Here is a 115,343-nt window from a genome sequence, read left to right on the forward strand (position 1 = left end):
TGTCCACACCAAGCTTGCCGGCTTCTGCCCGAATCATGTCCTCCGTTGCCTGGCATCGCTTGCATCCGGCGCCGAGTATCTTGATGTTCTTCATGACTGTCCTTTCAGGCGAAGAGGGCGTTGAAGAGAAAGCCGACCGCCAGGATGCCGGTCGCGACCACCCCGATGAAAACCAAAATCAGCCTGATGCTGAGCACCTTGCGCAGGATGATCATTTCGGGGAGCGACAGCGCGATAACCGACATCATGAAGGCCAGCACCGTTCCCAGCGCGGCGCCCTTGCCCAGCAGCGCCTCCACGACGGGAATGATCCCGGCGGCATTGGAATACATCGGAATGCCCAGGAGGACCGCGGCCGGCACCGACCACCATGCGCCTTGCCCCATGATACGGGACAGAAGCTCGGCCGGCACATAACCATGGATGAAGGCGCCTGCCGCGATACCCGCGATGATCCAGATCCACACGCGGCCCACAATGTCGCGAACGGCATCCCATCCCGCTTCGAACCTGTCGACTAGGCTCAACCGCTGCGCCTCGAGATCGACGGGCGCGGTTCGCAGGTCGCGCACCCAGCTTTCGAGCCAGCCTTCGAGGTGGAGGCGGCCGATCACCCAGCCGGCGACGATCGCGATGCTGAGTCCGAACGCCAAATAGGTCAGTGCCACCTTCCAGCCGAGCAGGGCGAAGAGCAGGCCAAGCGCGACCTCGTTGATCATCGGAGCCGCGATCAGGAAGGAGAAAGTCACCCCCAGCGGGATCCCTGCCGAGACGAACCCCACGAACAGCGGGACGGCGGAGCAGGAGCAGAAGGGCGTGAAGATACCCAGCCCGGCCGCCACCACATTTCCAAAGCCTTCCCGCCGCCCCGTGAGGATGGCGCGGGTTCGCTCGGGAGAAAACCAAGTGCGAACCACGCCCATGGCGAAGACCACAAGGGTCAGCAGCATCAACACTTTGGCGGTGTCATACAGGAAGAAGGAGACGGCCTCGGCCAGCGATGTGCCCGGCTGGATCGGCAGATGGGCAGCGGCCCAGTTGGAAAAGGGCTGGAGTTGGCGATAGATCGCAAACCAAGCGATCAGCGTGACGATCAAGCCCATGCTCCAGGCCGACGCCGACCGCCGCCACGGCGAGGGGGCGGTCGATCGCGTCGCCATTCTCAGAGCGCCTTTCCAGCATCGGACGGGAGCGCATCCAGCATCGCCGTGACGATCGCCGCGATCTCTGGCGCGATTCGGGGATTACGGTGATAGCGCGCCCATTGGGTATCGCGCCGGTCGACGAGGAGACCGGTGGCCTTGAGTCCGCCCCATTTGTCGCGACCTGCGCGACTGGGAGACGTCGAGGACTTCCATGAGCTCACAGACACAGTGGTCTTCGCCGTCCCAAAGAACGGCGAGGGCCCCGGGCAAATTGGCTCGGACAGGCGGCCATGGGGTTGGTGACAAGCATGCAACCTCGATATGCCGCGCCTGCCCATGCCAATATCCGCATATTTACCTAAAGGCCGTGCTTGCTGCTTGCGCCGCGTCGCTCGCGACGATGGCCCGCACGATCGCGCGAGCCCTGCGTCCGCTTCCGATCAACGTGGCGGAAGCAAAGCCGGTCCAGTCACCATAGCCGTGCAGCCAGAGCCGCGGTTCCGCTTCGGCCTGGCCAAGAGCATTTACCGCCACGCGCCCGTCATCGCCGACGAATCCAAGATCGCCCAGAAAACCCAGCGCGGCGCGAAAGCCGGTGCACCAGATGATAGCATCGACCTTCGTTTCCGCCGCTTCGGGCCAGACAACGCCATTTGGGGTCATCTGAATAAATGGCCGCACGTTGGCGAGCGCGCCACGATCCCGCGCCTCGCGAACCGGAGGCACCATGACGATGTTCGCGAAGCCGAGCGCGGGTCCGGCAATGGCTTCGCCACGATGCATGGCCGTGGCGCGCTCGAACAGCGCACGCCCATCGACATCATCGGGCAGGAAGACCGGCGGGCTTTGCGTAACCCAGTTCGAATGCGCCACTTGCGAGATCTCGGCATGGATCTGCGCGCCCGAATTGCCGCCGCCGACCACCAGCACCGTCTTGCCCGCAAAAACGTCGGGCCGGACATAGTGCGCGGAGTGGAGCTGGATGCCGGCAAAGCTGGAACGGCCGGGAATGTCCGGGATAAAGGGGTGGCTCCAGGTTCCCGTCGCCCCGATCACCGTCTTCGCCAGCCAGCTTCCGCGATCCGTCTCGACTCGCAGCCGGCCATCGTCCGCCTTGTGCAGCTGTGACACCTGGACGGGGCGTTCGACCGGAAAGTCGTATCGCGTCTCATAGGCCGCGAGATATGCGATCACATCATCACGGGTGGGGAAGCCATAATGGCCTGGCGGAGGCATCTGCCATCCCGGCAGCGAGCTATAGGCCGCCGGCGAGAACAGCCGCAGCGAATCCCAGCCATGGCGCCAGGCCCCGCCGGGCAGCGTCCCGTCGTCAAGGACAACGAAGTCGCGTTGGGACCGCAGCAGATGCCAGCCCATCGAAAGACCGGCCTGCCCGCCGCCGATGACGACGATATCCTTTTCGAAGAGTGTCACGTTCGGACTGTCTGCGACGCAATGGCGATCGAATACACGCTGGGCGGATCAAGCGGGGCGCGGGCCTCCTTGCGCTCCAAATCGCGATCGATCGTATGTATGGCATGCGTCGCAGGAAGATAGAGAACCGAGACCAGTTCCTCCATGACATTGATGAAGCCCTTTAAGGCGGAGCAATTTTCAAGTGCCAGCTTGATCTTCACCTCCCGCGAAAAGCTATCGTGCATGAGAGTCTCTAGAGGAGCCGTAACGACCGACCCCTGTTCGAAACGCCTCAGACGATTTATCGCCCGTATAGCCGATGATCAGCCCTCGCCCATGCCCTCCGACGGCTTCGGTGCGCCGCCGCTGCGGACGCTTTGCTCGATCCGGCGGCCGACATCGGCATCTATGCTCTTCCAATATTCGAACGCCCGCTCAAGAACCGGCGAGCGGACGCCGCCGAGCAGACTGCCCGCGACCTGATCGACCAGCTTCGTCCGCTGCCCGTCATTAAACACGTCGCGGACCATGATCCCGGGTTGCATGAAGTCATCGTCCTCGGCGCGCAGCGTATAGGCGCTGCGAACCATTGGACCGTCGGCCTCCCAGCCGTCCGCAACAGGCCCTGTTTCGTCCGCCCAGCTTCTGCCGCCGCTGTTGGGCGCGTACACCGGAGCGCTACCGCTGTGATGATAGGCCATCTGGCCGTCGAACATGTAGGTGTTAACCGCTACCTTCGGCTGGTTGACCGGCAGTTGGTGAAAGTTGGTGCCGATGCGGTTACGCTGCGCGTCGTTGTAGGCGAACGCCCGGCCGAGCAGCATCTTGTCGGGCGACAGGCCGATGCCCGGCACCGTGTTTCCTGGTGAGAACGCTGCCTGTTCGATCTGGGCGAAGAAATTCTCCGGATTGCGATTGAGCGTCATCGCGCCCACCGGGATCAGCGGATAATCCGCATGCGACCAGGTCTTGGTCAGATCGAACGGGTTGATCCGGTAGGCGCTGGCATCTGCATAGGGCATGATCTGGACAGACAGCGCCCAACTGGGATGCTCGCCGCGCGCAATGGCTTCAAACAGGTCGCGGCGATGGAAATCCGCATCGGCCCCCGCCATTGCCGCGGCTTCGGCATTGGTAAAGAAGGCCATGCCCTGATTGGTGTGAAAGTGATATTTCACCCAGAATCTCTCGCCTTCGGCGTTGATCCACATATAAGTGTGGGAGCCGTAGCCGTTCATGTTGCGCCAAGTGCGGGGCAGACCGCGTTCGCCCATGAGATAGGTCACCTGATGGGCGGATTCCGGATTACTGGTCCAGAAGTCCCACTGCATATGATTGTCGCGCAGACCCGAATCCGGCAAACGCTTCTGACTGCGGATGAAGTGCGGAAATTTCATTGCATCGCGAATGAAGAATATCGGCGTGTTGTTGCCGACCAGATCATAATTGCCTTCGTCGGTGTAGAATTTAAGCGAGAAGCCACGCACATCGCGCCAAGTGTCGGGACTGCCGGCCTCGCCGGCAACGGTAGAAAAGCGCGCGAGCATGTCAGTAGTTGTGCCCGGCTGGAACAGGGCAGCCTTGGTATAGGCGGAAACGTCCTTGGTCGTTTGGAATATACCGAAAGCGCCCGAACCTTTGGCATGCGGTTGCCGTTCGGGGACCTTTTCGCGGTTGAAGTGCGCCATTTGCTCGAGAAAATGGACATCCTGAAGTAGAATCGGGCCATCCGGACCAACCGTCAGCGAGTTGCGATCGCTCAGCGCCGGAGCACCTGTGCTCATCGTGGACCCGCGCTCATCTTCCCGGTCGGTCATTGCACTTCTCCAGCAGAAATCAATGTTTCCTGTCTCGGCGCTATCTTCCTTTGCCGATATCCGTAGAGGCCCTTATGCTGAAGCAACGACCGTCGCCGGACGCCAGAACTCGTGACGGTAGGCGCGTTTCGCTACGTCGAGTGGAGCGGGAAAGTGCCGCACGGACACGTGCCGATGGTCTCGTGAATTCTGTATAGCCATAATGTCGGGCGAGCTGCTTCGCGCATGACAATATCGATAGCATGCAATAGCTCCGTTCGAATTGCGTCGCGACGGTGCGGAACAGGTCTGTAGGTGCCGGATTCCGTGGGTAGCACTTTCAGGAACACCAAGGCGGCCGCCTATCCATTTCTCATATATGCTCTTCCGTTCGCCCGAAACGGCTGCACAGGAATTCCATCAGCGCATCCACATGGGGGTTTGCCATGCTATAGTAGATCGTGGTCGCTTCACGGCGGGTTTGCACCAGGCCGCCCTCGCGCATCTTCCCCAGATGCTGGGAAACGCTGGATTGGGACAGGCCGCACAATCCCACCAGTTCGCCCACCGAAGCCTCGCCCTCGCGCAGGCGGCACAGCAGCAGCAGTCTTTGCTCGTTGGCCACCAGCTTGAGCAGGTCGGCGACTTCCGTCGCACGCTCGCAGAGCATTTCGGCGGCAGCACTCCAGGCCATCATCGTGTCGCGCTTTTCCCGTCATCCCGCAGCACGACATAGATCGCCGGGATGACGAGAACGGTGAGCAGGGTCGAAGAAGCAAGGCCGAAAAGCAACGAGATTGCAAGACCCTGGAAGATTGGGTCGGTGAGGATCACGGCCGCGCCGATCATCGCCGCCCCGGCCGTCAGCACGATCGGCTTGAACCGGATCGCGCCCGCCTCGATCAGCACGTCGCGCAGCGGCTTGCCGGGTGTCGCGGTGTGTCGGATGAAATCGACCAGCAGTATCGAATTGCGCACGATGATGCCGGCGAGCGCGATGAAGCCGATCATCGACGTAGCGGTGAAGGGCGCCGAAAACAGCATGTGCCCGATGACGATGCCGACCAGCGTCAGCGGCACCGGCGTCAGGATCACCAGCGGCAGCCTAAAACTGCGGAACTGGGCGACGACAAGGATGTAGATGGCGAGCAGTGCGACCATGAACGCCGCGCCCATGTCGCGGAAGGTAACCCAGGTGATTTCCCACTCGCCGTCCCATAGCAGCGAGGTGACGGCTTCATCTTCGGGCTGGCCGTTGAGGCGTATGGTCGGCTTGGCGAGGCCTTTGGACGCCCAGTCATAGGCATCGACCGCCTTGTCGACAGCGAGCATGCCATAGATCGGCGCCTCATAGTCGCCGGCGAGTTCGGCCGTGACCATGTCGGCGAAGCGGCCGTCGCGCCGGAAAATCGCCAGGCTGCCCTGTTCGTTGCGCGCATCCACGATTGCGCCCAGCTCGATCAGCGCGCCGCCCGGCGTTGCCGCGACCGGCGTGCTGGCCAGCGTCTGCGACCATCCCCGTGCCGATTGCGGCAAGGCGATGGTGATCGGCAATGGCGTGCGGCCTTGGCCGCGCGGCGCATAGCCGACCGTCTGGCTGCCCATCAGCGCGCCGATGCTGTCGGCGACTTGACGCTCGGAGAGCCCATAATAATCGATGCGGTCCCGCTGCGGGACCAGGCGCAGTTTGGGTCGAGGCTGGCCGAAGCTGTTGTCAACATCGACGATATAGGGGACCGAACGGAAGATCTTTTCCAGTTCGGTCGCGGTGCGCTGCCGGGTCTGTGCATCGGGACCATAGATCTCAGCCAGCAGGGTCGCGAGCACGGGCGGCCCTGGCGGTGTCTCGACCACCTTGACCGACGCCCCATCGGGCAGTTTCAGCGCCTTGAGCTGTTCGCGCAGGACAAGGGCGATCTGGTGGCTGGACCGGTCGCGCTCGCCTTTGGGCAACAAGGCGACCATCACGTCGCCCATCTCCGGCTTGTTGCGCAGGAAATAGTGGCGGACGAGGCCGTTGAAATTGAACGGCGCGGACGTCCCGACATAGGCTTCCATGGCGGTTGCCTCGGGCAGCCTGCGCGCCACGGTCGCCACATCCTCAAGTGTCCGGCCGGTCGCCTCCAGGCTCGTGCCTTCGGGCATATCGACCACCACCTGGAGCTCCGACTTGTTGTCGAAGGGCAGCAACTTCACGGTCACGGCCTTGAAATAGAACATCGAGCAGGCGAGCAGCGTGGCGATGCCGACCGCGATCAGGAAATTGCGCGCCGAGGCACGGCTGTCGATCACGCGGTGGGCGACGCGGGCATAGAGCCGGCCCAGCTTGCCGCCGCTCTGGTCATGTGCGTGGCCGGCATGCGCCGTTCCGTCCGTCAGCGCCTTGCGCGCGAAGCGAACCATCAGCCAGGGCGCGATCACGACCGCAACAAAAAAGGAAAAGACCATCGCCGCCGAGGCGTTGACCGGGATCGGCGCCATGTAGGGGCCCATGAGCCCGGAGACGAACAGCATCGGCAGCAAGGCGGCGACCACGGTGAGGGTTGCCACCACGGTCGGATTGCCAACCTCGGCCACGGCCTCGATCGCGGCCTGCGTCCGGGTTCGATCGTCCGGCATCGCCCAATGGCGGGCGATATTCTCGATCATGACGATGGCATCGTCGACCAGGATGCCGATCGAGAAGATCAGCGCGAACAGGCTGACGCGGTTGATCGTGTAGCCCATGAGGTTCGAGGCGAACATGGTGAGCAGGATCGTCGTGGGGATGACGACGGCGGTCACGCCGGCCTCGCGCCAGCCGATGGCAAAGCCGATCAGGACGACGATGGAGACGGTCGCGAGCGCCAGATGGAACAGCAGCTCATTGGCCTTCTCGTTCGCGGTCGCGCCATAGTTGCGCGTGACCGCGACATCGACCCCGGCGGGGATGAGCTTGCCCTTGAGGCTTTCGATCCTGGACAGCACGGCGTCAGAGACGACAACCGCGTTGGCACCCGACCGCTTGGCGATGGCGATGCTGACAGCAGGCGCGCTCGACCATTGGTCGCCGCTCCGCGCCCAACGCCAGGCTCGGGCCTGGTCCTCGCGTGGTCCCTGGCTGACGGCGGCAACGTCGCGCAGATAGACCGGCGCGCCGCGCGCCGAGCGGACGGTGAGCATACCCACTTCCTGCGCGGAGGACAAAGTGCGGCCGGCGGTGACGGAAACCGCCTTGCCGCCCTCGCGAATGCTGCCGGCCGGAAAACTGCGATTGGCCTGGCCGGCCGCTTCGATGACGCTGCCGAGCGGCACGCCATACTGGTTGAGCCTGGCCGGGTCCGGTGCGATCCGGATCTCGTCGGGACGGCCGCCGGTCAGGAAGGTCAGGCCGACATTGTCGACCTTGGCGATCTCGGTGCGCAACTTGGTGGCAAGATCGTGGAGCGCCTGGTCGCTCCATTGCCCAGCGCCCCCCGGCTTGGGCGTGAGTGTGAGCACGATTGCGGGGACGTCGTTGATCCCGCGCACCGTGACTTTGGGGTCGGGAATGCCCACCGGGATTCGATCCCAATTGGCGCGCAGCTTCTCGTCGATACGGGTCGCGGCGTCCTCGGGGTCCGATCCTACCAGGAAGCGCGCCGTCACCATCACGCCATCATCTTCGGCCTGGGTATAGACATGCTCAACGCCATCGACGCTCTTGACGATGGTCTCGAGCGGAATGCCGACCAGTTCGACGGCGTCGGCAGCGGCGAGGCCAGGCGCCATCACCTGGATGTCGACCATCGGCACGCTGATCTGCGGCTCCTCCTCGCGGGGAATCGAGAAGATGGCGAGCAGCCCGACCGCGATCGCCGCCATCAGGAAGAGCGGCGTCAGCGGCGACATGATGGTGGCGCGGGTCAGGCGACCGGAGATGCCGAGGTTCATTTGCGTGCGCCCGCCAGGAAGAGCGTGTCCCCGGCCGCGACGCCGCTCAGGATCTCGATGCTGTCGGGGTTGGCGGTGGGCGCAACCTGCACGGGCACGGCGCTCACCCGGCGGTCGGCCGTCACGACATCGACCTGGTCGATGCCGTAGCGGGTCGAGACGAAGCGGCGCGGCACGATCAGGGCACGGCGGCGGCCGACTTCGATCGAGACGCCCGCGCGCCGCCCGACAAGCTGTGTCGAAAGGCCGGGCACGGTCGCATCGACCCGCACCCGGCCCCCGGTGACAGCGGGATAAACCTGCGTCACTCGGCCCTGACGCGACCCGTCGGGCGGATCGCCGTCAGCCACCAGGATTTGCGCGCCGCTGCGCACCTGCCCGGCAAGCGATTCCGGCAGCTCGAGCCGCAGCAGCGGCGGACCGGCGGTGATCGTCGCCACCGACATGCCCGGCGCGACGACCGATCCGGCCGGGATGTCGGCGCGCAGCACCCGGCCGCTGGCTGGCGCGAGGATCGCGCCCTGGCCGGCGACGCTGGCGCTCGCGCCTTGCTGCGCACGCGCAGCCGCGACCTGTGCATCCGCGGCGCGCGACATGGCCACCGCCTGGTCAAGGCGCGCCTTGGCATAGACCTTGTTGTTGTAGAGATCCTGGACGCGGGCGAGGTCGCCGCGCGCGCGCGCCGCCTCGGCCTGCGCGGCGGCGATCTGCGCGCCATAAGCGCTGGTCTCGTAGCCCAGGCGGGCATCGACGATCATGCCGATGCGCTGGCCCTTTTCGACCATATCGCCTTCGCGGACCGAAAGACTGACAAGTGTCCCGGATATCCGGGCGAGCGCCTCGGCGGAATCGCGCGTTGTGATCTCGGCGCCGACCGCCTTCATGTCGGCGATGTCGCTTGCCGCAAGCTTCAGCGACTCACCGGCGGGGAGCGTCGCGGAGGCTGGCTCGGCTTCTTCCTTGCCGCCGCAGGAAGCCAAGGCGAGCGATGCGCTCGCAAGCCAGACCCAGTTTGTCATCCTGCGCATCCCCGACCCTTTCGCTCTTATTTGCCGCTGACGATCGGCAGACCGGCGTTTTTCCATGCGCCGATGCCGCCGCCCAGATGCGTATCGATCGCCGTCTGCGCCTGCGCGCAACGGTCCAGCGCCATGCCGGAGCGTTTGCCACCCGCACATTGAAGCACGACCGTTCGCCCGGCTGCATCCGGAACATTACGCGGTGAAAAGGTCGACAAAGGGATGTTCACTGCGCCAGCGATGTGGCCCGCTGCGAATTCGTCCGGCTCGCGCACATCGATGAGCAGCGCGGAACCGTCCGCGAGCATGCTCTTGAGTTCCAGGGGCTGCAACTCACGATGCGATTTTGACTTTCCGAAACCAAACATGGGACTCTCCATCAATTTGATTATTGCATATATCGTGTAATCATTATATTCCGTCAAGCCAGCTCTTGAGAGGTGCGAGAGGAAGTCATGGACAAGCCGAAGATCGTGGTGCTGGGCGCCGGGCTGGGCGGCACCATCGCCGCCTATGAAATCAACGCGGCAGTAAAGGCGCGCGCCGAGGTGATGATGGTATCCGACTCGGAAACGTACTCTTTCGTGCCCTCCAACCCATGGGTCGCGGTCCGCTGGCGCGAGCCCGAGGCGATTCAGGTACACCTTCCGCCCATCTTCGCGAAGAAAAGGATCGGCTTCACGGCGGTCGGCGCGAAGCGTCTCCATGCTTCGGAAAAGCGGCTGGAGCTTAATGACGGCACGTCAGTCAATTACGATTATCTTGTAATTTCAACCGGGCCTGATTTAGCATTCGATGAAATCGAGGGGCTGGGGCCGCACGGCGGTCATACTGTTTCGATCTGCCAGACGGCTCATGCGTCCGCTGCGGCAGAAGCCTTCGATCGCTTCGTCGAAAACCCCGGGCCCATCGTGGTAGGCGCCGTCCAGGGCGCCTCCTGCTATGGCCCGGCCTATGAGTTTGCCCTGATCCTCGACACGGAACTGCGCCGCCGCAAAATTCGCGACAAGGTGCCGATGACGTTCGTCACCGCCGAGCCCTATATCGGCCATCTCGGCCTCGATGGCGTCGGCGACACCAAGTCCTTGCTCGAAAGCGAGATGCGCGAGCGGCATATCAAATGGATCACCAATGCGCGCGTCGCCAAGGTCGATGCCGGCATGATGCATGTCGAGGAGATCGCCGAGGGCGGTGCGGTCGCCAAGACCCACGATCTGCCGTTCAGTTTCTCGATGATGCTCCCCGCGTTCCGGGGCGTTCCGGCCGTTCGCGACATTGCCGGGCTCACCAATCCGCGCGGCTTCATCCTGGTCGACAAGCACCAGCGCAACCCGGCCTTTCCCGAAATCTTCGCGCTGGGCGTCTGCGTCGCCATCCCGCCGACCGGCCCGACGCCGGTGCCGGTCGGCGTGCCCAAGACCGGCTTCATGATCGAAAGCATGGTCACTGCGATCGCCGCTAACCTCGACATGATCCTGGACGGCAAGGAGCCGACCGCCGAGGCGACCTGGAACGCCGTCTGCCTGGCCGATTTCGGCGATGGCGGCGTCGCCTTCGTCGCGCAGCCGCAGATCCCGCCACGCAACGTCAACTGGGCGGCGAGCGGCAAATGGGTCCATCTCGCCAAGATCGGCTTCGAGAAATATTTCCTGCGCAAGGTGCGCAAGGGCGAGAGCGAGCCCTTCTACGAGAAGTTGGCGCTCCAGGTCATGGGCATCCGCAAGCTGCGGATGTGATCTCACTTCAGGAAGGGAATCCGACAATGACTCTCGATCGCGCCGTCATGATATTTGCAGGCTGTGTCGTCCTTCTGGGCATCGTTCTGGCCTATCTGGTTCATCCCTGGTGGATCGCGCTGACCGCTTTTGCCGGCCTCAACATGATCCAGGCTGGCTTCACTGGTTTCTGCCCCGCCGCGACCGTCTTCAAGGCGATGGGCGTCCGACCGGGGACCGCCTTCAAATGAACCGATCCCGCCGGGTCGCTCGCCTGACGCTGTGGTTTGCCGCTTCGCTGCTGGCGAACACGGCGGCCAACGCCACGACGCTTGATGAAGCGATTGCGGCGGCGATGCGCCATGCACCCGAGATCGTGGTCGCGGATGCGGAGACCGACGCGGCCAAGGCGCGTCTCGATCAGGCGCGGTCGGGACAGCTTCCGACCGCAACGCTGAGCGGGACGATCGGTTATGGTCGCCTCGATCCCCAGAGCTTTTTCGGGCTGGGCGCCGCCAATGTAACCCCGCGCGCGGCCCAGGTGACGGTCGAGCAGCCGCTCTTCACCGGCGGACGGGTCGGCGCGGGCATCGATCGGGCGCGCGCAGGGATTGCAGGCGCCGAGGCCGGGCAAAGCGGCGCGCGCGCGCAACTCGCCATGGCGGTGACCCAGGCTTATGGCGACGTCCTGACAGCGGCGCACATGCTGGCTCTTTATGAGCGGCTGCTCGCCGAGACGACCGAGATCGAGCGCCAGGCGCGACTGCGCTATCGAGCCGGTGAAAGTCCCAGCACGGACGTCGCGCAGGCTGGTGCGCGCTTGGCCGAAGCGCGCGCGGGTCTGGCCCGGGCGCAGGGCATGCAGGTCTCGGCTCGCGCGCATTTCACCAACCTGACCGGCCTTGAGCCCATCGATTTGCAGCCCTTGCCCGCCAATCCGCCGCTGCCCGCGACGCTCGACGAGGCGATGGAGGAGGCGATGCGCAGCAACCCCCTGGTCGTCCAGGCCCAGGCCCGCCTGCGCGCGGCGCAGGCGGCGTCCCGTGGCGCGCGCGCCGAACGATTGCCCACTGTCGGGGCTTTTGCCGAAGCCGGAACGGTGCGCGACCAGTTTTTTCCCGATTATCGCGCGGACAGCGCGACCGTCGGTGTCCGGGCTCGCTGGGAGCTGTTCAGTGGCGGTCGCGTGTCGGGCAAGGTTGCCGAAGCGAGCAGCGAAGTCCGCGCCGCCGACGCGCGGATGCGCGCCGCCAGCATGCAGGTCGAGGAGCAGGTCATATCGGCCTTCCAGGAGGTGCGGACGGCGCAACTCGTCGAGCAGGCCGCGACCGAACAGGCCGCCTCGGCCGCGCAGGCGCTCGAGAGCGTCCGTCACGAGGTGCGGGTGGGTATGAAGCCGCAACTCGATCTGCTCGACGCCGAGCGCGAAGCGATTGCCGCCGAAGCGGGGGCCACCCGCGCTCGCACCGACCGAATCGTCGCAGCCTATCGGGTTGCAGCGCTGCTCGGACGCCTTTGAAGCCTGGAGTAAAGAAAATGCACAAGGACTGGCCAGCTATGGCCTCGGAATTGACCGGGGCGATCAAGGAAGTGCGCCTGGGCACTCCAGAGGTAATGAAGGCCTTCTCGGCGATGGCGCGCGCCGCGACCGAAGCGGGTGCTCTCGACACCAAGACCAAGGAATTGATCGCGCTCGCCATCTCGGTTGCGATCCGCTGCGACGGATGCGTCGCCTTCCACTCGCAGGCGGCCGTCAAGAATGGCGCCACGCGCCAGGAGATCATGGAGGTGATGGGCATGGCGCTCTACATGGGTGCAGGTCCGAGCCTGATGTACGCGGCGCAAGCGGTGGAGGCCTTCGACCAGTTCGCGGATAAGGCGCCGGGCTCATAGTGTCCATCGGGCGACCTTCCCGTCCCTCCTTACGCTTTAGAGGTCAGCTGCCGCCATCTGGCCGCTTGGACATCATACTGCGAACGAAGCTGCGCCTTCGGTCGATTCTTCGGAGCAATGCATCAACGGGGACGCGCCCGAGTCGCCTTATCGAGCTGGACCAACAGCGCCTGTTCTTCGATCCAATTCGATCCGTGATCGATCGGTTCATGCCAGCCCTATCGATCCACGCGCTTCGGCGCGGGCTTCCCGGCGATCCTGCTTCAGCATCCGCTATATCCTGCTGGAGCAAGCCCCGGACCAATGCCCGCGCATGATCCATCCTGGCGAGACGTCTCACAGCCTATGGACTATTTTGGGAACACGAATGCTCGAACGCGGCGGGCTCGGATCGACCACCTGCTGCTGAACCTATCGGTCGCCACCCACCTAGCTGACGCGCAGGGTGGATCGTGCCGTACATGGCTGGGGAAGATGTGCAGGCACCCGCCGGTCCGTCGAATTTGCCCTACAGCCGCATCAAGGGGGTGCGTATGCACGGCTGCGGTGCCAATGTCGGCCCGTGAAGCAGGTCGCGACCATTCTCGAATTCTCGACGCGGCGGCAGGGGCTCGTCGAGATCACACGGCACGTAACCGACTGGGTCGCTGAAGCGGGATTTCGGCAGGGGCTGCTCACCCTGTTCTGCCGCCACACCTCGGCATCGCTGCTGATCCAGGAAAATGCGGCGCCCGAGGTACGCGTCGATCTCGAGGCCTATTTCGCGCGGATCGCACCGGAAGATCCGTCAGCATATGTGCATGACGATGAAGGTTTGGACGACATGCCAGCGCACCTGCGGACTGCGTTGACGCAGGTGCAGCTTTCCATCCCGCTGATCGATGGGCGCCTGGCGCTCGGCACATGGCAGGGCATCTATCTGTTTGAACACCGGCGACGGCCACATCGCCGCACCGTCGCGGTGCATCTGCTTGGCGCATGAGCGCAGTCGTCCGAGAGGCAGCGTCATGGCACCGATGAGCGCGGGAGTTCTGCTGTACAGGCGCCGCGGTGCGGAGGTTGAGGTTCTGCTTGTCCATCCAGGCGGGCCTTTCTGGCGTAACAAGGATGCTGGGTCATGGCAGATTCCCAAGGGCTTGATCGAGCCGGGCGAGGAAGCATCCGCTGCGGCACGGCGCGAGGTCGAGGAGGAACTCGGCATCCGCCTTACCGGCGAGCTCCATCGGCTTGGACAGCTGAGGCAGGCGGGAGGCAAATCTGTCGAGGCGTTCGCTCTTGAGCAGCAGGTCGATATCGACGCCGTGGAGAGCAATCTGTTCGAAATGGAATGGCCGCCGCGATCCGGCAGGATGCAGTTGTTTCCGGAAATCGATGAAGCGCGCTGGTTCGCTCTCTCCAGCGCCTCGCCCAGCATGCTCATAAGCCAGCGTCCGCTGCTCGATTGGCTCGCAGATTATCTGCGGAACGACGATAGTTCGGCTTCGCCGTTGGAACGGTGACCGGCGCCGTCTGGAATAGCCGGCGACAGCGGGAAATGATTGAACGAGGACCGTTCCCGTGGCTCAGTAGCCCTGCCGACAAGTCGTCACTCGCATCGATGATACGCTAACGAGAGAGGCTGGAGGTGGCGGCCGCGCGCTCGGGTGGGGACTGCACTAAGGCAGCAGGTGGCCGGGGGAGACGATGGTATCCGGACCGAAAAATCTATAGAGGATTCCAGCCATTTGACATTGATATCCACGCGACGATGCGTTCTGTGGCGCGGCACCCCGACTGGCTGCCTTCCGCTTTGGTCAAACCTGCCAAGTCCTGATCGTTCGGTAATGTTGCGTATACTGGGGCGGCATGGCGCCCTGTAATCGTTCGGTGAAGATCCCGCCCGAACGAGGAGAATGTCATGTCCCCGGTTCCTCTCATGAACGAGAGCCCCACCCGATCCGACGCGGCAATAATCAATTGTCCGGGAAGCGCTTCAAGGGCGCGCGGATGGAAAATCGCACTCTCCGCGCTTGCACTCGCCGCCCTCCCCCTGGTTTGCGGATCTGCGCTCGCACAGAGCGCTGTCGATCAGCGGCGATGGACGGACGCCCAGGAACGCTATCGCGCGGAGGTCGCCCGCTACGAGGCGGAGCGCGATCGTTATGAAGCCGTCGTGCGCGCCGATCATCCTGACACGACCGGTCGGCGCGGCAGCGATCCCTACACGACGGAGTATGACGCGGCCCGTTACTACAGGGACGATCCCCGTTATGGTGAGCGTCGCCTGTCCGACCGCGACGAGGTTTATCGTGGATCCGATGGACGCTATTACTGCAAGCGGAGTGACGGGACGACCGGTCTCATCATCGGAGCCGCGAGCGGCGGGATTCTCGGCAACATCATCGACGGCGGTCGCCATCGTACCGCCGGTACGCTGATCGGCGGCGCGCTGGGCGCGCTTGCCGGCCGATCGATCGAGCAAAATGACATCCGCTGCCGGTAAAACGCCCTGTCCACGGGAAGCATGAAGTCGTGACCGTGGACTAGCCGCATCGACTATCTCGCAACCCTGACGCCGTCCAGAATGGCAAGTTAGAGGCCATCATCGTGACCCACAACACTCGCGCTCGTGCCGGATGTTCCGCCTATAGCCGCCTCTGGCTTGGCTCCGCGCTGATACTCGCTGCTTCCCTCTCTCCGGCGATTTCTCCGGCCCAGGCCGCTGCTGCGGAGAACGACATTTCGCAGCGTCGGGCATTGTGCACCCGCTCGATTGCGCTCTCCGGCTTCGATCAGGTCATGGACGCCAACATCCGCGAAGCGGTCGAAGACTCCTTCCGGACGCTGTCCGCCGCCTTCCCCGACGACACAGATACAATCTCCGCCTATCGCGACTCATTGGGAGAGGCGATGGTGGCCGCGAAGGCCCCCGTCCTTTCAAGGCTTCGCGAGAGTTGCGCGGCGGCCTTCACAGTGGAAGAGTTGACGGGAATTAACGCCTTCTATGAGAGCAGTGCCGGTCGCGCCTGGCTCGAAAAGGGCCGCACGCTCATGGTTCCGGCACTTGAGAAGGCGGTGAGCGATGTCACTCCCGAGATCATTGTCGATGCACAAAGACGATTCTGCGCCCGCTTGGGTGGGTGCAAGAAAGAGCCGGCGGCATCCTCTGCCCATCCGACATTGTGAGAACGTTCGGCGATCCCGCTGGGAGCGTCTCGCGAAACTGGCCGGATGTCGAATGGTGGCGTGCCGAATCGGGTCCGAACCACCCTGAAAAGATCGAGCCCTGCGGAAAAGCACGTAGAGACCTGGACGTGCAAAGCTTGCTAGTCAAAGATCAATCAGAAGCGATGATGAAGATCCGGATCGTACAATTTGTGCAGATGCTCGGATGGTCGGTGGCGCAACGGTGGAAATGCGCCAGGCGCGATGCAGGATCCGGGGTTTCGCCTGCCGCCCACGACCGGGCGATATCGTATCGATTTTGATATCAAGCGGGAGATGAAGATGGCCTCGCCAGTCGATGAGTTCGTCCGTGTTGGCCAGCTGAACTTCCAGCTTGGCCTTGTCCTGACGGATATCGCGCGTGCTACCTGGGAACGCTTCGTCCAGATCAGCGAAAAGATTAGCATCGAATGTTCCACGGAATCGGATGCGGTGATGCAGCGACTTTTCCAGCCCAATGCCGAAAGTCAGACAGATGTTCGCGGCGGTCAATGGGATGATATCGTCGCCGATGTGGAGGCATGGCGGCTGGAGACGATGGAGCGGAGCAGCACGGCCTGCGAGGACTGGCGGCGGGCTTGGCTCAATGGGGCAACGAGTGAGTCGCTGCTCCCAGCCGCTTCGACGGTCCTATGTCCTTGGCCCGTCGCCCTTACGGACCAGGCTGATATAGGTCAGACAAGGTCAGCTGGCGATACCTGAGAAGAAACGCGCTCGACTCTTCGCGGGCCATGCTGGTCGCAGGGACCAGCGGCGCTCACCTCGTCGCCCAGACGCCCGGGATGGCTTTTCCGAAGGAACCTGCCGGAGCGAACGCAGCCATCCAGACAGTGGAGATCGACTCAAGCGTTTCGGTCGATGGCGTGACCGACGAGAAGGAGGAGATCGAACGCCGCCAGGTGCGCATTCTCAACCGACAGGGTGCGGCGATGCTCGCTGCAGAGAAGCAACGTGCGGATGCCATTCAGCGCAACTATCGCAACTATGATGAGGCTATGGTCGCCGCGTACGTTGACATCCACCGGAAGGCGACTTGGTGACCAAGCGCCTCCATGCTCAAGCCGCCCGGCAGAACGATATCTTGTTCGGCAATCGCCTCGCATCGGGAGGGCTGACAAAGCCGCGATGAATATAGGGGGGTGAAGATTTCTGGAGTTGGGATCGATGCGTCCCGCCAAGATAGGCGAGCATGGCAATCCGTGCCCTGTGAACCCGGCTTTTCAGAACTGCCAGTGATACGCCGCATTGTTCGGCAGCGGCCTCATAGGCGAGCTGGTCCTCGACCACGGCAAGCAGCGCCTGCCGGTTGAATTCGGAGAGCGCTGCCAGAGCCTGGCCGAACTCCTCGCGCAGAAGGCCAATCTCCTGATCCGGTGGCGAAACCGGCAAGCTATGCATCGCGAGATCGTTCCAATCGACCTTCCTGCGCTCGCGCCGCACATGTGAGAGGAAGAGGTTGCGCAGGATCGTGAAGGTCCATGCCTTGAAGTTGCTTCCGGTTTCGAAGCGCTCGCGCGCTTTCCATGCTCGCGACAATGCCTCCTGCACCAGATCCTCGGCTCCGTCGGCGCCATTGGTGAGCCGTCGCGCATAACGGGTGAGTGCTGGTAGTGATGCCCGTGTCGCACAGTCGAATTCTCCCGGGGTCATGGATTTCGCTCTACCTTCGGAGTTGCTTGCGACATCATTCTTTGTGTCGACGACATTGGTTATCGACGGCCGATTGACGACCTCACCGTCCACGACGGCGCGGCCACAGGCGCACTGGCGGCACATAAAAGGCGACGAGGCAGGTCAACGCCAGGAACACGAGGGCTATAGCCATGGCCACGACCCAGAAGCGGGGATCTTCTTTCGATACGAACCAGCCCGCGATCAGCGCGGGTATGATCAGCAGCAACCTGGCGGCCCAAGCCATATTTCCATCCTGACATCATCGACCAGGACACTACATCCCAGCTATTGTTGAAGGTGGGCACCGGCACAGGGCAGGTGATCCGCGATTTCGAACGAGAAGTTAGCCCGGGCATGATGGTGCGGGCATACGTAAGTTTACGAAACCGCGACGACGGCTCGGCCCTTGGTCGTTGCCGCAGATGACAATGATTCACGCATGACCATCCGTTCCCCCAACGCTTCCAACCGCCCCTCGCCGGAAATCTAAGGACTTTTGCGCATTGCCCGCAGACCTTCGATCTCCTTCTTACGCTCCTGGGCTGCCGCAAAGAACCGGCCGGCGATGTCCGCACATGAACCGACTCGAAACTGGGAGCAGCTGTGAAGACAGAGACCGCGATGGCCGACAACACCGCCGGCAGCGTACCCCGACACATTGACTTTCTCATCGTCGGCGGTGGCGTCGCGAGCGCGATCGCAGCCGAGACGCTGCGCGCCGAGGGTGCGAGCGGCGCTGTTCTCATACTATCGGCGGACGAATTACCGCCCTATCATCGCCCGCCTTTGTCCAAGCAGTTGCTGCCCGAACGTGAAGACGAGGAACGGATCTTCGTCCATCCGAAAGGTTTCTACGACGAGCGTGATATCGAACTGCGGCTCAACAGCCCGGTGGTCGGCGTGGACACCGTCAGCCAGATCGTGCGGACCGCGGCAGGTGAAAGAATCGCCTATGGCAAGCTTCTGATCGCCACGGGAGCGACGCCGAAGTCTCTCGGTGTTCCGGGAGAGGCGCTCGCGGGCGTTCACACGCTACGGACCAAGGCCGACACCGATGTTATCCGCGAAGCCGCCGGGACGGCAAAGCGCGCGGTCGTCATCGGCGCCAGCTTTCTCGGTATGGAGATTGCCATGTCGCTGGTGGCTCGCGGGCTCGACGTCACCGTCCTCGAGCGCGGAAGCGTGCTCCTTCCCCATCTCGAGGCGTCGGACCTTTCGGCCCATTTCGAACGCCGTGCGCAGAGCCAGGGCGCTACGGTGCTGCTGAACGACACCGCGATCGCGTTCCACGGGAGCACGACGGTCGAGGAAATCGAAACGAGCGCCGGTCGACGGATAGCCTGTGATCTGGTCGTGGTCAGTATCGGCGTTTCGCCCACCAGCGGCTTTTTGGAAGGCAGCGGGATCGCGCTGGAAGACGGCTATGTCGCCATCGACGCGCTGCTGCGCACAAGCGTGCCCAATGTCTTCGCGGCAGGCGACGTCACGAGCTTCTACGATCCGGTCTTCGCGCGCCGGCGCCATATCGAGCATTGGGACAATGCCATAAAGCAAGCCCGCCTCGCCGCGCGAAACATGCTGGGCCGACGCCTGAGATATGACGAAGTCTCCTATTTCTTCTGCGAGGTCGGCGACATCGGCTTCAACGTGCTGGGCGCCACCGAGGAAGCCGACGAATGGATTACCCGGGGCTCGCTGGACGACGGCTCATTCGCGATGTTCTATCTCAAGGGCGATGTGCCGCGCGCGCTGTTCTCGACCGGACGACCCGCCGACGAGACACGTGTTGCCGAAGGGCTCATCCGTTATCGGGTCAACCTTGGCTCGGTGAAGGAGCGCCTGCGGGAGGCCGACTTCGCGCTCGAACAGATCCCGACGCAGACCGCGCTGATCCTGCAGGGCGGCGGCGCGCTGGGCGCGTTCGAATGCGGGGTCGTGAAGGCTTTGGAGGAAGAGCAGCTTTTCCCGGACATAGTCGCAGGTGTTTCGATCGGCGCGTTCAATGGCGCCGTCATTGCCAGCAATCCCCGGCAGGCGACGCAGGCCCTGGAAGCCTTCTGGAACGAACTGGCCGTGCTGACCTCGGCGCTCTCGCCCGCTATTTTCCGGCAGACGGTGGCCGCGGCCCAGATCCTGACGTGCGGTGTGCCGAATTTCTTCAGGGCAAGGTGGCTGCCGCCGTTCACCCCGCTGGAATGGCCCGTGGCCTGGACAAGCTATTATGACACGACGCCCATGCGCCAGCTGATCGCGAAACATGTCGACTTCGCCGCGCTCAAGACGAGCCCGGTGCGCCTGCTGATCAGCGCCGTCAACGTGGCGACCGCAGAACTCGAGGTCTTCGACAGCTATGTCGATGACCTCACGCCGGACCATATCGTGGCGAGCGGCAGCTTGCCGCCAGGCTTCCCGTGGACGGTGATCGACGGCAAGGCCTATTGGGATGGCGGCATTATCAGCAACTCGCCGCTCGATCTCGTCGTCGACCGCTGCGGCCCGGACGGCAAGCGGGTCTTCATCGTCGACCTTTATTCGGGACAGCGGGCGCTTCCCTCCAACATGATCGAGGTTCTGGCCCGGCGCGATGAGATCGTTTATTCCGAGCGGGTGCGGAGCGATCTGCACTACCGGGAGACGGTCGACAGCTATCGCAGGCTCATTGACCATGTTCTCAGCTATGTCGATCCTGCCAGCGCGGCCCGGGTCAAGCATCTGCCCGATTATATCCAGCTCATGGGGGACGGCGCGCCGACGAGGATCACCCGGTTCGTGCGGACCGGCCAATCGGACGAGCATTCCTCGGGCGACTATGATTTTTCGGATGTGGCGATCGAGGCCAGCCGGTCCGAAGGCTATGCGGTCGCAAAAGGAATACTCGGCCAGGCGCGCGCGCCTTCCGCGGATCCCGCACGGCCATGATGGCTACATGGACCCCACCGCGTTCTTGCCGATCCGCCAGCGCCACAGGAGGAGTGTGATCAGCGCGATCGCAGCGAAACAGGAGCCGGCGGCAAATGTTAGTTTCGGCCCGTATCCGTCCCAGAGGCCACCCGCGACGACGCTCGCGACCAGCATGGCGATCCCCTGAGCAAAGCTGAAGATGCCGAAGCCCGTCCCGCGCAACCGCGCAGGCGCCGTATCGGCCACGAGGCTGGCGAAGAGCCCCTGGGTCAGCCCCATGTGCAGGCCCCAGAACAGCACGCCCAGCATGACGCTGGCGACCGTCGTGCCGAAGGCGAGAATGAGATCGGCGCTAATCAGGCAGGCAATGCCCATCGAGAGAAGACCTGTCCGGCCGATGCGGTCGGACAGCACGCCCGCCGGATATGCCGAGCCGGCGTAGACGATGTTCATCACCACCATCACGCTCGGGACAAAGGCAAGCGGCAGGCCCGTATGCTGGGCGCGCAGGATGAGAAAGGCCTCGGAAAACCGTGCGAAGGTGAAGATGATCGCGATGCCCGTCGCCATCCAGAAGGCGACCGGCATGAGACCGGCATCCGACAGCCGGAGTCTCTCCTTCCCCTCGGCATGGTGTTGCGGCGGCTCGCGGACGCCGAAGATCATGATCCCGAGCGAGGCAAGAGCCGGGACTACGGCGATCCAGAATACCAGGCGGATATTGTCGGAGCTGAGCGCCATGAGCGCGATTGCGGCAAGCGGGCCGACGACGGCGCCCACCGTATCGAGCGATTGACGCAGGCCAAAGCTCGCGCCGCGCAGGTCAGGCGGCGCAATGTCGGCGATGAGGGCGTCGCGGGGCGCGTCGCGCACGCCCTTGCCGATCCGGTCGATAAAGCGCGCCGCGACCACCCAGCCGATCGTCGCGGCGAGCGGGAAAACGGGCTTGGTCAGGGCGGCGAGACCGTAACCCACCGTCGTCAGCAGCTTGCGCCGGCCGAGCCAGTCCGACAGCCCGCCTGAAAAAAGCTTGGTCACATTGGCGATGGCTTCCGCGATGCCCTCGATCAAGCCGAGTGTCAGCGCGGACGCACCAAGCGTGGTCACAAGAAAGACCGGCAGCAACGCGTGGATCATCTCCGAAGAAATATCCATGAACATGCTGACGAAACCCAGCATCCAGACACCCGACGGCATCGCGCGTGACAGGGCGCGGGCGGGAGGCGATTCAGCCACGATGGGGAGGGACGCCGGCAAAACCGGTTGGGAGTGATCGCGCCGCCTGGGCCACGAGGCGTCCCGCGCTCATTCCGGTGCGCGTTTCAACCATCGCGGCGGACCGGGTGACCATGAAGGATGTGGATATAGTTGGCGCGCTCGAACGCCGCTGGATCCTTGAGGTGCCGCTGGCTCATTCTGCCGCGCACATCGGCCAGCGAGGCGACACCTCGCGCGGCAAGCAGCGTGGTCAGTCCCTCGATCAATGTCTTCATGTGCGGGATGCCATGCCGCAGCAGCGCCGAGGTCGTCATCACGGTATCGGCGCCCGCCAGCAGATATTTCAGCACATCGCCCGGCGCCTCGACGCCGGTGCTTGCGCCAAGCGAGGCCCCTACCCGCCCGTGTAGCACCGCGATCCACAGCAGCGGCAACCGCATCTCCGCCGGCGTGCTGAGCTCGAGGTCCAGTTTCAGTTCAAGCGTAACAAGATCGATGTCGGGCTGGTAGAAGCGGTTGAACAGCACCAGAGCGTCCGCGCCCTCGCCGGCGAGGGCGTGCGCCATCGCCGCCATGCCGCTGAAATAGGGGCTGAGCTTGACCGCGACGGGAATGGCGACGACAGCCTTCACGGCTTTCAGGGTGTCGATATAGCGCTGCTCGACCGCGCGGCCGTCCGCTGTCGGGTCGGCCGCGATAAAGTAGATATTGAGTTCGATCGCATCGGCTCCGGCCTGTTCAAGATCGCGGGCGTATTCGGCCCAGACTTCGCCGGACACGCAGTTCAGGCTGGCGATCACCGGTATTGCGACGGCCTGCTTCGCGCGTCGGACGATATCGAGATAGCGCTCTGGTCCAAAGCCGTACCCGCCATAGAGCGGGAAATAGCTCTGGGCCTCGGCCGAACCGGTCGCTGCAAGCTGGCCCTGCCGCTCGAGCGCGTGGCGCTCGGCGTCGATCTCCTCCTCGAAGATCGAGGGAAGCACCACGGCACCCGCGCCATGGTCCTCCAGCGCCCGCAGCGTCTTGATTTCCCCGTTCTGCGGCGCTGCCGAGGCGATCAGCGGGTTGTTCAGGCGCAATCCCATATAGTGGGTGGTCAGGTCCATGCGCCGCTCCCGGTCAAAGGCGCGAGATGCGAGCCTGCCCGGCACGAACCGTTCCACGACCGGCCCCATGCGGCCACGCCAGAGCGATGTTGCCCCTTGGCGCACGCGAGACGCGTGCGCGCGAACGAACGGTTGCAGGCGACGGGCCGCGTCATCCCGCCTCGCCCGAATGGTCGCGCCTGGCTGGCGCGACAGCCGGTCGCCTGGCCTCGCGTGTTTCGGGATGGAAGCCATCGCCACCGCGGCTCGCAAGCGCCTCGTATTGGCGATATTTTTCGTCGGCGACCTGCTGTGCCTGGGCGAGCAGCGCCGCGGCTACGGCCGGATCGCTCTGGGCGAGCGCGCGATAGCGCAACTCGTTATAGGCATAGTCCTTGAACGCTATCGTCGGCCGCGGTGAATCGAGCAGGAACGGCCTTTCACCGATCGCGCGCATCGGCGGGTTGAAACGGAACAGTGGCCAGTAGCCGCTGGCGGTCGCCAGATCCTGCTGCTTCATGCCATGGCGCAGGTCGAAGCCGTGCGCGATGCAATGGCTATAGGCAATGATCAGCGACGGACCCGCATAAGCCTCGGCTTCCCGCATTGCGAGCAGCGTATGCTGGGGGTTGGCCCCCATCGCAACCTGGGCGACATAGACGTCGCCATAGGCGATCGCCTGCAGCGCGAGATCCTTGCGCGCCGCCCGCTTGCCCGCGGACGCGAATTTGGCGACGGCGCCGAGTGGGGTCGCCTTGGAGGCCTGGCCGCCGGTGTTGGAGTAGACTTCGGTGTCGAGCACGAGGATATTGACGTCGCGTCCGCTCGCCAGGACGTGGTCGAGGCCGCCATAGCCGATGTCGTAGGCCCAGCCGTCACCGCCGACGATCCAGACGCTCCGCCTGACGAGATGATCGACGACCGAAAGAAGATCACGGGCCCGCTCGTCATCCAGCGCAGCAAGCTTTTGCTTCAGGGCATCGACACGGGCGCGCTGGGCGCGCAGGTCCGACTCGCGCTCCTGCGGCGCGTCGAGGATCGCCCGGGCGACCTCCTCGCCCAGGCTCGCGGCCAGGTCGAGCAGCAACGTCCTTGCCAGATCGAGGTGCTTGTCCGCCGCAAGGCGGAAGCCCAGCCCGAACTCCGCATTGTCCTCGAACAGCGAATTCGACCAGGCGGGGCCGCGGCCGGAGGCATCCTTCGTCCAGGGCGTGACCGGAAGATTGCCGCCGTAGATCGACGAGCAGCCGGTCGCGTTGGCGATCTGCAACCGATCGCCAAACAGCTGCGACAGGAGCTTGAGATAGGGCGTCTCGCCGCAGCCGGCGCAGGCGCCCGGGAATTCGAACAGCGGCTCGAGGAACTGCACGCCGCGCACATTGGCGAAATCGACGCGCGCGCGATCGTTGACCGGCAGCGTTTCGAAGAAGGCGATGCTGGCCTTCCCCGTCTCAAGGATCGGCGCCTTGTCCGCAAGGTTGATCGCCTTCCTGCCCGGTTCGCGCGAACTGTGCGCGGGACAGACCTCGACACAGATGCCGCAACCGGTGCAGTCCTCCAGATAGACCTCCAGCGCGAAGCGAACCTCAGGGTTCCCGCGGGAGTTGACCGGCGCGTGCTTGAACCCTTCCGGCGCGCCGTCGCAGGCATCCTGCGTGAAATATTTCGAACGGATGACGCTATGCGGGCAGGCAAAACCACATTGGCCGCACTGGATGCAGACGTCCGGATCCCAGAGCGCGACGCTCTCCGAAACGTTCCGCTTCTCGAACGCCGCGGTTCCCGAAGGATAGGTCCCATCGACCGGCAGCTGGCTGACCCGGAGATCGTCGCCGCGACCACGCATCATGCTGGCAGTCACTTCCTGGACGAACGCCGGCGCGCGCGACGGTACCGTTGGCGGTCGTTCGAACAGGCTCGTCACGGTGGACGGCACCGCCACCTCGAACAGATTGGCCAGCGCATGGTCGACTGCCGCGAAATTCGCGCGCACCACGCCCGCGCCCTTGATCCCGTAGCTCGCCTCGATCGCGTGCTTGATCCGCCCGATCGCCTCGTCGCGCGGCAGCACGCCCGAAATGGCGAAGAAGCAGGTCTGCAGCACGGTGTTGATCCGCTCGTCCAGGCCCGCCTCGCGCGCGACCCGGGAGGCGTCGATCACGAAGAAGCGCAGCTTTTTGTCGACGATCTGGCGCTGGAGCGAGCGCGGCAGATGATGCCAGACGGCCTCCTGCCCATGCGGCGTGTTGAGCAGGAATGTCCCGCCATCGACCGCCAGCCGCAGCACATCGAGGCGGTCGAGAAGGCCGGACTGGTGACAGGCTATGAAGTTGGCCGATTCGATCAGATAGCTCGATCCGATCGGATGCTTTCCGAACCGCAGGTGCGAGATCGTCTGCGCGCCCGACTTGTGCGAGTCATAGACGAAATAGCCCTGAGCATAGCTGTTGGCATCCTCGGCGAGGATCTTGACGCTGTCCTTGTTGGCGCCGACCGTGCCATCGGCGCCGAGCCCGAAGAACAGGGCCCGCACGACATCCTCGCGCTCGAGCGAGAAATCCGGATCGACCGCAAGACTGGTCTGCGCGATGTCGTCCTCGATGCCGACGGTGAAGCCGTGCTTGGGATTGGCGCTTTTCAGTTCGTCGAACACGGCCTTCGCCTGCGCCGGACTGAAGTTCTTCGATCCCAGACCATAGCGTCCGCCGATCACCCGCGGCATGGCCGCGCGCGTACCGCTTGCGACCGCCTGGGCCAACGTCGCGACAACGTCCTGGTAGAGCGGCTCGCCCGATGCGCCCGGTTCCTTGGTCTGCTCGATCACCGCGATCGCGCGGCAGGTCTCGGGCAGGGCCTGCAGGAACTGCTCGGTCGCGAACGGGCGGTACAGCCGCACCTGCAACACACCGACGGACTCGCCCCGGGCTTCAAGGAACGCCGCCGTCTCGCACGCAGTCGCCACGCTCGAGCCCATCAGCACGATCACGCGATCGGCGTCGCTCGGCCCGGTATATTCGAACAGATGGTAGGCCCGGCCGGTCAGCGCGGCGAAGCGGTCCATTGTCGCCTGCACGATCGCGGGCAGACAGGCGTAATAGGGGTTCACCGTCTCGCGCGCCTGGAAGAAGGTGTCCGGATTATGCGCCGTGCCGCGCACGACGGGATGCTCCGGTGTCAGCGCCCGGGCCCGGTGCGCGCGAACGAGATCCTGGTCGATCATCGCGCGGATCTGGATATCCGAGAGCAGGCTGATCTTGTTGAGCTCGTGCGAGGTTCGAAAGCCGTCGAAGAAGTGCAGGAACGGTATGCGGGCCTCGAGCGTCGCCGCCTGCGCGATCAGCGCTGCGTCATGGGCCTCCTGCACTGAGGCGGACGACAGTAGGGCAAAGCCGGTCGTCCGCACCGCCATGACATCGGAATGATCGCCGAAGATCGAGAGGGCCTGCGTCGCGATCGCCCGGGCGGCGACATGGAACACGGTCGAGGTCAGCTCGCCGGCGATCTTGAACATGTTGGGCAGCATCAGCAGCAACCCCTGCGATGCCGTGAAAGTCGTCGTGAGCGCACCGGACTGCAACGCTCCATGGACCGCGCCTGCGGCGCCGCCTTCGCTCTGCATTTCCTGCACGACCGGCACATTACCCCAGATGTTGGTCAGTCCCCCGGCGGACCATTCATCGGCCAGCTCGGCCATCGTCGAGGATGGCGTGATCGGGTAGATCGCGCACACCTCGTTGATCCGGTAGGCGACATGGGCAACCGCGGTGTTGCCGTCCATGATCTCGGTACGGGGCATGTCGGGCTGCATCATGCCTTCCTTCAGCTCGCCGCCGGTTCGGGGATCATCTCGATCGCATGGCAGGGGCAGCTCTCGTAGCAGACGCCGCATCCGGTGCAGCGATCGTAGAGGAGCCGGTAGCGCAGCCCGGGACCGAGCTTCTCGATCGCCTGCTCGGGGCAGGCCGCATAGCATTGGTCGCATTCGAAACAATTGCCGCAGGACAGGCAACGCTGCGCTTCGTAACGAGCGTCCGCTTCGCCCAGCCCGGCCACCACTTCCTCGAATCCGGCGGACCGCGTCGCGGCCGGCAATGTGGCCTGCGCGCGTTGCTCGGCGTCGCTGTAGATCGGCAGATGCAGCATCTCGAAGCCGACGACGGGGCGCAGCTGCGCGGGCCGCGCGTCCTCGCCGCGCAGCCAGCCATCGATGGCGCGCGCCGCCTTCTTGCCGTGCCCGACGGCGGCGGTGATGGTGCGCTCGCTCGGCACCATGTCGCCGCCCGCGAAAATGCCGGGATGGCCGGTCATCATGTTCGGGGCGACGACGACGGTGCCGTCCGCCGCTACCTCGATACCGGGGATCTTCGCGAGGAAACCACTTTCGGCCTGCTGCCCCAGCGCCAGCACGAGCGTGTCCGCCGTCAGCGTTTCGATTTCGCCGGTACCGCGTGGCGTGCCGTCGACCCCCAGCTCCATGACCTCGACCGTCAGGCTCGGGCCGGCGATGTCCCTGATGCTGGTCAGCCACCGGATCTTCACGCCCTCCTGGAGTGCCTCCTCGGCCTCGAACGCGTGGGCCGCCATATGCGCCCGGTCGCGATGATAGATGATCAGCGCTTCGTCGGCGCCCAGGCGCCTGGCGGTACGGGCGGCATCCATCGCCGTGTTGCCGCCGCCATAGATGGCCACCCGCCGCCCCAGTTTCGGGTGTTCGCCGGCCCCGACCCCGCGCAGCAGGCTGACCGCGTCGAGGACATGCGCGGCGTCGCGCGCGGGAATGTCGACATGCCTGGAGGCATGCGCTCCAATCGCGACGAACGCGGCGTCGAAGCCGCCAGCATCCTTCTCCGCGAGCAGATCCTCGACCTTGTGATCGAGGACGATGCTGACGCCCATCGCCTCGATCCGCTGCACCTCGCGCATCAGCTCCTCGCGCGGTAGCCGGTAGGCCGGGATGCCGAAATGCATCATCCCGCCCGGCAACGGGCCAGCATCCCGGATTTCCACCGTGTGACCCAGCCGCGCCAGATGATAGGCGGCGGAAAGACCGCTCGGTCCCGCCCCGACGATCAGCACGCGCTTGCCGGAGGGGGTTGCCTCGACAGGCAGACGCCAGCCTTCGCGGGCCGCCTCGTCGCCGAGGAAGCGCTCGACTGCGTGGATCGAGACCGCGCTGTCGATGTCCTTGCGATTACAGCTCACCTCGCACGGGTGATAGCAGACCCGCCCGTGAATGGCCGGCAAGGGATTATCCTGCACCAGCGTCAGCCAGGCCTCACGGTAGCGACCCGCCCGGGCATGGGCGAGCCAGGCCTGGATGTCCTCGCCTGCCGGGCACGCATGATTGCAAGGCGGTAGAAGATCAAGATAGAGCGGATGGCGCGTGCGCACCGGACCAGTGCCCGGCTGGGCAACCAGATCGATGAGGGGTGTGAAATCGCTCATCATCGCGGTCCTGCCGGGCATATCGGCCGAGCCATCGGCTTCGCGCGGTGGCCCCTTTGTCCGAGAAGACGCTCATTGGACGATGACACGATACCGGCCGCTGGACAGCTGGGCAGACACATGGTGCGCATCGCATCATGTGAGCGTGAATCTGCTGCCTGACGACCGGCGGGAGCCACGCCGTCAGGCGGCAGGCTGCGTGTTGGCCGACGCCGCGTTCCTGGCCGCGCCGGCGAGCAGCTTCGCGGGATTCCAGGCATCAGCCATGGAGCGCTGCCAAGCTTCCCACGCGCTGGCGAGCGTCCGGGTCGTTCGCTCCCGGCTCTTGTTCACGGAGGCAAGAACGCCTTCGCCGAGATTGCCCGGAGCGATCAGCGAAAAAGGCAAAAATCCGGCCTTGCCATTGGTCTCAGCCGGTTTGCCGACATGCGTGAACGCCTTCCCCGCAAGATCCATCCAATCTTCTCCGGCCTGGCGGGCTGTCTCGACCATGCTTGTCGCGAGGCGGACATTAGCCTCGGAAGTCGCGGTCAGTTGATCGAGGGGATAGGTCATCGAGTCTTCTCCTGCGGTGCGAATTCAAGGGGAAGCATGCGTTGTGGCGAAACGCAGAACCGACATGCATTGGGAATGCTACGTAGGCCGGTTTGGGAAGTTTGCCGACAGCGGCACGGGCTGCGGGACGCGCGGCGGTAACACTATCGGCTGCCTGCGTGAACGCCGAACGCGAGAGAGTGAATCTCCGCACAAAGCAACGCTCGTTGAGATTTTGCACCGATGTGGATGTGAAAGTACGCGGAAATGGAGTCCGAAATGCGAACTCTCGGCATATGTGAGCGCCCATTGGGTCGGGCCATGCTATGATCTGTCAGACGACTCGGACAGGTCCGGGCAGCGTTCCGAAGGAACAGCGGCCATGAAGGAATTTGTTACCCAGACCAATATCGAGCGGTTCGAGAATCTGCTCGCGAGCGAAACCGACGCCTGCAAGGCGACGACTCTTCGCGGACTGCTGGCAGTCGAAAAGGCGAAGGCTGTCGCGGCCCGGCGGAGCGAGCCGGGGGACATTCGAGTGATATCGGCGGTCCCCGTAATCTGAATCTAATGGAAAACTTCACCTCCCGCGAGGTGCGGCGTGTGGGGCGACCGGCGGCGCGGCCGGCCGCTGGACCGGCGATGGTTGGCGCATGTCTGCGAATGTCCTGCGCAAGCCTCCGGGGCTGATGCGATCCTCCATCCAGCCGCGGCGCACGTCAGAGCCTCAACGCGGCCACGAGAATGGGATGGCCGTTTCACCCTCCCTGTCTCCACTCGCGCCGAAACGACGCTCGAAGATGATGCCGCGCCCGACACCATCAATCGCGACGACGGTGCTGCACCGCGTCCCGTAAACCGGATCGCGGATAAAAATCGGCGAAAGAGGTGGCTCCTGCACCACGTCAGATGGGCCGACCGGCCAATCGGACGGTTCCGTAAGGGTCTCTTCCATTAGTCCGTCCAGAAGACTCTCGGGGTGCTGCGCGCCGGCGCCGATCCAGTCGCGAAGAACGGCCTTGAGGCGAACAGTCTTGGGCCAGGGCTCGTCCAGCCCGCCGTTGGACAGACCATAGACCTGCGGCGGCAGGATGTGCCGCGTGGGACCGGGCCTGTTGGACCAGAATTCGGCCTGGCCGGGCTGGACCACGATGAGGTTGAACGGATTGAAATCCACGAGGTCCGCGTCGGCTGGTTCGGCATATCGCCCCTCCCCCGCCAACAGATCCTTCAATAGAAGACCGCGGGACGGTCGGCCTGGCTCCGACGGCCCGAAGCCTCGCAGGTTCGTGACCACGGCAAACCGTCCCTGCTCCGAGGCGCCGAGCCATGTGCCGCCCGATAGCAGATCCCTGCCCGCAAGCACATGATCGGGCTCGTCCCATCGTCGTAACGGTTCTGCAGGGCGCGCGTGAAACTCGTCACGGTTGCCGGCAACGACGAGGCGCCAATTCGGGTGCGCGCACCACGCCAATGCTAAGACGCACATATCCGCTCGCCGACGGCTGCCGGATCAATCGAAACGCTGTCCAACGAGATGGCGTTCCGTTTCCGACACGCAAGAGCGGGCGGTCTCGGGACTTTAAGTTGCCGCTCGCCGTTTCGGCCGACAACCTGATCAGGCCCGGCAACACCTATCATCATCTGTTTCCTCCCGTTTGTCGCCATAGCCGTTTCGCAGGGCTGTCACGCGTGTGCCGCCCACAATGCGCGCGCCGATGTGCGGCGAATAGATCTGCTCGCCGGGCAACGCGTCATTGCTTGCCCAAACGAAGCGTATCGTGCTCAGGGACCGTCAGAACGGCCGCTCAGCATCATCGCTGATAGCTTCAGCCGCCGCGAGTGTCTTCGCGCACGTGCAGCGGACGCCCACTAAGGGATCATTGTCGCGGCCGTCAGGCTGTCGTCAGTAAGCGGCCCTATCGATTGGGCAAAGGAGATGTCGATGCTCGTGGCAAACCCCGCTGGTGGCAATACATTCAAGGTCTGGGACGCGCCGCTCAGGCTGTTTCACTGGCTGCTCGTCGCTGCGATAACAGCGGCCTTCCTATCCTCGGAAGGTGACAGTCCGATCGCCGCCTGGCACATGGCGGCCGGCTGGGTCGCGGCCGTGCTCCTTGCGTTTCGCCTGATCTGGGGATTTGTCGGAGGCGAGCATGCGCGGTTCGTGAATTTCATCCGGCCTTCGGGTATCGTGGCGCATATCCGTGGCCTCGTGACCGGCCATCCGGAGCGCACGGTCGGGCATAATCCGCTTGGCGCGCTTGCTGTGCTTGCCCTGTTCGCGGCGGTCGGCGCAGTCCTGTGGACCGGCATCCAGGTCGATGCGGGCAAAGCGGACGAAGACATCCACGAAGCGCTCGCCTACGGCATGCTGGCGCTGGTCGGCATCCATGTCGCCGCCGTTCTCGTGATGTCGCTAGTCACTCGCGACAACCTCGCCAGAGCGATGGTCACGGGTCGCAAGCGCACCGCACTCTACCCGGGCGCGCGGGATGCGCGGGTTCCGGGTTTCATGGCGGTCGTGCTGGGCGGCGTGGTCGTCATCGCGGCGGTGTTCGGCATCACGCGGTTCGATCCCGCCGCCTTCAGCCCGCAGGCGCATGGCGAGGCGGGAGAAGGCCAGGGCGGCGAGTACACAGCCGCCGGGCGCGGCGAAAATCCTGACGGGGATTGAGCGTAGCTCCCGGCGCGGTTTGACCTGGGCTGCCGCAACCTCCATGTCGCTCGTGCCAATATACGCAAAGAACAGGGGCAGAAGCCCTGGAACGGGCTATATTGGAGAGGTCCATTTTTATGCGTGTCCTTGTAGTCGAAGACAATGACCGGCTGGCGAAGCTGGTCGCGGACGGACTCCAGCGCCGGGGCTTTTCGTGCGACGTTGCCGGTTGCCTGGCGGGTGCGGACAGCGCGATGGACAGCGCGGTCTATGACGCCATCGTCCTCGACCTGGGCCTGCCTGACGGCGACGGGATCGACTGGCTGGCCGCGCGGCGGCGATACCGGCAGGTCCCGCCCGCGATCGTCCAGACCGCGCGCGGCGCGCTGGAGGACCGGGTAACGGGACTTGACGCCGGCGCCGACGATTATGTCGTCAAGCCCGTGGAGATCGACGAACTGGCCGCACGCCTTCGCGCATTGCTTCGCCGCCCCGGCCCGCGCACCCAGACCGTGCTGCAAGTCGGGCCGCTACTGTTCGACACCGCTGGGCGGACGGCGCGCCATGACGGCAGGGAGATTGACCTGTCCCGCCGCGAGGCCGACCTGCTGGAACTGCTGATGCGGCGCGCAGGCGCGGTCGTTCGCCGGGAAGCCATCGAAGACGCGCTCTACAATTTCAACGAGCCCGTCACGCCCAATGCGGTGGAAGCGGCGATATCGCGGCTGCGGCGCAAGCTCGAAGATGCCGGCGCGGGTGGAAACCTCCATACCATCCGGGGCGTGGGCTATATGTTGCGGGACAATGGCGCATGACCTATCGGCGGTCCGTTTCCCGACGGCTGGTGCGTGGCCTAGGCCTGGTCGGGCTGGTCGGCACGGTCCTGCTGCTCGCGGCCGTCGCCTTCTTCTATCGGCTGTCGTTCGCAGACCTTGCCGCAGGCGAAGCGACGTCCCGCGCGCTCAACGAGATGCTGGATCATGTCGCCCTGCCGGTCGTTATCCTGATGGCGCCGGTCGCGTTCGTCGGTCTCCGGGTCATCAGACAGGCCTTCACCCCGCTGGCAGAGGCGGCGGCGGAGATCGAGGCGGCACGCGGGCATGAGCGCGGCTTCCGGATCGATACCTCGCGAATGCCCTCCGAGGCGTTGCCGTTCACCGATGCGATCAACGATCTGCTCACCCGGCTCGACGATGCGGCAATGCGTCAGGAGGCCTTCGCCGCCGACGTCGCGCACGAACTGCGCACGCCGCTCGCCGTGCTGTCGCTTGAACTCGACCGGCTCGATCACGCCGAGGCAGGCCGTCTCAAGGGAGATGTCGCGGCCATGCGCCGGCTGATCGACCAACTCATGCTGCTCGCCCAGATCGACGCCGCCACGGCGGCCCAACTGGTGCCGGAAGCCGTTTCGCTGACGGATGTGGCGACCGACGTCGTCAGTTTCATGGCCCCGGGGATCATCGCGACGGGCAAGACCATCGCCCTCGAAACTGGAGAGCAATCACCGGCCGTGCGTGGACGGCGCGAGGCGATCGCGGCGGCGCTGCGCAATCTCATTGAGAATGCTGTGCGCGTGACGCCCGCCGGCGGGGCTGTCCATGTCAGCGTCGGTCCCGGAGCGGCGATCGGTGTTCGAGACGATGGGCCGGGCCTTTCGCCCGATCGCCTGGGCGATCTTGTGCGGCGCCACAGCCGCGCCGATCATGCGAGCAAGGACGGCGCGGGGCTGGGCCTCGCGATCGTCGACCGGATCATGGCGGCGCACGGCGGGATGCTTGCGACCGATTCGGACAGGCGCGAGTTGTCGCTGCGCTTTCCCGGCGCCTGACGTTCCGCTCCCGTCAGGGAGTCGTCAGCATCGTCCGCTAGGCGAAAGCCATGTTGAACCGCAGCTTCATCCTTGCCGGCGTCGCCGTGATCGCGCTGACGCTTGCCGGCCTGTGGTGGTTGACCACCCGTGCCGACACGGCGCCGCCCGCCGCTCAGTCCAGCCCCCCTGTGGACTCTGTGAGCGCGGCGCCGGGCCATCTACGCGTCGAGGCCGGGCAGGCGGCGCAACTCGGTATCCGCCTTGCACCCGCCGTTGCGGCGAGCGAAGCGCCGCTCGCGATCGTGCCCGCCCTGATCCAGCCGCCCGCCAATGCGCGCGTGGCTGTGGCCGCAACCTTTCCGGGCGTGGTGATGCGCACCCTGGTCGTCGAAGGCGACACGGTGCGGCGCGGACAGCCACTTGCGGTGATTTCGAGCCGCGAGGTGCTGATGATGGGCGCGGACCTGACGCGCGCGAACGCACGGCTGGGGGTCGCTCGATCGAATGCCGCTCGTCTGTCGCAACTCAGTCGTGAGGGCATCATTGCCGGCGCCCGTGCCGACGAGGCCAGTGCGATCGCCGTGGAAACGAGCGCCGATGTTTCGGAGAAGGCGCGTATCCTGCACATGGTCAACGGCCATGGTGCAAGCGGCAGCTACACGCTGACGGCGCCGATCGCCGGCCGCATCACCACGGCCAGGATCCAGACCGGAAATTCGGTAGACGGCACGAGCGCGCCTTATGTGATCGATGCAGCGAACCGCTACGAAGTGCTTGGCCAGCTGCCCGAGCGGCTGGTTGGGCTGGTCCGTCCGGGCATGTTGGTGCGGATCGATCCGAACATACAGGGCCGCGTCACGGCGGTGGGGTCGACCATCGATCCTGCAACACGCTCGGCCAGTGTGAAGGCCGAGATCGCCGCCGGTCCAGGCATCGTGGCGGGGCGGGCGACCAATCTGCTGATTTCCGGCCCTGCTCCCGCGGGCGCGGTCGGCGTGCCTGCTGCCGCCGTCGCAACGATGAACGGCCGGACTGTCGTCTTCGTCGCCATCAAGGGTGGCTTTGCGGTGCGCGACGTGAAGAGCGGCGGGGCGAATGGAAGCCAGGCCATCCTGCTGTCTGGCGTGAAGCCCGGCGAGCAGGTCGTCATCGCCGGCACGAGCGCGCTCAAAGCGCTCGCCTTGTCGCGGTAACCGGCCAATGCTGCGCTCACTGGTCGCCGCGGCTCTATCCTATCGCGTGCTCGTGCTGGCTCTCGCGCTGACGGTTGCGGGCCTCGGTGCATGGGCCTTCGTGAACCTGCCGGTCGATGCCTATCCCAATATCGCTCAGACGCAGGTCAAGATGATCCTGAAGGCGCCAGGGATGACGCCCGAGGAGGTGGAGAGCCGCGTCATCACGCCGATCGAGATGGAGATGCTGGGCATTCCCAACCAGGCGATCCTGCGCTCCACCGCCAAATATGCCATTGCCGACATCACCATCGACTTCACCGACGGCGCGGACATCTACTGGGCCCGTCAGCAGGTTGCCGAGCGCCTGTCGGGCGTGATGGCCGATCTGCCCGCGTCGGTCAGCGGCGGCCTCGCCCCGATTTCGACGCCGCTGTCCGACGTTTACATGTTCACGATCGAAGGGCCGCTCTCGCTCCAGCAGAAGCGCGAACTGCTCGACTGGACGATCCGGCCCGCGCTCAGGACCGTGCCCGGCGTGGCTGACGTGAACGCCTTGGGCGGTTTCGTGCGGACGTTCGAGGTCAGGCCCGATCTGGTGGCGCTTGCCGGCACGGGACTGTCGACCGCAGACATCAGCGCTGCGATCGAAAGCGGCAACCGCAACGACGGTGCCGGCCGCCTGACAAGCGGAGAAGAATCGCTGATCGTCCGCGCGGTCGGCGCGATCCGCACGGTGGAGGATCTCCAGTCGCTGGTGATCGCCAGTCGCGATGGCCACATCGTCCAGTTGGGCGATGTCGCGACGATCGGGATCGGCAGCCTCACCCGTTACGGCGCCGTCAGCAAGAACGGCAAGGCCGAGGCGGTCGAGGGGCTGGTAATCGCCTTGCGCGGCGCCGATGCGCGGCAAGTGGTCGACGGTGTGCGCGCCAGGCTCGCCGAGGTCGAAAAGACGCTGCCCGCCGACACGCATGTCAACGTCTTCTACGATCGTTCCGATCTGATTGAACGCGCCATCGGCACGGTCGAGGAAGCCCTGCTTGAGGCGACGATCCTCGTGGTCGTGCTGCTCATCCTGTTCCTGGGCGACTGGCGGGCGGCGGCGATCGTCGCCGCGACCCTGCCGATGGCGGCCCTCATCACCTTCCTGTTCATGCGCGGTATGGGGTTGTCGGCGAACCTGATGAGCCTGGGCGGCCTCGCCATCGCCATCGGCATGCTGGTCGACGGCACGGTGGTGGTGGTCGAGAATATCGTCGAGCGGCTCGGGCGGGCTCATGATGACGACCATCCGCGCCTCAATCATGTCTTCCAGGCGACCAACGAGGTCGTCGTTCCTGTGTCGGCGGGCATCGTCATCATCGCGCTCGTCTTCCTGCCCTTGCTTGCGCTCCAGGGATTGGAGGGCAAGCTGTTCGCGCCCGTCGCGCTAACCATCGTCTTCGCGCTGGCTGGCTCGCTGTTGCTGGCGCTGACGCTGGTTCCGGTGCTGTCCTCCTTCGGCCTGAAGAGCGGCCACCACGGCGATCCCTGGATCATGCGCCGGATCTCGCCGCGTTACCGCGCGCTGCTGGACGCGGCATTCGCCCGCAAGCGACTGGTCTATAGTCTGGCGGCGGCGGGGCTGGTGATCGCCGGTATCGCTTATGGTGCGGTCGGCAAGACCTTCATGCCGACCATGGACGAGGGCTCGGTGATCGTGCAGCTCACCAAGCTCCCGTCGATCAGCCTCGACCAATCGGTCAAGGGCGACATGGCGGCGCAGCGCGCGTTGCTGACGGTGCCCGAGGTCGGCGACGTGATCGCCCGCGTCGGCGCCGACGAGATCGGCCTCGATCCGATGGGGCCGAATGAGACCGACAGCTTCGTGCGCTTGAAACCGCAGTCGGAATGGCGCGGCGACAAGGACTTCGTCGTCGGCGAGATGCGCAAGGCTATGGAAGGCCTGCCCGGCATCCAGCCCAGCTTCACCCAGCCGATCGAGATGCGCGTGTCCGAGATGCTGACCGGCGCGCGCGGCGATCTCGCGGTCAAGATTTTCGGGCCGGACCTCGCGAAGCTCGCTGACCTCGCCGGTCAGGTCCAGCGCACCCTTTCCAGCATAAGCGGGGCGTCGGAAGTGCTGACCGTCGCCAACGACAGTGTCGATTATCTCCAGCTCGACATCGATCGCGCGGCGGCCGGGCGTTTCGGCATGCCGGTGGACCGGATGCAGGATGCACTGCGCGCCCAGGTCGAGGGCATTCACGCGGGCATTGTCGCGGAAGGTCAGAAGCGCGTTCCGATCATGATCCGCGGCGACGAAAGCCTGCGCTCGGACCCAACGCGCTTCGCCGACCTGCAATTGCGCACGCCCGGGGGCATTCTCGCCCGCGTCAGCGACATGGCGCGGGTGGAGCGGACCCAGGGGCCGGTGAAGCTCGACCATGAGAACGGCTCGCGCTTCGCGCTGGTGCAGGCGTTCGTCTCGGGCCGCGACCTGGTGGGTTATGTCGACGAAGCCAGGGCGGCGGTGGCGGTAAAGGTCAAGCTGCCGGCTGGATATCGCATCGTCTGGGGCGGCCAGTTCGAGAACCAGCAGCGCGCCTCGGCCCGGCTGATGCTCGTCATCCCGGTGGCGCTGCTGCTGATCTTCTTCGTGCTGCTAGCGACGCTCCGGTCGCTGCGCGCCTCGATCGTCATCCTGCTCAACATCCCTTTCGCGATGGTGGGCGGCATCGTCTCGCTCTGGGCGTCGGGGGAATATCTCTCGGTGCCGGCCTCGGTCGGGTTCATCGCGCTGCTGGGGATAGCGGTGCTGAACGGTCTCGTGCTGGTCGCCTATTTCCGGCAGCTTCGCACCGAAGGGCGCAGCATGACAGAATCCGTCCGTCTGGGCGCGGAGCGCAGGTTGCGCCCGGTGCTGATGACGGCGAGCATCACCGCCTTCGGCCTCGTCCCGCTGCTGTTCGCCAGCGGCCCAGGCTCGGAAATCCAGCGCCCGCTCGCCATCGTCGTCATCGGCGGGCTCATCACCTCGACGCTGCTGACGCTGGTCCTCCTGCCCATCCTGTTCGAGCGCTTTGGTGAAAGTGCCAGGGAAACCGAAAATGCCTGACCTACTCCTGACCTTTCACTGCGCGACCCGCGATGTCGAAACCGTCGTGGCGGCGATCCGCGCGGCATCACAGGCGCCGATCCACATCCACGATATCGCGGTGCGCGGCCGGGATTTCAGCGACGCACGCACCGCCGAGCGCGTGACGGGCAATCTTGATCGAAGTGCGATCGAGCTGATCGTAGCGGACGATGCGATGACCGAACTGGTTCGAGCCGTGGCCGAATCCAGGCGCGACCTGCCGGTTCGCTGGCGCGCCGTTGCGGTCGTGGCGCGGGGCAGGCTCGCATGAGGCCGTCCATTGCCGTCCTCGCCATGCTCTCGCTGCTGGTGCCCGGCATGCTCCATGCCCAGCGCGCAGACCTCCCGCCGGTCGAGAAGGTCAACGAAGCGCTCGACAACCATCCGACCGTCATGGCCGCCGCCGCCAGGGTCGAAGCCGCCCGTGCGCGCGGGGGCATGCTGCGCAAGGGCGCCCATGAATCGGTTATCGCGGGCAGCTATATTCGCCGCAGCGTTGACCGCGAAGGCGGCTATGACGAGTTCGATGCGACCCTCTCCCGTCCCTTCCGTCTTCCCGGCAAGGCGGCGCTCGACCGCGAGTCAGGCGCGCTGGGAGTCGAGGTTGCGGAGAACCAGATGGAGGATGCGCGCCATCAGGCGGCGTTGGTCCTGACCGGGCTCTGGCATGACTGGCTGACCGCCGGCAGCCATTATCGCAACGACCTCGACACGGTGCGCTCGCTGGAAGCGGCCCTGACCGCCTTGCGTCGCCGCGTCCAGCTACGAGATGCCTCGGCGCTCGATCTCGACCAGGCTTCCGCCGCACTGGCGCAGGCGCAGGCCCAGGCCGCTGCATCTCTCTCCGCACGCGAGCAGGCGCGCGTGATCCTGGTCGCGACTTTTCCAGAGATACCGCTTCCTCCCGAGCCAGCCGAACTCGCCTTGCCCGAACTGCCGCCACAGAAACTCGAAACCATGCGGACGCTGGTGATCGAGCGCAGTCACGAGATCCGCGCCGCCGACCGCGAGGCGCAGCGGTTGGCCGTCGTTGCGCGACGGGTTCGAGCGGATCGGATCGCCGATCCCTCTTTCGGTGTCCGCCTGTTCAGTGAGCGTAGCGGCGTGGAGCGGGGCGCGGGCGTGGTGGCGTCCATCCCGCTGGGAGGCGGCTACCGCCGGGCAGCCGCCTCCCAGGCGTCGGCGGAGGCAAACGCCGCCCGTCTCGAACTCGCCAATATCCAGCGATCGGTCGCGGCTATCGCCGACGCCGACCTGTCGAATGCGCGCATCCGGCTGGAAGCGTGGCGAAGCGCGCAGGCATCGGCGCAGAGCGCTTCCGACGCCGCCGGGCGGACGGAGCGCGGCTATCAACTGGGCCAGATCGATCTGGTCGACCTGCTCTATGCCCGCCGCCAGGCGAACGACGCTCGCCAATCCGAGATCGATGCGCGATCGGAAGCCTCGCGGGCGCTGCTGAAATTGCAGATCGATTCCCATAGCATCTGGGTTCCCGATGGCGACCATGATTGAGAACGGCTTTGTGCACGGGCGCGAAGCCAGGCCCTCTGGTTCAGCTTCTTGGCGGCACAAGAGATGAAATGTGCAGGGAAGCCGAGTCCGGACCTCACCGACGGCGGCGTACCGCGAACGCCTTGATCGCTTGACTAAAGCTTGGCCGCGTAGATCATTCGGCCCGGGCCGAGCCGGCCGAGAATTTGGGCTATATCGGCCTGTGCAACAGCAAAGCACCCCTGGCTTCGCCCGAGCTTGCCGGTGGCGCGAACGATGTCATCCGATACGTAGGATGCCGCATGGATGACAATGGCGCGCGCCTCGGCGTTGCTGTTCTCAGGGTCAAGGCCGATCAGGCGCTGCGAGCGACCATGCTTGCCTGAATAGCCGTTGCCGACCAGATAAGCGCCCGCTGAAGACGCCGCCGAGCCCGGTGAATTCGAGAAGCGCTCGACCCAGCCGCTATGATCCGGATCGGACCCGCGCCCGTGCGCGACCAGCAGACTTTGGCTTCGCCCGCTCATCACATCGACGATGTGGAACCGGGGAATGCGCGACGCCTGGCTGAAATCCACGATACCGATCACGTCGCGATGCTTTATCGTCGCGTGGTGGCGGTCCAGCGCACTCAATGCGCGTTGAAGCAAGGCCGGGCGCGGAAGAGCTGGTCCGGGCAGGGCGGCAAGCCCGTTCGTCTGCTGTAACATGCCCAAAGCAGCTGCACCGCCACCCAGAAGCAGGTGGCGCCTGGAAATGAATGTCACGCTTGTCTTGAACCACTATCTGTTTGCTGATCAAGACCATGATAAGCATCATATGAGCCACTTCACAGATAAGTACTAAACCTTACGAGAATCGGGAAGATTGCCGGGCGGGCTGGTTCGAGACGATCGCCGAGACCGATGCGGACGCCGCCTGAGTACCGAGCGCATCATCATAAGACCGGGCAGAAGCGGCAGCCACAATGTCAGGATCCTCAGCAGCATGGTGGCGGCAAAGGCATTCTCGATCGGCACACCCAGGAAACCAAGCGTTGCGGTCGACGTCGCCTCGAAGCTGCCGAGACCCAGCGGGATCGGGCCCAGCGTCACGACGATCGACGCCATGATCAGCGCAATGAACGCAGTTCCGAAACCGGCGGGTCCTCCCAGCGCGTCAAGACAGGCCCAGAGCGTCGCGGCGTCGGCAAGGAAGACCAATGCATTGAAGCCCGTGACGCGAAGCAAAAGCGGGCGATCACCGATCAGATGGGCCGGGGCCTGACCGACGATCTCCAAAAGGTTACGGACCACGCCCACCCGTTCGAGCCGGGGCGACAAGGGCTGGCTGCCGCGATGTCTGAGCCAGAGCGCGAGCGACGGAATGGCGAGCGCCACCAGCAGAAATGTGGTGACCATACCGGCCATCAGCGGCGTCGCCTTGTCGTGGAGCCATAACAGGACCAGCATGGCGACCGCGAAGAAGGCGAAGGCGGCGTAATATCCTGTCATCGAGACAAGCAGCGCCGCCACGGCCGTCCCGCGCGGCACGCGCAACCGCACGAGTTGGTCGACGAGGAGGACATTGCCCCCCATTCCCGCGCTTGGCACCGCCTGGTCCGCGAACAATTTGGTGAGCGCGATGCGCATCAACCAGGAAAGCGGCCGCGAGGCGCCGGCGCTGCGCAGCACCGCCGCCCAGCCAGCCGCCACGCTGGCATAGGTCGAAAGCTGGAACAGGACGGCAAGAGCCAACCAGAAGAGATTGGCGCGAGCGACCAGCCGGCCGAAATTCTCGATCTCGCCGAAATGCAGCACCGCTCCGACCAGCGCCGCCACAAGGATGATGCCGAGAAACCAGGACCGCCATGCGCCCGACGGCTTTGTGGCGGTCGCCTCGTCAGCTTTCGAGGACATAGCTGCCCGGCGCGTTCCCGAGCGTTCCAGCGTTCACGCCAGAACCGCCGAGCGGCGGCGGTACGCCTGGAGGGCTTGAATGCAAATCGAGCCAGGCGGCCCATGCCGGCCACCACGAACCAGCTTCTGACGATGTCCGGGCCATCCAGGTTTCAGGATCGACGCCGTCCGCGTCTGCCGGTCGTGCGAGCAACCGATAGAATCGATCCGGATGGCCGGGTTCGGATACAATTCCGTCGTCATGGCCGCCGGTGGTGAGCAGAAATGTCACCTCCGTGCCCATCAGCCGATGGATCTTGTAGACGGAGCGCCAGGGCGCGACATAGTCGCTTTCGGCGCCGACCGCGAAAACCGGTACATGGATATTTTCGAGGGGGATCGGTCGACCATCGACCTCATACCGTCCCTCGGCCAAATCGTTAGCAAGAGCCAGGGAGTGAAGATACTGGCTATGCGCTGCAAATGGCAGGCGCGTGGCGTCGCTGTGCCAGGCTTGCAGGTCGCTCATCGGGCCGCGTGCGCCCATGAGATAGTCGCGGACAAAATAGGGCCAGACAAGTTCGTTCGAGCGCAGCGCCTGGAAAGCGCCGCTCATTTGCGCGCTGTCGAGATAACCCCGTGCGCGCGCCATCGTCTCAAGAAAATCGAGCTGCGCCGCGTCGATGAACAGGCCGACCTCGCCCGGTTCGCTGAAATCGGTTTGCGCGGCGAACAGCGTCATCGACGCAAAACGATCATCGCCATCGCGCGCCATCGCCGCCGCCGCGATCGCGAGCAAGGTTCCCCCGAGACAGTAACCCGTAGCGTGAACTCTGTTCCCGCCGGTGATCGCGGTGATCGCGTCAAGCGACGCCATGATACCCAGCCGACGATAATCCTCCAGGTCGAGCGCGCGACCGCCTTCGCCGACATTGCGCCACGAAATCATGAACACCGTATGCCCCTGCCCCACGAGCCAGCGCACCAGCGAATTCTCAAGCGACAGGTCGAGAACATAATATTTGAGGATCCATGCCGGAACGATCAGCAACGGTTCCGGACGGACGGCCTGCGTTGTCGGCGCATATTGGATGAGCTCGATCAGATCGTTCCGATAAACTACCTTGCCCGGCGTGATCGCCACGTCGGCGCCAGGACGATAGCATTCGGCGCCGGCCGGCCGCTCTCCCGCAAGCGAGCGGAGCCAGTCCTCGATCAGGGTTGCCAAACCATCGACCAGGCATTTGCCCTGGGTTTCGATGATGCGGTGCTGGAGGACCGGATTGGTGGCGACAAAGTTCGAGGGCGCCAGCATGTCGAGTATCCGGTGGATCGAAAAGCGCATGATTGCCCGATGCTGCGCTGTAACCCCAAGAATATCGCACGCCGCCTCATCCCACCACCTCTCGCTGTGCAAAAAGGACTGACGTATCAGATCGAAAGGCCATGCCTCCCAGGAAGGATCGTCGAAGCGGTGTTCCCGCGTTGGAGGGCCGGCTTGGGGCTTGGGTGCGCCTGCGGACGCAGCAGTCCGCCACTCACCACCGGCGAGCGACATAAATTCGCGGACGGTCTCGGCAACAATATGCATTTGGCTACCTGGAAATAAGGCGAGATGCGTCGCCCAGTCTGCGAAGGCCTCACCGAGCGACGACGGCGCCAGCCCGCCTGTAAGGGTTGCAACGGCCGCTCTCGTGGGGCGAAGGAACAGTTCGGCCCATCCGTCATATGGACCACCAGCACATTTTGTTGCCGTTCCGTCGGGCGTCGATAGCGAAACCACTGCCTGCTCCTCGTTGCCTGTCACTTGGCTCATAGGGACTTCGGCAGCGCCACGAATTAGGTAAGCCTACGGACCCGGGCCGCCCGTCAGCTTACGTAGCTTTGCGGATTGGTCGCAGCGACGTGCCGACACAGGGTAGAAGTGTAGCTTTTACCCAAGGCGAGGACCGGCGTATGCTCCATCGAAGCAACGAATTTGAGTGGCCGGCATCCGGCAATGCGAACGGCGGGTATCGTGGGCTGGGCGCCTATATGAGCGCGGTCTATCTCCACATGGCCGGCGGCGTGATCCTATCGGCAGCGTTCGCCCTTCTGGCCTCCTACAGCCGATCGCTCGCGGACGCCCTGTTCACTGCCGACGGGCTCACCATCATTGGATGGATCGTGACGCTGGCGCCCCTGGGACTGGTGATCCTGCTCGGCGCACGGGTCGATCGGCTGTCTGCCTCGACGGCCAGCGCGATCTTCATCCTCTACACCGCGCTCGTCGGATTGTCGCTTGGCAGCTTGCTGCTCACCTACAGCAGCGACAGCGTCGGCTACACCTTCGTTTCCGCTGCGGCCGGATTTGCCGTGCTCGCTCTGGTGGGCACTGTCACGCACAAGGATCTGTCGGGCCTGGGCGCCTTCTTCACGATCGCGCTCGTCGGGCTCATCGTGACGATGCTGCTTAATCTGTTCGTGCGCTCAGGCACTGTCGATCTGCTCACCTCGGGCGTCGGCATCCTGCTGTTCGCAGGGCTCACCGCATTCGATGCACAGCGGCTGAAGCGTCAATATGAGGAGGGCGCCGCGGATGGGCGCAATGGCGCTGCGGTGCTGGGTGCGCTGACGCTCTACCTCGATTTCCTGAACCTGTTCCTGTCGTTGCTGCGGTTCAGCGGACGGGAGCGGTGGTGACCGAGCCGCAGGCGTTCTGGCAAGCCACGCCCGACGATTCTCTCCGCACGCTCGCCGCGACCTGCGACGGGCTGTCGTCGAATGAGGCTGCCGCGCGTCTCGACCGTGACGGGCCGAACGAGATCTCCGCGGCGAAGCAGCGGCATCTCCTGCTCGACCTCCTGCGCCGCCTCGGCAATCCGCTGATCGCTATCCTGCTCGTGGCCGCCGGCATAGCCGGGGCCACCGGCGACATGGCGAGCTTTGCCATCATTTTCCTCGTCGTCGCGCTGTCTACCACCCTCGATCTCGTCCAGGAGCACAGGGCCGAAGCGACGGCGGAAGCGCTCAAGCGGGCGATCGCCCTTCATGCGACCGTGCTGCGCGACGGCAAGCCGATCGAGTTGCCCGTGCGCGAGTTGGTGGCCGGCGATATCGTCATGCTTGCGGCGGGCGATCTCGTCCCCGCCGATGGCGTCGTCCTGGCGGCGAACGGCGCGCAGGTGAACGAGGCGCTGCTGACCGGCGAACCCTATCCGGTCGAAAAGCAGATCGAGCCCGTCATGGTCGCCGAGACGCCGGCCGACGCGCGCAACGCGCTGTTCCACGGGACATCGCTCATTGGCGGCACGGCGACAATGCTCGTCGTCCAGACCGGTTTGCGCACGCGCTTCGGCGCGATCGCGCGTTCGCTCGCCGGCAAACAGCCGACGACTGCTTTCGAGCATGGCATCCACAAGCTCGGCGTGCTGATCGTCAGGCTCACGATCTTCCTCGTGCTGTTCGTGCTGCTCGCCCATCTCGCGCTCGGGCGGCCGCCGCTGCAATCCTTCCTGTTCGCGATGGCGCTCGCGGTGGGCCTGACACCCGAGCTTTTGCCGATGATCATGACCGTCGCGCTCGGGCGCGGCGCTCAGCGGATGGCGAAAGCCAAAGTCGTGGTGAAGCGGCTATCCGCGATCCACGACCTCGGCCAGATGGATATATTGTGCACCGACAAGACCGGCACGCTCACCGAGGCGCGGATCACACTCGTCGGCCACCCGGGCATCGACGGCGAGGATGACGAGCGGGTGGCGGAGTTGGCGGCGGTCAACGCCCGCTTCGAGACCGGCCTGAAAAGTCCGCTCGACCAGGCGTTGCTGCTCCACATGACCGGCCGCTCGCTCGAGGGCTGGCGCAAGCTGGATGAACGGCCGTTCGATTTCGAGCGGCGGCGCGTCGCGGTGCTTGCCGAGCAGGGAAGCGAGCGGATCGAGATCGTCAAGGGCGCGCCCGAGACGCTGCTCGCCTTGTGCACAAGAGCGCAGGACCGATCGGGAGAGTTCGTGCCGCTCGACGATGCGCTGCGCGCCCGTCTGTGCGCGCTGCGCGACGATCGCGCGGCGCAGGGGCTGAGATTGCTCACGATCGCATGGAAACCGGCGGCCGGGCAAGAGCGAATCGACGCCCGAGGAGAGGACGAGCTGGTGTTCGCGGGCTATTGCGTGTTCGTCGACCCGCCCAAACCGAGCGCCACGTCCGCAGTCGCCCGGCTCGAAGCGGCGGGCATTCGCATCAAGGTGATTTCGGGCGATGCGGCGCCCGTGATCCAGCATCTCGTGGCGGCGCTCGCCCTGCCGGTCGAAGGTATTTTGACCGGCGAAGAGATCGCGAAGCTGAATGATCCAGCACTAGCTGCCCGGGTGGAACAGGTCGACCTTTTCGCTCGGGTCACGCCCGACCAGAAGACGCGGATCGTCCGCGCTCTCCGTGCACGCGGTCACACGGTGGGCTTCATCGGCGACGGCATCAACGACGCGCCGGCGATCCGCGCCGCCGATGTCGGCCTGTCTGTCGACGGCGCCACCGATGTGGCCCGCGAGGCGGCCGACATGATCCTGCTCGCGCCCGATCTCGGCGTGCTCGCCGATGGTGTCGCGGAGGGGCGACGGACCTATGCCAACATCATGAAATATGTCCGGATGGGAACGAGTTCCAACTTCGGCAACATGCTGACCATGGCGATCGCGTCGCTGTTCCTGCCGTTCCTGCCGCTCACGCCGGTGCAGGTGCTGCTCAACAACCTTCTCTACGACCTTTCCGAGATCGGCATCCCGTTCGACACCGCGGACAGCGGCGATCTGGCGCGTCCGCAGGGATGGGACATAAGGGGGCTCGTACGCTTCACCGCGATCATGGGACCGCTTTCCTCGCTCTTCGACTTCGCGACTTTCGCGCTTCTGCTCGGCGTCTTCCACGTCGGCATCCCGGAGTTTCGCACGGCCTGGTTCATGGAATCGATGATGACGCAGATCCTCGTCGTGTTCGTGATCCGTACATCCCGCCCGGCCTGGTCGAGCCGGCCTCACATCGTGCTGACGGTCACCGCGCTGGCCGGCCTGGCGGCAGCGCTGCTGCTGCCGCTGCTGCCTTCGGCCGGTCTGCTCGGCTTCGCGATACCGGGTGCAACCATATTCGGCGCCATCGCGCTGTTGGTGGCCGGCTATCTGGCAAGCGCGGAGTTCCTCAAGCGGTTCGCATTGCGGCCAGCGAGGTCCGCGCGTTGATGACGAGGCCGCCGTGGCTGCATGACCGCGACCCTCGATCTTATCGGGATGGTTTGAAATGCCGGCAATTGGCATCGCGGCGGAGCGATAGGCCGGGGCCGTAAGCGCCCATGCGGACGCACGGCGCTGGCGCACGGGCCCGGTATCATGAATGCTTGCAGGCAGTTTGAACACGATCGGAGATTCGGGACGGTGAAGGAACGACGTATTGGTTACGAAGCGCTGCGGTCGAAGCTGATGAGCGCGCAGGATGCCGCCCGGTTGATCGCACCCGGCACCACAGTGGGCATGAGCGGCTTTACTGGTTCGGGCTATCCCAAGGCGGTCCCGCTCGCCCTTGCCGAGCGGATCGAGGCCGAGCATGCCGCAGGCAACCCCTTCTCGCTCCGCGTCTGGACCGGCGCGTCGACAGGTCCGGAACTCGACGGTGCGCTCGCCAAGGCTGATGGCATCGAATTCCGCCTGCCCTACAACTCCGACCCGATCGCCCGCGACAAGATCAACCGCGGCGAGATGGAATATTTCGACATGCATCTGAGCCAGGTCGCGCCGATGGCGTGGCAGGGCTTCCTGGGTCCGCTGGACACGGCGCTAGTGGAGATCAGTGGCATCCGGCCGGACGGCTCGCTGATCCCCTCGTCGTCGGTCGGCAACAACAAGACGTGGCTGGACAGGGCGAGCCAGGTCATCCTCGAGGTGAACAGCTGGCAGAACCCGGCGCTCGAGGGCATGCACGACATCTATTATGGCACCGCCCTGCCCCCGCACCGCGTGCCGATCCCGCTCGTGCGGCCGGACGACAGGATCGGCGAGACCGGATTCCGGTGCGACCCCGCCAAGATCATCGCCATCGTCGAAACGGACGCGCCCGACCGCAATCTGCCGTTCAAAGCGCCCGACGAGGACGCGCTGACCATAGCCGGTCACCTGCTGGATTTCTTCCGCCATGAGGTCGCACAGGGCCGATTGCCCGCGTCCCTGCTGCCGATCCAGTCGGGGGTAGGCAACATCGCCAACGCCGTGCTGACCGGCCTTGTCGACAGCCCTTTCGAGGACATGACCGCCTATACCGAGGTGATCCAGGACGGGATGCTGGACCTGCTTGCCGCCGGCAAGCTGCGGATGGCATCCGCGACGGCCTTCTCGCTCAGTCCCGAGGCCGCCGCCGGGCTCAATGCCGACATGGAGCGTTTTCGGGGCAAGATGGTGCTGCGTCCGCAGGAGATCAGCAACCATCCCGAGCTGATCCGGCGGCTGGGCTGCATTGCGATGAACGGGCTGATCGAAGCCGACATCTACGGCAACGTCAATTCCACCCATGTCATGGGCTCGCGCATCCAGAACGGCATCGGCGGATCGGGCGATTTCGCCCGCAACGCCTATGTGTCGATCTTCATGACGCCCTCGCTCGCCAAGGGTGGCGCGATTTCCGCCATCGTGCCGCAAGTGAGCCATGTCGACCACATCAACCAGGACGTCCAGATTCTCGTGACCGAGCAGGGCCTGGCCGACTTGCGCGGTCTCTCGCCCAAGCAGCGCGCGCGACTGATCATCGAGAAATGCGCGCATCCTCGCTACAAGCCTGCGCTGTCCGACTATTTCGAGCGGGCCTTGCGGTCATCCTACGGCAAGCACTCTCCGTCCCTGTTGGCCGAAGCCCTGTCATGGCACCAGCGCTTCGTGGAGACAGGCACGATGATGGCCTGAGCCAGCGCGAGTCCCTCGGATCATCGTCTCTCAATGCCGCCGGGCGGCGCGCTTGTCCCGGACCTTCTTGTAGCTCTCCAGAACAGCCCGCATATCGTCGAGCGCCTGCTGACGGATCCTGGCATCCTGTATTTCCGCCAGTTCGCGTTTCAGGCCGGCGGCGAAATCAGCGTAGCTGTTCTGCCAGTCGCGACCCACGGCCTGCTGAAGCTCCGGGTCTCCGGTCTTGATCCGGGCTGCGGGCGTGCCGACGGGCAACCGGAACACTTCGCCCATCTCCGGCACGACGATGGAAGCGCTCAATTCGCGGGCCTGGGTGATGCGACGCAACGTCTCGATCGCCGTCGCTTCCCCATGCGAGAGGAAGAGACTGCCCCCGACAGGACGCCGCGCCTCCATCCACGCCAGCAGATCGTCCTGATCGGCGTGCGCCGAATAGGTGTCGATGTGCCGAATCTGGGCGCGCACGACGATGTCCTCACCCGAAATGCGCACGCGCTCGGCGCCGTCGAGAATGATCCGGCCCAGCGAACCCTCCGCCTGGAAGCCGACGAACAGTAGCGTGGATTCGCGTCGGAAGAGATTGTGCTTGAGATGGTGCCGGATGCGGCCGCCTTCACACATGCCCGATGCCGCCATGATAATGGCGCCCGACAAGCTGTTCAGCCGGATCGATTCCGCGACATCATCGACGAAATGAAAAGCCGTGTGACCAAAGACATTCTCGCCCTCCATATCCTCGAGCGACCCGGCATATTTGGCGAACACGCTGGTCGCGCGATTGGCCAAAGGGGAATCGACGAAGACGGGGGTGGATGGAATGCGGTTGGCGTCGATCAGCGCGGCGATATCCAGCAGCAGTTCCTGCGTGCGCTCGAGCGCAAACACCGGAATGATGAGATTACCACCGCGCGCCAGCGCGCCCTTGATTTCGGCTTCCAGCAAGGTTCGGCGCTCGCCGATGGCGAGATGGTCGCGCTTGCGGTCGCCGTAGGTGGATTCGCAGATGACATGATCGAATCCCGAGGGACCCTCGGGATTGCGTTGAAACGCCTTATGCTCGGGACCAAGGTCACCGGAACACAGGACATGCGTCCCACCGACATCGAGCTCAACCGACGCCGAGCCCAGGATGTGCCCGGCGTTCCAAAGGCGCGCTCTGAACCCGGGGACGGGCTCAAACCATGTCTCGAGCTCAACGGGCCGGGTCTGCCGCCACGCGGCCATCGCGTCCTGCTCGGTGTAGATCGGCAGGATCTCTGGCTGGTCCGCACGATCCTTGCGTCGATTGCGTCGGGTTGCGTCGCTCTCCTGGATGCGCCCCGCGTCGGCCAGCATGAACTCGAGCAGATCCGCCGTTGGCGCCGTGCACCAGATCTCGCCCGTGAAGCCTTCGGCCACGAGCCTGGGCAATAGTCCGCTATGATCGATATGGGCGTGGGTCAGGATGACCGCGTCGACCTCCTCCGCGTCGAACGGGAAGGCACTCCGGTTGAGCGCTTCGAGCGTACGGGAACCCTGGAAGAGCCCGCAATCGACAAGCAACCGTTTCCCGTCACGGCAGAATTCCATGCATGAGCCAGTGACAGTACGGGCTGCTCCGTGGAAGGCGAGTGTGAGGTCGTCAGTCATGAAGTATCAGATCATTGTCCTGGATCGGCTGGGGACAGGTCGTTTCTCCCACTCGAACTTGCCCATGTCCATTGTTTCGGCGGAGAGTGTCCGACGCGTTGCAAGCGAAGCAACCCAAGCAGGACTTGCCGCCACGAAAACAGTATTTGGGACGATATTCTGGGCGGCATTCATCCGGACGTTGGCTGAGCAGCCTATCGGCGCGGATGGCGCCGCGATCAACGAAGCTTCAAATTCAGAAGAGATGGCGCGGATGCGGCCGCCGGAAATCGTCGGCAGCCGCTCCGCCATTCGCCAGACGAAGGTCAGACGACGACGATATTATCCTCGACCTTGGTCACGCCGGGAGCGGCCCATGCAGCGCGCTCGGCGATCTGCCGCTCGTTCCACGCCCTGACCTTGCCGCCCAGCGTCACCTTGCCGCCATCGGTGAACACGGTGACCGAAGCGGCGTCGAGATCGGCGTTGCGCTTGATCGCCGCCACGATCCGATCCTTGACGTCGCCGGAGGTCGGCAGCGTGTGCAGTTCGATCAAGTTGCTGACGCCGATGACGCCGTTGACCTTGCCGGCGACCTTTCTGGCCTCATCACTCTGATAATACCAGTCGACCGTGCCGCTCAGCGTCACCCAGCCATGCTCGACCTTCACCGCGATCTTGTCGTCGGGGATCGAGACGTTCCAGGAGAACAAGTCGAGGATGCGCTTGGCGATTTCATGATCGGCCGTCTTCGGATCGGAGGCGAAGCGCACCTTGATCTCCTCGGCGAGCGCCTTGACCCCAGCAACGCGCCGGGTTGCCTTCTCCGCCGCCATCTTCTGCGGATAGCTTTTGACGAATCCGGAAAGTGTGACGACGCCGTCCGTCACGGCCACGCCGATATCGGCGTGGTCGATGCTCGGCTCCCACGCCAGCTCATCGAGAACGTCACGCTGTAATTGACTGTCGCTTTTCATGTCTGATCTCCTTGCGGGTCATTCTATTCCACCGGGCGGGGGCCGTCGCGGCGGTCTCAGCGCCGGCGACCTTGAGGACCAGCGGCAAGTTCAGGGAAGCGACGGAGCCGCGGTTCTCGCTGCTCCGGAAACGCAGGCGGCCATGGGCGTTCTCGACGAAATGCCGGACGCGGTCGAGGCCGAAGCCGTTCACGGAGGGCTGTTCGAATCGATGCAGCGCCGCGTGGAGTTCGGCGGCGCTCATGCCGCGGCCATTATCGGCGACGATGAGCCGGACGCGGCCTCCGAGCCGTCTGGTCCGGATCCGGATGACGCCCGGTCTCACCAATGCCGCGCAGGCGTTGGAGACCAGCTCCAGGATCACGGCGTCCAGATCGGCGGGATCGAGCTTCACGGGCAGTGAGCCGACGGCCGGTTCGAACCGGATTTCGACGTGCCGACCGGCGCGCGCGCGCATCAGCGACCCGAGACCGGCGAGATGCTCGTTGAGGTCGAAGCGCGTCGCGGCGCCTCCCGATCGGCCTTGCCCGAGCATCGCGCTGGTAAGTCGTCCCCCGCGCCACGCGGCGTCCTCGATCGCGTCGAGCAGCAATGTCCGCCGATCGCCCGTCGGCCTGTCGTCCAGCATGTGCCGCGCGGAGGCCACGACGCCGAAGAGGTTGCGCAGATCGTGAATAGTCTCACGCGTGGATATATCCGGATCCTGGTGAAGTGAGACACTGTGCATGGCGCCCTCCGTTGACGCAATTCTTGTCCCTCTCAGGAAGCGCCCGGAGAATCGGGAATGTTACTTAGGGGTCGATCCCCCGTGCTCGCGTCCTTCCATATTGATGTTTCACGCCGCGGGCTCTTGGCGACGGCTTCATCGTGGCCGTCAGCCGAGCGACACGCCGACCATTGCCCCGGCACCGTAGGTGACTGCGGCAGCGGCAATCCCGATGACGAGTTGGCGCGCCGCCGAGAACAGCGCGGAACGGCCGGTGAAAAGGCTCGTGCCGGCGCCGATCAGCGCGAGGGCAAGGCCACTGGCGGCCAGGCTGGCGATCAGCGCCGGTCGCCCCGAGAGCAGCAGGAATGGCGCGACCGGGATGATCGCGCCGGTCGCAAAGAGCAGGAACGACCATGTCGCGGCCGTCCAGGCGGACCCGCCGAGCTGATCCGGATCGATCCCGAGCTCCTCGCGCGCCAGCGTGTCGAGCGCGGTTCCTTCATTGCTCAGCAGCCGCTCCGCCAGTGCGCGCGCCTGTGGTTCGGCGATGCCTTTGGCCTGATAGATCAGGACAAGCTCCTCCTTCTCTTCCCCGGGAACCTCGCGCAACTCTTCGGCTTCGGTCGCGATCTGGCTCTGGTAGAGTTCGCGCGAGCTTGTGACCGACAGCCATTCGCCCATCGCCATCGAGCAAGCGCCCGCGACAAGACCGGCAAGCCCCGTGAGCAACAGCGTATTGTCCGCCGCGGCGGCGCCGGCCACACCCATCACCAGGCTGAGATTGGAGACGAGGCCGTCATTGGCTCCGAGCACGGCGGCGCGCAATGTGTTGCCACCGCCGCGGTGGCGTCCCTCGAGGAGCGCGATCGTCGGTCCGGAAAGACCTCCTTTGCCGGCGGCGGCCCGCATCAGCGCGGCATGCGATCGCTCGTCGCCCGGAAGCCCGGCGGCCCTCGCCTCGGGCTGTGCGTCATAGGCCGTGCTGCCGCGCATCTCGCTGGCCGCGATCGCCGGCAGAACGAAAGCCGGTCCGAATCGCTTCGCCAGCCAGGAGAGGATGCGTGCGCTTGCGGAGGGAGCAGGCGAAAAATGGCCGCCGCCGGCTTCGATCCGCTTGCGCCAGAACTCGCCATGGGCCTGCTCGACCGCGGCGAGCCGGTGGAACACCTCGGCCAGCTTTGGATCGGTCTCGCTCTCGGCCAGCGCCGCATAGACCGCCGCGCCGTCGACCTCGCCCTGGAGATTGGAGCGATAGCGCGGCAGAGGGTCAGGGTCGGTCCCGGTCGTCAAGCTTCTATGATCACTTTCAGTGCCTGGGTCGTAGCGGCGCGGCCGAACGTATCATAGGCGTCGAGAATGTCCGCCAGCGCGAAACGGTGCGTGATCAGCAGCTTGGGATCGATCTTCTTAGATTGAACCGTCTTGAGCAGCATCGGCGTCGTCGCGGTGTCGACCAGCCGCGTCGTGATCGAGATGTTGTGCGACCAGAGCCGCTCCAGATGGAGGTCGACCTTGGAGCCGTGGACGCCGATATTGGCGATCACGCCGCCCGGGGCGACGATGTCCTGGCACAGCACGAAGGTGGCGGGAATGCCCACAGCCTCGATCGCGGCGTCGACGCCGCGTCCCTCGGTCAGCACCTTCACCGCGTCAGCCGCTTTCCCGTCGGCGCTGTTGACGACGTGCGTCGCGCCGAAACGGCGGGCGACTTCCAGCCGGTTGTCGTCGAGATCGATCATAATGATCTGGGCAGGAGAATAGAATTGCGCGGTCAGCAACGTCGCGAGCCCGATCGGCCCCGCGCCGACGATGGCGACGCTGCTCCCGGGCGCGACCTTGCCGTTGAGCACGCCGCACTCGAAGCCGGTCGGCAAGATGTCGCTCAGCATCACCAGGGCCTCCTCGTCGGCGCCCTCGGGGATCGGGTAGAGGCTGGTGTCAGCATGGGGGATGCGGACATATTCGGCCTGGGTGCCGTCGATCTCATTGCCGAGGATCCAGCCTCCCGTCGTGCAATGCGAATACATGCCGCGACGGCAATAGTCGCACCGGCCGCAGGCAGTGACGCACGAGATGAGCACGCGGTCGCCCGGCTTGAAGACGGTGACGCCCGCGCCGATCGCCTCGACCACGCCCACGCCTTCATGACCGAGGATGCGGCCCGGGGCGCAGGTCGCGACGTCGCCCTTCAGGATATGCAAGTCCGTCCCGCAGATCGTCGTCCGCGTGATGCGAACGACCGCGTCGCCGGCGTCGCGGATTTCGGGCTTGGGCCGGTCCTCGAGCGCCTTGGCGCCTGGACCCTGATAAACGAGCGCTTTCATGCACAAACCTTTCTGTAGCCGAATGTCGGACATGCGCCTTGGCGCGTCCCTTCAGGACCGGTGATGAAGACCAGCGATGTGAACCCGGACTCGCGCCGAACCTATCCGTAGATTAACGGAAGGATCGAATCCTGTCGGCGTCTTGTGACCTCTGACGGGTTTCAGCTGTCCCGTGGGGCTGGCTAGAGATAAGTCTCTGGCGCTGGAATGTCCCGATAACGGAACGCGATATCCAGAAGCGCCGAGAGACTTGTGACGCTCAAACGAGCGTCACCGCCGCCCATATCGGTGTCACAGCGAACGCTGGCGTCGTGACGCTCACGGGTCATGTCGAAAGCTTTGCGGAAAAGCAGGCAGCCGAAACCGCGGCGCGCAGGGTGAAGGGCGTCAAGACAGTGGCCGAGGAGATCGAGATCCGGCTCCCTTTCGATGACCGACATTTCGGCTGCCGCGATCGGTCGTCTCGCCTGGGACGTTTCCGTTCCGCTCGACTCCATCAAGGTAAAGGTCGAAAAGGGGTGGATCACCCTGACCGGCGAGGTCGACTGGCACTATCAGAAGGACAGTGCCGAACAGGATGTCCGACGGCTGCTCGGCGTGATCGACGTGTCCAACCAGATCACGATCAAGCGCCGGGTCGACGTCTCGAATATCAGCGACGACATCATGCACGATCATGCACGCGCTTCATCGTTCGTGGTTCTTCGACCCGAAGACTATCACGGTCAGCGCGCAGGAGGGGAATGTCGTGCTCTCCGGAACGGTTCACTCGCCGCACGACAGGCGGGTTGCCGCGGCAACGGCATGGGCCGCACCGGGGGTCACCGATGTGCGGAATGACATCATCATCTCGTGAACGCGGTGACGGGCTCTGGTAAACGACGATATTGTTGCTGCGCTGGTTGATAAGGCGCGCGTCGCCGTTCATGATACCGGGACGGCCGAGGACGAGATCCCGCTGCCTGCCAGCTACGCTGTGGCTGGCCGCAAATGGCTGTAGGCCATGGGTCGGATATGCTTACCGGGTGTGACTTCTGGCGGCTCCTGCGACAGCACGAGAACGTTGTTTGAATGTTGCGCTGAACTGAACCGTTGGGGGGCGCGGCGCCAATCCGTAGATAAACGGAGTGTGCTGGAGATCGCCGGAGCCTAGCAAGCAGTCGTTGGGCGTTGGACCGTAGAGGCATAGGAGGCGAACATCATGATCTACACGCAAGGATCGCGCTTCGGCGACGGCCCGGCTTCGCTCGAGCAGCGCGGCGCATGGCGCTGGTTCGCGGCGCTCGGCATCGCGCTTGTTCTGTTGGGGGCCATTGCGTCCGCAAACCTGTTCATCACGACCGTTGCAGCGACTTTTTACGTCGGGGCCGTCATGCTCGTCGCTGGCGCGTTCCAGATCATCCATGCCTTCGGCGTCAGAAAATGGACGCGGTTCACATTCTGGCTTCTCAGCGGATTACTTTATCTTGCGGCCGCTGCCGCGATGTTCCTCGATCCCCTGTTCGCGGCCACCCTGCTGACCCTGTTCCTCGGCGTCTCGCTCGGACTCTCCGGCGTTCTGCGTCTCTTCATCGCGCTTACAACGCGCACGCCGCCCCGTTGGGGATGGATGGCCGTCTCGGCCGTTGCGAGCATTGCCGTCGCGCTGGTGATTGCACTCGGCTGGCCGGTCAATTCGATCTGGGTTCTCGGGCTGGTGCTGTCGATAGACCTGCTGTTCCAGGGGGTCGCCCTCCTCCTGATCGGTCTGTCCCTGCGTAACGCCACGTTCTGCATGCGCGCTTCGGGCTGGCGCTAGAGCGCAATGGGCAATCGGCTCGATCCGAGGGCACGACCGCTCATGATGCGTGAGCCAGGCTTCGCAGAGCTGTTCACGCCCAAGCTCTTCACGGTGCTGCGCGAAGGCTATGGTTTTTCCGCGCTCAAGGCCGACGCCGTGGCCGCGCTGACGGTCGCGGTCGTCGCCCTGCCGCTTTCGATGGCGATCGCGATCGCCTCGGGCGTGACGCCGGATCGGGGTCTTCATACCGCGATCGTCGGTGGCTTCCTCGTCTCGGCGCTGGGCGGCAGCCGGTTCCAGATCGGCGGGCCGGCCGGCGCGTTCATCGTGCTGGTGGCTGCGACGGTCACGCAGCACGGGTTTGACGGGCTGATCCTTGCCACGCTGCTGTCCGGCCTGATCCTGCTCGCCATGGGCCTTCTGCGGCTGGGCACTTTCATCAAATATATCCCGTACCCGGTCACCGTCGGCTTCACCGCAGGCATCGCCGTCATCATCTTCGCCAGCCAGTTCAAGGAACTGCTGGGGCTGACCCTAATCGGCAAGGAGCCCGGAGCGATCATCCCCAAGGTCGCGGCGCTGGCGGGCGCATGGACGACGATCAGCCTGCCCGCGGTCGCAATCTCGCTGCTGTCGATCATGATCATCGTCGCGGTCCGCCGGCTTCGTCCGCACTGGCCGGCGTTTCTGATCGCCGTCTGCGTGGGATCGATCACCACCTGGATGATCGGGCTCCCCATCGAGACGATCGGCACGCGCTTTGGCGGCATTCCCCAGCTGCTCCCGTCACCCCAGCTGCCGGCCCTCTCGCTCACCAAAATCGGCGCCGTATTGCCCGCCGCCCTCTCCTTCGCACTGCTCGGCGGCATCGAAAGCCTCCTGTCAGCCGTGGTTGCCGACAGCATGACCGGGCGGCGGCACCGCTCCAATTCGGAGCTCGTCGGCCAGGGCATCGCCAATATCGGCTCCGCGCTGTTCGGCGGCTTCTGCGTGACCGGCACGATCGCGCGCACCGCGACCAACGTGCGCGCCGGCGCCCATGGCCCGGTAGCCGGTATGCTGCACGCCGCTTTCCTGCTGCTCTTCATCCTGCTCGCGGCGCCACTGCTGAGCTATGTCCCGCTCGCCACGCTTGCCGCGGTCCTCGTCGTAATCGCCTGGAACATGATCGAGAAACAGGAGATCGCCACGCTGTTTCGCGCTTCGCGCGGCGACGCTGTGGTGCTGCTCGCGACACTGCTGCTCGTCATCTTCCGCGATCTCACGGAAGGCATTCTGGTCGGCTTCGGCATCGGGACGCTGCTCTTCCTCCATCGCATGGCGCAGGCCGTGGAGATCGAGCGTCCCCAGCCCCTGATAGAGACGGACTTGGCCGACCGCGGTGAGGAGGGCCGGACGCCCTATGATGTCGCCTTGGCGACAAATCCCGATGTCATCGTCTATCGGATCTCTGGCGCCTTCTTCTTTGGCGCTGCGGCGAGTGTCGCGGCGGCGCTTGATCGGATCGGCGAGCATCCGAAGGCCTATGTGATCGATTTTTCCGCTGTGCCGCTGCTCGACTCGACCGCCGCGGCGACGATCGAGGGTTTCGTGCGCAAGGCGCACCGCAAGGGCGCAATCGTCTATATCGCCGGCGCCCGGCCCGCCGTTCGCCGGACGCTTCTGACCCACGGCGCCCGCCCTCCCCACGCCCGGTACAGGAAGACACTCTCAGGAGCAGTGGAAGCGGCGCATGCCGATATCGAGGGTACTCGACTCCCGGAAGCCGGCGGGATGGGGTCCGAGCTGGCGGAGCCCTGATCGACGACCGCCGTCGGGTGTACCGGTAGGATCGGAACGCGCTTGGCCTCGATAAGGTCGCATGTGACGCCGCCGAGCAGAACTTCGCGGAAGCGCGAACGCGCATAGGCGCCGATCGCAAGCAGATCCGCCTTGGCCGTGACCGCGACACGTTGGAGCACGTCGGAAACGGACCGTCTCCGGGCATCCGGGCATGAATCTCGACGACGAATCCATGATGCGCCAGGTGACCCGCGATATCAATCGATGGTGGTGCCCGGCTCGGCAAGCGCGATGAGCGTGCCCGGCTCGCGACGCCTCCGGCGAAGCGTTTAAGCCGAGAATTGCGTGCCGCACCGGTGCCGGCATCCAGCCTGTCGGATGAAGGGCGTGGGTGCGCCCGAACCCCAGCAATGTCGCCATCGCGACGTGACGGCGCAACCTTTTGTCGGTCCATTAGGGACTGGGGCCGATCGACACGAGGTTAGCGTAGCGGCCCTGGATATTGGCCAGACTCGGAAGGGCCGCTGGTTCGTCACAGAGTCCCTGCACATCGACCGGAATGGTCGCCCTCACCGTCCGTTCTCGAACTTCGTCGAGATGGTGTACATGTCTGCTTCGCGCACCGGCTCAGGCCAGCAATATCCTACCGGATCGAAGGCGGCGATAAGCATTTGCCGCTTGGTGGGCATTGTCAGTCCGAGATGAGTGCCATGCAGTTCGGCAAGGGCAATTGCATCATGGATCGCGAGAACCGACTGCTCGCCGCCCTCGATGATCGCAAGCATATCCTTCCGCATACCGGCCTCTCACGCAGGGTCGATATAGGCAGGGTATGCCGCGTCGAATGCGCGACCGAATTGGGTAAGTCTACTTAGGGCGGTACCCGGCAAAGTGTGCGAGACTGACCGTACTGCCAATGATAGGATCATGACATGGGCCAGATGCGCGCCATGCAACTCGACGGACCCGGCAAGCCGTTGCGCATGGTCGCGCGGCCGTTGCCCGTTGCCGGCCCGGCGGAGCTCCTGATCAAGGTGGCGGCCTGTGGTGTCTGCCGCACCGACCTCCATGTGCTCGACGGTGAAATTCCCGCCCATTACCCAATCATCCCGGGTCATGAGATTGTTGGCCGGGTGCTTGCCGTGGGCGAAGAAGCCGCAGGCTTCGCGATCGGGCAACGCGTTGGCGTTCCGTGGCTCGGCCACACCTGCGGCGTCTGCAGCTTTTGCAGGAGCGGTCACGAAAATCTCTGCGATCAGCCGGAGTTTACGGGCTGTACCCGCGACGGCGGCTATGCCAGCCATGTCGTGGCGGACGCACGCTATTGTTTTGCGCTACCCGATCGCTTCACCGATGCGGAAGCTGCCCCCCTGTTGTGTGCTGGCCTCATCGGCTGGCGCGGGCTGCGTCTCGCCGGCGACGGGCGGCGGATCGGGCTGTACGGTTTCGGCGCGGCCGCGCACATCCTCACCCAGGTCGCGACATGCCAGGGACGTGAGGTCTATGCCTTCACCAAGCCAGGCGACGAAGACGGACAGGCCTTCGCGCGGTCGCTCGGCTGCGTCTGGGCCGGGTCATCCGAGGCGGCGCCTCCAGTTCAGCTCGATGCCGCGCTGATCTTTGCGCCCGTAGGCGCGCTGGTGCCAGCCGCGCTGAAGGTCGTTCGCAAGGGTGGACGTGTCGTCTGCGCGGGAATTCACATGAGCGACATCCCTGCCTTCCCCTATGCCGATCTCTGGGGTGAGCGTGCGATCCTTTCGGTCGCCAATCTGACGCGTCAGGACGGGATCTCCTTCTTTGAGATGATCGAAAAGACGGGGATCAGGACCGTGACCGAACGCTTTACGCTGGAGCATGCGAACGAGGCATTGCAACGGTTGCGCGAGGGTCAGTTGACTGGCGCCGCCGTGATCTGTCCCCATCCGGAGACATAGGCGGGCCATCAGAGACACCATGCTCCCCGTGAATGATGGCGGACGGGACGGGCGCGGGCCAGACAAGCATCTCGTTCGGCGGACTCCTGAACAACGACGTCTCCCGCGCCGTCGGTGAACCGTCGTGTCCCGATTAAGCCCGATAACTGAGCGTGAACCAGCGTCACTCAGCCCTTTCTGAGCTGAACCTTGTTGCGCGCCATCGTTCAAGCCTCCGGAATGGGTCATTTGTTCCCATTTCGTATCAACAAATCGGCTGACGATGGTGCCTAATCAGGAAAGTGAATGTTACAGCCAGCCCGGTCTTTCGGGTGCCTCAGGCACTCCGTTATTATACGGATTGGAACCGCTGCATTTCCGATCGACTCTGAACCGACCAAAAAGCCGCGGGGACGATTGCCCACCGGCGCCAGCGGCATCGGACGAAACCAAGCCTCGATCTATTGCGGAGTGCAGCACATGGACCTGACTGAAGCGATCTACGGACGCCGTGCAACACGCGCCTATACGGCGACTCCTGTTTCAAAAGATGTACTGGAAAGCTTGATCGACGCCGCCATTCAGGCCCCGAGCGCCGTCAACGAACAGCCTTGGGATTTCACCATTGTCCAGAACATCGCGCTGCTCGATCGGATTTCGGCAGCCGCCAAAGCGTATATGGTAGAGACGATGCCACGCGGATCTTTTCCGGAACATCTGCACAAGACTCTTGAAAGTCCAGATTTTCACATTTTTTATCATGCGCCGGTCCTCATCACTATCTCAGCACGCGCCGGAGGATGGGCGATCGAAAATGCCACCCTGGCGGCCGAGAATCTGATGCTGGCGGCGCACGGACAGGGCCTGGGATCCTGCTGGATCGGCTTTGCCCAACGCTGGCTCGAGACTGCGGACGGCAAGCATGCGCTGGGCGTTCCTGACGATTTCGTGCCGGTTGCCCCGATAATCATCGGCCATTCCGCCGCGCCCGCCGGCCTCGTCCCCCGCCAACCACCGCAGTCGCGGTGGATCGATTGAACGCCCGCCTTCCGGCGGGCGAACCGCCGCAAGGAAGCTGCGCCTGATACCTTTGGGGAAGATTTGGCGGGTTCAACCGGTCGTCGCTCGAACGACCTGTCCATCCGCGTGCGTAATCGCCAGTCCTGTTGGCTCTCCAGTTCCAGGAAATGGTAAGGCGCACGTCTGCGGGCGATTTCGATCTCCTTTGTCGAAAAACAGAGATCGCGTGCATTGGCGATGAACCGCTGCCGGTTCGCGTCGGCGTTGGATAGTCGCGGTACCCGCTGTCCCGTCGCGGTGCAGCGGGTGCGAGCCGATCATCTCGTAATAGCGGATCATCCGCTGCGAGACCCCCCTCACCTTCCAGGCCTCGCCTATGTTCATAGCCGCTGCCGGTTGAGCCGAAGCGCGTTGGTCACTACGCTGACCGACGAGAGCGCCATGGCGGCCGCCGCGATCATCGGCGACAGCAGGATACCGAAGAGCGGATAGAGCAGCCCCGCCGCGACCGGTATCCCCGCTGCATTGTAGATGAACGCGAAGACGAGATTCTGGCGGATATTGGACATGGTCGCCTGGCTGAGCCGACGCGCACGCACGATCCCCATCAGGTCGCCCTTGAGGAGCGTGATGCCCGCGCTCTCGATCGCCACGTCGGTGCCCGACGCCATCGCGATCCCCACCTCGGCGGCAGCGAGCGCGGGCGCATCGTTGACGCCATCGCCGGCCATCGCGACCGTGCGGCCTTCGTGCTTCAGGCGCGCCACCACCGCGCTCTTGCGGTCGGGGAGCACATCGGCCTCGACCTCGTCGATGCCGAGCGCCCGCGCCACGGCTTCGGCCGTCGTGCGATTGTCGCCGGTCAGCATGACGACGCGGATCCCCTCGGCCCGCAAGGCGCTGAGCGCCTCGGGCGTCGTCGTCTTGATCGGGTCGGCAATCGCCAGCACACCGGCGACAATGCCGTCGAGACCCGCGAAGATGGCCGTAGCGCCTTCACGCCGCAAGGCGTCAGCCTGTGCGGCCAGCGGCGCGGTATCGACGCCATGTTCTTTCAGAAAGGCGGCATTGCCCAACAGCACACGCCTGCCCTCGACGGTGCCGAGCGCGCCCTTGCCGGTTGGGGAGTCGAAGTCGGCCACCTCGGGAATGACGATCGGGCGACTGACTGCAGCCTCGACGATGGCGCGCGCCAGCGGATGCTCGGACGCACGCTCCACACCAGCGGCCAGCCGCAGTAACTCGTCCTCCCCAACGCCCTCGGCAGCTATGACCTTCGTTACCGAGGGATGCCCCTCGGTTAGCGTTCCGGTCTTGTCGACGACCAGCGTGTCGACCTTTTCCATCCGTTCGAGCGCCTCGGCATTCTTGATCAGCACGCCGAGACCCGCGCCGCGACCGACGCCGACCATGATCGACATCGGCGTTGCGAGGCCCAGCGCGCATGGGCAGGCGATGATGAGCACCGCCACAGCCGCGACCAGACCATAGGCAAAGCGCGGCTCCGGTCCCCAGATTGCCCAGCCGGCGAAGGCGAGCACCGCGATCGCCAGCACCGCAGGCACGAACCAGCCGGCAACTTGATCGGCCATGCGCTGGATCGGCGCGCGCGAGCGCTGTGCCGCGGCGACCATCTGGACGATCCGCGCCAGCATCGTGTCGCGCCCTACCTTGTCGGCCCGGATGATGAGAGCCCCAGTCTGGTTGAGCGTGCCGCCGATCACCTTGTCACCAATGACCTTTGTTACGGGCATCGACTCACCGGTGACCATCGACTCGTCGAGCGAGGAACGACCATCCTCGACCACGCCATCTACCGGGACCTTTTCCCCAGGCCGCACGCGCAGCCGATCGCCAACGGAAATCTGGTCGACGCCGACCTCTTCGTCACTGCCGTTTGCGGCGATGCGTCGCGCAGTCTTGGGCGTAAGATTGAGCAGAGCCTTGATCGCGCCTGATGTGCGCTCGCGAGCGCGCAGCTCGAGCACCTGCCCGAGCAGCACCAGCACGGTGATGACCGCGGCCGCCTCGAAATAGATGGCGACCGTCCCGTCCGGCGATCGAAACGCCGATGGAAAGGCGCCGGGCGCGAGCGTTGCGACAATGCTGTAGGTCCAGGCGATCCCCGTCCCCATCGCGATCAGGGTGAACATGTTGAGGTTGCAGGTCCGAAGCGACGCCCAGCCGCGCTCGAAGAACGGCCAGCCAGCCCACAGCACCACCGGGGTCGCCAGCACGAGCTGAATCCATGCCGAGATTCGCATCGGCACCAGATGATGCAGCGCCGGGAAGACATGGCCGCCCATCTCGAGGACGAACACCGGCGACGTCAGCGCAAGAGCGATCCAAAAACGCCGCGTCATGTTGGCGAGTTCAGGACTTGGCCCAATATCCGCCGTTACCAAAGCTGGCTCGAGCGTCATCCCGCAGATCGGACAATTGCCAGGATGATCCTGCCGCATTTCCGGGTGCATCGGGCATGTCCAGATCGTACTCGGCGCGGCATCGTGAGCGGTGGACGTTGCCTGGGCCGCATAATGGTCGGGATCGGCCACGAACTTGCTTCGGCAAGTCGCGCTACAGAAGTGCCAGATCTTGCCAGCATGATCGGCGTGGTGGGCGATCTTTTCCGGATCGACCGTCATCCCGCAGATTGGGTCTTTAGGCAGTGCATGATCCGCCTGCGATTGCCCATGACTATGAAGGTCGTGCTGCATCAATCTGCTCCTGTGGCAACGCCGCTGCATATGAGGTTTGATACTATGTCAGGGTCAAGAGCTGCTGGCGGTCGGCATCCGGTCGACGACAAGGCCATAACAAACGGAAGAGCCCACCGGTCTCCGTTACATTACCTATAGAAGTGGGCGGGGCGGCGGGAGACCATGCGGACAACTCCTCGAAGGATTCGTTCCATGCCATCCAACCTCAAGATCCTGTCTCTCTGTGCGGCATTGATCAGTATGCCGGCTCTCGCCCAGACCGATCCCCATGCCGGACATCATCCTCCAGTCGTGCCGCCTGCAACGGCGCTGACCGCCGACCGGACCAAGACCGATCCGGACTGTCCGATGATGCGGGTGCAAGGGACATCCGGCGGCACGATGCCCTCGACTCCGCCGCAGGGAGGCTCCGAGAAGATGCACGGTGGCAGAATGATGATGGACAAGTGCATGGAGGGAGGACATCGACCCGCCAAGGGTACGGCAACACCTCCGACGCCTCCGTCCGAATAGCGATCCGAGCCAGAATGTATATTCGACCGCGCCAGCCAGGAGGTCCACGATATGGGCGTTTACCGGCACTTCGGGCTAATGCTCCTGCTAACCATTGGTTCGGCAGTCCTCTTCTATTTCGGTCGGGAGCATTGGGGACACATCTTCGGCTTCCTGCCTTATGCGCTGTTCCTTGCCTGTCCGCTGATGCACCTGTTCATGCACCATAACCGTCATCACCGACACAGTGCAGGATCAGTAGCCGAGGCTGGGTTTCCTCCACACCGTCCATAGAAGATAGCCCGCTGTCAGCTGGATCCGTTAACTTGCATCTCTCCGGAGCGCTCGGCAGGCCGCGTGAAGGCATGTCTGCAGAGACTAGGATGCGATGTTGGGCCGGCCTTTGAAACACTTCCCCTGGAAATAGGCGCCTTCGGGCTGAACCCAAACGCCCGTCAGGCGATGACGAGGTCGAGGAGCGTTCGTACAGGGGATTTCCCGAAATGCTACGCGCGGAAGACCAGGCGGTCAGATATGTCTGATACGCCTTGCATTTCGAATATGACGCACTGATAAGCAGCGCAATGGATTCCGGGAATGTCCTCCTGCTTGCGGCGGCGGACCATGATCACATAGCCAGTGTTGCGCTGATCTGCACTGCGTGAATGATCGAATATCCCTCTCCAACATTCGATATGCAGGGAACTATGCTATTCCCGCGCTGGAAGAGCCGGGATTATTGCCTCATCTAGTGCTCAAGAGCTGCGCAGGGCGCGCCAGCAACCGTCGCCTCCTGTGGAATTAGGACGCCAAGGCAATGCGGCGAGCCAGAAGACACCGGACTTCGCGCGTCTCGCCTTCAGAGGGAAAGGGGATTCCGTCCCCGGGGTGTTCTGCGCCATCGACCGTGATGCGCGCGTCGCCTGAAGCAAGCCCATCTGGGTTTTCGACCCGGATATGCAGACTTCCCGCCGCCCTGGTGATCGTTGCCTCGAAGAATTTCCACCCCGCAGGCAGGCACGGCGCGAGATGCAGTCTGCCTTCCACCAGCCGCAGCCCCAATATGTCCTCGACCGCCAGTCGCCATGTCCAGCCGGCCGCGCCCGTATACCAGCTCCAGCCGCCGCGGCCGACATGCGGCGGCGTCCCGGCCACATCCGCCGCCAGCACATAAGGCTCGGTTCGATAACGCGCGATGTCTTCGGCCGAGCAGGTCTGGTTGATGGGGTTGATGCGCTCGAAGACCCGCATCGCGCCCTCGGCATCGCCAAGCCGGGCAAATGCGATGCCGAGCCAGGCGGCGGCATGCGTGTACTGACCGCCATTTTCCCGGATGCCGGGTGGATAGGCCTTGATATAGCCGGGGTCGCGTGGCGTGACGTCGAAGGGTGGCGAGAGAAGTCGGACCAGCCGATCATCGTCACGGACCAGATGCTGCTGGGCCGCAGCCATGGCGCGCGCGATCCGCTCTGGACTGCCGGCGCCCGACAGCACCGCCCAGGATTGAGCAATCGAATCGATCTGGCACTCGCTGTCCGAGGCCGAACCCCAGGTGCGGCCGTCGTCGTCGAAAGCCCGCAAGTACCATTCGCCATCCCAGGCGGATTCTTCGGCCGCCTTGGCGAGCGCCGTCGCACGGGGTTTCCAGTGTTGAATCAGATCGTTGCGCTGCAGCCGGCCGCAAAGGCCAACGAACCCGTCCATCGTGGCGATCAGGAACCATGCCAGCCAGACGCTTTCGCCCCGTCCCTGCTCGCCCACGCGGTTCATGCCGTCATTCCAGTCGCCGGCCCCCATCAGCGGCAGCCCATGAGCCCCGAGCCGATGACCGCATTGGAGCGCACGCTCGCAATGCTCGAACAGGGATCGGCGTTCATCCGTGATATCAAATCGCGCATAGCGATCGGCCTCGTCCCCGGCCAGCGGGGGACCGCGCAGGAACGGCACCTCTTCCGCGAGAATGCCGACGTCGCCCGTGGCCTCCACATAGGCGGCAGTGACAAAAGGCAGCCAGAGCAGGTCGTCCGAGCAATGCGTCCGGACACCCCGATCCAGCGGCGGATGCCACCAGTGGAGGACGTCGCCCTCCTCGAACTGGTGGGCAGCGGCCGCGAGAATGTGCCGTCGCGCCAGATCGGGATCGGCATGAAGCAAGGCGAGCACGTCTTGTAGCTGGTCGCGATAGCCGAAGGCGCCGCCGGCCTGATAGAAACCCGCACGTGCCCGCAGACGCGCACTAATTGTCTGGTAGGGGAGCCATCTGTTGACCAGCATGTCGAACGCAGGATCCGGCGTCTTCACCTTGACGGCGCCCAGACGCCTGTCCCAATCATCCTGGCATTGCTGGAAGGCACGCTCCACCTCAGCGTTATCCTGCCACCGCAGCGCCAGCTTTCGGGCGTGGGCACGGTGATCCCCCTGCCCCAGTACGAATACGACCTCGGTGGCTTGCCCGGCGGCGATATCGAGATGGACCTGCAAGGCGCTGCAGCAATCCACGCCGACTGACTGCTGGCGACCGCCCAGATCCCAGTTCAGCAGCGCTTCGGGCCGGCGTGAATCGCCATCGCCGCCTATAAAATCCCGTCGCGACGTCGTCAGGCTGTGCGGTGGATGGCTGCTTGTCAGGAAAGCCGTCCGCTCGCCGAATTCTTCGTTCCACGGGTTGTTTGCCATCAGTGCATGGACTTCGGCATCATAATGCGCGGTCCGCAGCGGGGCCGGTTCGCCGTGAACCGCGCCCAGCAGCCATTCGGCATAATAGGTCGCCGTGATCCGGCGGGCATGGGGCAACAGGTTGCGAAGCCTCAGCCGGACGATCTTGACCGGATCGTCGACGGGGACGAACACCTGAAGTTCCTGTTCGAGGCCTTCGCTGCTGCTCTCCCAGCTCGTATAGCCCGCGCCATGTCGGATTCGGCAGGCGGTTCCGGCCCCGGCGGGCTGCGGCGTCGGGGTCCACAGATGCGCGTTTTCCTCGTCACGCAGATACAGGATCTCGGTCTGCGGATCCCGAACGGGATCGTTGCTCCATGGGGTCAGACGGTTTTCGCCGCTGTTGATCGCCCAGGTGAAACCGAGACCGGCCTCGGTGACGATGGTGCCAAAGCCGTCATTGGCGAGGACGTTCGACCAGGGCGCGGGGGTGGTCTCACCCGGCGCGAGGTGGATCACATAGGTCTCGCCTTCCGGCGTGAACCCGCCGCGACCATTGTCGAACGCCAGCTCCTTGAGCGGGAGCAAGCCCAAACCGGCGCTTGGCGACGCCCCGGTGCTGCCCACCGGCTCGAAGCGCGGGCTCCGAAGCTGGGGAGATTCGGCGCGCGCGAGTTGGTCGCCGAGCGCACCCGCCGCTTCGTCGAGCACGATCCGCGCGGCGCGTTCCAGAAATTGGGCGCGATCGGTGTCGCCGTGCCCGATCCCCACGAGGTGGATTCCGCCATTTTGCCCGAGCTGCTCCTGCACGCCCGCCTCGCGGAGGAGCTCGATCAACCGCTCGCGCACCGGCTCAAGATAGCCCGCTGCCCCTTCGTGCATCATCACGAGATCGATCGCGATGCCCCGCCTCCGCCACAGCTGCTGGGCTGCCGCGAGAAACCGTAGCAGGGCGGTTCGCTGGCCGTCGCCTGCGCGCACCAGCAGAATGGGATGATCGCCCGATATTCCAAGCGCCCAGAGATCGCCTCTGCCATGATGGTCGGCGACAAGCGCATTCTGCATGCCGGGAGATGACTGAACGGGCTGGAGCAACGCGGACAGCAACATCTGCGCGTCCCGCACGCGGTCGGGGCCAAGTCCGAGTTGATGCATCTCACGCGCCGCATCCGCCACGGCGTCATTCATGGCCCATTCGAGTGCCGTCAAAGTCGCATAGCGCTCGGCGATCTCCAGAGCGGATTCCCGTGAGCCCGCTACGATCGTGACGAAGGCGAGTTCGCGTCTACCGTGCGGCGGAAGCTCCAGCTCGGCGCGCATCGCCAGGATCGGATCGAGGGTCCAGCCGGTCGTGCCATTGAGTTCATCGGAGTGCATCGCGGCGGGGTTCGCCTGATCACCGTGGCGCTTCAAGAAGGCCGCGCGATCGGTTTCGACGCCCCGCGGCGTGAAGCCCTTGTCGTCGGCGATGATCCGGTGAAGCAGCACGGGGGGATGATCGCCCGCATCGCGTGGTCGGCGCGTGAACAGCAGGCCGTTCGCACCCGGAAGCAGTTCGCTGCCGACGAAGAGCTTGCTGAAGGCCGGGTGGCGCGCGCCGTCGAGCGGCGGCGCGAGCATGACCTCGGCATAGCTCGTGAAGTCGAGCGTTCGCGGCCGGTCGCTCTCGTTGACGACAGTGACCCGGCGGATCTCCAGATCGTCCCCGTGCGGGATGCCGACAGCCATAGTCAGAGCGATGTCGTGATCCCGACGATGATATTCGACCTGGTGCGCCTGAAAGAGTATGCGCGCCTCGGTCGCCGGCGCGCGCACCGGCTCCGGCGTCGCCGACCAGAGCGCGCCGGTGTCCCGATCGCGGACATAGATCCAGAGCCCGGCGTCGCCAGGGATCCGATCGGGGCGGGTGAGCGCATAACGCTGCCAGTAGAGCCCCCCTCCCCCATTCGCCGCCAGTCGACTGGTCAGACGGCCATTGCCGATCGCATGCAGCGCAGTGGAACCGCCGATGGAGCCAGGGTTCCAAGGCTGGAGACGGGGGATCGCGCCTTCGGCGACCGGTTGCAGCTCGCGGAGTTCGATGCGCGAAATCTCGGGCGGGAGTTCCCAGGGAATGCGTTCGTTGAGGAGGAGGTCGATCGTGCGGATATGGGGGTCGGCGTGGAACCAGCGGACGAACATATCGCCGCACAGCGCATTGCCGAGAGCGGCCATACTCATTCCGTGATGGTGCGCCATATAGGATCGGACGATCGCGAAGCGCTCTCCTTCCGGCACGCGCTCGGTTGTGAAGTCGGCGGCCTCATAGAAGCCGTATCGCCCGAGCATGCCCAGCCCCGCGAGATCACGAAGGTTACGGACTGCCAAGACCGTTCGCGCAGCGAGTGCGAGCACAGTCGCATAGGGGGCCACCACCAGATCGCGCGCAAGCCCACGGCGCAAGCCCAGCCCCGGGACGCCGAACGCATGGTAGCGATACACGCGATCGGAACCCATCGAGGCGAAGGAGGATTCGGATATGCCCCAGGGGATGCCATGCTTGGCCGCGTAGGCATGCTGAAGATCGACGGCGGTCCGGTCGCTTTGGCCGAGAAGTGTTGCGGGATCGCTGCGCAGGAACAGGTTTGGCATGAGATATTCGAACATCGAGCCGTTCCACGAGACCAGCGACAGGCCCGAGGCCTTCTTCGTGATCGGGCGACCGAGGAAGAACCAATGCTCGGGAGGCACATCGCCCTTGGCGATGGCAAAGAAGCTCGCGAGCCTCGCCTCGCTCGCCAGCAGGTCATAATGGTGCTGATCGATGCGGTCGGCGGTGACATTGTAGCCGATATGGAACAGCCGGCTGCTCATATCGAACAGCAAGGCGAAATCCATGCCATGGGCCCAGGCGCCCGCTCGCCGGGCGATGCCATCCAGCTGGTCGCGCATGGTCTTGTGGGCATCCGCAGCGCGGGCGAGAGCCGAACCGAGCTCTTCCGCCCAGCTCCTTGCTTCGGAAGGATCGAGGGAGCCGCCGAATGCGTCCAGCAGCGCGCTTGCCTCCTCGCACGCGGCCTTGACTTCGGCAGGCATGCGCTCGCCCGCGAGCATGGGGCCGATCCGGGCGGCGATGTCGGCGCAATCGGCGGGCGGGCGCGTCAACAACGGCAGCCACGGGAGGAACATCTGCACGTCGCGGCGCATGCTGCGCAGATGATGATCGACCCGCTCGAGCCACAGCTGAACGTCGCGGATCACGTTCGTCGGGAGTGTCCCCGCGTTGGCGATGCCATTGCGGATCCTTTCCTGCAGCTCGGGGCAGTCCCGATCGCAGAGCGCGTCCAGCCGGTCGCCCCAGCAGGCGCTGTCGTCCCGCGCCGCAGTTGCGGCGTCCCGCATCGCCGCAACAAGAGTACGACAGGCATGATCCGGGTCGGCGCGATCGGCCGCAAGCGCGCCGACAAGCAGATCGAGGGTGTCGTCGAGACCGGACCATAATGCAGGGGAAAGCACGGGGGCTCGAACAGCATCGCGGCACGCCTCGTTCACGACGACAAGACTGACGGCCAGATTGCCGCTGTCGACCGTGGAGACGTAGCGCGGCTCGAGCGGCTGCAATGTACGGGTATCATACCAGTTGAGCATATGTCCCCGGTAGCGATCGAGCCGGTCGAGCGCGTCCAGCGCATTACGCAGTCGCATCTCGAGATCGGTCACGCCGATATGCCCCAGCTTCCATGCCGTCAGCGTGGAGAGCAGCATCATGCCGACATTGGTCGGCGACGTCCGATGGGCGATCTCCTCCTCGGGCGGCTCCTGGTAATTGTCGGGCGGCAGCCAGTTGTCCTCCGGCCTCACGAAGGTTTCGAAGAACAACCATGTCCGCCGTGCGATGCTGCGCAGGAACAGACGGTCTTCGGCGCCCAGCGTCTCGACCGAGGAGCGGCGCGGACGGCTTATCCGGTACGCGATTTCAGGCGCCAGCACCCACAGCATCAGTAGCGGCGCGGCGGGCAGGAGGGCCGCAGCATGTGCCAGCACCAGCCCCGAGCCGACTGCAAGCGCGAATGCGGGTGACACCCACATCTCGCGCCAGGCGGCCCGCCGCGGATCGAGCGCGGCAAAATGCGCTGTCGTGTGCGCTGCAGACGTCCACTCCAGCAGTCCACGCCCGGTGCCTAGCCGCCAGAGCGTGATCAGTATCGCATTGAGCGCGATGGCGGCATCGCTTATCAGGAAGGCGATCGACAGCGCCCATCGTCCCAGTTCATCGCCCAGCCGTCGCAGGACACCCTGGAGAACGCCGCGCCGGCGGCCGCGCGCGAGACCGGTGACGACGTCGGTGAACAGATAGGCTGCCGGCGCGACGATGGCGAGCGATGTCCATATCCAGGGGTTGCCGCCCAGGATGAACCATCCGCCAAGCAGCAGGGCGACAAGGCTGGGCGGCACGAGGCTGCGGCGCAGATTGTCGAAGATCTTGAGCCGGTCGAACCAGGTGAGGCGGTTGTGAAGGCGCGTTCCCGCGCGGCCCGGCACCAGCGGAAGCAGCCAGGGCAGCAGCTGCCAATCGCCGCGCACCCAGCGGTGCCAGCGCCGGCGGTAATCGAGATAGCCGGAAGGAAAGCCCTCATAGACGATGATGTCGCTGGCGAGCGCCGCGCGACCATGCAGCCCTTCGAACAGGTCATGGCTGAGCAGGTTGTTTTCGGGTATCCGTCCCTCGACACTGCGCTCGAAGGCGGCGACTTCATAGATGCCTTTGCCGACGAATATGCCTGAGCCGAACAGGTCCTGGTAGACGTCGGATACGGCGCGTGAATAGATGTCGATCGCGGTGTCGCCGCCGAAGTAGCGCGTGAACAGCGATCGTCCGCTGGTTTCAGGTGCGATCTCGACCCGCGGCTGGAGGATCGTGTAGCCGCTTGCCACCCGCCCGGTGCGCGGATCGAAACGAGCCTTGTTGAGCGGATGGGCGAGCGTCGCCACCATCCGATTGACTACGCCCGTCGGCAGGCGGGTATCGGCGTCCGCGGTCACGACGAACCGAACCTCGCGAAGTGCTTCGATGCGGCCGGCGGTGCGTGAAAAAGGGCTGAGGTCGCCGCGCAGGATATAGCCGTTGAATTGCTCCAGCTTTCCGCGTTTGCGTTCCCATCCCATCCAGACCGACTGGGCGGGATTGTAGAGCCGCGGCCGGTGCAGCATATGGAAAGGGCCGCGGCCCGCGCCGCCATAGGTCTCGTTGAGGCGCTTCACGCCATTTTCCAGCGCGGCCTCGACATCCGCATCGCCAGGAAGGCTGTCGTTGTCGGCATCGGCATGGTCGCTCAGCAGAACGAACTGCAGCCTTGGATCGGGATTGCCGAGATAGTGACCTTCCAGCCGCTGGAGGAGCGCCGCCACGTCCGCCGGATGCGCGACAAGCACCGGCATCACGACCGCTGTCCGGCAATCGTCGGCGATACCCCTCTCGAAATCGAGCTTTGGAAGCACCCGGGGCGACACGAGCAGCGTCGCGATCCAGTTGACGAACGTGACGCTCAGGATGGTCGCCGGCAGCGTGGTGAGCGCGATACCTAGGAGCCACCTCATGGCGGTCGCCTCGACCAGCGCCAGGTAAAGCGCCGGAACGACAAAGCTGACGAATCCGGCCAGAAACAGCGACGCCGTATAAAGCGCCGCGGGATAGCGCAGAAGCCTGCGGCCTATCGATTCCAGCGCCAGCGGCCGCACGTCGATCGCATCCTCGAACGCCGGCCGGCCCTCGCCGACCAGCCAGTAGCCGACATGATCGGCCGGCACGTCGTCATTGGCCCGGCATTGAACGAGCAGGCGTTCGGCGACATCCAACTCTGGCAGGCCGCCATGGTCCGACAGTTGCTCGATTGCATGCCGGTAACGGTCGCGCGTGTCGAAATCCATGTGCGGATAGACCTTGGCAGGGTCGAGCCGCAGGATCGCCTCGACGCGGCTTGTCCGGTCGAAAAAGTCCTTCCACTGGATCGTCGAGATCACTGCGAGGTTAGCGATCGCACGCGAAACGCATTCGGTATCGTCCGCTGCGGCGGATTTGGCGGCATCGGGCCCCACCTCGAACGGCGGCGCCACATCCGGGAATATGCGTCCGAAGCCGGTTACCAGAAGCTCGAGGCAGGCTAGGCGCAGCATGGCCGGAAACGCCCAGAGCTCGGCAATGCTCAGCGGCTCTTCATCCTGATAGCGTTCGATGAACGGGATCGCGGTATTGAGCGATATCTGCAGATGCGACGCGTGGAGCAGCCCATGGGCCAGGGCATAGATGCGAGGCAGGCCCTTCGCCGCCTCACCCGCGAGGCCGGGCAGGCGCCGGTAGAACTGGGCCGGCATATCCTCCTTGATCTGGAGGATTGCGCGTTGAACGTGATAATCGTTGTCGAGCAGCCATTCGGCCGCCGAGCTGCTTTGCGGCTCCGCGGCGCCAGCGGCGATCCGGGCCATACTCAGCCATGCACGCAATGCCGGCAGCTGCGACCAGGTTGTCAGCGGCGCCGCTCTGCGGGCCAAGCCCACAAGACGGTGACGGCGCGCAAGCTCGTGCGCAGCGGCGACTATCGGGTCCGCATCCTCGACATCCGCCATTCTCAGACCGGACCTACGGCCGGGAGGCGCGCATTCTGGACATTCGCCAGCACCATCGGCTCCACTGCAGTCACGGATGGACGAACGATCAGCATCGGCACGGGCGAATGGGTCATGAGGTAGGCGGCGACGCTGCCATAGGGAACGTCCATGTGATGGCGGCCGCCATGGCCGCGCGCCGACAGCACGACGAGGTCGGCCGCTTCGGCGCGGATCAACCCGGCCAGAGCAGCGCGAACATCCTCGCTGCGCATCGAGATCGCCCGAACTGTCAGCCCCATGGCCGCCACATATGTCCGAACATGGTCGAGATAGGCGCGCGCCGTCGCTTCATTTCGTTCGACAACATGCCGTTGGAGTTCGAGATCGCGAGGCTCGAGCGGCCTGGTTTCAGTGAGTTCCGGCGTCGGGACGACGTGCGCGAGGATCAGTTCCGCTTGCGCCGATTTCGCAAGCCGGGCCGCGAGCGGGATGACGCTTTCGGCCCAGGTCGATCCATCCACGGGCACAAGGATGCGCCGATAGCTCGGCGCCGGCGCGACGGAGGCCGCGATCGGGACCAGCAGGATCGAACCGGGCGCCCGCTCGAGAACATTATGGGCCGTGCCGCCAATGCCTTTCTGGCTTGCGCCATTCTCGCCCTGAGTGCCAAGTACGAGAAGGCAATCGGGCTGTCCGCAGGTGAATCGGCAGATTTCCTCGGCAGTTGCACCTTCTGCAAGTTTGATCTCGGCGATGGTAGTCGAGGGCTCGGGAGCGGCTGCCAGTTTCCCCAGAGTGCGTCTCGCCTCGTGCCGGCGAAGATCCCATTCGATCGGGTCAGGCCGCATCTCCTTTGCCGGCTGGCCTTCCAGCACCTGCAGCAGCGTTACCGGAACCTCGAGCGCCTGGGCGATCGCAAATGCATGGGAAACGACGCCGGCCGCGTGCTCGGATCGATCCAGGCACGCGACGACGTGACAGGTTCCCGCTTGCGTGTCGGCGCGGCCTGGGAAGAGTGCGTTCGATGTCGACATATTCCGGCCTCCTGTTGTCTTACGCGGCATTTTTCCGTGCGCCCTAACACAGGGCCACCACGCCCAGCGCCAGGCGTTCGAGGACAAGCCCGAAGCTCGTTGCGACGCCGCAATTTCTGATGGCGGCCACGGTGACCGATCCGGAAGAGACTCGAAATAGGTGTATCTACGGAGTCATGGCGCGTGCCGTCCGCCTCGAACAGCACGACTCGCCAGTCCCGATGAGGCGTGAAAGCAATCTGTCCAACAGCCACTCCTGATCGAAGGACCCAAGGACGGCCAACGGCTCAATCCGCGCAAGCGGCTTTCCTGGATCGCGGGTCAACAATGCTGCCGAAAATCCGATTCTCAGTTCGTATGCCGCACACGTCCGCTCAGCATCCCGTCAATAGAATTGGATCATGTGCGGAGCGCCTGCTGTGCTTGGGTGCCACCGGATATTCTCACGGCGCGGCTAGTGCGCCAGCAGCAGCGGAACGGACGTGTCGGACAGGAGGTCGCGGGTCACCCCGCCGAGCACCGTCTCACGCAGCCGAGAGTGCCCGTAGGCTCCCATAACGAGAGAAGATGCCGCCAGTTCTCCCGCTGCGTCCAAAAGCGTCTGCGCGATCGTGCGCGCCTCTTGGGGCCATTCGTGCAACTGAGAACCTATGCCATGCCGGGCGAGATATCGGCTCGCGTCCATCGGTGGAAAATCGTTGTTATCGCTTGAGATGTTGACGATGTGGACTTCGCTCGCCACCCGCAGGAAGGAAAGCGTCAGACGCAGGCTGTGCGCGGCTTCGATCGATCCGTTCCAGGCCATGACGACCGGCCCGCTGGCGTTGAAGCTGGTCGTGCCCGGGGGCACGACCAGCACCGGCGCGCGCGCGTGAAGGGCCACGTCGGCGACGATCGGCAGAGGCTCCGGCGTGTCATCCTGCCCCTTGTACTGGCGGCTCAAGATCAGGACGTCGGCCAGGCGCCCGCGGCTCACCAGCGCATCGGCGGCATTTCCATCGGCATGCTCCCAATCCCAGGAGATATCCTCGCTTTTCAGTCGCTGCTCGATGCGTTCTCGCTCCTCATCGTCGCGCGCCTGAAGGGCCTCAAGCAGTTGCGAAGAGGCATAAAGGCCGCCGAAGGGGTCGCCGACGACATAGCTGTTGAACGGAGTGACCTGGACGCAGGTGATATGTGACTGGTGGGCGCGCGCAAGGTCCAGCGCCACGGCAAGCCGCTCCGTCTGTCCGTGATCGTCATGGATATGCAGAAGTATCGATTTCACCACGCCCTCCTCGTTTTCGCTACGATCCCGTTTGAAATCGCACGCTAGAGGTTAGGGCGGCGCGGATAACTAGGGGATAATACCAATCCCGGGACGGTGCCGATCACATCATTCTCGCGTGCGACGGGTCCAGATACGGATCGTTGTCCGCAGGATCGACATGACAGATTATCGAGGATCAAATGCGATGCGTTCGGCCGGCACATACGCCTCAGCTACGCGAACCATGCCGTGTTTGAGCTTGGCGATATATCCGATTTCGCGAAACTCGACGCGTTTGGGTCGCAGCATAGGGATGGCCATGATGTCGGCATTGCTCCTTGGCATGCTGTCCGTGCCGCTGTCCGCGCAGCAACCGACGCTGGATACGAGTTCGGTCCTTGAGACGGTCGAGCGGCTAAAGCCGGGGGAATATATCTGGGCGCCTGATATTGCTCCCGCCGGCCCCGTGCTGATCATCATCAGCCTCGCCAACCAGCGGGCCGTCACCTACCGAAACGGCGTACCGATCGGCGTCTCCACGGTCTCGACTGGAAAGCCCGGACATGAGACACCAACGGGGCTGTTCACGATCCTGCAAAAGCATGTCGACCACAAGTCCAACCTCTACGACGATGCGCCGATGCCCTATATGCAGCGCCTGACTTGGGGCGGCGTAGCTCTGCACGGCGGCAATCTACCTGGCTATCCCGCGTCGCATGGCTGCATCCGCCTGCCGCTGGGCTTCGCCAGGCTTCTCTATGGCGTCACCCGCCTCGGCTTGACCGTCGTCATCACGAAAGAGGCGGCAGTGCCGCGTGTCGCGCCGGTACCCGATCCCATGCGGCCGACCGCCTCCGACATCGACGACGCTCCACCTTCCGGGCCGTTCACATGGCGTCCCGAACTGTCACCCTCGGGATCTGTATCCATCGTGATCAGCACCGCGGATCGACGAATGATCGTGCTCCGCAACGGCCGCCAGATCGGATCCGCACCCATAGCACCCGACACCGCCGTCGACCGAACGACGGCTTATACGCTGCGCGCTATCGATGAAACCGGGTTTCACTGGCTGCACATCCCGTTGTCCGGCGAGGCATCGCCGGCGCAGCAGACGGCGCCATCCGAGGATCGGAACCGATTGCGCGTCGCCGAGGAATTCCGGCGTTCCGTCGCAGCGATCCTGACCGAGGGCGCAACGGTGCTGGTTACCAACGACAGTCTCGCAAGGAGTGAAACCGGCCGGCGGCTCACAGTTATAACCGGCGAAGACGAATAGCGGGCGCGGACAAAGGCTGCGGCCAACATGCCTACCGGCATGAGGTGAGGCGTTTCCGTCAGCAGAGTTGTCTAATTGATTTTCGCATTGCCGTTCCGTTTTTTCGTGCCCGTTTGCCAATGGTTGTCTTCGGGGTCATCGGACGGCTCTGTGAGCTGGCTGTCCGTGCCTCATGATCGCGGCCTAGCGGGTGTGGGTGGACGTCTCTGGGTCCCAAACGAGGTCGAAGCCTCCACTTTTTAGACGAGATCGTCCGGGCATGGCTGAGCGGGAACGGGGCGCTGGGTCAGGCCCAGCGGAACTCGGTTTCGTTCAGCCAAAGGGAATGGAGTAATGCGGCCAGCTTGCGGGCGACCGCGACTTTGGCGCGCTTGGGGCCTTTGGCTTCGGCCAGTTTTTTGCCCCAGGTCTGAAGGGCGCAAGGCCTTTTGAGGCGCGTGAGAAGGATGTTGGCCGCTTCATATAGCGAGCGTCGCAACATCGGATCGCCAGCCTTTGAAATATGCCCTTGCGTATCCCGCTCGCCTGACTGGCTTCGTCGCGGAACCAGACCAGCATAGGCGCCAACATCATCGCCTCTGGCGAAACGGTGAGGGTCTTCGATGCTCATGGTGTAGGTGAGCGCCGTTATCGGACCAACGCCCGGAACTGTCATCAGTCGTGCGCAAACCGGGTCAGACGCAGCGCGCTTCTCCAAATTGCGGTTCGAGGTCCGCAACTGCTCTTCGATCGCTTCAATGGATGCCAGAAGTGGAGCGAACAACGCCTCGAGATCAGGACGCTGAGAATACAGCATGGCCAGGCGTTCGGTGCGTTTGCCGGGTGCCCTGGCCGAACCGAGCTGGAGACCAAACAGCTTCAGCAAGCCACGAAGCTGGTTGATCATGGCAGTCCGTGCCGTGATCAGCTGCGCCCGAATGCGGATTGCGGCACGGTCGAAATGCGTAGCCGACGCCTTCATGTGGATGCGCTTGAACCAGCCTGTCCGCGCCATCTGGGCGAGCCCCTCGGCGTCATGAACATCGCTTTTGTTGACCCGCGCCGAAAGCACGCCCTTGGCGTGACGGGCGCAGATGCATTCGATCGGAACATCGCGGGCCACCATGCCATGATAGAGGAACGTCGAAAGCGGTCCCGTCTCCATCACGACCCGGACCAGATCCGGGCAATATCGGTCAAGCCATTTGGCGAGAATGGCAGGATCGCTGGCCATCACCTCGCGCCTGAGCACAGCGCCTTCGACGTCGACCACGCAAACATGCGTGGCCTTGTCACTCACATCCAGTCCTGCATAGATCGGCATCGGTCACCCTCCTGCATTGAAGCGGTCTTCCGACTTCGTACCATCCAGGAGGGGGGCTACATCAATTACGCGGTGTCCCAGTTTGGCGCACGCCACCGCAGCCACCTCGTCCAGCGATCCGTCCGCATGGACCCTATGCCACGAGCCGAGATCGCCGATTTCCAGCTGGGATTGGGCCTGCGCGACTGCAACATCGGCATCCGACGCGTCGGCGCCGCGCGTCCCGACCCGGCTGAGCCGCGCGGTTGCCGCCGCTTCTAACCAGAGACCATCGAAGGGAACACCCGACTGCCGCCCGACCGCCTCGATCCTCTCGCGCTCGACACGCTGCGCGAACACCGCATCGGCCACGACGGATTGACCGAGCGCAAGCGCCGATGCGGCCATCCTGTCAGTTGTCTCATAGACCCGGGCGGCGGCCTGCGCCGAATAGCTGCCGCGGGGAAGCCTTGCCTCGGGAGACAGCCCCGCGAGGCGCTTGCGCAGTACATCGTTCCGAAGGATCCTGGCACCGGGCGCGCGTCCGATCGCGCCGCCGAGCCGACGTGCGAGACTGGACTTGCCGGTTCCCGAGAGTCCGCCGATCGCTACCAGCCGCGGGGGAGCGGGCACCAGCATGGCGAGCGCAAGTTCGAGATAGGATCGCGCATTCTGCGCGAGCGCCCTGTCTTCAGGAGCACGCAGGCTCTGCGCTGCCAGCACATGCGCGCGGATCGCGGCGCGAACCGACAGGAACAAGGGCAGCAGCCCGATCCCGCTCTCATCCGCCGGCGACAGATCGAGATAGCGGTTGAAGACGATGTTCGCCTCGGTGCGGAGGTTGCGATGCCAGAGATCCATCAGGAGAAAGGCGAGATCGTAGAGGACATCGATCGTGGCCAGTTCGACGCTGAATTCCAGGCAGTCGAACAAGGTCGGCTCGCCGTCGATCAGCGCGATGTTGGCGAGATGGAGATCGCCATGACCATGTCTAACCCGGCCTTCCCGCGCTCGGGCATCGAGCAGCGGTGCCATATCATCGGTCATCTGGAGCAGGCTGTCGCCGAGATGCTTCGCTTTGTCCGGGTCGAGGATATCGGGAAAGGCCCCCATGCTGGCAATATTGCCGTCTATGACGCGGCGGAACGATATCGCACCCGCGTGAGCCCGATCAGCCTCCGCTGCCGAGTGAAAAGCGCCTATGTGGTCCGCCAGCCGCATCAGCAGGCGCTCATCGAGCTGGCCGTGATCGGCGATATGGATGAGCAGCGCATCATCGGGGAAGCGTCGCATCTCGAGCAGCCAGTCGACCACGTCACCGGCGCCGTCGATCGCCAGTCGACCGCCGGCTTCCCGCGTGATCGGATGAAGCGCGAGATATAGATCGGGCGCGGTTCGGCGGTTGAGGCGAAGCTCCGCCTCGAGCGCGGCATGGCGCTTGTCGAAGGTCGAGAAATCAAGATAGCCGAACCGGACCGCGCGCTTGAGCTTCCAGGCGCGGTCGCCGACAAGGAAAATACTGGCGCAGTGGGTATCGATGCGCGTGGGGCGCGTTCGCTCGAAGGCGTGACCCTGGTCGAGGAAGGCGACGACATCGGCTTGGTCGTCCGGCGTGCCGGGGCCAGGCGATGTCGTCGCCATTGGCTCAGACCTTCTCGATCGCGATCTTGCGCGTGCGTGCCGCCACATTCTCGTCCTTGGCCAGCGTCACTGTCAGGACTCCGTCCTTGAACTGCGCCTTGATACCCTCGGCATCGACATCGGCGGGAAGCGAAATCTGGCGCCGGAAGGAACCATAGCGGCGCTCGTTGAGCAGGAAGCCCTTCTCCTTGCGCTCTTCCTCTTCCTTCTTTTCGCCCGAGATGCTGAGCACGCCATCGGCGACGTTGATCTCCACATCCTTTTCATCGAGCCCGGGAAGCTCCGCGGTAAGACGATAGGCCTTCTCGTCATCGACCAGCTCAAGCGCCGGCACGATTGCCACGGCGCCGCGCGGAGCGAAGTGGAAAAGGCTGCGGCTGGAGCTGCCGAAATCGTCGAACAGGCGGTCGATCTCCGATCGCAGCCAGCCGACCGGCTCGCTGATCTGGGTTGCGAGATCGCGCAACGATGACGCCGGACGCGTTTTGGTCACTGGAACATTGGTCACACCGTTCATCTTGCTTCTCCTAAGGTTAAAGATGGTCGATCCCGTGACGAGGGAAAGACCTTTCGTCAGGCGAACAGGGCATGTTCGCTTTCAGCCTCGATCGGTTCGGGAACCACGAGCTGGTCATGCTCGTCGTGATGGTGCGGATGCGGCATATGTGGCCAAAGTGTCTCCACGCCCACATTCCACCAACTCGTGTAGAGCGTCAGCGGCAACTGCCACAGGCGTTGGGCGGCAAGCATCGCCGCTGCTGCGTCTGGACCACCGGACGGCCAGCTCGCCCGGATGGTGCTCTTGTCACTCATGATGACCTCCTTCGCCGAGTCTTGTTGAGGATAAAGGCGGTCCATCGGCGCCTATATTGGGGAGTTTACCTAGCCGACCATCTTCGGGCGCCGTCCTGCGGCCGCACTCGGCTGAAATTTGTCGCTTGGCCAAGGAGTCGAGCCCCGGCCTGCAGGGATGATGGCATACCCTGGTCCCTCCGGGACAATACGGATTCTGTGGCAGCGCCAGGCAACAGACAAGGGACGTTGCAGGGATTCCCCGATGCGCGGTCAATCCATTGGCGACCCTGCGATGAACTTGCCGATGGTCCCCGGCTTATGGCCGTCGATGAGCTGCCGACCCACCTGGGACGGTTATTTTACGAGCCAAGGAGAGCTGAGATGAAGAGCGACAGTCAATTGCAGCGTGACGTGATGGCGGAGCTGGAGTGGGAGCCGAGCGTCGATCATGCGGATATCGGGGTGGCGGTGACCGACGGCGTGGTGACGCTGTCGGGTTTCGTGAAGAGCTATGCCGAGAAGCTGGCGGCGGAAAAGGCGGCACGGCGCGTGGCTGGCGTGAAGGCGCTCGCCGAGGAGATCAAGGTGCGCTTCGCCTCCGATCCGAAGACGGCCGATCATGAAATCGCCAAGCGCATCCTCGACATGTTCTCCTGGAACGTCTCGATCCCCGACGACAAGATCGCGGTGAAGGTCGAGCATGGCTGGGTGACGCTGAGCGGCACGGTCGACTGGCACTACCAGAGCGACGAGGCCCGGAAGGTCGCGGGCAAGGTCAACGGCGTCGTCGGCGTCGGCAATCTGATCGAGGTGCGCAAGCTGCCGACGTCGGGCGATATCAAGGACCGGATCATGGCGGCGTTCAAGCGCAATGCCGATCTCGATGCGGCATCGGTGACGGTGTTCACCGATGGCGGCAAGGTCACGCTGGGCGGCAAGGTCAAGGCGTGGAACGAGCGCCAGATCGCCGAGCGTGCGGCTTGGGCCGCTCCCGGCGTCACCACGGTCGACGACAATATCATCGTCGCTTTCTGACCTTCGCAGCGAGCACACGAGCAGACGGCCGTCGGGATATCCCGGCGGCCAGCTTCGATAATCGCTCAAGATGAACGTGAAGTCCGCGCCTGTCCGTTCCTGGCGATCCTTCCTCTTTGCATTTTATGCAGGAAGCCCGGCCGGCGAGCACATCGACCCGGTTACATTATCTGTGGGTTGGCATTCGATTTCTATGTCGCCTACCGGCGACCGACGCATGTGGGCTAGACTTTGAGGTGCCCGCCGTCGAGGACGCTCGCGTGGCTATCGATACCAACGGCTCGCCTCAGACGGTATGAACAAAACCGGCGTGGAACTGGCCAAGATCCACAGGCCAGAAGTAGCCACTCCGAGCGCGCGCCACCAGGACTGCGGACAATCAAGCGAGAAGCTCCTTGGGCATCACGCGCCGATTCGACAGCGATTAGAGCCGCTGACTGGCTATTCGGTCTGGGAGTTCTATTACCGGGAATGCGCCATGATCGTGGATGCCCGCGCATCGATTTGGGGATGGACTTGCCGTGTGCTGAAGACCGCCGACAAATGAGGTAGGGGGTCAGCCCCAGTCGCCATCGACACCATGATCTGGCTCGCAACCACGCCGCACAGCATGATTATACCAATCCGCAAACGGTTGGCGCCGTCGGGCAGGTTTCGGCGTGTTTGGATGGACCGGTTCATCAGGGACTCCTGGGTTTAATCTTTGTCCGGGGTCTGGCCGGAGAACGTCGGAGTCGTACGCAACGAACGACCTGTTCGGCATCCGGAAGTCTACGCAGTGGCGCACCGCGAACTCTTCCTCCGTATCCTCACGTAATGATTGTCGCGAACGTGACCGCCATTGTTCGGCTACGACTCCGCCTCGATGGCGGGCATGCGCTGGAGATTCATATGAAGAATGTTCTGCTGTTGATTCACGATGACGCCGGTGAAGAGGCTCGCTTCCAGGCCGCGCTCGATCTTGTCCGCGCGACCAACGGGCATCTCACATGTCTCGACATTGTCCAGGCGCCAATCCTGGTCGGCGCAGACTATATGATGGCCGATGCCGAAGTCGCCCTGCTCGCCGACGCGCGCAACCGGGAAGCGGTTAATCGCGACCGGATCGAGGCGCGCCTTTCAGTCGAGGACATCACATGGGACTGGGCTGACGCGACCGGCGACATTGCCGGTCTGCTGGAAGCCGAGACGGGGCTCGCCGACATCATCGTGCTCAACACTATGTTCGCCGATCATGAGCCTCCCGACATGCGGGCGATCGTTTCCGACGTCGTTATGCGCGCCGGAAAGCCAATCCTCGCGGTTCCACAACAGTTTCGCAGCCTCGATGCCAATGGACAGGCGCTGGTCGCCTGGAACGGTGCTCCCGCTGTCGCCGAGACGCTTCGCGCGGTCACGCCGCTCCTCGCCCTCACGAAAGGCGTGACGATCGTGGAGATCGGCAAGACCGATGGACCGCCTGCGGAAGAGGCCGCCGCCTATCTCTCACGCCATGGCATCCATGCCCGCATCGACCGTGATGTTCCGCTGGAATGGACGGTGGCGGATGCGCTTCTCACCGCCTGTCGGGACCGGCAACCAGCCTACTGCATTATCGGCGCCTATGGCCATTCACGCCTGCGCGAGCGGCTGATCGGCGGCGTGACCCGGCGGATGCTCGCCGAGAGTCCGGTGCCGCTCCTTCTTGGGCATTGACAGTGGGCCAGACCTGACAAGGAGATCCGCATGCCGAACGCAGCGCTACACGACCGTATCGGCCGGGAGGCACCGGCGGCGCTGATCGAAGCGCTGCGCCGCCACGCCGAACCGCTGCCGTCGCCCGAGCGGATCGACGAGTTCGGCAGCTTCTTCGATCGCTTCGGCGATGCGCGGATCGTCCTGTTGGGCGAGGCGACCCACGGCACGTCGGAATTCTATCGTGCGCGAGCAGCAATCACCCGCCGCCTGGTCGAGCGTCACGGATTTACCGTCGTGGCAGTCGAAGCCGACTGGCCGGACGCCGCGCAGATCGACGATTATGTCCGGCATCAAGCACCGCGCCCCCTACGCGGCGACAGCGTCGTGCGCTTTCCGACCTGGATGTGGCGCAATGTCGAGGTGCTGGAATTTGCCGACTGGATGCGGGGGCATAATGCATCGCTTGACGAAGATTGCCGCGCGTCATTCCATGGTCTGGATGTCTACAGCCTCAGCGAGTCGATCCACGCAGTGCTCGCCTATCTCGACACGGTCGATCCAGAGGCCGCCGGGAATGCGCGCCGGCGCTATGGGTGCCTGACACCATGGCAGGATGAACCGGCGCATTATGGCCGCGCCGTCGTTCATGGCGGCCGCGCGAGTTGCGAAGATCGCGCGGTCGCACAGCTTCATGAACTGCTGACCCATCGGCTCGCATATCTGCACGGAGACGGCGAAGCCTGGTTCGACGCCGTCCAGAACGCGCGCATCGTGCGCGCCGCCGAGCGCTATTATCGCGCCATGTACCGCAGTTCGACCGAGAGCTGGAACCTGCGTGACCGGCATATGTTCGAAACGTTGCAGGCGCTGCTCGCCCATCGCGGCGATGGTGCCAAGGCTGTCGTCTGGGCGCATAACAGCCATGTCGGCAACGCCGCCGCGACCGCGATGGGCTGGCAGGGCGAATTAAACATCGGCGAGCTGTGCCGCATGGCCTATGGCGAGGAAGCGGTGTCGATCGGCTTTGGCACCGATACCGGTACGGTCGCCGCCGCCAGCGACTGGGGCGCCGACATGCAGATAAAGACCGTGCGGCCGGCACGTGCCGACAGCTACGAGCATGCGTTTCGGTCCACGGGACTGGCGCGGGCGCTGACCGATTGGCGGAGGAAGCCCAATCTCGCCGGGCTGCTGCGCGAGCCCCTGCTCGAGCGCGCCATAGGCGTCGTGTACCGCCCGGAAACCGAGCGCCTCAGCCATTATTTCGAGGCGGTCCTGGCTGAGCAGTTCGATGCCTGGGTCTGGTTTGAGCAAACGACCGCGGTGACCCCGCTGGGACATGAGCATCCCCATGGCGCGCCCGAAACCTGGCCCTTCGGACTGTGACGATGATCGCCCTCGCCGCCCACGATCCGGTTCCCGTCACCGTTCAGCCCGATGGGCTCAAGGGGCTGCTGGGCGTGCCCGTCGCTGCCAAGGGGATCGTCATCTTCGCCCATGGCAGCGGCAGCGGACGGCTCAGCCCGCGTAACACTCATGTCGCGCAAGGCTTACGCGACGCGGGGCTTGGGACATTGCTGATTGATCTGCTGACTCCGGCCGAGGAGCAGGACCGCGTCAATGTGTTCGACATTCCGTTATTGGCGTCCCGGCTGAAGGCCGCCACCGGGTGGGTGAGATTGCTGCCAGGAATGGCGCCGCTGCCGGTGGGCTATTTCGGCGCGAGCACGGGCGCGGGCGCGGCTCTGCTGGGCGCGTCCGGCCCCGACGCACGCATTGCGGCCATTGTCTCGCGCGTGGCCGGCCGGATCTGGCGGGTTCGGCCGCGCTCGCGCATGTCCGCGCGCCAACGCTGCTGATCGTGGGCAGCCGGGACCTGCCGGTGATCGAGCTGAACCGGATCGCGCAACGCCATCTTCATGCCGAGAACGAGCTGCTGATCGTACCGGGAGCGACGCACCTGTTCGAAGAGCCAGGCACGCTCGACGCAGTGATCGACCACGCCGCGCGATGGTTCCGGCAACATTTCCAGGAGGCTTGACCATGGCCGGCCATAAACCTGAGTTTCACGACAGGCGCGAGGCCGGCCGGAGACTGGCGATCGTGCTCGCCCCCTTGGCGGGGGCGCATCCACTGGTGCTGGCGCTGCCCCGCGGCGGCGTGCCGGTCGCGTTCGAGGTGGCCAAGGCGCTTGATGCGGAACTGGACCTACTGTTCGTCCGCAAGATCGGCGCGCCGGGCTATGAGGAGTTGGGCATCGGCGCGGTCGTCGATGGTGCCGAACCGCAGCTCGTGCTCAACGAGGACATCGTCCGCCAGCTGGCGCCCAGCCCCGACTATATCAGGGCCGAGATGCGGCGGCAGCTCGCGGAAATCGAGCGACGGCGCTCATCCTATGTCGGCGGTCGCGTCCCGGTGGAGGTGACGAGCCGCACGGTCATCGTGATCGACGATGGGATCGCGACCGGGGGCACGGTGAAGGCTGCCCTCAAAGGACTGCGCAAGAATCGGCCGGCACGCCTTGTCCTTGGCATACCGGTCGCGCCTAGCGACAGCATCGCCGAGATTTCGCCAGAGTGCGATGACATCGTCTGTCTGGCACAGCCCGATCCTTTCTACGCCGTTGGAACACACTATGCCGTGTTCGATCAGACGACGGACGAGGAGGTGGTCCGGCTGGTTCGAGAGGCGACACCTTTCGGTCACTCGCACGGCTCGCCCGGGCGTCCGACCGCCATGCGAGGCGCACGGGGTCCGGCCCCAGGATAAGGAAGAGACGATGCTTATTCCCCACGATACGACGATTCTGGTTGTCGATGGCGGCCATGTGCAGGTGCTTCGCAATCGCGGCACCGACGCCGCGCCCGAACTGGAGCTTCTGCACGAGCGGGCGATGAAGAATCCGCCGAGCCGCGCGATGGCCACGGACGCTCCGGGGCGCAGCTTCGGCAGCGCGGTGCCGACGCGCAGCGCCTATGCCGATGCCGACTATCACCAGCGCCGGGAAGACCGTTTCGGACAGGAGGCGTTGCAGGCGGTGGCATCGCTGGGCAGGCAGGGCAGGCCGCTGATCCTCATCGCGCCGCCGCGCATGCTGGGCGTGCTTCGCAGCGACCTCGACCCGACTATGCAGGGTCATATTCTGGCGGAAATTGCCAAGGACTTCGCCCAGCGTCACGCCACCGACATCCTGAAACTGCTCCGATCGCATCAGATCTGAAAGGCTGCCACCAGACCTTATGGCGGCCACAGCGTCCAGGGTCGATGCAGCGGCTTGATACGGAAGGTTTTAACGATGCGCCGGCGATCATCTTCGTTGCCAATATCGGTTCTGCGGACGGACAGTCATTCGGGAAACGACACGGTCGTATCTTGTGGACAAGCAGGGGCGATCGGCATAGCCTTTCCTCGCCCGTCCGATCTTGATCGTGAAGAGGGGTCCGCATCGCGCGGCAAACATGGGTTCTCGGCTTCGGTCGGGCGGCCTGCGGAATACAAAACCTTCGGGAAATACGCCGGGCGCGTTTTCCTATGTTTGCGCGCGATCAACCGTCCCGACTGGCGGGACGCGCGGCAGGCACGGGACGGCCAATGACGTATGCCTCATGACCCGCGATGCCTCTTGGCTTGCTCACGCATCGACCGATGCGTTGGCGCCCACTGTTGGCAGGATTGCACTCGGCTGCGAACCCGAACGATGCCTGGCATCGCGGATGTTTTGATGCTTTTCCAAGGCAAGGTTGCCAGATAAAGGTCTCAAAGTGAGACGGAACCTGCGAGGGTCTTGGGCCGATTCGAGGCTTTTAGAAGGACGGCAGTGGAGTTGCGAAGACGGGCTACGATCTCATTCCAAAAAGTCCTTCTGTTCTATCGAGTAGCATTTTCTGATGTAGTCAACTGACGAGTTCCGACGCTCGGAATATAATCAAGGTGCAACCAGAGAGGATGGATCAAAGCCAGACGGGATTCCATATGGAAAGTGACGCGCAGGATAGCTCAACACGGCAGGCCCGCTGGGGCTATGCGATTGGTATCGTGGCCGTTCTCCTCGCCGTACCCGCCGATCTTGCTCTCCGCGCGTGGGGCGTCAACCACAGCCCCTATCTGCTGCTCATCCTTTCGATCATCGTTGCAGCCGCGCTGGGTGGAACGGGCGCCGCAACGGGCGCGGCTATTCTCGCTATTCTGGTCGGGGCCTTGTTTGCCCTATTGCGCCCATTGCCTGGTCTTGAACCCTTCGATCTGCTGCTTTCGCTGCTGGTGGCCGCAGGCATCGCCCTGCTCGACGCTCGCAACGCGTCCTTGCGACGGCGGCGTGCAGCCTGGGACAGGAGACGCCAGAACCAGCTCTCGGAGATCGCCGACGAACTTAACCTGCTGATCGACGGAGCACAGGGTTATGCAATCTACATGCTCGATCCCGAAGGCCGCGTCACGATCTGGAACGACGGCGCCGAGCGGCTGAAGGGCTGGAGAGAGCAAGAGGTCGTCGGCCAATATTGCTCGATCTTCTACCCGGCGGACGCCGTCCAGGCCGGCAAGCCCGAAGCCGACCTCAAACGCGCGCGCGACGAGGGCAAATTCGAGGAGGAAGACTGGCGGCTCAGGAAGGATGGTTCCGAGTTCCTCGCGCATGTTTCGATCACTGCGCTGCGTGATGAAAGCGGAGCCTTGCGCGGCTTCGGCAAGGTGGTCCGCGATGCAACGGGGGAGCGCGCCGCCGAGAGTGCGCACAAAGCCAGCGCCAGCCATCTCCGCTCGATCCTCTCGACGGTCCCCGATGCGATGATCGTGATCGACGAACACGGCATCATCCTCTCGTTCAGCGCCGCGGCCGAACGGCTGTTCGGCTTTTCAGAGGCTGAGATTCGCGGATCGAACCTGAGCCTGCTCATGCCGTCGCCCGATCGTGAACGCCATGACAGCTATCTCGAACGCTATCTTGCAACCGGCGAGCGAAGGATCATCGGGATCGGGCGCGTCGTCATCGGCGCGCGGCGTGATGGTTCGACCTTCCCGATGGAACTATCTGTGGGCGAAGCCATTGGCGAGACCCAGCGCGTCTTCACCGGCTTCATCCGGGACCTGACCGAACGCCAGGAGACCCAGGAGCGCCTCGATGAACTGCAGTCCAAGCTGATTCATGTCGCCCGGGTGAGCGCGATGGGCACGATGGCCTCGACGCTCGCCCACGAGCTCAACCAGCCGATCACCGCCGTCGCCAACTATGTGGAGGCGGTGCGCGACCTGCTCGCCGAAGCCAATCCCGAGGATCTGCCGATGATCCGCGAAGCCCTGGATGATTCGGTTCGAGAGGCTCTGCGCGCCGGACAGATCGTACGGCGGCTGCGCGACTTCGTTGCGCGCGGGGAGGTTGAGAAGACCGTCGAGAATCTTCCCACCCTCATTGGCGAGGCGGCGGCGCTCGGGCTGATGGGCGCTAGGGAGAAGGGTATCGACGCCCAGTTCGATCTCGCTCCCGACGCTTCGAAAGTGCTTCTCGACAAGGTGCAGATCCAGCAGGTGCTAATCAATCTCCTTCGCAATGCGGTGGAGGCCATGGCGGAATCGTCCGAACGGCATCTGTGGATTGCATCCCGCCGTGACAAAGCTGGCTTCATTCGGCTAACTATTGCTGATTCTGGCCCGGGCGTTTCGCCTGAAGTCGCGGAACAGCTCTTCACCGCCTTCGTCAGCACGAAGAGCGAGGGCATGGGTCTGGGGCTCTCGATCTGCCGCACCATCGTCGAGGCGAACGGCGGTCGGATATGGCTGGAGCCACGTCCCGGCGGCGGGGCTCAGTTTCATTTCACGCTCGTCGAAGCCGAGCCGGAGACTATCGAATGACCGAAAGACGTATGATCCATATCGTCGATGATGAGGAGGCGATCCGGCGATCAGCCGGATTCATGTTGAAAACATCGGGTTTCACGGTGGCGAGCTACGCGTCCGGAGTCGCCTTCCTGCGCGAGGTGCGGCACGCCGAGCCCGGCTGCATCCTTCTCGATGTCCGCATGCCCGAGATGGACGGACTGGAGGTGCAGCAGGCGCTTCTCGAGCGCGGCGTCGCCATGCCCGTCATCATCTTGACCGGGCACGGCGATATCTCGATTGCGGTGCGGGCCATGAAGGCAGGCGCAGTCGAGTTCATCGAGAAGCCTTTCGAAAAGGCCGTGCTACTGGATGCTATCGCCGCCGCCTTCGAACGGCTCGACGACAGCGACAAACGGGCGACAAGGGCGGCCGACGCGGCCGTGATGATCTCCGCGCTGACCGGACGCGAACAGGACGTGCTCAAGGGACTGGCCGAAGGTTTACCCAACAAGACAATCGCCTATGATCTCGGCATATCGCCCCGGACCGTCGAGGTGCATCGCGCCAATCTGATGACGAAACTGGGGGTCCGTAGCCTGTCCGATGCGCTGCGTATCGCATTCGCCGCCAATCTCGGCGACGACCGCTCATAGGACCTCTACGTAGCGACTTGCCGCGATTTTCCTGCGATTCCTTGCATCCGGTCGACGTTAGGAACCGGATCAATGCGAGACGATCATGAATGGCACTGTTGCACCTCTCCCGGTGGAGCGCCCTAAGATTTTACTGGTGGAGGACGAGCCGGCCGTCCGCCGCTCTCTCCAGCTTCTCCTTCACGCCCGAGGCTATGACATCCGCTCTTACGCATCGAGCACGGCCATGTTTGCCGATCCGCTTGTGAACGACGCGATCTGCCTGGTGACCGACTATCGCATGCCCGAAATGGACGGTCTGGAGGTCTTGCAATCGCTTCGTGCGCGCGGATGGCGGGGACCGGCCATCCTCGTCACCGCCTATGGCTCGCCAGATCTTGTCGAGCGGGCGATGAAGGAGGGCTTCAGCATCGTCATCGAGAAACCGTTGCGCGAGCATGCGCTCGCTGACGCTGTCGCGCGATTGACGGCCCCGCCCCGCGCCTCCCCTGCCCCATCTTCGTGAGCGGCGAAGCGGCGTTGGCCGCTGCAGCGCGTGCATGGGAGCGCGTACCCCTGCCTATTGCTGCGTCTAACCGAGACCCAGAGGCAGGACTCCATCGACAAGGCCAAGCAGCACATGGTGCGCGAACGGCTTGTGGAGAATATGCGCGTAGCCCGCACCGCGTGCGCAGAGTTCGGTCTCCGCGGAATGATCGGCTGTGGTTAGAATGGCCGGGCGCTGCCAGCCCGCCGCCCGGAGCTGACGCAGAAGGTCGATTCCATCCACATGAACGGGCCGATGCTCGGCGATCAGGCAAGCTGCCTCCTCTCTCATCGGATCTGCCAGGAGGCGGGTCTCCTCTGCATAGGCTTTCACGCTATAGCCGCGAGCCATAAACAACAGGTGCAACGCGCGCCTCAATCCGGTGTCGCTCTCGACAAGGAGGATCACAGCGTGAGGAATCTGCGGGTCGGTGGGCCTATGTGTCACTCGTGCCAAACAAACCAAGGACTGCCGGAATCGTCCGGTCGATTCGGTCTAACGGCAACGTCGCCGCTCTGAACTACGTAGATTTCCCAAGTGACGGATAGCGCCACTGCTGATTTCCCCTCCGAGGGGAGCGATCTCAATCCATCCGCGACCGATCCTGCGAACCCCCTGGCGACAGCGGCAAGAAGCGCGCTCTGGATGACCGTACGGAGAGCATTTGTCCGGTCGCGATCTGGTGCCGCACTATAGGGTCACAATGTAAGGACGGCTGGGCAAGACCGTCTGCTTCTGCTCGATCATTGGGTTTACCAAGATCAATTCCGCCGTGTCGCACCTATGTCATCCATGAAGGCAAGCTGCTTTTCAGGGGACGCGCGCGGCGATGGATCGCTGACGAAAATGTTCGGGAGCAACCGACGGACTTGCGCTGTATCTAACCTTTGCAGTACCGTTTATTGCCGTTGCGAAGGTGCGATTCTTTTCCAAGGCACGGATCAAGCCTTGGCCCAAAATACCTGAGAATACAGGCGAAAGTGATAGCAATGGAATGCCGTGGGACATGCGGCATGGGGCATTTACGTAATGCGCTTGCGCGTGTTCAGCCGCAGTAGAGACAGGATTTTTTCAGGAGCTCCAAGATGGCAGCAGCGCATTCACGTCAGGACGCGTCCGATCCGCTCGACGGCATTGCCGAAACCCTGGACCGGGCCGCGATCGCGGGCATCGCACAGATCACCCACGGCCTGTCGCCCGCAACGATCTTCCAAGCCTTTTCGGACTGGGGCATGCATCTTGCCGGCTCGCCGGGCAAGCAGTTGCAGCTGGCGGCCAAGACGACACGCAAATTCATGCGGCTCGGCGAATATGCGGTGCGCAGCATCGGTGACCACGACGCCGCTCCCGCAATCGAGCCGCTGCCGCAGGATCGTCGCTTCGTCGATCCGGCCTGGAAGGAAGCGCCTTTCAGTCTGATCGCGCAGGCTTTCCTTCTCAACCAGCAATGGTGGCACGCGGCCACGACCGGCGTGGTGGGCGTCACGAGGCATCATGAAGACATGGTCGCCTTCGGGACGCGGCAGATCCTCGACACGATGGCGCCGACCAATTTCGTCGCGACCAATCCCGTCCTCCAGAAGCGGATATTCGAGACCGGCGGGCAATGCCTTGTCGAGGGTGCCAGGCTGCTGCTGGAGGACATGCAGCGCACGATGCGCGGCGAGCCGCCGGCGGGGACCGAAGCGTTCGAGGTCGGGAAGGACGTCGCCGCCACGCCCGGCAAGGTCGTCTACCGAAACGAGCTGATCGAGCTGATCCAATATGCGCCGACCACGGACACCGTGCGGCCGGAACCCATTCTGATCGTGCCGGCCTGGATCATGAAATATTATATTCTCGACCTGTCGCCGGAGAACTCGCTGGTCCGCTGGCTGACCGGGCAGGGCTATACGGTCTTCATCATCTCCTGGCACAATCCCGTCAGCGCGGACCGCGACCTCGACATGGAGGCCTATCGGCGCCTGGGCCCGATGGCGGCGCTCGACGCGGTGACAGCGATCACCGGGGCGCCGGCCGTTCACGCCGTCGGCTATTGCATCGGCGGCACGCTGCTGTCCATCGCGGCGGCGGCGATGGCGCGCGACGGGGATGAACGGCTCGCCACCATCACCCTGTTCGCCGCGCAGACCGAGTTCAGCGAGCCGGGCGAGCTCGGCCTGTTCATCGACGAGGCGCAGCTCAACGTGCTAGAGAACATGATGTGGAGCCGCGGCTATCTTGACGGGGCTCAGATGGGCGGCGCCTTCCAGATCCTGCGCTCCAACGACCTTGTCTGGTCGCGGATCCTTAACACCTACCTGATGGGCGAGCGCGAACCCATGTCGGACCTGATGGCCTGGAACGCCGACGGGACGCGGATGCCCTATGCCATGCACAGCCAGTATCTGCGCCGCCTGTTCCTGGACGATGATCTTGCCGAGGGGCGCTACAAGGTCGATGGCCGCACGATCAGCTTGGGCGCGCTGCGCAAGCCGATGTTCGTAGTGGGCACCGAGCGCGACCATGTCGCGCCCTGGCGGTCGGTCCACAAAATCCACATGCTCAGCAATGCCGAAATCTGCTTCGTTCTGACCAGCGGCGGGCACAATGCGGGGATCGTTTCCGAGCCCGGGCACAAGGGGCGGCGCTATCATATCCTGACCCGCGAGACGGACGGCGCCGCGCTCGATCCGGACGACTGGATGGCGCATGCGCCCGTGCGCGACGGGTCCTGGTGGGTCGCCTGGGAAGAGTGGCTGCGCGCGCGTTCGGGCGAGCCGGCCGCCCCGCCGCCGCTGGGCGCGCCGGACAAGGACTATCCGGTGATCGAGAACGCCCCCGGCCGCTATGTGCTGGAGCATTGAGGGATGGCCGTCCCGGAAATGATCGAAAACCGCACCTTCGACGAGATCGCCGTCGGCGATACGGCGAGCGTCACGCGCACGCTGCGGGAAGAGGATATCCAGCTCTTCGCGCTCGTCTCGGGCGACGTTAACCCGGCCCATCTCGACGCCGATTATGCGGCGACCGACCTGTTCCACCGCGTGATCGCCCACGGCATGTGGGGCGGCGGCCTGATTTCGGCCGTGCTCGGCACCGAGCTGCCGGGACCGGGCGCAATCTACCTCAGCCAGTCTTTGCGCTTCACCCGGCCGGTGGGCCTGGGCGACGCCATCACAACCTCGGTGACCGTGACCGAAAAACGATCCGAGCATCATGTGCTTTTGCTCGATTGTCGCTGCGTCAACCAGAATGGCGACGAGGTCATTACGGGCCAGGCCGAGGTCAGGGCGCCGACCGAGAAGATCCGCCTTCCACGGATAGCGCTTCCCGACGTTCGCATCTCCGACCATGACGGCTATCGCAAGCTGATCGAACGGACGAGGGCGGACGCAGCGCCGCCGACCGCTGTCGCCCACCCCTGCAGCGCCGCGGCGATCACCGCGGCGGTCGACGCCGCCGAAGCCGGTCTGATCCTGCCGATTCTGGTCGGGCCGGAAGCGCGAATCCGCGCGGCGGCGGAAGAAGCGGGGAAGGATATCTCCGCTTATCGCATCGTCCCCGCCGCGCACAGCCATGCCGCGGCGACAGCCGCGGTGGCGCTTGTCCGTTCGGGCGAAGCGAAGCTGCTCATGAAGGGATCGCTTCACACCGACGAACTGATGAGCGCGGTGGTCTCCTCCTCGACTGGCCTGCGGACGGAGCGGCGCATCAGCCACGCCTATTTGATGGACGTGCCCGACCACCCGACGCCGCTCATCATCACCGACGCCGCGATCAACATCGAGCCGAGCCTTGAGGAAAAGGCGGACATCATCCGCAATGCGATCGACCTCGCCCATGTGATCGGGATCGAAAGTCCCAAGGTCGCGATCCTGTCGGCGGTGGAGACGGTCAATCCGTCGATGCGATCGACGCTCGACGCCGCCGCGCTCTGCAAGATGGCCGATCGCGGTCAGATTTCAGGCGGCGTGCTCGATGGCCCGCTGGCGTTCGACAATGCGATCAGCGAGGCGGCGGCCAAGGAAAAGGGGATCGTCTCGCCCGTGGCGGGCAAGGCCGAGATCCTGGTCGTCCCGAATCTGGAGGCCGGAAACATGCTCGCCAAGCAGCTCACCTTTCTGGGCGGTGCGGACGCGGCGGGCGTCGTCCTGGGCGCCCGGGTACCGATCGTGCTCACCAGCCGCGCCGACTCCGCGCGAACACGCCTGGCTTCCTGCGCCGTGGCCGTGCTGCTGGCGCGCGCCGCCACCAAGGCTTCGCCGGGCCTGCCCGAAGGCAAGGCTCTGACATGAGCCGCGCCGTCGTCAGCCTCAATTCCGGCTCGTCGAGCATCAAGTTCGCGCTGTTCACGCTGGGGCCGGACGGCCCTCAGCATGCCGCCGCCGGCAAGTTGGAGGGGATCGGCACCGCGCCGCACCTCGTCGCGCGCGATAAGGACGGAACTATCCTGATCGACCGGAACTGGGACGATGGCAGCGGGCTCGGCCACGAGACCCTGCTGCATGACCTGTTCGCGTGGGCGGGGGATCATCTGCCAGATCACGACATCGTTGCTGTCGGGCATCGCGTTGTCCATGGCGGGACAAAGTTCTTCCACCCTCTGGTCGTCGACGACGCCCTGCTTGCCGGGCTGGAAGCGCTATGTCCGCTCGCGCCGCTCCATCAGCCCCACAATCTCGCCGCGATCCGGGCCATTCGCTCGCTCGCGCCCGATCTGCCGCAGGTCGCCTGCTTCGACACCGCCTTCCATCATGAGCTGCCCGAGGTCGCCACCCGCTTCGGGCTGCCGCGCGCGCTGCACGACAAGGGTATCCGGCGCTACGGGTTTCATGGCCTGTCCTATGAATATATCGCCCGCGCGCTCGGGGAGGCCGATCCGGGGCTCGCCTCGGGTCGCGTGATCGCCGCCCATCTCGGCAATGGTGCCAGTCTCTGCGCGATGCAGAACGGCCGCAGTGTCGATACCACGATGGGCTTCACCGCGCTGGATGGGCTGATCATGGGCACACGGTGCGGCGCGATCGACCCCGGAGTTGTGATTCATCTACAGACCCAGGAGGGCATGAGCGCGGCTGAGGTAGAGACGCTGCTCTACAAGCAGGCCGGACTGCTCGGCGTATCCGGCATCTCCAGCGATATGCGCGCACTCCATGACAGCGACGATCCGCGCGCTGCCGAGGCGATCGATCTCTTCATCTGGCGGGCAGCGCGCGAGGCGTCGGCCCTCATATCGTCGCTCGGCGGCGTCGATGCGCTGATTTTCACCGCGGGTATCGGCGAAAATGATCCCGTCATCCGCGCAGCGATCTGCGCGCGACTGGCCTGGCTGGGCATCGTCATCGACCCATTCGCCAATGCGCGCAACGCCCCCATCATCAGCGCGGAGGACAGCCGAGTTGCCGTTCGTGTCATTCCCACGGACGAGGAGCGTATGATCGCCATTCACACACTCGCCGCGCTGACCCCGGCAGGAGGACAATCATGAAACCGCTGGTCGATCTTGCCGGCAAGCGCGGGCTCGTCGTTGGCATTGCGAATGAACACAGCATCGCGGCCGGCTGTGCCGAGGCGTTCGCGCGTTGCGGGGCACGGCTCGCCGCCACCTATCTCAACGCCAAGACGGAACAGTATGTGGCGCCGGTCGCGGAACGGCTGGGGGTCGAATGGACCGCGCCTTGCGATGTCCGCGTTCCCGGCGAGCTGGAGGCGCTGTTCAACGAGGTGAACACGAAATGGGGCGGCCTCGATTTCCTGCTCCATTCGATCGCCTTCGCGCCGCGGGAGGATCTTCATGGCCGCGTCGTCGATTCCTCTGCGGAAGGCTTCGCAATCGCCATGGATGTTTCCTGCCACAGCTTCCTACGCATGGCGCGACTGGCCGAACCGCTGATGCCCGACGGAGGCTGCCTGCTGTGCGTAACCTTCTACGGATCGGACCGGGTGGTCGAGCACTATAATCTGATGGGGCCGGTAAAAGCGGCTCTGGAAAGCGCGACCCGTTATGTCGCCGCCGAACTGGGGTCCAAGGGCATCCGCGCCCATGCGATTTCCCCGGGTCCGATCGCGACGCGGGCGGCGAGCGGCATCGAACGCTTCGATGAACTGATCGAGCGCGCCGCGGCGGCCGTCCCGGAAGGCCGGCTCGTCGATGTCGACGATGTCGGCGCGCTGGCGGCGTTCCTGGTCAGCGATGCTGCCGAGCGGATCACCGGCACGGTCATCCCGGTCGATAGCGGCCTGCACCTGCTCGCATGACGGGTTTCAACCGGCAGCACGCGGATTCCCTTGCCGACGCGGCGGCCGTCTGCTTGAATTGCATGCTCGGCGACGGACCGGAAGTCTATCCCTTCGGCCAGAGCTTCGCCGGCTATGGCGAGAACCTGCTCGACCATAACCGGCGAACGACGCGCCTGCGCATCGGTGTGGCGCTCGTCCGGTGACCGAGGCCGACTGGCGCCTCGACGACACCGATGTCCCGACGCTTCACCCCAGCGGTGACTGGACGGCGCTTGATCTGGGCGACGCTGCCGATCGCCTGGCCACGAAATTCGGGAGCGCGCAGCGCCTCGACGTCTCCGAACTGGGGCGAGTGGATACCGCCGGTGCGCTGGCGCTGCTCCGGTCCATGACAAACGGCGGCGATGTCGACTGCGGCCCGAGAGAGGATCTGCGGCGGTTGATCGACCTCGTGCGACCTGCCCTCGAGAAGGAAGCCCCGACGAAACAGGGCCTCAAGGGGTGGACAGGCTTTTTCGACCGGTTCGGCCGCCAGGTCGTCCAGTTCGGCGGCGACGCCTACGACATGCTCGAATTCGCCGGCCGGCTGGTTGTGGCGCTCGGCCGGACGGTCGTGCACCCGCGCCGTCTGCGTCTGACGCCGCTGGTTGCGATGATGCAGGACGCGGGGGTCAACGCGCTCCCGATCGTGTTCGTGATGACCTTTTTCATCGGGGCGGTGATCGCGCTCGTCGGCACCAACCTGCTGACGACGCTTGGTGTCGAGGTGTTCACGGTTCAGCTTGTCGGCGTGGCAATCCTGCGCGAGTTCGGCGTGGTCATCGCCGCGATCCTGCTGTCGGGCCGCTCCGCATCATCTTTCGCCGCGCAGATCGGCTCGATGCGGATGAACCAGGAAACCGATGCGATGCAGGTGATGGGCGTCGACCGCTTCGACGCCCTTGTCATTCCACGGGTTCTGGCAGCGCTGCTGATGATGCCGCTGATGACCTTTTGCGCGGATATCGGTGGCATCGCCGGCGGCCTGCTGGTCAGCTGGGCCACGATCGACATCAGCCCGGTCTTCTTCATCCAGCGCACGCTCGAGACGGTGAGCATAACGCATTTCTGGATCGGGATGAGCAAGGCGCCGTTCCTGGCGCTGGTGATCGCCTCGGCGGGTTGTCGGCATGGCCTGATGGTCGGCGGCGATGTCCAGAGCCTCGGGCGCAACGTCACCTCGGCGGTGGTCCAGTCGGTCTTCATGGTCATCATGTTCGATGCGATCTTCGCGGTGCTCTTCATGGTGTTGGACCTGTGAGCGCTCCATCGACCACCGACGCCGTCGATGCTCCGATCCGTGTCCGCGGCCTCAGGACCGCATTTGGCGAAAAGGTCATTCACGACGATCTCGATCTCGAGGTCCGGCACGGCGAAATACTCGGCGTCGTAGGGGGATCGGGCTCCGGCAAGTCAGTCCTGCTCAACACCATACTCGGATTGAAACGGCCCGATGGCGGGACCGTCGAAATCTTCGGACGGAACATCGACGATGCGGACGCGCAGGCCGATATCGAACGGCGGATCGGCGTGATGTTCCAGCAGGGCGCTTTGTTCTCCTTCCTGACCGTGCAGGAAAATGTCGAGACGCCGCTCCTCGAGCATGCGCATCTTTCCAAGGGCTTCGTGCGTGATCTCGCGCGATTGAAGATCAAGCTTGCCGGCCTGCCCGATAATGCCGGCATCCTGAAACCGTCTGAACTTTCAGGAGGCATGCGCAAACGCGCGGGCGTCGCGCGTGCGATCGCGCTCGACCCCGACATATTGTTCCTCGACGAGCCGACAGCCGGTCTCGATCCGATCGCGGCGGGAGAGTTCGACGACCTCGTCAAGACACTGCGCGATGCGCTCGGTCTCACAGTCTTTATGATCACCCACGATCTCGACACGCTCTATGCCATCTGCGACCGGGTCGCCGTCGTCGCCGACAGGAAGATCGTCGCGGTCGCGCCGGTCGCCGAGCTCGAGCAATCGGACCATCCCTGGATCAAAAGCTATTTCCTGGGGCCGCGCGGCCGTGCCGCCAAGAAGCAGAAAGAAGGCTGATGGAACGCCACGCCAATTATGCCCTGGTGGGCGCCGTCTCGATCGTGCTGCTCATCGCGACGCTCGTGTTCGTGGTGTGGCTGGGCGGCTCGCAGTTCAGACGGGAGCACGATCCCTATCAGATCGTCTTTCATGGTCCCGTGCGGGGGCTGAGCGTGGGGGCGGAGGTCCAGTTCAACGGCATCAAGGTCGGTCAGATCCAGCGGATCAGGCTCGACGAGCGCGATCCCAACCGTGTGGTCACCGATATCGAGGTCAACCGCGGGACGCCCGTGCGCGTGGATTCGATGGCGTCGACCGAAACGCAGGGCATTTCGGGGGTCAGCATCGTCCAGATCAGCGCCGGGACCGCGATCAAGCCGCTTCTACGGAAGGTCGATCATAGCAAGCGCCCGGTCATTCCGAGCAAGCCCAATGCGCTCTCGTCGCTGCTGCAGGGAGGAGGGCAGATGGTCGCGAGCGCGACCGAAGCCCTGACCCGCGTGAACAAGCTGCTCTCCGATCGCAACATTGCCGATGTCGGCGCGGCCATCCACGACATCAGGACGACGACTGGGGAGCTTGCGGCGAACCGGACCATGATCGCCAACGCCGCCTCGGCGCTGACCAAGCTCGACCGCGCCGCCACCGATATTCAGGGAGCGGCGGCATCCGTCCGTCACATCGCCGATGGCGACGGCAAACGCGCTTTTGCAGACATCTCCGGGGCGGCTGGCGAACTCAAGGTCGCGGTTCACGAGGCCCGCGGCGTCATCGCGAAGCTCGATACCCAGAGCGGCGACATCGGCACGACCACTCTCCCCAACATCAACGCCACGATGCGCAGCCTGCAGGAGACGGCCGAATCCCTGGACGGGCTCATCCGTCAGATCCGGCAAAATCCCCGTCAGGCATTGGGCAAGGACAGTGGCAAGGAACTGGAGCTACCGCGATGAGGCATTCCCCTGGATATCGGACATCCGCGACCCTGATGGGAGCGCTGTTGCTGGCCGGCTGCGGGAGCCTGTTGGGGGGTGGCAAGCGTGATGATCTCTTCCGTTTCGGCGTGATCGAGCGGACGAACGACACCGCCCCGCAGGCGGCGGTCGCCCGCCGGCCGCTTTCGCTGTTGCGGCTTCGCTTCGCACCGGAAATCGAGGGCGATCGCATCCTCACCACGCGCGGCGCGCAGGCGCTCTATATCAAGGACGCCCGCTGGGTCGCATCGGTCCCCGATCTTTTCACGCAGGCGCTGACGCGGCAGTTCGGTGCGCGCGCGCCCGACCTCCGCCTCGCTTCGCCCCGAAGCGCGACGGGAGCCTCGCAGGCCCTGCAGGTCACCATCGACAGGTTTGAGGCGCGCTACACGCCGGAAGCCGATGGCAAGACCCCGCCCACCGTCGTCATCGCCGGGGAGGTGACCCTGTTTGGTGCCGATGACAGACAGCCGGTCGCGTCGCGCCGTTTCTCGGTCGAGGAACCAGCGCTTGCGAACAGCACGAGCGGGATCGTGCCGGCTTTCGACCGGGCGGTGACCCGTTATGCGGCACAACTCGTCGACTGGACGGCGCAAACCAGCCGCAGCGCGTCCTCCAATCCACCATCCGGAAAAGGCCAGAAAGATGAATGACAAGACCGTGGAACTCGTGACGCGGAGCGGGCTTCGCCTTTGCGTGCGGCAGGCGGGCTCGACGGACGGGCCGATCCTGACGCACTTGTTCCACCATGTGAGCCATGAGGATCTGCGCTTCCGGTTCCTGTCGGGATTGAACGAAATCGGTCCAGAGCAACTGCGCGCGCTGACCCCGATAGATGACGGCAACGCGGTAAGCTTCCTCGCATTCGATGCCGAGAGCGGTGTCGCCGTCGCAAGCGCGATGCTCGTCTCCGATGCAGCGGGCGAGCGGGGCGAGGTGGCGATCTCCGTTGACGCCGACTATCGGCACCGAGGCGTCGGATGGACTCTCCTCTCCTTCGTGGCCGATCGGGCCGAAGCCCGGGGTCTTTCGAAAATCGAGTCGATCGAGAGCCGCGCCAATGTCGCCGCGATCGAACTCGAACGCGACATGGGCTTCTCGGTCGAGGAATATCCTGGAGACTCGACCCTGGTGCTGGTCAGCAAAACTCTACGCGCCGGTTGAACCCGGTGTCGGCGCTCAACCCTTCAGCGCTGCGGCGATCGCGTCCTTCAGGGGCGTGGTCGGCCGGCCGATCAGCCTGCCAAGGTCATGGCTGTCGTCGAACAGGGCGCCCTGGCCCGCCGCCGCGTCCGATTGGGCGAGCATCGCAGCGACCGCCTCCGGCAGTCCGGCTCCGACCAGCGCCGCCTTGTAGTCAGCTTCGCTCAGGTTCTGGAAGGTGATCGTCTTGCCTGTCTGACGAGAGAGTTCGTCCGCGAATTCGGCGAGCGTATAGGCCTCATCGCCCGCCAGTTCGTAGACGCGTCCAGCCTGATCCTCCGGCGCGACGAGCACGGCCGCGGTTGCGTTGGCGAAGTCAGCGCGGGTCGCCGAGGCGATGCGGGCGACTCCGGCGGAGCCTATCATGACGCCATGCTGGAGAGCGGCGGGTATCGAGGCGGTGTAGTTCTCGGTGTACCAGCTATTTCGCAGCAACACGGTCGGCAGTGCGCTTTCGCGGAGGAGCGCCTCGGTCTGGCGATGCTCCTCGGCAAGGCCGAGCGGTGACGTATCCGCGTGCAGCGCGCTGGTATAGGCGATGAGCTTCACGCCGGCCGTCTTCGCGGCATCGATCACCGCCTTATGTTGCGGTACGCGGTGCCCGACCTCGTTTCCCGAAATGAGCAGCAGCTTGTCTACGCCCGCGAGAGCCGGGCCGAGGGTCTCCGGCCGGTTATAATCGGCTTCGCGCACGACGACCCCCTTCGCAGCGAGGTCGGACGCCTTGTCGACGTCACGCACCAGGGCCGCGATCTCGCCAGCCGGCACCGTCCTGAGCAGTGCTGCGATGACGAGCCGTCCGAGTTGTCCTGTCGCTCCGGTGATTGCGAGCATGGTTCTTCCTCTTCTTTGCTTGGAGGGCGTTCCGATCGTCTCGCCTTTGGCGTCCATCGAGTCGTTGGGCTCGGGCAATGTCAGCGAGTGGATCGTCGGCATACATAATATGCGATCGAATCGATCCAATCTAATCTCTGATCGCGCGACGGCGTTTTCTGCCCCAGCCCTGGGAGCTGGGCGGCAACGCCTCCGATGAGATCGACTCTACTTGCGCTGTGCGGACGGCGCCAACGCCCGCAACCCACTGATCAGCGTGTCGAGCCGCTGTTCGGCTTCGCCTTGATCAGCCTCGGGATAGGCCGTCGCGACGCGAGCGCCCCAACAGCCTAAATCGACCGTCGTGAGGCTGAATTCAAAGGGAACGCCTTCGCGGCTGCCGCGGAACCGTCCGCGCCAGACGGCATCCTTTGGCATGTCGGGAAGAACGACCGGCCTCTCGGACAGCGGCGTGCTTTCATCGAAATAGCTGCGCGCAAGCCACTTCATGATCGTATAATGCTCCTTCGCCGACATTTGCTCGATATGAACCAGCGAGATGCGGGCAACGATCGTCGAACCGTGCACTGGCGAACGATATTCGACGGAAACATACTGGCCGCTGGGATCATATCCCTGCTCGGCTACGCGGGTGAATCCGGCGAGCATATGGGGAAAGCGCGCACCGCTTCCCACATGCACCAAGGTCCCGTCGGAATCGAGGCGGAAGCCCGCCGGGGCGGTCGCTTCGGCGGCAGCGGGCGCCGACTGGGCGGCGGTGTGAATAGAAAGCCCAAGAAGAACACTCAGAACGAGCGGCGCAAGACGCCTGAGACGCGTCTTCCTTTTCATTCGGGAAGCTTCGCCATGATGATGGAGGCGATCGCCATCACCAGACCGGCCGTCAATCCATACAGGAAAATGACGTCGATCGACTGACGAATTCTGTCCAGGGCGTGCATGGAGATTCTCCCCTTTGTGGTGAGAAAAGTTTCGCGCAGCCGCGCTGTTGGGCATATTGGTAGTGTTACTGAGGCGGCCATCACCATGTGCCTGCTTATGCCATCGTTCCGATCGTCCGGCGGAACCGCGCGAGCGCGATCAGGAAAAACACTGCACCGATCACGGCGATGGCAAGGAACTGGGGCCAGACCACGTCGAAGCTCGCTCCCCGGTAGAGAATCGCCTGCGCCATTCTCACAAAATGGGTGGTGGGCGCGGCGAGCATCACCGTTTGCACGAACTCGGGCATGCTCTCGCGCGGGGTCATACCGCCGGACAACAGCTGGAGCGGCAGCAGCACGAGCATCAGCAACAGACCGAACTGCGGCATCGAGCGCGCGATCGTGCCCATGAAGATGCCGATCGACGTGGTGGCGAACAAATGCAGCGCCGCACCCGTCAGGAACAGCGGGATCGATCCCTCGATCGGCACCTTCAATATTCCTTCGACCACCACCAGCAGCGCGAAGGCGCAGGCGAGCAGGACGACCAGCCCCATCGCCCAGACCTTGCTCGCCATGATCTCGAACGGCGTGATCGGCATCACCAGCAGATGCTCGATCGTGCCATGCTCGCGCTCGCGGATCAGCGCGGCGCCGGTCAACACGATCGAGAGCATGGTGACGTTGTTGATGATCTCCATCACCGACCCGAACCAGCTTTGCGCGAGCGTCGGGTTGAAGCGGGCCCGCAGGGCGAGATCGGCGGGCGGCGCGGCCGTGGCCCGCGTTCCCTTCATGAACTCCGACACCTCGCCCTGGACGATCTGCTGGATATAGCCGCCGCCGGTGAACGCCTGGCTCATCCGCGTGGCGTCGATGTTGAGCTGGACGGTCGGCTGGCGGCCGGCGAGGACGTCGCGCTGGAAATCGGGCGGCAGGTCGAGCGCGAAGGTGTAGCGCCCGGCGTCCATGGCAGGATCGACCTCACCTAGGGAGATCAAAGCCGGCTGCGTGAAATGCGGCGGATAAAAGGCTCCGGTGATCCGGCTGGACAGCGGCGACTGATCCTCGTCGACAACCGCAATCGGCGCCTTGTTCAGTGTCTCGGGCATGGCGGAGGCCGCCACATAGATGCCGAGCGAGAAAGCGTAGACGATCAGGACCAGCATCATCGGATCGCGCCACAGGCTGCGCAGTTCTTTGACGCCCAGACGTCCGATATTGGCGATATGCCGCATCTCAGCCCTCCTGCTTTTTCAAAAGCGCGACGGACAGTGCGAGCAGCACCGGTACTGCCACGGCCAGCGCCAGAAGCGGCTGACCCAGATCGCCGAAGCCCAGCCCCTTGGAGAAGACGCCCCGACAGACGGTGACGAAATGGGTGGTCGGGAAGATGCGCCCGACGAACGCGCCGACGCCCTCCAGCGACGAGACCGGATTGATCAGCCCGGAAAACTGCACCGCCGGCAGGATGGTGCCGATCGCGGTGGCGAACAGCGCCGCGATCTGGCTGCGCATGAAGATCGAGAAGAGCAGCCCGATCGCGGTCGCGGACAGCGTGTATAGCAAGGCCGCCACCGTCATCGCCAGCACATTGCCGGTGATCGGCACGCGAAAGACGAGCAGCGCCAGCAGCACCAGCAGCACATAGTTGAGCATGGCGAGCGCGACATAGGGAAGCTGCTTGCCGAGCAGGAACTCGATCCGCGTGATCGGCGTGACATAGAAGTTGATGATCGAGCCCAGCTCCTTCTCGCGCACGACGCTGAGCGCCGTCAGCATCGCCGGGAACAACAGCAGCAGGACGGGGATGACCGCCGGCGCGATCGCGACCAGGCTCTTGACGTCGGGATTGTAGCGGTAGCGCGTCTCGATATTGATGAGGCCCACCGAGGGCCGAGCGCCAAGCTCTTGCACGGCCATCTCTCCCAGCCATTGCGCGTGCAGTGCCTGGATATATCCCTGCACGGTCTCCGCCCGCATCGGCATGGCGCCATCGATCCACACGCCGATCTGGACCGGATCGCCGCGGCGCAGGTCGCGCGCGAAACCCGGTGGAATCTCGATCGCAACGCTGAGCTCGCCATCGCGCATGCGCCGGTCGAGCTGCGCATAATCGGTGATCGGCGGGCGTTCGATGAAGTAGCGGGATCCCGCAAGATTCAGAGCATAATTCTGGCTGGTGGTCGTCCCGTCGCGATCGAGCACCGCGAACGGCAGGTTCTCGACATCCAGGCTGATGCCATAGCCCATGATGAACATGAGCAGCACGCTTCCCAGAAGGGCGAGCGTGGCGCGGATCGGATCGCGACGAAGCTCCAGCGCCTCGCGCCGGGAATAGCTCAGCATCCGTCGGCGGCTGAAGGTGCGGGAAAAGGACGAAGCAGGCTCAGCCTTTGTCTCGGTGGCCGGCGCCGCGGCCGCCACTCCCGCCTCCGCCCTTTCATCTCCGCCCGCCGCGTCCTCCAGATAGCTGATGAACGCATCCTCGAGGTTCGTGCTGCCGCGCTTCTCGACGATCGCCGCCGGCGTATCGCTGACCAGCACCTTGCCGGCATGCATCAGCGAAATCCGGTCGCAACGCTCGGCCTCGTTCATGAAATGGGTCGAGATGAAGATCGTCACCTTGTCGCCCCGCGACAGGTCGATCATCATCTGCCAGAACTGATCCCGCGCGATCGGATCGACGCCCGAGGTCGGCTCGTCGAGGATCAGCATTTCAGGCTTGTGGATCATCGCGACCGCGAGGCTGAGGCGCTGGCGCTGGCCGAGCGGGAGCGCGTCCGGCAGCGCGTCCATGATGTCGGTCAGGTCGAAGCGTCCGGCCATCTCCTCGACCCGGGCGGGAATCTCTTCCGCCGGCACATGGAAGAGCTGTGCATGCAGCTCGAGATTCTGCCGGACCGTCAGCTCGGAATAGAGCGAGAAGGCCTGGGACATGTAGCCCACGCGCCGACGCGTCGCCACGTCGTCATTCTCGACTTCGCGCCCGAACAGCCACGCTTGGCCCTCGCTCGCCTTGAGCAGGCCGGTCAGCATCTTCATCGTCGTCGACTTGCCGCAGCCGTTCGAACCCAGGAAGCCGAAGATTTCGCCGCGCTCGATGCGGAAATCGACATGATCGACCGCAGTGAAGTCGCCGAACCGCATGGTCAGCCCCTTGGCCTCGATGGCGATCTCGGTCTCGCTCCCGTCGCTGCGCGGAGGGATGGTCACGGGCTTGTGACCACGCCGGCGCTCTTCGGGCAGCAGGGCGATGAACGCCTGCTCCAGGCCGTCGGTGCCGGTGCGTTCATAGAAATCCACCGGAGTGCCGGTTGCGAGGATCTGCCCCGCATCCATCGCCACCAACCAATCGAACCGCGCAGCCTCCTCCATATAGGCGGTGGCGACCAGCACGCTCATCCCAGGCCGGTCGGCGCGGATGCGGTCGATCAGGTCCCAGAACTGCGCGCGCGACAGCGGGTCGACGCCCGTGGTCGGCTCGTCGAGCAGCAGGAAATCGGGGTCGTGGATGAGGGCGCAGCACAGCCCGAGCTTCTGCTTCATGCCACCGGAGAGCTTGCCGGCCGGACGTTTGCGGAACGGCGCAAGGCCGGTGCTCTCGGTGAGCTGGGCGATCCGCCGCTCGCGTTCCTGTGCATCCTGCCCGAACAGGCGCGCGAAAAATTCCAGATTCTCGTCGATGGACAAGGTCGGATAGAGATTCTTGCCCAGGCCCTGCGGCATATAGGCGATGCGCGGACAGACCGCTTCGCGGTGGCGCCGGTCCGCCATATCGCCGCTAAGAACCTCGACACTGCCCTCCTGGATCACGCGCGCGCCGGCGAGCAGCGAGAACAGGGTGGACTTGCCGACGCCGTCGGGGCCGATCAGCGCGACCATGCGTCCGGCCGGAATTTCCAGATCGATGCTGTCGAGCGCCCGCGTCCTGCCATAGTGCAGGCTGACGCCCGAAAGGCGTGCCGCCAATTCCGGCGAGGCGCCCTCCGACATGCCGGGCGCGGTCATCGCGACACGTTGACGGTCAGCTTCGCCGGCCATTCGGCATCGCGGCTGGTCCGCACATAGGCCATGCCGGGCAGCCCGGTCTTGACCTGGGTGATGTGGCGATCGAGCAGGGCGGGATCGATCCGCGCCTTCACCCGGAACATCAGCTTCTGCCGTTCGCTTGCCGTCTCGACGGTCTTGGGCGTGAACTGCGCGACATCGGCGACGAACGACACCTTGGCCGGGATCACATAGTCGGGCGCGGCATCGAGCACGATCCGCACGTCGCTCCCCAGGGCCACGCGTCCCGCCACGGTCTCGGGCAGGAAGAAGGTCATGTAGACGTCGCCGAGATTGACGAGGTTGAGTACCCGCCCGCCGCCGGCGACGACCTCGCCCGGCTGGGCCACGCGATACTGGACCCTTCCGGCCACCGGAGCGCGCAGGTCGCTGTCGCGGATATCGGCCTCGATCCGCTCGATCGTAGCGCGGGCCGCATCGACGTTCGAGCGCGCGCCGATCACCTGGCTGCGCGCGGTGCCGATGGCCGAATCGACCGCCGCCATCTGCGCGCGCGCCGCCTCGACGGCGGCCGTCGCGCCTTCGACCTGCGCCTGATCGTCGTCGCGCTCCTGCACGGCAGTGGCGCCCTCGCGCGCCAGCGTCTCCGAACGCGCCAGCCGCTTGCGCGCGGCGTTCAGCTCCGCCTCACGCTGCCGGACGGCGGCAAAGGCGGCCGCGCGCTCGCTCTGGCGCTGCGACACCTGGCTTTGCGCGATCAGGATGGCGTTGAGCGCCTGGGCGAGCTGCGCCTGTGCCTCGGAGCGCTGGGCGTTGAGGACATCGATGTCCATATGCGCGACAACCTGTCCCGCCTTCACGAAGTCGCCCTCGTCGGCGACGATGTCGCGTATCCGCCCAGGGGTTTTGGCGGAGATGTCGATCTCGATCGCCTCGATCCGGCCGTTGCCGCCAATGATGCCGTCTGGAAGGTCAGCGGGCTTGAGCAGCAGCCAGAGGATGATGGCCACGGCAACAATGGCCATGGCGATGCCGCCCCTGATGATCCACGTCTTCTGGGGCATCGTCATTGCACTGGATTCCTGGTTTCAGCCGTGTTGATGTCGAAGGCTGGATTCTGGATGAAGCCCCCGCCCAGAGCCGCATAGAGGGCGACGGCGCTCCCGAGATGGGCGCGGCGAAGCTGGACAAGCGTCTGCTCGGTGTCGAACAGGTCGCGCTGCGCGTCGAGGACTTCGAGATAGGCCGAGCGCCCGTTGTCGAAACGCAATTGGGCAAGGCGCGCGCGTTCCTGAAGCGCCGCGAGCATCGTGCGCGTCATTTCGATCTGGAGGCCGAGTTGCCGGCGCCGGACCAGGGCATCCGAAACATCGCGGAACGCGGCCTGCACCGTCCCTTCATAGTCCGCGACGGCAATCACCTGCCGGGCCTTCGCGACGTCGAGATTGCCCTTGAGGCGTCCGGCGTTGAACAGCGGCAGGCTGATGGTCGGCGTGAAGTTCCAGGAGAGGCTTCCATCCCTGAACAGACCGTCCAGCTCGCTGCTCGCCGTGCCGAAGGCGCCGGTCAGGCTGATATTGGGAAAGAAGGCGGCGCGCGCGGCGCCGATATTCGCATTGGCGGCGCGCAGGGAATATTCCGCCGCCACGATATCGGGCCGGTTGGCCAGAAGCTCCGACGGCAGGCCAGCGGGAAGCGCCATCTCCGGGGCCGATTCGGCAAGACCGAGCGGCCCGGGCGGGATGTCGACCGGACGCCCGACCAGCAGCGCCAGGGCGTTGCGATTGACGTCGCGATCCTGGTCGAGCGCCTGCAGCGCCGTCTGCGCCTGCGCCAGCAGGGTCTGTGCCTGGGTCATCTCGAGCTTCGAGCCCGATCCCACCTCATACCGCCGGCGTAGGATGCGCAACGACTCCTCGCGCGTCGTGATCGTCCGGCTCGCTAATTCCGCGCGCTCTTCATATTCGCGCTCGAGCAGATAGCCGTTGGCGACCTGGGCGATGAGGTCGGTCGCGATCGCGCGCCGCGCTTCCTCCGTCGCCAGATATTGCGCCCGCGCCGCCTCGTTGAGGTTGCGCAGCCGGCCCCAGAAGTCGATCTCCCAGCCGGCGCTCAGCTGGGCGTAGATCTGGTTGCCGGTGACCGCCTGGCCCGTCACCGACAGATCGGCGGGGGTTCGTCCCCGCGTTCCGGTCGCCACGGCATCGAGTTGGGGGTAGAGCGCCGATCCCTGGATCCGCCACGCCGCCCGCGCCTCCGCGACGCGCCCTGACGCGATCCGGATATCGCGGTTGTTCTCCAGCGCAGCAGCGATCAGCGTGCGAAGCTGCGCCTCGCGGAAGAAATCATACCAGCCGATCCGGGCGATGGACGGCGAGCCGGAGGCCGATGCGGCATAGGTTTGCGGAACGGGCTGCGGCGGACGGACATGCGCCGGCGCGAACGAGCAGCCGGCCAGAAGCATGGACGCAGCGAGACAGGCTGCGCTTATCGCTGGCCGTCGGTATCTGGCCCCTGTGATCTCTGGAACGGCCATATCGTCGCGCACTGCCCCCTGGTTCGGTCTTCAAATAGGCAGCTCCCGCCCGGGGGACCGGGCGGGAGCCGTTGTTCGCCGTGAGTTGCGACCCTCAGGCTGTCGCGGAAACTTTTGCAGGCGCCTTCGCCTTCTCGGGCTCGGCCACAGATATCTGCTTGGCCAGGGGCTGGAACCACGTCCGGAACGTATCGGACAGTTCCTGCTGGTTGGTCGTCTGCGAGAGCAGATCTTTCCAGCTACCCTGCCATTCGTCGACGGCCGCCTTGATCTTGCTCACCGAGGCCTCCCGGCTCTTTTCGACCTCGCCGAGCAGGCTCGTGACCGCGTCGCTTCTGAAGCTCGGGACAGTCCCCGGCTTCAGTTCCTTGAACTGATCGACGAAGAGGGTCGCCGCCTTGCTGCCGATCTGTGCATACTCCTCGCCACCGCTCCGGGCGATCTCGGCGAATTTGAGGACAAGCTCGCCATTGGCCTTGGCAAGGGCGGTAATCTGATCGAGGGGATAGCTCATGGGTCAGGTCCTTTCGAGAATCGAGGCGGGAGGAAAAACAGTTTCCGTTGCGATGCTGCGCTGCGATATGAGGGATTGTCCTTACGCACGATGGCAGACGAGGCTCAGCCATTGGCGATATATTGCCCTCCGTTGATGGTAAGCACCGAGCCCGTGCAGAAAGCCGCCTTTGGCGAGGCGAGATAGGAGACCGCTTGCGCGACCTCGTCGGGGTCGCCGAGACGGCCGACAGGGATGCCGGCGATGATCCCGGCGCGCACCTCCTCCTTGACGGCGGCGACCATGTCGGTGTCGACATAACCGGGACAGACCGCGTTGACGGTTATGCCGCGCGCGGCATTTTCCTGAGCCAGCGCCTTGGTGAAGCCGATCACGCCCGCCTTCGCCGCGGAATAGTTGACCTGCCCTATCTGGCCCTTCTGCCCATTGATCGACGAGATGTTGATGATCCGGCCGAAGCGCCGCTCGCGCATGCCCTCGATGATTGCGCGGGTCATGGTGAACATCGAGTCGAGGTTGTTCGCCAGCACGGACCGCCAATTGTCCCAGCTCATCTTGTGGAAGACCCCGTCGCGGGTGATGCCCGCATTGTTGATGAGGATGGACACCGGCCCAAGCCGTTCTTCGACCTGGGCCACGCCGTCCCGGCAGGCCGCCTCGTCCGCAACGTCCCATTTGAACACCGATATGCCGGTGTCCTGCTTGAACCGGGCGGCGGCGGCGTCATTGCCATGATAGACGGCCGCCACCTCATGGCCTTCGGCCTTCAGCGATCGGGCGATGGCCGCGCCGATCCCGCGCGTGCCACCGGTTACGAGTGCGATATCCGTCATGATCGTCCGGGTCCGTTCCTGTTTCAGATGCGCCGCGAGGTTTCCCCCACAGCTCCTCCCCGGACAATGCGTATGTATACTTAGCGGTTTTGTTATCGCCTCCTGGCGATACCGGATCAAGTCAAAACTCATGCAAGACCTGGATGATCGGGTTAGAGACGGTTTTATGACAAGAGCAACATCAACCGGACGTGCCAGGCGCCTGCCGCCGCGTGACCCCAAAGGGGGCCGGCCGACGCAGGAAATCGCGGCGCTACTGGGCGTTCATATTCTTGATGTGGCGCTCGAACAGTTCATCGCCCATGGCGTGGAAGGCGCCAGCATGGAGGGGATCGCGATCGCCGCCAGCGTCTCCAAGCGCACGCTCTATTCCCGGTTCGGGTCCAAAACGGCGCTGCTTGTCGCTGCCGTCGAGCATGGAATCGCGCATCATCTCAGGCCGATCGCATCGACCATTCCGGCCGGCTCGACGCGGGACAAGCTGCTCCATGTCGGCAGGAAAATCCTGGATGCATCGCTCAAGCGTGAGGTTATCGGCCTGGATTCCCTGATCAACTGGATCGCCGATCATGAATCGGAAGCCGGCCAGGCCAAGCCTTCGATGGGAGCCAAGGCGGGAATTGCGATCATCCAGTCAATTCTCGAGCAGGCCCATCGCAACGACGGCAGCGACAGCTCGGTCGACCTGTCGTTCCTGGCGGCGTTCCTCTTCGACGCGTTCGTCACAAGCCCGCGGCAGCGCATTCTCCTGCGGCATGAGCTGGAAAACACGTCTCGCGCCAAATCCGACTATCTTGAGCGCACCATGAATCTCATCGCGCGCGGAATGCCCTTCCTGGACGAAGACTGTTCCGGTTAACTCCATGTTCGATCCTGTTGGACATGGACTCCGACCGCAAATCTGGCACCATGGCGTCGCCCCGATGCATGAGCACGAGCAGGACGCCGTCAAAGATGGCCTGTGCTGACCGACGGCAACGGAGCGCTATGATCAACCAAAGGACAGGTCACTGCTCATAGTCCTCACCAAGGTAGAGTCTGCGCACATCGGGATTGTGAAGCACCGCGTCGGGCGTCCCCTCGAACAGCACCCTTCCCTCATGGATGACATAGGCCCGGTCGACCAGTTCGAGCATCTCGTGGACATTATGGTCGGTTATGAGAACGCCGACGTCATGCTGCTTGAGGTCGCGCACCATCAGCTTGATATCGACGATCGACAGGGGGTCGATGCCGGTAAAGGGCTCGTCCAGCAACATGATGGCCGGCTTCGCGGCCATCGCACGAGCAATCTCGGTGCGGCGGCGTTCTCCGCCTGACAAAGCCGGAGCCGGCGTATCGCGGACATGGGCGATGCTGAATTCGGCGAGCAGCTCATCGAGGCGCGCCGCGATCACCGCGGGATCATCCGTGCGGCACTCGAGCACCGCGGTGATGTTTTCCGCGACCGTCATGCCCCGAAAGACCGATGGCTCCTGCGGAAGATAGCCCAGACCCCGTGCCGCGCGCCTGTCCATCGGAAGCGCCGTGACATCCGCTCCGCCAAGCAGGATCCTGCCGGCATCGACGCTCGTCAAGCCGATGATCGCATAGAAGGAGATCGTCTTTCCGGCGCCGTTGGGACCAAGCAGCCCCACGATCTCGCCCGGTTTGACGTTGAGCGAAACGCCGTGGAGGACCTTTCGGGCACCGAATGATTTTTCGATCCCCACAATCGAGAGCCCTTCGGCCGCACCGGCGGAACTCTGCAATTCGCCTAGTCGACCGGTCACCGGACCGCCATCCGTATGAACAGACGTGCCGCTATCCACGGCTCTCCGGTTCCCCTGCGAGAGTGGGTTTTCCAGAAAGCTCGCGATGAGCATGGGCACGCGACACCTTATCGGTTGCGTTCGGACCGGAGCGGCGTCGACGGAAGATCGATCGCCGCCCCAAGCCTCTTCGCTCAGGAGACGGCTTCAAGAGCCAGGGCAACGCCCTGCCCGCCCCCGATGCAAAGCGTGACAAGCCCGCGCCTGAGCCCGTCGCGCCGCATCGACTCGAGCAGCCGCGTCGTCAGCACCGCGCCCGTCGCGCCGATCGGATGGCCATGGGCGATCGCCCCGCCTTCGACATTGACGATGTCCTCCGGCAGCCCGAGTTCCCGTACGACGGCGATGGCGATCGCGGCAAAGGCTTCGTTGATCTCGACCCGTTCGAGATCCGACACCGACCAGCCCGCACGGGTGAGCGCCTGGCGCACGGCCGGGACCGGCCCCAGCCCGAACAGTCCGGGCTCCACCGCACCCACGCCGAAAGCGACCAGCCGACCGACCGGAGCTACGCCGTGCTGGCTGGCCCAGTCCTCGCTCGCCACGATCATCGCCGCCGCGCCGGTATTGAGGCCGGGCGCATTGCCTGCCGTGATTGTTCCTTCCGGACGAAAGGCCGGCTTGAGGTGGGCGAGGCTTTCGAGCGTCGCATCCGGTCGGTTCTGCTCGTCCCGCGAAAAGCTGGTCGGCCCCTTTCGTCCCGGAATTTCGACCGCCACGATCTCGCTGTCGAACTTGCCGGCCGCCTGGGCCGTACTGAACCGCTGTTGCGAGCGCACTGCCCAACTGTCCTGGGCGTCGCGCGAGATCTGAAATTTCGTGACGAGGTCCTCGGTCACCCAGCCCGAATGCTGATCGACGAACGCGTCGTTGAGACCGTCATGGAGCATGCTGTCGAAAAGCTTGCCGTCGCCCATGCGATAACCCCAGCGGCCCTTCTCGATAAGGTAGGGCGCCTGGTCCATATTCTCCATCCCGCCCGCGACAGCGGCATTCGTCAGGCCCAGCATGATCTCCTGCGCGGCAGTGGCGATCGCCTGGGCTCCGGAGCCGCAGACCCGGTTGACGGTCATCGCCGGCACAGTGTCAGGGATTCCGCCACCGATCGCCGCCTGCCGCGCCGGGTTCATCTTCGCTCCGGCCTGCACCACCTGGCCCATGACGACCGTATCGATCGCGTCGCCGGTTACGCCGGCGCGCTTGAGCGTCTCGGCAATGGCGATACTGCCGAGTCTCGGCGCGGCCATGTCCTTGAGGCTGCCGCCATAGCTTCCGATCGCGGTTCGCACGGGTGCGCAAAGAACAACATTCTTGGTCATGATCTTCTCCTTCCATTCGGCCGCTTCAGGCCATGTATTTGCCGCCGTTGATCGAAAGCGTGGCGCCGGTGACAAAGCCGGCTTCGTCCTCGACAAGGAAGAGGACGCCGCGCGCGATCTCATCGGGCGTGCCGAGACGGCCCACGGGAACGGCGCCAAGAACAGCCTTCATCGCCTCCGCCGATACCGCGGCGACCATGGCGGTGTCGGTATAGCCCGGCGCTATCGCATTGACCGTGACGTTGCGCGCCGCGCCCTCGAGCGCGAGCGCCTTGGTGAAGCCGATCACGCCCGCCTTGGCGGCGGCATAGTTGGTCTGGCCGAACTGCCCCGACAGCGCGTTGACCGAACTCACATTGACGATCCGGCCGAAGCGCCGCTCACGCATGCCCTCGATCACCGCGCGGCACATGTTGAAGCAGCCGCCGAGGTCGACGTCGATCACGCTGCGCCATTGCTCCTCGCTCATCTTGTGGAGCGTGCCGTCGCGGGTGATGCCGGCATTGTTGACGAGGATGTCGACCGGCCCGACCTCCGCCACGACCTTGGCGACGCTCGCCTGGCTCGCGGCAAAATCGCCCACGTTCCAGCCATAGACCGGAATGCCCGTCTCGTCGTGAAACGCCTGGGCTTCGGCCTCGTTGCCGAAATAATTGGCGACGACGGTGTAGCCATGCGCCTTGAGGAGTCGTGCGGTCGCGGCGCCGATACCGCTCACGCCGCCGGTGATAAGCGCTATACGGGACATGAGAAATTCCTTGCTGCTGGTGCTGATGAAAAGGGAGTGGGCGACGCGGTCACTGCGCGAGATAGCCGCCATCGACGGGATAGTAGCCGCCGGTCATGAACGAGGCGCGATCGGACAGCAGAAAGGCGACAAGCGCCGCCACCTCCTCGGGCCGGCCGAGCCGGCCAATGGGATGCTGATCGATCAGCGCGGGCGACGGTTCGCCCTGCGCCCGGATCAGCGGCGTATCGATGACCGCTGGCCCCACCGCGTTGATGCGAATGCCCTTGCGGGCATAGTCGACGGCTGCGGTCCGGGTCATGCCGACCACGGCGTGCTTGGCAGCCGCGTAAGCGATGGTGCCGGGCAGGCCGAGCATGCCGCAGATCGAACTCATGTTGACGATCGCACCGCCGCCCGAAACCAGCATCGCCGGGATCTGATAGCGCATGCCGTAGAACACGCCGTCCATGTCGACGCTGAGCACGCGCCGCCATTCGGCAAGATCATATTCACCGGCCGGAGCGGAGGCGCCGCCGACGCCGGCATTGTTCACGGCAAGATCGAGCCGGCCGAAGGTCTTCACCGCGAAAGCCACCATCGCCTCGACATCCGCGGCATTCGCCACGTCCGTCCGAAGCGGAAAGGCCCTGCCGTCATCGATCTGGGCAGCGAGAGCGTGTACACGGTCGATATCGAGATCGGCGAGCACGAGCCGGGCGCCGGAGGCGGCCAACTCACGGGAGATGGCCTCGCCCAGCCCGCTGGCGGCTCCAGTCACGATCGCGACCTTGTCATTGAAGTCGAACATCCGGTTCTCCAGAGCGCACGAAAGCCGCCGCCCAAAACGGGCGTCGCCAAGCCGATCCGGCACCTCTCCCTGGCGTTTTGGATTCCCGATCACCACGGGATATGCGGTTCATGTGCATCGCCGGAGCACCACCCCGCCATCGGGAACTATACTTATGCGTTTCGTATCGACGCTAATTCGTTCCTCTTTCCATCCGGGAAAGCGTGAGGAATGGACGACGGCTGGAGCGGCAGGATCGTCACAAATCGGATGGCGGAGGACATATTCTGTGTCGGGCCAGGCGCAAATATACTGATGGCCGGGGTTGCGCCTTATCTCTCCCCTGCAGTACCGTTCTGTGAAATTGGCGACTCTCGGAAAGACATGCGTGGTGGTAAGATGAGAGTAGCCGCTTGATAACGATGGTATAATCGGAGGCGGTTTCAGGGGAGGATGCTGAGTCAGGCTACGTCATCGCGTAGTGCGTGTTCCTCGCTGTCAGGCGATGGAAGGGCATGTCCGATTGGAGATGAGGAACATGGACACATCCGCCGCCACTTCGCCACCAGACCCGTTGGAAGACGTTGCAGAGACATTCATTCGCGCCGCGGTTACCCGGCTCGCCTCGGCTTTTCCGCCCGCAATGCTCCTCCAGGTCTTCTCCGACCGGACATTTCACCTCGCCCTCCCGCCGGGCAAGCGACCGCGGCGCAACGCCAGGATCGCGCGCGAACATACGCGGCTGTTCGATTATCCGGTCCGTGGTGCAGGCGACAGCGGTTGGCACCTGCGCGCATGACGATCCGTCCGCACTTCTGGTTCATGGCTGGCGCATCGATTCTCCTCGCGCCGACGGCCCATGCCGCCTCGCCGGTCGAGATCCTGATCGGCGACGCCGGCCAGCGCGACCAGGACGGCGCCATTCTGGTCGATCTGCGATTGCTCAACGGGGACCGCGATCCGCAAACGGTATCCTTGCCCGACCGAATCGAGGCACGGATCGGGGCTGCCGGATCTGT

Annotated in this window: 102 protein-coding genes and 3 pseudogenes (2 of these 105 only partly in view); 55 read left to right on the top strand and 50 right to left on the bottom strand. The window is 64.4% G+C overall.

Annotated elements, in window-relative coordinates; translation table 11 throughout:
* The 10 genes from WFR25_RS18815 to WFR25_RS18860 form a co-directional block, all read right to left on the bottom strand.
* Positions 1-94, bottom strand: partial view of a thioredoxin family protein gene (locus tag WFR25_RS18815; protein WP_336972906.1) — the beginning only. The gene continues 143 nt to the left of window position 1, outside the view; 94 of the gene's 237 nt are visible here — the first part of the coding sequence; it begins with the start codon at positions 92-94; the stop codon falls past the left edge of the window.
* Between the two features lie 10 nt (positions 95-104).
* On the bottom strand, positions 105-1,160 hold the full coding sequence (locus tag WFR25_RS18820; protein ID WP_169572575.1) for a permease: 1,056 nt from the start codon (positions 1,158-1,160) through the stop codon (positions 105-107).
* 2 nt (positions 1,161-1,162) lie between these two features.
* Positions 1,163-1,366: a hypothetical protein gene (locus tag WFR25_RS18825; RefSeq protein WP_206377796.1), complete on the bottom strand. Its 204-nt coding sequence runs from the start codon at positions 1,364-1,366 to the stop codon at positions 1,163-1,165.
* A 133-nt stretch (positions 1,367-1,499) separates the two neighbouring features.
* Positions 1,500-2,579: an ArsO family NAD(P)H-dependent flavin-containing monooxygenase gene (locus tag WFR25_RS18830; RefSeq protein ID WP_328804622.1), complete on the bottom strand. Its 1,080-nt coding sequence runs from the start codon at positions 2,577-2,579 to the stop codon at positions 1,500-1,502.
* Entirely contained in the window at positions 2,576-2,806 is a 231-nt protein-coding gene (locus WFR25_RS18835) for a hypothetical protein (protein WP_336972908.1), read from the bottom strand. Before WFR25_RS18835 ends, WFR25_RS18830 begins: the two co-directional genes overlap by 4 nt.
* A 78-nt stretch (positions 2,807-2,884) precedes the next feature.
* Positions 2,885-4,378: a catalase gene (locus WFR25_RS18840; RefSeq protein WP_169572571.1), complete on the bottom strand. Its 1,494-nt coding sequence runs from the start codon at positions 4,376-4,378 to the stop codon at positions 2,885-2,887.
* Positions 4,379-4,730: 352 nt separating this feature from the next.
* Positions 4,731-5,054 carry an ArsR/SmtB family transcription factor gene (locus tag WFR25_RS18845; RefSeq protein ID WP_048576653.1) on the bottom strand — a complete coding sequence of 108 codons (324 nt, stop codon included), beginning with the start codon at positions 5,052-5,054 and terminating at the stop codon, positions 4,731-4,733.
* On the bottom strand, positions 5,051-8,269 hold the full coding sequence (locus tag WFR25_RS18850) for an efflux RND transporter permease subunit (protein ID WP_169572570.1): 3,219 nt from the start codon (positions 8,267-8,269) through the stop codon (positions 5,051-5,053). The genes WFR25_RS18845 and WFR25_RS18850 overlap by 4 nt, the downstream gene beginning before the upstream one ends.
* Positions 8,266-9,288 (bottom strand): efflux RND transporter periplasmic adaptor subunit, encoded by a 1,023-nt coding sequence (locus WFR25_RS18855; RefSeq protein WP_169572568.1) that lies wholly within the window; start codon positions 9,286-9,288, stop codon positions 8,266-8,268. The genes WFR25_RS18850 and WFR25_RS18855 overlap by 4 nt, the downstream gene beginning before the upstream one ends.
* Positions 9,289-9,314: 26 nt before the next feature.
* Positions 9,315-9,656, bottom strand: a complete 342-nt coding sequence (locus tag WFR25_RS18860; RefSeq protein WP_048576679.1) for a rhodanese-like domain-containing protein — start codon at positions 9,654-9,656, stop codon at positions 9,315-9,317.
* An 87-nt stretch (positions 9,657-9,743) separates the two neighbouring features.
* Here WFR25_RS18860 and WFR25_RS18865 point away from each other — a divergent pair, with 87 nt between their 5' ends.
* The 8 genes from WFR25_RS18865 to WFR25_RS18900 all read left to right on the top strand — a co-directional run bounded on the left by WFR25_RS18865 (position 9,744) and on the right by WFR25_RS18900 (position 16,061).
* The gene (locus tag WFR25_RS18865) at positions 9,744-11,024 is read left to right on the top strand and encodes an NAD(P)/FAD-dependent oxidoreductase (protein WP_169572566.1); all 1,281 of its coding nucleotides are present in this window, start codon (positions 9,744-9,746) and stop codon (positions 11,022-11,024) included.
* 26 nt (positions 11,025-11,050) lie between these two features.
* Entirely contained in the window at positions 11,051-11,254 is a 204-nt protein-coding gene (locus WFR25_RS18870) for a YgaP family membrane protein (protein WP_169572564.1), read from the top strand.
* Complete coding sequence (locus WFR25_RS18875) at positions 11,251-12,522, top strand: TolC family outer membrane protein (protein WP_336972913.1); 1,272 nt, start codon at positions 11,251-11,253, stop codon at positions 12,520-12,522. Before WFR25_RS18870 ends, WFR25_RS18875 begins: the two co-directional genes overlap by 4 nt.
* 38 nt (positions 12,523-12,560) lie before the next feature.
* Entirely contained in the window at positions 12,561-12,896 is a 336-nt protein-coding gene (locus WFR25_RS18880) for a carboxymuconolactone decarboxylase family protein (protein WP_336972914.1), read from the top strand.
* 562 nt (positions 12,897-13,458) lie between these two features.
* Positions 13,459-13,878 carry a secondary thiamine-phosphate synthase enzyme YjbQ gene (locus WFR25_RS18885; protein ID WP_169572558.1) on the top strand — a complete coding sequence of 140 codons (420 nt, stop codon included), beginning with the start codon at positions 13,459-13,461 and terminating at the stop codon, positions 13,876-13,878.
* A 25-nt stretch (positions 13,879-13,903) separates the two neighbouring features.
* On the top strand, positions 13,904-14,395 hold the full coding sequence (locus WFR25_RS18890) for an NUDIX domain-containing protein (protein ID WP_169572667.1): 492 nt from the start codon (positions 13,904-13,906) through the stop codon (positions 14,393-14,395).
* Between the two features lie 398 nt (positions 14,396-14,793).
* Positions 14,794-15,378: a glycine zipper 2TM domain-containing protein gene (locus WFR25_RS18895; protein ID WP_226869672.1), complete on the top strand. Its 585-nt coding sequence runs from the start codon at positions 14,794-14,796 to the stop codon at positions 15,376-15,378.
* Between the two features lie 104 nt (positions 15,379-15,482).
* Positions 15,483-16,061 carry a DUF2059 domain-containing protein gene (locus WFR25_RS18900; RefSeq protein ID WP_169572554.1) on the top strand — a complete coding sequence of 193 codons (579 nt, stop codon included), beginning with the start codon at positions 15,483-15,485 and terminating at the stop codon, positions 16,059-16,061.
* A gap of 144 nt (positions 16,062-16,205) precedes the next feature.
* Here WFR25_RS18900 and WFR25_RS18905 read toward each other — a convergent pair whose 3' ends face one another.
* Positions 16,206-16,592: a hypothetical protein gene (locus tag WFR25_RS18905; protein ID WP_169572552.1), complete on the bottom strand. Its 387-nt coding sequence runs from the start codon at positions 16,590-16,592 to the stop codon at positions 16,206-16,208.
* 290 nt (positions 16,593-16,882) lie between these two features.
* Here WFR25_RS18905 and WFR25_RS18910 point away from each other — a divergent pair, with 290 nt between their 5' ends.
* Entirely contained in the window at positions 16,883-17,140 is a 258-nt protein-coding gene (locus tag WFR25_RS18910) for a hypothetical protein (RefSeq protein WP_148564732.1), read from the top strand.
* A 16-nt stretch (positions 17,141-17,156) separates the two neighbouring features.
* Here the strand turns inward: WFR25_RS18910 and WFR25_RS18915 are convergent, their stop codons facing one another.
* Positions 17,157-17,750 carry a sigma-70 family RNA polymerase sigma factor gene (locus WFR25_RS18915; protein WP_235955016.1) on the bottom strand — a complete coding sequence of 198 codons (594 nt, stop codon included), beginning with the start codon at positions 17,748-17,750 and terminating at the stop codon, positions 17,157-17,159.
* An 82-nt stretch (positions 17,751-17,832) separates the two neighbouring features.
* On the bottom strand, positions 17,833-18,018 hold the full coding sequence (locus WFR25_RS18920; RefSeq protein WP_084653327.1) for a hypothetical protein: 186 nt from the start codon (positions 18,016-18,018) through the stop codon (positions 17,833-17,835).
* Positions 18,019-18,377: 359 nt separating this feature from the next.
* On the opposite strand from WFR25_RS18920, the gene WFR25_RS18925 reads away from it, so the two are divergent.
* The gene (locus WFR25_RS18925) at positions 18,378-20,693 is read left to right on the top strand and encodes an FAD-dependent oxidoreductase (protein WP_336972919.1); all 2,316 of its coding nucleotides are present in this window, start codon (positions 18,378-18,380) and stop codon (positions 20,691-20,693) included.
* A 3-nt stretch (positions 20,694-20,696) separates the two neighbouring features.
* Here WFR25_RS18925 and WFR25_RS18930 read toward each other — a convergent pair whose 3' ends face one another.
* The 5 genes from WFR25_RS18930 to WFR25_RS18950 form a co-directional block, all read right to left on the bottom strand.
* Positions 20,697-21,911: an MFS transporter gene (locus WFR25_RS18930; RefSeq protein ID WP_333972231.1), complete on the bottom strand. Its 1,215-nt coding sequence runs from the start codon at positions 21,909-21,911 to the stop codon at positions 20,697-20,699.
* Between the two features lie 86 nt (positions 21,912-21,997).
* Positions 21,998-23,107: a dihydroorotate dehydrogenase-like protein gene (locus WFR25_RS18935; RefSeq protein WP_206377794.1), complete on the bottom strand. Its 1,110-nt coding sequence runs from the start codon at positions 23,105-23,107 to the stop codon at positions 21,998-22,000.
* Between the two features lie 46 nt (positions 23,108-23,153).
* Positions 23,154-26,792: a pyruvate:ferredoxin (flavodoxin) oxidoreductase gene (gene nifJ / locus WFR25_RS18940; protein ID WP_336972920.1), complete on the bottom strand. Its 3,639-nt coding sequence runs from the start codon at positions 26,790-26,792 to the stop codon at positions 23,154-23,156.
* An 8-nt stretch (positions 26,793-26,800) separates the two neighbouring features.
* Positions 26,801-28,429, bottom strand: coding sequence for an NAD(P)-binding protein (locus tag WFR25_RS18945; protein WP_336972921.1), 1,629 nt, complete (start codon positions 28,427-28,429; stop codon positions 26,801-26,803).
* Positions 28,430-28,609: 180 nt separating this feature from the next.
* Positions 28,610-28,981: a hypothetical protein gene (locus WFR25_RS18950; RefSeq protein ID WP_169572545.1), complete on the bottom strand. Its 372-nt coding sequence runs from the start codon at positions 28,979-28,981 to the stop codon at positions 28,610-28,612.
* Positions 28,982-29,342: 361 nt separating this feature from the next.
* Between WFR25_RS18950 and WFR25_RS18955 the strand changes: the two genes are divergently transcribed.
* A complete protein-coding gene (locus tag WFR25_RS18955) occupies positions 29,343-29,525 on the top strand; it encodes a hypothetical protein (RefSeq protein ID WP_043151069.1) in 183 nt (60 codons plus the stop codon).
* A gap of 162 nt (positions 29,526-29,687) precedes the next feature.
* Here WFR25_RS18955 and WFR25_RS18960 read toward each other — a convergent pair whose 3' ends face one another.
* Positions 29,688-30,449, bottom strand: a complete 762-nt coding sequence (locus WFR25_RS18960; protein WP_169572543.1) for an NRDE family protein — start codon at positions 30,447-30,449, stop codon at positions 29,688-29,690.
* A 456-nt stretch (positions 30,450-30,905) separates the two neighbouring features.
* Between WFR25_RS18960 and WFR25_RS18965 the strand changes: the two genes are divergently transcribed.
* The 7 genes from WFR25_RS18965 to WFR25_RS18995 all read left to right on the top strand — a co-directional run bounded on the left by WFR25_RS18965 (position 30,906) and on the right by WFR25_RS18995 (position 39,234).
* Complete coding sequence (locus WFR25_RS18965) at positions 30,906-31,637, top strand: cytochrome b/b6 domain-containing protein (protein WP_169572541.1); 732 nt, start codon at positions 30,906-30,908, stop codon at positions 31,635-31,637.
* Between the two features lie 119 nt (positions 31,638-31,756).
* Positions 31,757-32,434, top strand: coding sequence for a response regulator transcription factor (locus WFR25_RS18970; RefSeq protein ID WP_169572539.1), 678 nt, complete (start codon positions 31,757-31,759; stop codon positions 32,432-32,434).
* Positions 32,431-33,447 carry a sensor histidine kinase gene (locus tag WFR25_RS18975; protein WP_336972922.1) on the top strand — a complete coding sequence of 339 codons (1,017 nt, stop codon included), beginning with the start codon at positions 32,431-32,433 and terminating at the stop codon, positions 33,445-33,447. The genes WFR25_RS18970 and WFR25_RS18975 overlap by 4 nt, the downstream gene beginning before the upstream one ends.
* Before the next feature lie 50 nt (positions 33,448-33,497).
* Positions 33,498-34,622 (top strand): efflux RND transporter periplasmic adaptor subunit, encoded by a 1,125-nt coding sequence (locus tag WFR25_RS18980; RefSeq protein ID WP_272799536.1) that lies wholly within the window; start codon positions 33,498-33,500, stop codon positions 34,620-34,622.
* Between the two features lie 7 nt (positions 34,623-34,629).
* Positions 34,630-37,701 (top strand): efflux RND transporter permease subunit, encoded by a 3,072-nt coding sequence (locus WFR25_RS18985; RefSeq protein ID WP_336972924.1) that lies wholly within the window; start codon positions 34,630-34,632, stop codon positions 37,699-37,701.
* Positions 37,694-37,993: a DUF3240 family protein gene (locus tag WFR25_RS18990; RefSeq protein WP_272799538.1), complete on the top strand. Its 300-nt coding sequence runs from the start codon at positions 37,694-37,696 to the stop codon at positions 37,991-37,993. Before WFR25_RS18985 ends, WFR25_RS18990 begins: the two co-directional genes overlap by 8 nt.
* Entirely contained in the window at positions 37,990-39,234 is a 1,245-nt protein-coding gene (locus WFR25_RS18995) for a TolC family protein (protein ID WP_336972926.1), read from the top strand. Before WFR25_RS18990 ends, WFR25_RS18995 begins: the two co-directional genes overlap by 4 nt.
* 134 nt (positions 39,235-39,368) lie before the next feature.
* Here WFR25_RS18995 and WFR25_RS19000 read toward each other — a convergent pair whose 3' ends face one another.
* The 3 genes from WFR25_RS19000 to WFR25_RS19010 form a co-directional block, all read right to left on the bottom strand.
* Positions 39,369-39,980: a murein L,D-transpeptidase catalytic domain family protein gene (locus WFR25_RS19000; protein WP_272799540.1), complete on the bottom strand. Its 612-nt coding sequence runs from the start codon at positions 39,978-39,980 to the stop codon at positions 39,369-39,371.
* 75 nt (positions 39,981-40,055) lie between these two features.
* Positions 40,056-41,111: a lysylphosphatidylglycerol synthase transmembrane domain-containing protein gene (locus WFR25_RS19005; protein ID WP_333972209.1), complete on the bottom strand. Its 1,056-nt coding sequence runs from the start codon at positions 41,109-41,111 to the stop codon at positions 40,056-40,058.
* Positions 41,095-42,906, bottom strand: a complete 1,812-nt coding sequence (locus WFR25_RS19010) for a PHA/PHB synthase family protein (RefSeq protein ID WP_336972927.1) — start codon at positions 42,904-42,906, stop codon at positions 41,095-41,097. The genes WFR25_RS19005 and WFR25_RS19010 overlap by 17 nt, the downstream gene beginning before the upstream one ends.
* Positions 42,907-43,046: 140 nt before the next feature.
* Here WFR25_RS19010 and WFR25_RS19015 point away from each other — a divergent pair, with 140 nt between their 5' ends.
* The 3 genes from WFR25_RS19015 (at position 43,047) to WFR25_RS19025 (ending at position 48,007) form a co-directional block, all read left to right on the top strand.
* Positions 43,047-43,772, top strand: coding sequence for a Bax inhibitor-1/YccA family protein (locus tag WFR25_RS19015; protein ID WP_169572524.1), 726 nt, complete (start codon positions 43,047-43,049; stop codon positions 43,770-43,772).
* Entirely contained in the window at positions 43,769-46,300 is a 2,532-nt protein-coding gene (mgtA, locus tag WFR25_RS19020) for a magnesium-translocating P-type ATPase (protein WP_169572522.1), read from the top strand. Before WFR25_RS19015 ends, mgtA begins: the two co-directional genes overlap by 4 nt.
* A gap of 192 nt (positions 46,301-46,492) precedes the next feature.
* Entirely contained in the window at positions 46,493-48,007 is a 1,515-nt protein-coding gene (locus WFR25_RS19025; protein WP_239659723.1) for an acetyl-CoA hydrolase/transferase family protein, read from the top strand.
* Positions 48,008-48,037: 30 nt separating this feature from the next.
* On the opposite strand, the gene WFR25_RS19030 is transcribed toward WFR25_RS19025, so the two are convergent.
* The 6 genes from WFR25_RS19030 to WFR25_RS19055 all read right to left on the bottom strand — a co-directional run bounded on the left by WFR25_RS19030 (position 48,038) and on the right by WFR25_RS19055 (position 53,661).
* Positions 48,038-49,639, bottom strand: coding sequence for an MBL fold metallo-hydrolase (locus tag WFR25_RS19030; protein ID WP_336972930.1), 1,602 nt, complete (start codon positions 49,637-49,639; stop codon positions 48,038-48,040).
* A 6-nt stretch (positions 49,640-49,645) separates the two neighbouring features.
* The gene (locus WFR25_RS19035) at positions 49,646-49,930 is read right to left on the bottom strand and encodes a hypothetical protein (protein WP_169572519.1); all 285 of its coding nucleotides are present in this window, start codon (positions 49,928-49,930) and stop codon (positions 49,646-49,648) included.
* Between the two features lie 14 nt (positions 49,931-49,944).
* On the bottom strand, positions 49,945-50,595 hold the full coding sequence (locus WFR25_RS19040; protein ID WP_272799544.1) for a BON domain-containing protein: 651 nt from the start codon (positions 50,593-50,595) through the stop codon (positions 49,945-49,947).
* On the bottom strand, positions 50,567-51,322 hold the full coding sequence (locus WFR25_RS19045) for a sensor histidine kinase (protein ID WP_272799545.1): 756 nt from the start codon (positions 51,320-51,322) through the stop codon (positions 50,567-50,569). Before WFR25_RS19045 ends, WFR25_RS19040 begins: the two co-directional genes overlap by 29 nt.
* A 147-nt stretch (positions 51,323-51,469) precedes the next feature.
* Positions 51,470-52,594 carry a VIT1/CCC1 transporter family protein gene (locus tag WFR25_RS19050; RefSeq protein ID WP_272799546.1) on the bottom strand — a complete coding sequence of 375 codons (1,125 nt, stop codon included), beginning with the start codon at positions 52,592-52,594 and terminating at the stop codon, positions 51,470-51,472.
* Positions 52,591-53,661, bottom strand: a complete 1,071-nt coding sequence (locus WFR25_RS19055) for a zinc-dependent alcohol dehydrogenase family protein (RefSeq protein ID WP_333975392.1) — start codon at positions 53,659-53,661, stop codon at positions 52,591-52,593. Before WFR25_RS19055 ends, WFR25_RS19050 begins: the two co-directional genes overlap by 4 nt.
* Positions 53,662-53,939: 278 nt before the next feature.
* Between WFR25_RS19055 and WFR25_RS19060 the strand changes: the two are divergent.
* From WFR25_RS19060 to WFR25_RS19080, 5 genes and pseudogenes are all read left to right on the top strand, one after another.
* Positions 53,940-53,987: pseudogene (locus WFR25_RS19060) on the top strand (hypothetical protein); the annotation flags it as partial.
* Positions 53,988-54,057: 70 nt separating this feature from the next.
* Positions 54,058-54,198: pseudogene (locus WFR25_RS19065) on the top strand (BON domain-containing protein); the annotation flags it as partial.
* A gap of 106 nt (positions 54,199-54,304) precedes the next feature.
* Positions 54,305-54,484, top strand: coding sequence for a BON domain-containing protein (locus WFR25_RS19070; protein WP_272799548.1), 180 nt, complete (start codon positions 54,305-54,307; stop codon positions 54,482-54,484).
* A 345-nt stretch (positions 54,485-54,829) separates the two neighbouring features.
* Positions 54,830-55,426, top strand: a complete 597-nt coding sequence (locus WFR25_RS19075) for an HdeD family acid-resistance protein (protein ID WP_272799549.1) — start codon at positions 54,830-54,832, stop codon at positions 55,424-55,426.
* 6 nt (positions 55,427-55,432) lie between these two features.
* Positions 55,433-57,208 carry a SulP family inorganic anion transporter gene (locus tag WFR25_RS19080; protein ID WP_336972934.1) on the top strand — a complete coding sequence of 592 codons (1,776 nt, stop codon included), beginning with the start codon at positions 55,433-55,435 and terminating at the stop codon, positions 57,206-57,208.
* A gap of 551 nt (positions 57,209-57,759) precedes the next feature.
* Here WFR25_RS19080 and WFR25_RS19085 read toward each other — a convergent pair.
* Positions 57,760-57,975 carry a hypothetical protein gene (locus WFR25_RS19085; protein ID WP_272799550.1) on the bottom strand — a complete coding sequence of 72 codons (216 nt, stop codon included), beginning with the start codon at positions 57,973-57,975 and terminating at the stop codon, positions 57,760-57,762.
* 147 nt (positions 57,976-58,122) lie between these two features.
* Here WFR25_RS19085 and WFR25_RS19090 point away from each other — a divergent pair, with 147 nt between their 5' ends.
* Complete coding sequence (locus WFR25_RS19090; RefSeq protein WP_272799551.1) at positions 58,123-59,124, top strand: zinc-dependent alcohol dehydrogenase family protein; 1,002 nt, start codon at positions 58,123-58,125, stop codon at positions 59,122-59,124.
* A 396-nt stretch (positions 59,125-59,520) separates the two neighbouring features.
* Positions 59,521-60,141, top strand: a complete 621-nt coding sequence (locus WFR25_RS19095; protein WP_336972936.1) for a nitroreductase family protein — start codon at positions 59,521-59,523, stop codon at positions 60,139-60,141.
* Between the two features lie 362 nt (positions 60,142-60,503).
* On the opposite strand, the gene WFR25_RS19100 is transcribed toward WFR25_RS19095, so the two are convergent.
* Positions 60,504-62,840 (bottom strand): heavy metal translocating P-type ATPase, encoded by a 2,337-nt coding sequence (locus WFR25_RS19100; protein WP_336972938.1) that lies wholly within the window; start codon positions 62,838-62,840, stop codon positions 60,504-60,506.
* 195 nt (positions 62,841-63,035) lie between these two features.
* On the opposite strand from WFR25_RS19100, the gene WFR25_RS19105 reads away from it, so the two are divergent.
* Both WFR25_RS19105 and WFR25_RS26660 read left to right on the top strand, forming a co-directional pair.
* Positions 63,036-63,356, top strand: coding sequence for a hypothetical protein (locus WFR25_RS19105; RefSeq protein WP_336972940.1), 321 nt, complete (start codon positions 63,036-63,038; stop codon positions 63,354-63,356).
* Between the two features lie 78 nt (positions 63,357-63,434).
* The gene (locus tag WFR25_RS26660) at positions 63,435-63,629 is read left to right on the top strand and encodes a DUF2933 domain-containing protein (RefSeq protein ID WP_419723215.1); all 195 of its coding nucleotides are present in this window, start codon (positions 63,435-63,437) and stop codon (positions 63,627-63,629) included.
* 507 nt (positions 63,630-64,136) lie between these two features.
* Here WFR25_RS26660 and WFR25_RS19110 read toward each other — a convergent pair.
* From WFR25_RS19110 to WFR25_RS19120, 3 genes are all read right to left on the bottom strand, one after another.
* Positions 64,137-72,452 carry a glycoside hydrolase family 94 protein gene (locus tag WFR25_RS19110; protein ID WP_336972942.1) on the bottom strand — a complete coding sequence of 2,772 codons (8,316 nt, stop codon included), beginning with the start codon at positions 72,450-72,452 and terminating at the stop codon, positions 64,137-64,139.
* A 143-nt stretch (positions 72,453-72,595) separates the two neighbouring features.
* Positions 72,596-73,696 (bottom strand): universal stress protein, encoded by a 1,101-nt coding sequence (locus WFR25_RS19115; protein ID WP_336972943.1) that lies wholly within the window; start codon positions 73,694-73,696, stop codon positions 72,596-72,598.
* A gap of 367 nt (positions 73,697-74,063) precedes the next feature.
* Complete coding sequence (locus WFR25_RS19120; RefSeq protein WP_336972944.1) at positions 74,064-74,876, bottom strand: universal stress protein; 813 nt, start codon at positions 74,874-74,876, stop codon at positions 74,064-74,066.
* 301 nt (positions 74,877-75,177) lie between these two features.
* Here WFR25_RS19120 and WFR25_RS19125 point away from each other — a divergent pair, with 301 nt between their 5' ends.
* Positions 75,178-76,137 carry a L,D-transpeptidase gene (locus tag WFR25_RS19125; protein WP_336972945.1) on the top strand — a complete coding sequence of 320 codons (960 nt, stop codon included), beginning with the start codon at positions 75,178-75,180 and terminating at the stop codon, positions 76,135-76,137.
* A 286-nt stretch (positions 76,138-76,423) separates the two neighbouring features.
* Here the strand turns inward: WFR25_RS19125 and WFR25_RS19130 are convergent, their stop codons facing one another.
* From WFR25_RS19130 to WFR25_RS19145, 4 genes are read right to left on the bottom strand one after another with little or no spacing between them, the layout of a single operon-like run.
* Positions 76,424-77,440, bottom strand: coding sequence for an IS110 family RNA-guided transposase (locus tag WFR25_RS19130; RefSeq protein ID WP_336972948.1), 1,017 nt, complete (start codon positions 77,438-77,440; stop codon positions 76,424-76,426).
* Between the two features lie 3 nt (positions 77,441-77,443).
* The gene (locus WFR25_RS19135; protein WP_336972950.1) at positions 77,444-79,060 is read right to left on the bottom strand and encodes a bifunctional aminoglycoside phosphotransferase/ATP-binding protein; all 1,617 of its coding nucleotides are present in this window, start codon (positions 79,058-79,060) and stop codon (positions 77,444-77,446) included.
* 4 nt (positions 79,061-79,064) lie between these two features.
* Entirely contained in the window at positions 79,065-79,577 is a 513-nt protein-coding gene (locus tag WFR25_RS19140) for an Hsp20/alpha crystallin family protein (protein WP_082166107.1), read from the bottom strand.
* Between the two features lie 56 nt (positions 79,578-79,633).
* Complete coding sequence (locus WFR25_RS19145; protein ID WP_048576346.1) at positions 79,634-79,873, bottom strand: hypothetical protein; 240 nt, start codon at positions 79,871-79,873, stop codon at positions 79,634-79,636.
* A 300-nt stretch (positions 79,874-80,173) separates the two neighbouring features.
* Here WFR25_RS19145 and WFR25_RS19150 point away from each other — a divergent pair, with 300 nt between their 5' ends.
* The 11 genes from WFR25_RS19150 (at position 80,174) to WFR25_RS19200 (ending at position 89,539) form a co-directional block, all read left to right on the top strand.
* A complete protein-coding gene (locus tag WFR25_RS19150) occupies positions 80,174-80,890 on the top strand; it encodes a BON domain-containing protein (RefSeq protein WP_336972951.1) in 717 nt (238 codons plus the stop codon).
* 295 nt (positions 80,891-81,185) lie between these two features.
* Positions 81,186-81,437 (top strand): hypothetical protein, encoded by a 252-nt coding sequence (locus WFR25_RS19155; RefSeq protein ID WP_272799561.1) that lies wholly within the window; start codon positions 81,186-81,188, stop codon positions 81,435-81,437.
* Between the two features lie 344 nt (positions 81,438-81,781).
* Complete coding sequence (locus WFR25_RS19160) at positions 81,782-82,585, top strand: universal stress protein (RefSeq protein WP_336972952.1); 804 nt, start codon at positions 81,782-81,784, stop codon at positions 82,583-82,585.
* Positions 82,586-82,615: 30 nt separating this feature from the next.
* Positions 82,616-83,953: an erythromycin esterase family protein gene (locus tag WFR25_RS19165; RefSeq protein ID WP_336972954.1), complete on the top strand. Its 1,338-nt coding sequence runs from the start codon at positions 82,616-82,618 to the stop codon at positions 83,951-83,953.
* A 2-nt stretch (positions 83,954-83,955) separates the two neighbouring features.
* Positions 83,956-84,426, top strand: a complete 471-nt coding sequence (locus WFR25_RS19170; protein WP_272799564.1) for a dienelactone hydrolase family protein — start codon at positions 83,956-83,958, stop codon at positions 84,424-84,426.
* A gap of 23 nt (positions 84,427-84,449) precedes the next feature.
* Complete coding sequence (locus WFR25_RS19175) at positions 84,450-84,608, top strand: hypothetical protein (protein WP_272799565.1); 159 nt, start codon at positions 84,450-84,452, stop codon at positions 84,606-84,608.
* 2 nt (positions 84,609-84,610) lie between these two features.
* Positions 84,611-85,336 carry a phosphoribosyltransferase gene (locus WFR25_RS19180; protein ID WP_048576342.1) on the top strand — a complete coding sequence of 242 codons (726 nt, stop codon included), beginning with the start codon at positions 84,611-84,613 and terminating at the stop codon, positions 85,334-85,336.
* A gap of 10 nt (positions 85,337-85,346) precedes the next feature.
* Positions 85,347-85,787: a host attachment family protein gene (locus WFR25_RS19185; RefSeq protein ID WP_272799567.1), complete on the top strand. Its 441-nt coding sequence runs from the start codon at positions 85,347-85,349 to the stop codon at positions 85,785-85,787.
* Between the two features lie 752 nt (positions 85,788-86,539).
* Positions 86,540-88,414: a PAS domain-containing sensor histidine kinase gene (locus tag WFR25_RS19190; RefSeq protein WP_272799568.1), complete on the top strand. Its 1,875-nt coding sequence runs from the start codon at positions 86,540-86,542 to the stop codon at positions 88,412-88,414.
* Positions 88,411-89,034 carry a response regulator transcription factor gene (locus tag WFR25_RS19195; RefSeq protein ID WP_257538435.1) on the top strand — a complete coding sequence of 208 codons (624 nt, stop codon included), beginning with the start codon at positions 88,411-88,413 and terminating at the stop codon, positions 89,032-89,034. The genes WFR25_RS19190 and WFR25_RS19195 overlap by 4 nt, the downstream gene beginning before the upstream one ends.
* An 85-nt stretch (positions 89,035-89,119) precedes the next feature.
* Entirely contained in the window at positions 89,120-89,539 is a 420-nt protein-coding gene (locus WFR25_RS19200; protein WP_048576339.1) for a response regulator transcription factor, read from the top strand.
* Positions 89,540-89,605: 66 nt separating this feature from the next.
* Here the strand turns inward: WFR25_RS19200 and WFR25_RS19205 are convergent, their stop codons facing one another.
* On the bottom strand, positions 89,606-89,968 hold the full coding sequence (locus tag WFR25_RS19205; RefSeq protein ID WP_257538436.1) for a response regulator: 363 nt from the start codon (positions 89,966-89,968) through the stop codon (positions 89,606-89,608).
* 677 nt (positions 89,969-90,645) lie between these two features.
* Here WFR25_RS19205 and WFR25_RS19210 point away from each other — a divergent pair.
* From WFR25_RS19210 to WFR25_RS19255, 10 genes and pseudogenes are all read left to right on the top strand, one after another.
* Positions 90,646-92,406, top strand: coding sequence for a PHA/PHB synthase family protein (locus tag WFR25_RS19210; protein ID WP_048576338.1), 1,761 nt, complete (start codon positions 90,646-90,648; stop codon positions 92,404-92,406).
* Between the two features lie 3 nt (positions 92,407-92,409).
* Complete coding sequence (locus WFR25_RS19215; protein ID WP_048576337.1) at positions 92,410-93,837, top strand: bifunctional enoyl-CoA hydratase/phosphate acetyltransferase; 1,428 nt, start codon at positions 92,410-92,412, stop codon at positions 93,835-93,837.
* Positions 93,834-95,030, top strand: coding sequence for an acetate/propionate family kinase (locus tag WFR25_RS19220; RefSeq protein WP_272799571.1), 1,197 nt, complete (start codon positions 93,834-93,836; stop codon positions 95,028-95,030). The genes WFR25_RS19215 and WFR25_RS19220 overlap by 4 nt, the downstream gene beginning before the upstream one ends.
* Positions 95,027-95,800: an enoyl-ACP reductase FabI gene (fabI, locus tag WFR25_RS19225; protein WP_048576335.1), complete on the top strand. Its 774-nt coding sequence runs from the start codon at positions 95,027-95,029 to the stop codon at positions 95,798-95,800. The genes WFR25_RS19220 and fabI overlap by 4 nt, the downstream gene beginning before the upstream one ends.
* A gap of 62 nt (positions 95,801-95,862) precedes the next feature.
* Positions 95,863-95,985: pseudogene (locus WFR25_RS19230) on the top strand (phospholipase A); the annotation flags it as partial.
* Complete coding sequence (locus WFR25_RS19235) at positions 95,982-97,082, top strand: ABC transporter permease (RefSeq protein WP_048576333.1); 1,101 nt, start codon at positions 95,982-95,984, stop codon at positions 97,080-97,082. The pseudogene WFR25_RS19230 and the gene WFR25_RS19235, both read left to right, overlap by 4 nt.
* Positions 97,079-97,867, top strand: coding sequence for an ABC transporter ATP-binding protein (locus tag WFR25_RS19240; protein WP_048576332.1), 789 nt, complete (start codon positions 97,079-97,081; stop codon positions 97,865-97,867). Before WFR25_RS19235 ends, WFR25_RS19240 begins: the two co-directional genes overlap by 4 nt.
* Positions 97,867-98,802 carry an MlaD family protein gene (locus WFR25_RS19245; RefSeq protein ID WP_048576331.1) on the top strand — a complete coding sequence of 312 codons (936 nt, stop codon included), beginning with the start codon at positions 97,867-97,869 and terminating at the stop codon, positions 98,800-98,802. Before WFR25_RS19240 ends, WFR25_RS19245 begins: the two co-directional genes overlap by 1 nt.
* Positions 98,799-99,476, top strand: coding sequence for an ABC-type transport auxiliary lipoprotein family protein (locus WFR25_RS19250; protein WP_082166104.1), 678 nt, complete (start codon positions 98,799-98,801; stop codon positions 99,474-99,476). The genes WFR25_RS19245 and WFR25_RS19250 overlap by 4 nt, the downstream gene beginning before the upstream one ends.
* On the top strand, positions 99,469-99,987 hold the full coding sequence (locus WFR25_RS19255) for a GNAT family N-acetyltransferase (protein WP_053085634.1): 519 nt from the start codon (positions 99,469-99,471) through the stop codon (positions 99,985-99,987). The genes WFR25_RS19250 and WFR25_RS19255 overlap by 8 nt, the downstream gene beginning before the upstream one ends.
* Positions 99,988-100,002: 15 nt before the next feature.
* On the opposite strand, the gene WFR25_RS19260 is transcribed toward WFR25_RS19255, so the two are convergent.
* The 8 genes from WFR25_RS19260 to phbB (WFR25_RS19295) all read right to left on the bottom strand — a co-directional run bounded on the left by WFR25_RS19260 (position 100,003) and on the right by phbB (WFR25_RS19295) (position 109,677).
* Positions 100,003-100,962, bottom strand: a complete 960-nt coding sequence (locus WFR25_RS19260; protein WP_333972367.1) for an SDR family oxidoreductase — start codon at positions 100,960-100,962, stop codon at positions 100,003-100,005.
* A gap of 105 nt (positions 100,963-101,067) precedes the next feature.
* Positions 101,068-101,691 (bottom strand): hypothetical protein, encoded by a 624-nt coding sequence (locus WFR25_RS19265; protein ID WP_272799574.1) that lies wholly within the window; start codon positions 101,689-101,691, stop codon positions 101,068-101,070.
* Between the two features lie 205 nt (positions 101,692-101,896).
* Positions 101,897-103,021 (bottom strand): ABC transporter permease, encoded by a 1,125-nt coding sequence (locus WFR25_RS19270; RefSeq protein WP_092959730.1) that lies wholly within the window; start codon positions 103,019-103,021, stop codon positions 101,897-101,899.
* A 1-nt stretch (position 103,022) separates the two neighbouring features.
* Positions 103,023-105,779, bottom strand: coding sequence for a ribosome-associated ATPase/putative transporter RbbA (gene rbbA, locus WFR25_RS19275; protein ID WP_175485393.1), 2,757 nt, complete (start codon positions 105,777-105,779; stop codon positions 103,023-103,025).
* An 11-nt stretch (positions 105,780-105,790) separates the two neighbouring features.
* Entirely contained in the window at positions 105,791-106,864 is a 1,074-nt protein-coding gene (locus tag WFR25_RS19280) for an HlyD family secretion protein (RefSeq protein ID WP_048576326.1), read from the bottom strand.
* The gene (locus WFR25_RS19285; protein ID WP_092959732.1) at positions 106,861-108,258 is read right to left on the bottom strand and encodes an efflux transporter outer membrane subunit; all 1,398 of its coding nucleotides are present in this window, start codon (positions 108,256-108,258) and stop codon (positions 106,861-106,863) included. Before WFR25_RS19285 ends, WFR25_RS19280 begins: the two co-directional genes overlap by 4 nt.
* A 166-nt stretch (positions 108,259-108,424) precedes the next feature.
* Entirely contained in the window at positions 108,425-108,844 is a 420-nt protein-coding gene (locus WFR25_RS19290; protein WP_092959735.1) for a hypothetical protein, read from the bottom strand.
* Between the two features lie 104 nt (positions 108,845-108,948).
* Positions 108,949-109,677 carry an acetoacetyl-CoA reductase gene (gene phbB, locus WFR25_RS19295; RefSeq protein WP_048576323.1) on the bottom strand — a complete coding sequence of 243 codons (729 nt, stop codon included), beginning with the start codon at positions 109,675-109,677 and terminating at the stop codon, positions 108,949-108,951.
* On the opposite strand from phbB (WFR25_RS19295), the gene WFR25_RS19300 reads away from it, so the two are divergent.
* Positions 109,676-110,536: a TetR/AcrR family transcriptional regulator gene (locus WFR25_RS19300; protein WP_336972965.1), complete on the top strand. Its 861-nt coding sequence runs from the start codon at positions 109,676-109,678 to the stop codon at positions 110,534-110,536. The two genes, phbB (WFR25_RS19295) and WFR25_RS19300, sit on opposite strands and share 2 nt — an antisense overlap.
* Positions 110,537-110,684: 148 nt before the next feature.
* Here the strand turns inward: WFR25_RS19300 and lptB are convergent, their stop codons facing one another.
* The 4 genes from lptB to WFR25_RS19320 all read right to left on the bottom strand — a co-directional run bounded on the left by lptB (position 110,685) and on the right by WFR25_RS19320 (position 114,345).
* Positions 110,685-111,449 carry an LPS export ABC transporter ATP-binding protein gene (gene lptB, locus WFR25_RS19305; RefSeq protein WP_048576357.1) on the bottom strand — a complete coding sequence of 255 codons (765 nt, stop codon included), beginning with the start codon at positions 111,447-111,449 and terminating at the stop codon, positions 110,685-110,687.
* Between the two features lie 173 nt (positions 111,450-111,622).
* On the bottom strand, positions 111,623-112,807 hold the full coding sequence (locus WFR25_RS19310; RefSeq protein ID WP_048576321.1) for an acetyl-CoA C-acyltransferase: 1,185 nt from the start codon (positions 112,805-112,807) through the stop codon (positions 111,623-111,625).
* Between the two features lie 25 nt (positions 112,808-112,832).
* Positions 112,833-113,555 carry an acetoacetyl-CoA reductase gene (gene phbB / locus WFR25_RS19315; protein ID WP_043153860.1) on the bottom strand — a complete coding sequence of 241 codons (723 nt, stop codon included), beginning with the start codon at positions 113,553-113,555 and terminating at the stop codon, positions 112,833-112,835.
* 49 nt (positions 113,556-113,604) lie between these two features.
* On the bottom strand, positions 113,605-114,345 hold the full coding sequence (locus WFR25_RS19320; RefSeq protein WP_048576320.1) for an SDR family NAD(P)-dependent oxidoreductase: 741 nt from the start codon (positions 114,343-114,345) through the stop codon (positions 113,605-113,607).
* Positions 114,346-114,862: 517 nt separating this feature from the next.
* Here WFR25_RS19320 and WFR25_RS19325 point away from each other — a divergent pair.
* Complete coding sequence (locus WFR25_RS19325) at positions 114,863-115,123, top strand: hypothetical protein (protein ID WP_048576319.1); 261 nt, start codon at positions 114,863-114,865, stop codon at positions 115,121-115,123.
* A protein-coding gene (locus WFR25_RS19330) for a phospholipase A (protein ID WP_043153833.1) crosses the window boundary here: on the top strand, positions 115,120-115,343 show its 5' portion. It continues 991 nt past the right edge of the window; only the first 224 of its 1,215 coding nucleotides appear in the window; the start codon lies at positions 115,120-115,122; the stop codon falls past the right edge of the window. The genes WFR25_RS19325 and WFR25_RS19330 overlap by 4 nt, the downstream gene beginning before the upstream one ends.

Source organism: Sphingobium aromaticiconvertens (assembly GCF_037154075.1).
GTDB lineage: Bacteria > Pseudomonadota > Alphaproteobacteria > Sphingomonadales > Sphingomonadaceae > Sphingobium > Sphingobium aromaticiconvertens.

What these genes read in the sequence shown, in the direction of transcription:
- WFR25_RS18820 (WP_169572575.1), bottom strand. Translation starts at nt 1,160, where the DNA reads ATGGCGACGCGATCGACCGCCCCCTCGCCGTGGCGGCGGTCGGCGTCG.
- WFR25_RS18835 (WP_336972908.1), bottom strand. Translation starts at nt 2,806, where the DNA reads ATGCACGATAGCTTTTCGCGGGAGGTGAAGATCAAGCTGGCACTTGAA.
- WFR25_RS18840 (WP_169572571.1), bottom strand. Translation starts at nt 4,378, where the DNA reads ATGACCGACCGGGAAGATGAGCGCGGGTCCACGATGAGCACAGGTGCT.
- WFR25_RS18845 (WP_048576653.1), bottom strand. Translation starts at nt 5,054, where the DNA reads ATGATGGCCTGGAGTGCTGCCGCCGAAATGCTCTGCGAGCGTGCGACG.
- WFR25_RS18850 (WP_169572570.1), bottom strand. Translation starts at nt 8,269, where the DNA reads ATGAACCTCGGCATCTCCGGTCGCCTGACCCGCGCCACCATCATGTCG.
- WFR25_RS18855 (WP_169572568.1), bottom strand. Translation starts at nt 9,288, where the DNA reads ATGACAAACTGGGTCTGGCTTGCGAGCGCATCGCTCGCCTTGGCTTCC.
- WFR25_RS18860 (WP_048576679.1), bottom strand. Translation starts at nt 9,656, where the DNA reads ATGTTTGGTTTCGGAAAGTCAAAATCGCATCGTGAGTTGCAGCCCCTG.
- WFR25_RS18865 (WP_169572566.1), top strand. Translation starts at nt 9,744, where the DNA reads ATGGACAAGCCGAAGATCGTGGTGCTGGGCGCCGGGCTGGGCGGCACC.
- WFR25_RS18870 (WP_169572564.1), top strand. Translation starts at nt 11,051, where the DNA reads ATGACTCTCGATCGCGCCGTCATGATATTTGCAGGCTGTGTCGTCCTT.
- WFR25_RS18875 (WP_336972913.1), top strand. Translation starts at nt 11,251, where the DNA reads ATGAACCGATCCCGCCGGGTCGCTCGCCTGACGCTGTGGTTTGCCGCT.
- WFR25_RS18880 (WP_336972914.1), top strand. Translation starts at nt 12,561, where the DNA reads ATGGCCTCGGAATTGACCGGGGCGATCAAGGAAGTGCGCCTGGGCACT.
- WFR25_RS18890 (WP_169572667.1), top strand. Translation starts at nt 13,904, where the DNA reads ATGGCACCGATGAGCGCGGGAGTTCTGCTGTACAGGCGCCGCGGTGCG.
- WFR25_RS18895 (WP_226869672.1), top strand. Translation starts at nt 14,794, where the DNA reads ATGTCCCCGGTTCCTCTCATGAACGAGAGCCCCACCCGATCCGACGCG.
- WFR25_RS18910 (WP_148564732.1), top strand. Translation starts at nt 16,883, where the DNA reads ATGGCTTTTCCGAAGGAACCTGCCGGAGCGAACGCAGCCATCCAGACA.
- WFR25_RS18915 (WP_235955016.1), bottom strand. Translation starts at nt 17,750, where the DNA reads ATGACCCCGGGAGAATTCGACTGTGCGACACGGGCATCACTACCAGCA.
- WFR25_RS18920 (WP_084653327.1), bottom strand. Translation starts at nt 18,018, where the DNA reads ATGGCTTGGGCCGCCAGGTTGCTGCTGATCATACCCGCGCTGATCGCG.
- nifJ (WP_336972920.1), bottom strand. Translation starts at nt 26,792, where the DNA reads ATGATGCAGCCCGACATGCCCCGTACCGAGATCATGGACGGCAACACC.
- WFR25_RS18945 (WP_336972921.1), bottom strand. Translation starts at nt 28,429, where the DNA reads ATGATGAGCGATTTCACACCCCTCATCGATCTGGTTGCCCAGCCGGGC.
- WFR25_RS18950 (WP_169572545.1), bottom strand. Translation starts at nt 28,981, where the DNA reads ATGACCTATCCCCTCGATCAACTGACCGCGACTTCCGAGGCTAATGTC.
- WFR25_RS18955 (WP_043151069.1), top strand. Translation starts at nt 29,343, where the DNA reads ATGAAGGAATTTGTTACCCAGACCAATATCGAGCGGTTCGAGAATCTG.
- WFR25_RS18960 (WP_169572543.1), bottom strand. Translation starts at nt 30,449, where the DNA reads ATGTGCGTCTTAGCATTGGCGTGGTGCGCGCACCCGAATTGGCGCCTC.
- WFR25_RS18965 (WP_169572541.1), top strand. Translation starts at nt 30,906, where the DNA reads ATGCTCGTGGCAAACCCCGCTGGTGGCAATACATTCAAGGTCTGGGAC.
- WFR25_RS18970 (WP_169572539.1), top strand. Translation starts at nt 31,757, where the DNA reads ATGCGTGTCCTTGTAGTCGAAGACAATGACCGGCTGGCGAAGCTGGTC.
- WFR25_RS18975 (WP_336972922.1), top strand. Translation starts at nt 32,431, where the DNA reads ATGACCTATCGGCGGTCCGTTTCCCGACGGCTGGTGCGTGGCCTAGGC.
- WFR25_RS18980 (WP_272799536.1), top strand. Translation starts at nt 33,498, where the DNA reads ATGTTGAACCGCAGCTTCATCCTTGCCGGCGTCGCCGTGATCGCGCTG.
- WFR25_RS18985 (WP_336972924.1), top strand. Translation starts at nt 34,630, where the DNA reads ATGCTGCGCTCACTGGTCGCCGCGGCTCTATCCTATCGCGTGCTCGTG.
- WFR25_RS18990 (WP_272799538.1), top strand. Translation starts at nt 37,694, where the DNA reads ATGCCTGACCTACTCCTGACCTTTCACTGCGCGACCCGCGATGTCGAA.
- WFR25_RS18995 (WP_336972926.1), top strand. Translation starts at nt 37,990, where the DNA reads ATGAGGCCGTCCATTGCCGTCCTCGCCATGCTCTCGCTGCTGGTGCCC.
- WFR25_RS19005 (WP_333972209.1), bottom strand. Translation starts at nt 41,111, where the DNA reads ATGTCCTCGAAAGCTGACGAGGCGACCGCCACAAAGCCGTCGGGCGCA.
- WFR25_RS19010 (WP_336972927.1), bottom strand. Translation starts at nt 42,906, where the DNA reads ATGAGCCAAGTGACAGGCAACGAGGAGCAGGCAGTGGTTTCGCTATCG.
- WFR25_RS19015 (WP_169572524.1), top strand. Translation starts at nt 43,047, where the DNA reads ATGCTCCATCGAAGCAACGAATTTGAGTGGCCGGCATCCGGCAATGCG.
- WFR25_RS19030 (WP_336972930.1), bottom strand. Translation starts at nt 49,639, where the DNA reads ATGACTGACGACCTCACACTCGCCTTCCACGGAGCAGCCCGTACTGTC.
- WFR25_RS19035 (WP_169572519.1), bottom strand. Translation starts at nt 49,930, where the DNA reads ATGGCGGAGCGGCTGCCGACGATTTCCGGCGGCCGCATCCGCGCCATC.
- WFR25_RS19040 (WP_272799544.1), bottom strand. Translation starts at nt 50,595, where the DNA reads ATGAAAAGCGACAGTCAATTACAGCGTGACGTTCTCGATGAGCTGGCG.
- WFR25_RS19045 (WP_272799545.1), bottom strand. Translation starts at nt 51,322, where the DNA reads ATGCACAGTGTCTCACTTCACCAGGATCCGGATATATCCACGCGTGAG.
- WFR25_RS19055 (WP_333975392.1), bottom strand. Translation starts at nt 53,661, where the DNA reads ATGTCCGACATTCGGCTACAGAAAGGTTTGTGCATGAAAGCGCTCGTT.
- WFR25_RS19070 (WP_272799548.1), top strand. Translation starts at nt 54,305, where the DNA reads ATGCACGCGCTTCATCGTTCGTGGTTCTTCGACCCGAAGACTATCACG.
- WFR25_RS19075 (WP_272799549.1), top strand. Translation starts at nt 54,830, where the DNA reads ATGATCTACACGCAAGGATCGCGCTTCGGCGACGGCCCGGCTTCGCTC.
- WFR25_RS19080 (WP_336972934.1), top strand. Translation starts at nt 55,433, where the DNA reads ATGGGCAATCGGCTCGATCCGAGGGCACGACCGCTCATGATGCGTGAG.
- WFR25_RS19085 (WP_272799550.1), bottom strand. Translation starts at nt 57,975, where the DNA reads ATGCTTGCGATCATCGAGGGCGGCGAGCAGTCGGTTCTCGCGATCCAT.
- WFR25_RS19090 (WP_272799551.1), top strand. Translation starts at nt 58,123, where the DNA reads ATGGGCCAGATGCGCGCCATGCAACTCGACGGACCCGGCAAGCCGTTG.
- WFR25_RS19100 (WP_336972938.1), bottom strand. Translation starts at nt 62,840, where the DNA reads ATGCAGCACGACCTTCATAGTCATGGGCAATCGCAGGCGGATCATGCA.
- WFR25_RS19105 (WP_336972940.1), top strand. Translation starts at nt 63,036, where the DNA reads ATGCCATCCAACCTCAAGATCCTGTCTCTCTGTGCGGCATTGATCAGT.
- WFR25_RS26660 (WP_419723215.1), top strand. Translation starts at nt 63,435, where the DNA reads ATGCTCCTGCTAACCATTGGTTCGGCAGTCCTCTTCTATTTCGGTCGG.
- WFR25_RS19110 (WP_336972942.1), bottom strand. Translation starts at nt 72,452, where the DNA reads ATGGCCCGGATCGCCGCTGGCGCCGCGGAGCCGCAAAGCAGCTCGGCG.
- WFR25_RS19125 (WP_336972945.1), top strand. Translation starts at nt 75,178, where the DNA reads ATGATGTCGGCATTGCTCCTTGGCATGCTGTCCGTGCCGCTGTCCGCG.
- WFR25_RS19130 (WP_336972948.1), bottom strand. Translation starts at nt 77,440, where the DNA reads ATGCCGATCTATGCAGGACTGGATGTGAGTGACAAGGCCACGCATGTT.
- WFR25_RS19135 (WP_336972950.1), bottom strand. Translation starts at nt 79,060, where the DNA reads ATGGCGACGACATCGCCTGGCCCCGGCACGCCGGACGACCAAGCCGAT.
- WFR25_RS19140 (WP_082166107.1), bottom strand. Translation starts at nt 79,577, where the DNA reads ATGAACGGTGTGACCAATGTTCCAGTGACCAAAACGCGTCCGGCGTCA.
- WFR25_RS19145 (WP_048576346.1), bottom strand. Translation starts at nt 79,873, where the DNA reads ATGAGTGACAAGAGCACCATCCGGGCGAGCTGGCCGTCCGGTGGTCCA.
- WFR25_RS19150 (WP_336972951.1), top strand. Translation starts at nt 80,174, where the DNA reads ATGGCCGTCGATGAGCTGCCGACCCACCTGGGACGGTTATTTTACGAG.
- WFR25_RS19155 (WP_272799561.1), top strand. Translation starts at nt 81,186, where the DNA reads ATGAACAAAACCGGCGTGGAACTGGCCAAGATCCACAGGCCAGAAGTA.
- WFR25_RS19160 (WP_336972952.1), top strand. Translation starts at nt 81,782, where the DNA reads ATGAAGAATGTTCTGCTGTTGATTCACGATGACGCCGGTGAAGAGGCT.
- WFR25_RS19165 (WP_336972954.1), top strand. Translation starts at nt 82,616, where the DNA reads ATGCCGAACGCAGCGCTACACGACCGTATCGGCCGGGAGGCACCGGCG.
- WFR25_RS19170 (WP_272799564.1), top strand. Translation starts at nt 83,956, where the DNA reads ATGATCGCCCTCGCCGCCCACGATCCGGTTCCCGTCACCGTTCAGCCC.
- WFR25_RS19180 (WP_048576342.1), top strand. Translation starts at nt 84,611, where the DNA reads ATGGCCGGCCATAAACCTGAGTTTCACGACAGGCGCGAGGCCGGCCGG.
- WFR25_RS19185 (WP_272799567.1), top strand. Translation starts at nt 85,347, where the DNA reads ATGCTTATTCCCCACGATACGACGATTCTGGTTGTCGATGGCGGCCAT.
- WFR25_RS19190 (WP_272799568.1), top strand. Translation starts at nt 86,540, where the DNA reads ATGGAAAGTGACGCGCAGGATAGCTCAACACGGCAGGCCCGCTGGGGC.
- WFR25_RS19195 (WP_257538435.1), top strand. Translation starts at nt 88,411, where the DNA reads ATGACCGAAAGACGTATGATCCATATCGTCGATGATGAGGAGGCGATC.
- WFR25_RS19200 (WP_048576339.1), top strand. Translation starts at nt 89,120, where the DNA reads ATGAATGGCACTGTTGCACCTCTCCCGGTGGAGCGCCCTAAGATTTTA.
- WFR25_RS19210 (WP_048576338.1), top strand. Translation starts at nt 90,646, where the DNA reads ATGGCAGCAGCGCATTCACGTCAGGACGCGTCCGATCCGCTCGACGGC.
- WFR25_RS19215 (WP_048576337.1), top strand. Translation starts at nt 92,410, where the DNA reads ATGGCCGTCCCGGAAATGATCGAAAACCGCACCTTCGACGAGATCGCC.
- WFR25_RS19220 (WP_272799571.1), top strand. Translation starts at nt 93,834, where the DNA reads ATGAGCCGCGCCGTCGTCAGCCTCAATTCCGGCTCGTCGAGCATCAAG.
- fabI (WP_048576335.1), top strand. Translation starts at nt 95,027, where the DNA reads ATGAAACCGCTGGTCGATCTTGCCGGCAAGCGCGGGCTCGTCGTTGGC.
- WFR25_RS19245 (WP_048576331.1), top strand. Translation starts at nt 97,867, where the DNA reads ATGGAACGCCACGCCAATTATGCCCTGGTGGGCGCCGTCTCGATCGTG.
- WFR25_RS19250 (WP_082166104.1), top strand. Translation starts at nt 98,799, where the DNA reads ATGAGGCATTCCCCTGGATATCGGACATCCGCGACCCTGATGGGAGCG.
- WFR25_RS19255 (WP_053085634.1), top strand. Translation starts at nt 99,469, where the DNA reads ATGAATGACAAGACCGTGGAACTCGTGACGCGGAGCGGGCTTCGCCTT.
- WFR25_RS19260 (WP_333972367.1), bottom strand. Translation starts at nt 100,962, where the DNA reads ATGCCGACGATCCACTCGCTGACATTGCCCGAGCCCAACGACTCGATG.
- WFR25_RS19265 (WP_272799574.1), bottom strand. Translation starts at nt 101,691, where the DNA reads ATGAAAAGGAAGACGCGTCTCAGGCGTCTTGCGCCGCTCGTTCTGAGT.
- WFR25_RS19270 (WP_092959730.1), bottom strand. Translation starts at nt 103,021, where the DNA reads ATGCGGCATATCGCCAATATCGGACGTCTGGGCGTCAAAGAACTGCGC.
- rbbA (WP_175485393.1), bottom strand. Translation starts at nt 105,779, where the DNA reads ATGTCGGAGGGCGCCTCGCCGGAATTGGCGGCACGCCTTTCGGGCGTC.
- WFR25_RS19280 (WP_048576326.1), bottom strand. Translation starts at nt 106,864, where the DNA reads ATGACGATGCCCCAGAAGACGTGGATCATCAGGGGCGGCATCGCCATG.
- WFR25_RS19285 (WP_092959732.1), bottom strand. Translation starts at nt 108,258, where the DNA reads ATGCTTCTGGCCGGCTGCTCGTTCGCGCCGGCGCATGTCCGTCCGCCG.
- WFR25_RS19290 (WP_092959735.1), bottom strand. Translation starts at nt 108,844, where the DNA reads ATGAGCTATCCCCTCGATCAGATTACCGCCCTTGCCAAGGCCAATGGC.
- WFR25_RS19300 (WP_336972965.1), top strand. Translation starts at nt 109,676, where the DNA reads ATGATCGTCCGGGTCCGTTCCTGTTTCAGATGCGCCGCGAGGTTTCCC.
- phbB (WP_048576323.1), bottom strand. Translation starts at nt 109,677, where the DNA reads ATGACGGATATCGCACTCGTAACCGGTGGCACGCGCGGGATCGGCGCG.
- WFR25_RS19310 (WP_048576321.1), bottom strand. Translation starts at nt 112,807, where the DNA reads ATGACCAAGAATGTTGTTCTTTGCGCACCCGTGCGAACCGCGATCGGA.
- phbB (WP_043153860.1), bottom strand. Translation starts at nt 113,555, where the DNA reads ATGTCCCGTATAGCGCTTATCACCGGCGGCGTGAGCGGTATCGGCGCC.
- WFR25_RS19320 (WP_048576320.1), bottom strand. Translation starts at nt 114,345, where the DNA reads ATGTTCGACTTCAATGACAAGGTCGCGATCGTGACTGGAGCCGCCAGC.
- WFR25_RS19325 (WP_048576319.1), top strand. Translation starts at nt 114,863, where the DNA reads ATGGACACATCCGCCGCCACTTCGCCACCAGACCCGTTGGAAGACGTT.